General features: G+C 67.3%; 100 protein-coding genes and 1 riboswitch (1 of these 101 running past the window's edge). Of the genes, 63 read left to right on the top strand and 37 right to left on the bottom strand.

Going from position 1 to position 111,770, the window contains the following annotated elements:
* Nucleotides 1–193: 193 nt before the first annotated feature.
* The 5 genes from ACSFA7_RS27890 to hppD all read right to left on the bottom strand — a co-directional run bounded on the left by ACSFA7_RS27890 (nt 194) and on the right by hppD (nt 5,792).
* Nucleotides 194–1,126, bottom strand: coding sequence for an MBL fold metallo-hydrolase (locus ACSFA7_RS27890; protein WP_435502358.1), 933 nt, complete (start codon nt 1,124–1,126; stop codon nt 194–196).
* A complete protein-coding gene (locus tag ACSFA7_RS27895) occupies nt 1,127–2,818 on the bottom strand; it encodes an AMP-binding protein (protein WP_435502359.1) in 1,692 nt (563 codons plus the stop codon).
* Between the two features lie 107 nt (nt 2,819–2,925).
* Nucleotides 2,926–3,804, bottom strand: a complete 879-nt coding sequence (gene phhA, locus ACSFA7_RS27900) for a phenylalanine 4-monooxygenase (RefSeq protein ID WP_435502360.1) — start codon at nt 3,802–3,804, stop codon at nt 2,926–2,928.
* Nucleotides 3,805–3,823: 19 nt separating this feature from the next.
* Nucleotides 3,824–4,627: a transporter substrate-binding domain-containing protein gene (locus tag ACSFA7_RS27905; RefSeq protein WP_435502361.1), complete on the bottom strand. Its 804-nt coding sequence runs from the start codon at nt 4,625–4,627 to the stop codon at nt 3,824–3,826.
* Between the two features lie 37 nt (nt 4,628–4,664).
* On the bottom strand, nt 4,665–5,792 hold the full coding sequence (hppD, locus tag ACSFA7_RS27910) for a 4-hydroxyphenylpyruvate dioxygenase (protein ID WP_206175821.1): 1,128 nt from the start codon (nt 5,790–5,792) through the stop codon (nt 4,665–4,667).
* Between the two features lie 147 nt (nt 5,793–5,939).
* Here hppD and ACSFA7_RS27915 point away from each other — a divergent pair, with 147 nt between their 5' ends.
* From ACSFA7_RS27915 to lnt, 4 genes are all read left to right on the top strand, one after another.
* Complete coding sequence (locus ACSFA7_RS27915; protein WP_093442092.1) at nt 5,940–6,413, top strand: Lrp/AsnC family transcriptional regulator; 474 nt, start codon at nt 5,940–5,942, stop codon at nt 6,411–6,413.
* A 109-nt stretch (nt 6,414–6,522) separates the two neighbouring features.
* A complete protein-coding gene (locus ACSFA7_RS27920) occupies nt 6,523–7,251 on the top strand; it encodes a GNAT family N-acetyltransferase (RefSeq protein ID WP_206175819.1) in 729 nt (242 codons plus the stop codon).
* Nucleotides 7,252–7,351: 100 nt separating this feature from the next.
* The gene (locus tag ACSFA7_RS27925; protein WP_435502362.1) at nt 7,352–8,230 is read left to right on the top strand and encodes an HlyC/CorC family transporter; all 879 of its coding nucleotides are present in this window, start codon (nt 7,352–7,354) and stop codon (nt 8,228–8,230) included.
* Nucleotides 8,230–9,801, top strand: coding sequence for an apolipoprotein N-acyltransferase (lnt, locus tag ACSFA7_RS27930; protein ID WP_435502363.1), 1,572 nt, complete (start codon nt 8,230–8,232; stop codon nt 9,799–9,801). The genes ACSFA7_RS27925 and lnt overlap by 1 nt, the downstream gene beginning before the upstream one ends.
* 6 nt (nt 9,802–9,807) lie before the next feature.
* Here the strand turns inward: lnt and ACSFA7_RS27935 are convergent, their stop codons facing one another.
* The 8 genes from ACSFA7_RS27935 to ACSFA7_RS27970 form a co-directional block, all read right to left on the bottom strand.
* The gene (locus tag ACSFA7_RS27935; RefSeq protein ID WP_435502364.1) at nt 9,808–11,172 is read right to left on the bottom strand and encodes an FAD-binding oxidoreductase; all 1,365 of its coding nucleotides are present in this window, start codon (nt 11,170–11,172) and stop codon (nt 9,808–9,810) included.
* A gap of 14 nt (nt 11,173–11,186) precedes the next feature.
* Nucleotides 11,187–11,990 (bottom strand): ABC transporter permease, encoded by an 804-nt coding sequence (locus tag ACSFA7_RS27940; RefSeq protein WP_198788966.1) that lies wholly within the window; start codon nt 11,988–11,990, stop codon nt 11,187–11,189.
* Nucleotides 11,987–12,817, bottom strand: coding sequence for an ABC transporter ATP-binding protein (locus tag ACSFA7_RS27945; protein ID WP_435502365.1), 831 nt, complete (start codon nt 12,815–12,817; stop codon nt 11,987–11,989). Before ACSFA7_RS27945 ends, ACSFA7_RS27940 begins: the two co-directional genes overlap by 4 nt.
* A 13-nt stretch (nt 12,818–12,830) precedes the next feature.
* Nucleotides 12,831–13,817: an ABC transporter substrate-binding protein gene (locus ACSFA7_RS27950; protein ID WP_435502366.1), complete on the bottom strand. Its 987-nt coding sequence runs from the start codon at nt 13,815–13,817 to the stop codon at nt 12,831–12,833.
* 58 nt (nt 13,818–13,875) lie between these two features.
* Nucleotides 13,876–14,739: a creatininase family protein gene (locus ACSFA7_RS27955; protein WP_435502367.1), complete on the bottom strand. Its 864-nt coding sequence runs from the start codon at nt 14,737–14,739 to the stop codon at nt 13,876–13,878.
* A 19-nt stretch (nt 14,740–14,758) separates the two neighbouring features.
* Nucleotides 14,759–16,030: an amidohydrolase family protein gene (locus ACSFA7_RS27960; protein WP_435502368.1), complete on the bottom strand. Its 1,272-nt coding sequence runs from the start codon at nt 16,028–16,030 to the stop codon at nt 14,759–14,761.
* Entirely contained in the window at nt 16,027–16,614 is a 588-nt protein-coding gene (locus ACSFA7_RS27965) for an NAD(P)H-dependent oxidoreductase (RefSeq protein ID WP_435502369.1), read from the bottom strand. The genes ACSFA7_RS27960 and ACSFA7_RS27965 overlap by 4 nt, the downstream gene beginning before the upstream one ends.
* A 123-nt stretch (nt 16,615–16,737) precedes the next feature.
* Nucleotides 16,738–18,753, bottom strand: coding sequence for a helix-turn-helix domain-containing protein (locus ACSFA7_RS27970; RefSeq protein WP_435502370.1), 2,016 nt, complete (start codon nt 18,751–18,753; stop codon nt 16,738–16,740).
* 194 nt (nt 18,754–18,947) lie between these two features.
* On the opposite strand from ACSFA7_RS27970, the gene ACSFA7_RS27975 reads away from it, so the two are divergent.
* The 9 genes from ACSFA7_RS27975 (at nt 18,948) to ACSFA7_RS28015 (ending at nt 28,683) form a co-directional block, all read left to right on the top strand.
* Nucleotides 18,948–19,739, top strand: a complete 792-nt coding sequence (locus ACSFA7_RS27975) for an SDR family oxidoreductase (RefSeq protein ID WP_435502371.1) — start codon at nt 18,948–18,950, stop codon at nt 19,737–19,739.
* A gap of 62 nt (nt 19,740–19,801) precedes the next feature.
* Entirely contained in the window at nt 19,802–21,055 is a 1,254-nt protein-coding gene (locus ACSFA7_RS27980) for a branched-chain amino acid ABC transporter substrate-binding protein (RefSeq protein WP_435502372.1), read from the top strand.
* A gap of 92 nt (nt 21,056–21,147) precedes the next feature.
* Entirely contained in the window at nt 21,148–22,089 is a 942-nt protein-coding gene (locus ACSFA7_RS27985) for a branched-chain amino acid ABC transporter permease (protein ID WP_435502373.1), read from the top strand.
* A 4-nt stretch (nt 22,090–22,093) separates the two neighbouring features.
* The gene (locus ACSFA7_RS27990; protein ID WP_435502374.1) at nt 22,094–23,338 is read left to right on the top strand and encodes a branched-chain amino acid ABC transporter permease; all 1,245 of its coding nucleotides are present in this window, start codon (nt 22,094–22,096) and stop codon (nt 23,336–23,338) included.
* Nucleotides 23,335–24,087 carry an ABC transporter ATP-binding protein gene (locus ACSFA7_RS27995; protein ID WP_435502375.1) on the top strand — a complete coding sequence of 251 codons (753 nt, stop codon included), beginning with the start codon at nt 23,335–23,337 and terminating at the stop codon, nt 24,085–24,087. The genes ACSFA7_RS27990 and ACSFA7_RS27995 overlap by 4 nt, the downstream gene beginning before the upstream one ends.
* Entirely contained in the window at nt 24,084–24,806 is a 723-nt protein-coding gene (locus ACSFA7_RS28000; RefSeq protein WP_435502376.1) for an ABC transporter ATP-binding protein, read from the top strand. Before ACSFA7_RS27995 ends, ACSFA7_RS28000 begins: the two co-directional genes overlap by 4 nt.
* Nucleotides 24,807–24,845: 39 nt before the next feature.
* Entirely contained in the window at nt 24,846–25,793 is a 948-nt protein-coding gene (gene kce, locus ACSFA7_RS28005; RefSeq protein ID WP_435502377.1) for a 3,5-dioxohexanoate:acetyl-CoA acetone transferase, read from the top strand.
* Nucleotides 25,794–25,834: 41 nt separating this feature from the next.
* Nucleotides 25,835–26,740: an SDR family NAD(P)-dependent oxidoreductase gene (locus ACSFA7_RS28010; protein WP_435502378.1), complete on the top strand. Its 906-nt coding sequence runs from the start codon at nt 25,835–25,837 to the stop codon at nt 26,738–26,740.
* Nucleotides 26,741–26,901: 161 nt separating this feature from the next.
* A complete protein-coding gene (locus tag ACSFA7_RS28015; RefSeq protein ID WP_435502379.1) occupies nt 26,902–28,683 on the top strand; it encodes a tannase/feruloyl esterase family alpha/beta hydrolase in 1,782 nt (593 codons plus the stop codon).
* Nucleotides 28,684–28,698: 15 nt separating this feature from the next.
* On the opposite strand, the gene ACSFA7_RS28020 is transcribed toward ACSFA7_RS28015, so the two are convergent.
* A complete protein-coding gene (locus ACSFA7_RS28020) occupies nt 28,699–29,925 on the bottom strand; it encodes an MFS transporter (protein ID WP_435502380.1) in 1,227 nt (408 codons plus the stop codon).
* A 113-nt stretch (nt 29,926–30,038) separates the two neighbouring features.
* On the opposite strand from ACSFA7_RS28020, the gene ACSFA7_RS28025 reads away from it, so the two are divergent.
* Nucleotides 30,039–30,983 (top strand): LysR family transcriptional regulator, encoded by a 945-nt coding sequence (locus tag ACSFA7_RS28025; protein ID WP_435502381.1) that lies wholly within the window; start codon nt 30,039–30,041, stop codon nt 30,981–30,983.
* Here the strand turns inward: ACSFA7_RS28025 and ACSFA7_RS28030 are convergent.
* The gene (locus ACSFA7_RS28030; protein WP_435502382.1) at nt 30,967–31,650 is read right to left on the bottom strand and encodes a TetR family transcriptional regulator C-terminal domain-containing protein; all 684 of its coding nucleotides are present in this window, start codon (nt 31,648–31,650) and stop codon (nt 30,967–30,969) included. The genes ACSFA7_RS28025 and ACSFA7_RS28030 overlap by 17 nt on opposite strands.
* A 160-nt stretch (nt 31,651–31,810) precedes the next feature.
* Between ACSFA7_RS28030 and ACSFA7_RS28035 the strand changes: the two genes are divergently transcribed.
* Nucleotides 31,811–32,881 carry an asparaginase gene (locus ACSFA7_RS28035; protein ID WP_206175797.1) on the top strand — a complete coding sequence of 357 codons (1,071 nt, stop codon included), beginning with the start codon at nt 31,811–31,813 and terminating at the stop codon, nt 32,879–32,881.
* 7 nt (nt 32,882–32,888) lie between these two features.
* Here the strand turns inward: ACSFA7_RS28035 and ACSFA7_RS28040 are convergent, their stop codons facing one another.
* The 3 genes from ACSFA7_RS28040 to ACSFA7_RS28050 are packed head-to-tail and all read right to left on the bottom strand — an operon-like array spanning nt 32,889 to nt 35,523.
* Complete coding sequence (locus ACSFA7_RS28040; protein ID WP_435502383.1) at nt 32,889–33,719, bottom strand: phosphatase PAP2 family protein; 831 nt, start codon at nt 33,717–33,719, stop codon at nt 32,889–32,891.
* 11 nt (nt 33,720–33,730) lie between these two features.
* Complete coding sequence (locus ACSFA7_RS28045; RefSeq protein WP_435502384.1) at nt 33,731–34,558, bottom strand: metallophosphoesterase family protein; 828 nt, start codon at nt 34,556–34,558, stop codon at nt 33,731–33,733.
* Nucleotides 34,555–35,523, bottom strand: a complete 969-nt coding sequence (locus tag ACSFA7_RS28050) for a diacylglycerol/lipid kinase family protein (RefSeq protein WP_435502385.1) — start codon at nt 35,521–35,523, stop codon at nt 34,555–34,557. Before ACSFA7_RS28050 ends, ACSFA7_RS28045 begins: the two co-directional genes overlap by 4 nt.
* A 217-nt stretch (nt 35,524–35,740) precedes the next feature.
* Between ACSFA7_RS28050 and glyQ the strand changes: the two genes are divergently transcribed.
* Genes glyQ through ACSFA7_RS28075 form a run of 5 tightly spaced genes read left to right on the top strand, consistent with a single transcriptional unit; the run spans nt 35,741 to nt 41,141 of the window.
* A complete protein-coding gene (gene glyQ, locus ACSFA7_RS28055) occupies nt 35,741–36,649 on the top strand; it encodes a glycine--tRNA ligase subunit alpha (RefSeq protein WP_056577308.1) in 909 nt (302 codons plus the stop codon).
* A gap of 15 nt (nt 36,650–36,664) precedes the next feature.
* Nucleotides 36,665–38,800 carry a glycine--tRNA ligase subunit beta gene (glyS, locus tag ACSFA7_RS28060; RefSeq protein WP_435502386.1) on the top strand — a complete coding sequence of 712 codons (2,136 nt, stop codon included), beginning with the start codon at nt 36,665–36,667 and terminating at the stop codon, nt 38,798–38,800.
* A gap of 34 nt (nt 38,801–38,834) precedes the next feature.
* Complete coding sequence (gene gmhB, locus ACSFA7_RS28065) at nt 38,835–39,413, top strand: D-glycero-beta-D-manno-heptose 1,7-bisphosphate 7-phosphatase (RefSeq protein WP_280811264.1); 579 nt, start codon at nt 38,835–38,837, stop codon at nt 39,411–39,413.
* Nucleotides 39,413–40,147 carry a lysophospholipid acyltransferase family protein gene (locus tag ACSFA7_RS28070; protein WP_435502387.1) on the top strand — a complete coding sequence of 245 codons (735 nt, stop codon included), beginning with the start codon at nt 39,413–39,415 and terminating at the stop codon, nt 40,145–40,147. Before gmhB ends, ACSFA7_RS28070 begins: the two co-directional genes overlap by 1 nt.
* 19 nt (nt 40,148–40,166) lie before the next feature.
* Nucleotides 40,167–41,141 carry a M48 family metallopeptidase gene (locus ACSFA7_RS28075; protein WP_435502388.1) on the top strand — a complete coding sequence of 325 codons (975 nt, stop codon included), beginning with the start codon at nt 40,167–40,169 and terminating at the stop codon, nt 41,139–41,141.
* A gap of 16 nt (nt 41,142–41,157) precedes the next feature.
* On the opposite strand, the gene ACSFA7_RS28080 is transcribed toward ACSFA7_RS28075, so the two are convergent.
* The 4 genes from ACSFA7_RS28080 to ACSFA7_RS28095 are packed head-to-tail and all read right to left on the bottom strand — an operon-like array spanning nt 41,158 to nt 45,431.
* The gene (locus tag ACSFA7_RS28080) at nt 41,158–42,033 is read right to left on the bottom strand and encodes a carbohydrate ABC transporter permease (protein ID WP_435502389.1); all 876 of its coding nucleotides are present in this window, start codon (nt 42,031–42,033) and stop codon (nt 41,158–41,160) included.
* A gap of 10 nt (nt 42,034–42,043) precedes the next feature.
* Entirely contained in the window at nt 42,044–42,952 is a 909-nt protein-coding gene (locus tag ACSFA7_RS28085; protein ID WP_435502390.1) for a carbohydrate ABC transporter permease, read from the bottom strand.
* 34 nt (nt 42,953–42,986) lie between these two features.
* Nucleotides 42,987–44,315 carry an ABC transporter substrate-binding protein gene (locus ACSFA7_RS28090; protein ID WP_435502391.1) on the bottom strand — a complete coding sequence of 443 codons (1,329 nt, stop codon included), beginning with the start codon at nt 44,313–44,315 and terminating at the stop codon, nt 42,987–42,989.
* A gap of 42 nt (nt 44,316–44,357) precedes the next feature.
* The gene (locus ACSFA7_RS28095; RefSeq protein WP_435502392.1) at nt 44,358–45,431 is read right to left on the bottom strand and encodes an ABC transporter ATP-binding protein; all 1,074 of its coding nucleotides are present in this window, start codon (nt 45,429–45,431) and stop codon (nt 44,358–44,360) included.
* A gap of 176 nt (nt 45,432–45,607) precedes the next feature.
* Here ACSFA7_RS28095 and ACSFA7_RS28100 point away from each other — a divergent pair, with 176 nt between their 5' ends.
* Genes ACSFA7_RS28100 through ACSFA7_RS28110 form a run of 3 tightly spaced genes read left to right on the top strand, consistent with a single transcriptional unit; the run spans nt 45,608 to nt 49,295 of the window.
* Nucleotides 45,608–46,441, top strand: a complete 834-nt coding sequence (locus ACSFA7_RS28100; protein ID WP_435502393.1) for a FadR/GntR family transcriptional regulator — start codon at nt 45,608–45,610, stop codon at nt 46,439–46,441.
* A complete protein-coding gene (denD, locus tag ACSFA7_RS28105) occupies nt 46,438–47,454 on the top strand; it encodes a D-erythronate dehydrogenase (RefSeq protein WP_435502394.1) in 1,017 nt (338 codons plus the stop codon). The genes ACSFA7_RS28100 and denD overlap by 4 nt, the downstream gene beginning before the upstream one ends.
* Nucleotides 47,454–49,295: an IlvD/Edd family dehydratase gene (locus ACSFA7_RS28110; RefSeq protein ID WP_435502395.1), complete on the top strand. Its 1,842-nt coding sequence runs from the start codon at nt 47,454–47,456 to the stop codon at nt 49,293–49,295. The genes denD and ACSFA7_RS28110 overlap by 1 nt, the downstream gene beginning before the upstream one ends.
* A gap of 30 nt (nt 49,296–49,325) precedes the next feature.
* On the opposite strand, the gene ACSFA7_RS28115 is transcribed toward ACSFA7_RS28110, so the two are convergent.
* From ACSFA7_RS28115 to ACSFA7_RS28130, 4 genes are all read right to left on the bottom strand, one after another.
* Nucleotides 49,326–50,096 carry an SDR family oxidoreductase gene (locus tag ACSFA7_RS28115; RefSeq protein WP_257864927.1) on the bottom strand — a complete coding sequence of 257 codons (771 nt, stop codon included), beginning with the start codon at nt 50,094–50,096 and terminating at the stop codon, nt 49,326–49,328.
* A gap of 67 nt (nt 50,097–50,163) precedes the next feature.
* A complete protein-coding gene (locus ACSFA7_RS28120; RefSeq protein WP_435502396.1) occupies nt 50,164–51,075 on the bottom strand; it encodes a pseudouridine synthase in 912 nt (303 codons plus the stop codon).
* The gene (locus ACSFA7_RS28125; protein ID WP_435502397.1) at nt 51,072–52,379 is read right to left on the bottom strand and encodes a leucine-rich repeat-containing protein kinase family protein; all 1,308 of its coding nucleotides are present in this window, start codon (nt 52,377–52,379) and stop codon (nt 51,072–51,074) included. Before ACSFA7_RS28125 ends, ACSFA7_RS28120 begins: the two co-directional genes overlap by 4 nt.
* Before the next feature lie 17 nt (nt 52,380–52,396).
* On the bottom strand, nt 52,397–53,458 hold the full coding sequence (locus tag ACSFA7_RS28130; protein WP_435502398.1) for an MBL fold metallo-hydrolase: 1,062 nt from the start codon (nt 53,456–53,458) through the stop codon (nt 52,397–52,399).
* Nucleotides 53,459–53,583: 125 nt separating this feature from the next.
* Here ACSFA7_RS28130 and ACSFA7_RS28135 point away from each other — a divergent pair, with 125 nt between their 5' ends.
* The 9 genes from ACSFA7_RS28135 (at nt 53,584) to iaaH (ending at nt 64,434) form a co-directional block, all read left to right on the top strand.
* The gene (locus tag ACSFA7_RS28135; RefSeq protein ID WP_435502399.1) at nt 53,584–53,991 is read left to right on the top strand and encodes a MerR family transcriptional regulator; all 408 of its coding nucleotides are present in this window, start codon (nt 53,584–53,586) and stop codon (nt 53,989–53,991) included.
* 30 nt (nt 53,992–54,021) lie between these two features.
* Nucleotides 54,022–54,756, top strand: coding sequence for a carbonate dehydratase (gene can / locus ACSFA7_RS28140; RefSeq protein WP_435502400.1), 735 nt, complete (start codon nt 54,022–54,024; stop codon nt 54,754–54,756).
* 13 nt (nt 54,757–54,769) lie between these two features.
* Nucleotides 54,770–56,590 carry a bifunctional isocitrate dehydrogenase kinase/phosphatase gene (gene aceK / locus ACSFA7_RS28145; RefSeq protein ID WP_435502401.1) on the top strand — a complete coding sequence of 607 codons (1,821 nt, stop codon included), beginning with the start codon at nt 54,770–54,772 and terminating at the stop codon, nt 56,588–56,590.
* Between the two features lie 66 nt (nt 56,591–56,656).
* Nucleotides 56,657–57,841, top strand: a complete 1,185-nt coding sequence (locus tag ACSFA7_RS28150; protein WP_435502402.1) for an acetyl-CoA C-acyltransferase — start codon at nt 56,657–56,659, stop codon at nt 57,839–57,841.
* Between the two features lie 13 nt (nt 57,842–57,854).
* Entirely contained in the window at nt 57,855–59,105 is a 1,251-nt protein-coding gene (locus tag ACSFA7_RS28155) for a glutamate carboxypeptidase (RefSeq protein WP_435502403.1), read from the top strand.
* A gap of 30 nt (nt 59,106–59,135) precedes the next feature.
* Entirely contained in the window at nt 59,136–60,266 is a 1,131-nt protein-coding gene (locus ACSFA7_RS28160; protein WP_435502404.1) for an acyl-CoA dehydrogenase family protein, read from the top strand.
* A gap of 83 nt (nt 60,267–60,349) precedes the next feature.
* The gene (gene treF, locus ACSFA7_RS28165) at nt 60,350–62,008 is read left to right on the top strand and encodes an alpha,alpha-trehalase TreF (RefSeq protein WP_435502405.1); all 1,659 of its coding nucleotides are present in this window, start codon (nt 60,350–60,352) and stop codon (nt 62,006–62,008) included.
* Nucleotides 62,005–62,838 carry a metallophosphoesterase gene (locus ACSFA7_RS28170; protein WP_435502406.1) on the top strand — a complete coding sequence of 278 codons (834 nt, stop codon included), beginning with the start codon at nt 62,005–62,007 and terminating at the stop codon, nt 62,836–62,838. The genes treF and ACSFA7_RS28170 overlap by 4 nt, the downstream gene beginning before the upstream one ends.
* 87 nt (nt 62,839–62,925) lie before the next feature.
* Complete coding sequence (iaaH, locus tag ACSFA7_RS28175; RefSeq protein ID WP_435502407.1) at nt 62,926–64,434, top strand: indoleacetamide hydrolase; 1,509 nt, start codon at nt 62,926–62,928, stop codon at nt 64,432–64,434.
* 14 nt (nt 64,435–64,448) lie between these two features.
* Here the strand turns inward: iaaH and ACSFA7_RS28180 are convergent, their stop codons facing one another.
* On the bottom strand, nt 64,449–65,186 hold the full coding sequence (locus ACSFA7_RS28180) for a helix-turn-helix transcriptional regulator (RefSeq protein ID WP_435502408.1): 738 nt from the start codon (nt 65,184–65,186) through the stop codon (nt 64,449–64,451).
* A gap of 112 nt (nt 65,187–65,298) precedes the next feature.
* Between ACSFA7_RS28180 and ACSFA7_RS28185 the strand changes: the two genes are divergently transcribed.
* The 6 genes from ACSFA7_RS28185 (at nt 65,299) to ACSFA7_RS28210 (ending at nt 71,896) form a co-directional block, all read left to right on the top strand.
* Nucleotides 65,299–67,107 (top strand): sensor histidine kinase, encoded by a 1,809-nt coding sequence (locus ACSFA7_RS28185; protein ID WP_435502409.1) that lies wholly within the window; start codon nt 65,299–65,301, stop codon nt 67,105–67,107.
* A gap of 65 nt (nt 67,108–67,172) precedes the next feature.
* Nucleotides 67,173–67,607: a YchJ family protein gene (locus tag ACSFA7_RS28190; RefSeq protein WP_435502410.1), complete on the top strand. Its 435-nt coding sequence runs from the start codon at nt 67,173–67,175 to the stop codon at nt 67,605–67,607.
* Between the two features lie 34 nt (nt 67,608–67,641).
* Nucleotides 67,642–67,747: riboswitch (TPP riboswitch) on the top strand.
* Nucleotides 67,748–67,832: 85 nt separating this feature from the next.
* Entirely contained in the window at nt 67,833–69,719 is a 1,887-nt protein-coding gene (gene thiC, locus ACSFA7_RS28195) for a phosphomethylpyrimidine synthase ThiC (RefSeq protein WP_435502411.1), read from the top strand.
* A gap of 646 nt (nt 69,720–70,365) precedes the next feature.
* Nucleotides 70,366–71,058, top strand: coding sequence for an HAD family hydrolase (locus tag ACSFA7_RS28200; RefSeq protein WP_435502412.1), 693 nt, complete (start codon nt 70,366–70,368; stop codon nt 71,056–71,058).
* Between the two features lie 51 nt (nt 71,059–71,109).
* Nucleotides 71,110–71,442 (top strand): thioredoxin family protein, encoded by a 333-nt coding sequence (locus ACSFA7_RS28205; RefSeq protein ID WP_435502413.1) that lies wholly within the window; start codon nt 71,110–71,112, stop codon nt 71,440–71,442.
* A gap of 1 nt (nt 71,443) precedes the next feature.
* Nucleotides 71,444–71,896, top strand: a complete 453-nt coding sequence (locus ACSFA7_RS28210) for a hypothetical protein (RefSeq protein WP_435502414.1) — start codon at nt 71,444–71,446, stop codon at nt 71,894–71,896.
* 30 nt (nt 71,897–71,926) lie between these two features.
* On the opposite strand, the gene ACSFA7_RS28215 is transcribed toward ACSFA7_RS28210, so the two are convergent.
* Nucleotides 71,927–72,958 carry an AraC family transcriptional regulator gene (locus ACSFA7_RS28215; RefSeq protein ID WP_435502415.1) on the bottom strand — a complete coding sequence of 344 codons (1,032 nt, stop codon included), beginning with the start codon at nt 72,956–72,958 and terminating at the stop codon, nt 71,927–71,929.
* 140 nt (nt 72,959–73,098) lie between these two features.
* Between ACSFA7_RS28215 and ACSFA7_RS28220 the strand changes: the two genes are divergently transcribed.
* From ACSFA7_RS28220 to ACSFA7_RS28250, 7 genes are read left to right on the top strand one after another with little or no spacing between them, the layout of a single operon-like run.
* On the top strand, nt 73,099–74,271 hold the full coding sequence (locus ACSFA7_RS28220) for an isovaleryl-CoA dehydrogenase (protein WP_435502416.1): 1,173 nt from the start codon (nt 73,099–73,101) through the stop codon (nt 74,269–74,271).
* A gap of 14 nt (nt 74,272–74,285) precedes the next feature.
* Nucleotides 74,286–75,959, top strand: coding sequence for an AMP-binding protein (locus ACSFA7_RS28225; RefSeq protein WP_435502417.1), 1,674 nt, complete (start codon nt 74,286–74,288; stop codon nt 75,957–75,959).
* A complete protein-coding gene (locus tag ACSFA7_RS28230) occupies nt 75,956–77,584 on the top strand; it encodes a carboxyl transferase domain-containing protein (RefSeq protein WP_435502418.1) in 1,629 nt (542 codons plus the stop codon). The genes ACSFA7_RS28225 and ACSFA7_RS28230 overlap by 4 nt, the downstream gene beginning before the upstream one ends.
* Nucleotides 77,585–77,597: 13 nt before the next feature.
* Nucleotides 77,598–78,392 (top strand): enoyl-CoA hydratase/isomerase family protein, encoded by a 795-nt coding sequence (locus ACSFA7_RS28235; RefSeq protein WP_435502419.1) that lies wholly within the window; start codon nt 77,598–77,600, stop codon nt 78,390–78,392.
* Nucleotides 78,393–78,408: 16 nt separating this feature from the next.
* Complete coding sequence (locus ACSFA7_RS28240) at nt 78,409–79,080, top strand: DUF4126 domain-containing protein (protein ID WP_435502420.1); 672 nt, start codon at nt 78,409–78,411, stop codon at nt 79,078–79,080.
* A complete protein-coding gene (locus tag ACSFA7_RS28245; RefSeq protein ID WP_435502421.1) occupies nt 79,073–81,076 on the top strand; it encodes an acetyl/propionyl/methylcrotonyl-CoA carboxylase subunit alpha in 2,004 nt (667 codons plus the stop codon). The genes ACSFA7_RS28240 and ACSFA7_RS28245 overlap by 8 nt, the downstream gene beginning before the upstream one ends.
* A gap of 59 nt (nt 81,077–81,135) precedes the next feature.
* Entirely contained in the window at nt 81,136–82,092 is a 957-nt protein-coding gene (locus ACSFA7_RS28250) for a DUF4349 domain-containing protein (RefSeq protein WP_435502422.1), read from the top strand.
* A 31-nt stretch (nt 82,093–82,123) separates the two neighbouring features.
* On the opposite strand, the gene ACSFA7_RS28255 is transcribed toward ACSFA7_RS28250, so the two are convergent.
* On the bottom strand, nt 82,124–82,438 hold the full coding sequence (locus ACSFA7_RS28255; protein WP_435502423.1) for an EthD family reductase: 315 nt from the start codon (nt 82,436–82,438) through the stop codon (nt 82,124–82,126).
* Between the two features lie 96 nt (nt 82,439–82,534).
* On the opposite strand from ACSFA7_RS28255, the gene ACSFA7_RS28260 reads away from it, so the two are divergent.
* The 7 genes from ACSFA7_RS28260 to ACSFA7_RS28290 all read left to right on the top strand — a co-directional run bounded on the left by ACSFA7_RS28260 (nt 82,535) and on the right by ACSFA7_RS28290 (nt 88,565).
* Entirely contained in the window at nt 82,535–83,455 is a 921-nt protein-coding gene (locus ACSFA7_RS28260; RefSeq protein WP_435502424.1) for a 2-hydroxyacid dehydrogenase, read from the top strand.
* 105 nt (nt 83,456–83,560) lie between these two features.
* On the top strand, nt 83,561–84,310 hold the full coding sequence (locus tag ACSFA7_RS28265) for an IclR family transcriptional regulator (RefSeq protein ID WP_435502425.1): 750 nt from the start codon (nt 83,561–83,563) through the stop codon (nt 84,308–84,310).
* Nucleotides 84,307–84,699: a cupin domain-containing protein gene (locus tag ACSFA7_RS28270; protein ID WP_435502426.1), complete on the top strand. Its 393-nt coding sequence runs from the start codon at nt 84,307–84,309 to the stop codon at nt 84,697–84,699. The genes ACSFA7_RS28265 and ACSFA7_RS28270 overlap by 4 nt, the downstream gene beginning before the upstream one ends.
* 26 nt (nt 84,700–84,725) lie before the next feature.
* Nucleotides 84,726–85,739 (top strand): Bug family tripartite tricarboxylate transporter substrate binding protein, encoded by a 1,014-nt coding sequence (locus ACSFA7_RS28275; RefSeq protein WP_435502427.1) that lies wholly within the window; start codon nt 84,726–84,728, stop codon nt 85,737–85,739.
* Between the two features lie 130 nt (nt 85,740–85,869).
* A complete protein-coding gene (locus ACSFA7_RS28280) occupies nt 85,870–87,093 on the top strand; it encodes a CaiB/BaiF CoA transferase family protein (RefSeq protein ID WP_435502428.1) in 1,224 nt (407 codons plus the stop codon).
* Nucleotides 87,090–88,259 carry an acyl-CoA dehydrogenase family protein gene (locus tag ACSFA7_RS28285; RefSeq protein ID WP_435502429.1) on the top strand — a complete coding sequence of 390 codons (1,170 nt, stop codon included), beginning with the start codon at nt 87,090–87,092 and terminating at the stop codon, nt 88,257–88,259. Before ACSFA7_RS28280 ends, ACSFA7_RS28285 begins: the two co-directional genes overlap by 4 nt.
* Nucleotides 88,260–88,268: 9 nt before the next feature.
* Nucleotides 88,269–88,565, top strand: a complete 297-nt coding sequence (locus tag ACSFA7_RS28290; RefSeq protein ID WP_435502430.1) for an acylphosphatase — start codon at nt 88,269–88,271, stop codon at nt 88,563–88,565.
* Between the two features lie 171 nt (nt 88,566–88,736).
* On the opposite strand, the gene ACSFA7_RS28295 is transcribed toward ACSFA7_RS28290, so the two are convergent.
* From ACSFA7_RS28295 to ACSFA7_RS28315, 5 genes are all read right to left on the bottom strand, one after another.
* Complete coding sequence (locus ACSFA7_RS28295) at nt 88,737–89,714, bottom strand: Bug family tripartite tricarboxylate transporter substrate binding protein (protein ID WP_435502431.1); 978 nt, start codon at nt 89,712–89,714, stop codon at nt 88,737–88,739.
* Between the two features lie 134 nt (nt 89,715–89,848).
* Nucleotides 89,849–90,790 carry a Bug family tripartite tricarboxylate transporter substrate binding protein gene (locus ACSFA7_RS28300; RefSeq protein WP_435502432.1) on the bottom strand — a complete coding sequence of 314 codons (942 nt, stop codon included), beginning with the start codon at nt 90,788–90,790 and terminating at the stop codon, nt 89,849–89,851.
* Nucleotides 90,787–91,593 (bottom strand): citryl-CoA lyase, encoded by an 807-nt coding sequence (locus ACSFA7_RS28305; protein ID WP_435502433.1) that lies wholly within the window; start codon nt 91,591–91,593, stop codon nt 90,787–90,789. The genes ACSFA7_RS28300 and ACSFA7_RS28305 overlap by 4 nt, the downstream gene beginning before the upstream one ends.
* 25 nt (nt 91,594–91,618) lie before the next feature.
* On the bottom strand, nt 91,619–92,521 hold the full coding sequence (locus tag ACSFA7_RS28310) for a dioxygenase family protein (RefSeq protein WP_435502434.1): 903 nt from the start codon (nt 92,519–92,521) through the stop codon (nt 91,619–91,621).
* A gap of 38 nt (nt 92,522–92,559) precedes the next feature.
* On the bottom strand, nt 92,560–93,711 hold the full coding sequence (locus ACSFA7_RS28315) for a CaiB/BaiF CoA transferase family protein (protein WP_435502435.1): 1,152 nt from the start codon (nt 93,709–93,711) through the stop codon (nt 92,560–92,562).
* A 123-nt stretch (nt 93,712–93,834) separates the two neighbouring features.
* Here ACSFA7_RS28315 and ACSFA7_RS28320 point away from each other — a divergent pair, with 123 nt between their 5' ends.
* The 8 genes from ACSFA7_RS28320 to ACSFA7_RS28355 all read left to right on the top strand — a co-directional run bounded on the left by ACSFA7_RS28320 (nt 93,835) and on the right by ACSFA7_RS28355 (nt 100,048).
* Nucleotides 93,835–94,740 carry a LysR substrate-binding domain-containing protein gene (locus tag ACSFA7_RS28320; RefSeq protein WP_435502436.1) on the top strand — a complete coding sequence of 302 codons (906 nt, stop codon included), beginning with the start codon at nt 93,835–93,837 and terminating at the stop codon, nt 94,738–94,740.
* A 149-nt stretch (nt 94,741–94,889) separates the two neighbouring features.
* Nucleotides 94,890–95,810: a hydroxymethylglutaryl-CoA lyase gene (locus tag ACSFA7_RS28325; RefSeq protein WP_435502437.1), complete on the top strand. Its 921-nt coding sequence runs from the start codon at nt 94,890–94,892 to the stop codon at nt 95,808–95,810.
* 29 nt (nt 95,811–95,839) lie between these two features.
* Nucleotides 95,840–96,478, top strand: a complete 639-nt coding sequence (gene rhtB, locus ACSFA7_RS28330; protein WP_307601296.1) for a homoserine/homoserine lactone efflux protein — start codon at nt 95,840–95,842, stop codon at nt 96,476–96,478.
* A 27-nt stretch (nt 96,479–96,505) separates the two neighbouring features.
* A complete protein-coding gene (locus tag ACSFA7_RS28335; protein ID WP_435502438.1) occupies nt 96,506–96,994 on the top strand; it encodes a YbaK/EbsC family protein in 489 nt (162 codons plus the stop codon).
* Entirely contained in the window at nt 96,991–97,257 is a 267-nt protein-coding gene (locus tag ACSFA7_RS28340; RefSeq protein WP_435502439.1) for a DUF1289 domain-containing protein, read from the top strand. Before ACSFA7_RS28335 ends, ACSFA7_RS28340 begins: the two co-directional genes overlap by 4 nt.
* Nucleotides 97,254–97,898 carry a 2-hydroxychromene-2-carboxylate isomerase gene (locus ACSFA7_RS28345; protein ID WP_435502440.1) on the top strand — a complete coding sequence of 215 codons (645 nt, stop codon included), beginning with the start codon at nt 97,254–97,256 and terminating at the stop codon, nt 97,896–97,898. Before ACSFA7_RS28340 ends, ACSFA7_RS28345 begins: the two co-directional genes overlap by 4 nt.
* Nucleotides 97,899–98,078: 180 nt before the next feature.
* Entirely contained in the window at nt 98,079–99,773 is a 1,695-nt protein-coding gene (locus ACSFA7_RS28350) for an MFS transporter (protein ID WP_435502441.1), read from the top strand.
* Between the two features lie 125 nt (nt 99,774–99,898).
* Nucleotides 99,899–100,048, top strand: a complete 150-nt coding sequence (locus ACSFA7_RS28355) for a hypothetical protein (RefSeq protein WP_164546835.1) — start codon at nt 99,899–99,901, stop codon at nt 100,046–100,048.
* Between the two features lie 28 nt (nt 100,049–100,076).
* On the opposite strand, the gene ACSFA7_RS28360 is transcribed toward ACSFA7_RS28355, so the two are convergent.
* The 3 genes from ACSFA7_RS28360 to ACSFA7_RS28370 all read right to left on the bottom strand — a co-directional run bounded on the left by ACSFA7_RS28360 (nt 100,077) and on the right by ACSFA7_RS28370 (nt 103,770).
* Nucleotides 100,077–101,192, bottom strand: a complete 1,116-nt coding sequence (locus tag ACSFA7_RS28360; protein ID WP_435502442.1) for an ABC transporter substrate-binding protein — start codon at nt 101,190–101,192, stop codon at nt 100,077–100,079.
* Between the two features lie 175 nt (nt 101,193–101,367).
* Nucleotides 101,368–102,480: an ABC transporter substrate-binding protein gene (locus tag ACSFA7_RS28365; protein WP_435502443.1), complete on the bottom strand. Its 1,113-nt coding sequence runs from the start codon at nt 102,478–102,480 to the stop codon at nt 101,368–101,370.
* 177 nt (nt 102,481–102,657) lie between these two features.
* Nucleotides 102,658–103,770, bottom strand: coding sequence for an ABC transporter substrate-binding protein (locus ACSFA7_RS28370; protein ID WP_435502444.1), 1,113 nt, complete (start codon nt 103,768–103,770; stop codon nt 102,658–102,660).
* Nucleotides 103,771–103,943: 173 nt separating this feature from the next.
* Between ACSFA7_RS28370 and uvrA the strand changes: the two genes are divergently transcribed.
* The 3 genes from uvrA to ACSFA7_RS28385 all read left to right on the top strand — a co-directional run.
* Nucleotides 103,944–109,694, top strand: coding sequence for an excinuclease ABC subunit UvrA (uvrA, locus tag ACSFA7_RS28375; protein ID WP_435502445.1), 5,751 nt, complete (start codon nt 103,944–103,946; stop codon nt 109,692–109,694).
* 117 nt (nt 109,695–109,811) lie between these two features.
* Nucleotides 109,812–110,861 carry an ornithine cyclodeaminase gene (locus tag ACSFA7_RS28380; RefSeq protein ID WP_435502446.1) on the top strand — a complete coding sequence of 350 codons (1,050 nt, stop codon included), beginning with the start codon at nt 109,812–109,814 and terminating at the stop codon, nt 110,859–110,861.
* Nucleotides 110,862–110,900: 39 nt separating this feature from the next.
* Nucleotides 110,901–111,770, top strand: partial view of a histone deacetylase family protein gene (locus ACSFA7_RS28385; RefSeq protein ID WP_435502447.1) — the 5' portion only. The gene runs 177 nt beyond the window's last position; the window shows 870 of its 1,047 coding nt (coding positions 1–870); the start codon lies at nt 110,901–110,903; its stop codon lies off the right edge, out of view.

The following is a 111,770-nucleotide window of genomic DNA, read 5'->3' on the forward strand; positions in this document are numbered from 1 at the left end:
ACAGTGAAACGACTCAGCGCCGATGATAGTGCGGGTTCCCGTGTGAAAGTAGGTCATCGTCAGGCTCTTACAGCCCAGAAAACCCCAGTCAGATTACTGACTGGGGTTTTTTGCTTTTGAGATTCAGAAGACTGGCTAATAAAAGCGAGCTCATCTTTAATGGCGTGTTTTTTCTATTCTGAAGAGTTTGGATTCAGACATTGCGAATGCCCGAGGCGTCCATCTTCGCCGCACCTGCGGCAATCAACTCGCCCAAGATATCCGCAGTCAATTGACCCAATTCCTCGTTCGCAAAGAAGCGAAGACGGATGGCGTCCAGGTACGGCGTACCCCGCAACCAGCTCGACCACTCCTCGAGGCTGATCCACTGCAATTCCAGCAGCTTGAACTTCATCAATACCTTGATGGCATGCCGGGCGTGTTTCACCGGATCGCGCTGCAGCCCATCGAGGCGGCGGCGTGCGGTGACCAAGGCGTTACCGACTTCATTGAACACGCGACCGTGTCCAGGAATCACCTGCAGCGGTGCCAACTCCTCGATGCGATCCAGCGTTGCGGCGATCTCGCCGAAAGACGGCTCTCCCGCCAGCTCGGGAAATGCGATACCAAAACCGTTCTCCCACAGCGCGTCCGCGGAAATAAGCGTCCGTGAAGTCGGATCGAACAAGATGATCGAGTGGGGGTCGTGACCAGGCGCCCCGTGAACTTCCCACGCGCCGCCGCCAAGCAGGCATTCCGTTCCAGGTCGCAGCAACCCGGTGAAGCGAAAACGAGGACAAGTCTGTCCCGTCGCAAAAAAACTCAGACCGCTCTCATCCCATCGCTCCACCAGCGCCGCTTCCCCCGGAGGGATATCTGTTCGCAGTGCCGGATAACGCTGCTGCAATGCGGCGTTCCCACCGCAATGGTCACTGTGCAGATGTGTATTCAGCACGCGGTCTAGTGGCCGGGCGCCCAACGCGGATTCGACCAATGCCAATGTCTGCTTGGCATGCGTGGCATAGCCGGTATCGACCAGCGCGGTCTCGTCCGCCCCGACAAACAGGATGTTGTTCGACGACAGCCACCCGCGCTCGAACACAACGACATTCGCCGGCAACCCGGCGGCCGCCGCGGCGTTGCTCATTCAGGCGCTCGCGCTCGTGCGAAGTTCGCGCCGCAGGATCTTCCCCACATTGGTCTTCGGCAGGGAATCACGGAATTCGATGTGCTTCGGCCGCTTGTAGCCTGTGAGTTGCCCATTGCAGTATTGCAGCACCGCGTCTTCGGTCAGGTTCGGGTCCCTGCGCACCACGAAAACCTTGATTGCCTCGCCCTGTTTCTCGTCGGGCACGCCCACCGCCGCGCATTCGACGACCCCGGGGCATAGCGAGATCACGTTCTCCAGCTCGTTCGGGAACACGTTGAAGCCGCTCACCAGGATCATGTCCTTCTTGCGGTCGACGATGCGGCTGTAGCCATCTTCCTGCATCACGGCGATATCGCCCGTTCGCATGAAGCCATCGGCGGTGAATGCGGCGGCGGTCTCGGCCGGTTGGTTGTAGTAGCCCGTCATCACATTGGGGCCCTTGATGCACAACTCGCCGGACTCGCCCGTCGGCACCGAGTTGCCGTCGTCATCCTTAATCGCGATCTCGATGCTCGGCAGCGGCAGTCCGATGGTGCCGGTGAACTTGGTGTTCGACACCGGATTGTTCGTGCCGATCGCACAGGTCTCGCTCATGCCCCAGCCTTCGATCATCGGGCAGCCGGTCGCCTCGAACCACTTGCGCGCCGTGCCTTCCGACGCGGCCATGCCGCCGGCCTGCGAGACGAACAGCGTCGAGAAGTCAATCGTCTTGAACTGAGGATGCATCAGCAGCGCGTTGAACAGCGTGTTCACCGCCGGCAGCATATGGAACGGCCGCTTCTTCAGCACTGCGATGAACTTGTCAAAGTCGCGCGGATTCGGGATCAGCGTCATGTGCGATCCCTGCCGGATCACCAGCAGGCACAGCGTCAACGCGAAGATGTGATACAGCGGCAACGCCGCGATGCTGTTGACCTTTGCAAGATCGCCGGCACGCGACAGCGCCGGCGTGAACCAGGCCTCGGCCTGCAGCGTCGCCGCGACGATGTTGCGATGCGTCAGCACCGCGCCCTTCGACAAACCGGTCGTGCCGCCGGTGTATTGCAGGAAGGCAATCGAATCGAGCGTGCTCTGGTCAGCGGCCAGTGTGCGCCCGCGTCCCTCGGAGATCGCCTGCGTGAACGGCGTCACCGTGCGCCCGTCGCTCAGCGGCAGCTTGTATGGCGGGACCATCTTCGCCAGGTGCCGCACGGCAATCGTGATCCACGCGCCATACAGGCCACCGAGCAGGTCGCCCATCGAGGTCATGACGACATGTTTCACCGGCGTGCGCTCGATCACCTGCTCCAGCGTCGACGCGAAGTTCTCGAGGATGACGATCGCCGTCGCGCCCGAGTCCTTGAGTTGATGCTCCAGCTCGCGCGCGGTGTAGAGCGGATTCACGTTCACGCAGGTATAGCCCGCGCGCAGCACGCCGCACATCGTGACTGCGAACTGCGGAATGTTGGGCAGCATGATCGCCACCCGCGCTCCCGGCTCGAGCCCCTTCGACTGCAGCCAGGCGCCCAGCGCCTTCGACAGCACATCGAGCTCGCCGTAATTCATCCAGCGCTCCATGCAGACCGAGAACGGCCGGTCCTTGTAGCGACCGAACGCCTCCTCGAACATGTGGGGCAGGGACCGGTATTGCTCGGGATTGATTTCCTCGGGCACACCGGCCGGATAGTTTTGTCGCGCGGATGTCTGCATGCAAGCTCCTTTGGCGCGGATTGTGGGAGCCAGTCACTCCCCACCGCCAGCGGGCTTGTCCTAGGGTGCGCGCGCCTGCTGTCGCGCAGGCGATAGCAGGCCGGAGATCAGGCCTTGCCGGTCTCGCCCGGCAGCAGCACGCCGGCTTCGATGTCGGCCTCGACCTTCAGCGCGTCGTAGATCGGCGTGAAGTCCGGCGCCGTGAGATCAAACAGCTGCGCGAAGCTCTCGATCACGAAGTAGTTGGCTTGGTAGGTGTCGATCTTGTAGCGCGTGCGCATGGCGCGCAGCAGATCGAGCGGCAGCCGGCGCGGCTCGTCGCTGAGCACGGCGTGCTGGAGTTCGCCCACCGAGCTCAGGATGCCGGCACCATAGGCGCGCAGGCCCTCCGGCTGGCGAATCAGACCGAACTCCACCGTGTACCAGTACAGCCGCGAGAGCTTCTCGCCCGCGCCCAGTTCGTGCGCCTTGATGCCGCCCGCGCCGTAGCGCTGCACATAGTCGGCGAAGGTCGGGTCGAACAGCATTGGCACGTGGCCGAAGAGGTCGTGGAACACGTCGGGCTCGACGATGTAGTTGAACTCTTCGGGCTTGCGGATCCAGTCGGTCACCGGGAACTTGCGGTTCGCGAGCAGGGTGAAGAACGGCAGCTCCGGAATCAGCCCGGGCACCGCCACGATTTCCCAACCGGTGGCCTTGTGCAGCCGCTCGTTGATTTCCTCGAAGCGCGGGATGCGGTCCTTCACGCCGAGCGACGGCAGCGCGTTGATGAACGCATCGCAGGCCAGCCCGGGCAACTGCGCCGCCTGGCGTTCGTAGAGCCGCCTGTAGGTGTCGTGATCGGCCGCCGTGTAGCTGGCCCAGTCCTGCGGGCAGGTGTAGTCGGCTTGCACCGAGCCGCCGCGCGAGTAGTCGCCGCGCGGCGGGCGATCGGATGCGCCATAGACGGCGGGAGTGACAACAGCAGCGGCGGCAGGGGTGTCCATAGGGATTGTGTTTCTCTGGTTATTTGAGCCAGCGGTCCATCGTGCGCTGGAAGTCGCCACCGGCCTGCTGCAGGTGCAGCCATTGGTCGACGTACGACTTGAAGGCCACGTCGTCGCGCGGCAGCATCCAGGCCATCTCGCCGTACTGCAGCGGCTTGTCGGGGTTGACTGCGCACAAGCCCGGCTTGAGCTTTTGCTGCGTGATGGCCTCGGCAGCCTCGGTCACGAACACGTCGGCGCGGTTGGCGAGGATCTCGTCGAAGATCGTCACGTTCTCGCCGTGCAGCGTGAGCTTGGCCTGCTTGAAGTTGGTACGGGCAAAGCGCTCGTTGCTGCCGCCCGGATTGAAGATGACGCGAGTCGAAGGCTGGTCGATGGCCGCGACGCTCTGGTACTTGGCCACGTCGGCGCAGCGCGCGATCGGCGTCTTGCCGTTGACCATGTAGGGCGTGCTGAAGAAGGCGCGTTTCTGGCGGTCGGTGGTGACCGACACGCCACCCACCGCGATGTCGCACTTGCCCGCGGCAAGGTCCGGCAACAGGTTGGCCCAGGTGGTCTTGACCCATTCGGGCTTCGCACCGAGGCTCGCGCTGAAGCCGGTCATCAGGTCGACGTCGATGCCTTCGAACGAAGCATCGGTCTTCTGGAAGCTGAAGGGCTTGTAGTCGCCGGGGGTGCAGATGCGCAGCACCGCGGCCTTCTGCACCGCGTCCAGGTGCGAGGCGGCCGCGGGCGTTGCCGCCGGCGCCATCGCGCAACCCGAGAGAACGGCGGCAGCCGCCGCGATGAAGGTCAAACCGATCGAAGAGGTGCTGCTGCGCATGCGAACTCCTGGGCAATAAGGGCGGTTGAAAGGGTCCTTATTTTGCGGCGGTCAGTACGCCGCGGCGCATCTGGTCGAGCTCGATGCTCTCGAACAGCGCCTTAAAGTTGCCGTTGCCGAAGCCGTCGTCGCCCTTGCGCTGGATGAACTCGAAGAAGATCGGGCCCAGCTGGTTCTCGCTGAAGATCTGCAGCAGCAGCGCGTCCTTCTTGCCGTCGATCAGGATCTTGCGCTTCTTCAGTTCGGCCACGCTTTCGCCATGCTCGGGGATGCGCTTGTCGACCAGCTCGTAGTACGTGTCGATGGTGTCGAGCAAGACCACGCCCTTGGCGCGCATCGCATCGACGGTGGCGTACAGGTCGTCCGAACCCATCGCGATGTGCTGGATGCCTTCGCCCTTGTACATGTCCAGGTACTCCTGGATCTGGCCGGCCTGCTCCTTGCCCTCTTCGTTGATCGGGATGCGGATCTTGCCGCAGGGGCTGGTCATGGCCTTGCTCTTCACGCCCGTGACCTGGCCTTCGATGTCGAAGTACTTGATCTCGCGGAAGTTGAAGAGCTTCTCGTAGAAGCCGGCCCACACGTTCATGCGGCCGCGGTACACGTTGTGCGTCAGGTGGTCGACGTAGGTGAGGCCATTGCCCACCGGCGACAGCGCCTGCTGCGGTGACACCCCCGGCAGCGCCTCGAAGTCGACGTCGTAGAAGCCGATGTTGCCGATGTCGCCCGGCTGCGCGCCGTTCTTGCCGGGCCAGCGGTCGACGAGGTAGATCAGGCTGTCGCCGACGCCCTTGATGGCGGGGATGTTCAGCTCGCCCGGGCCGGCCTTGTCGGCGAAGCCCCAGGCGCCCAGCGCGGTGGCGCGCTCGTAGGCCTGCTTGGCGTCCTGCACGCGGAAGGCGATGGCGCAGACGCTCGGGCCGTGCTCGCGCGCAAAGCGCTGCGCGAACGAATCGGGCTCGGCATTCAGGATGAAGTTGATCGTGCCCTGGCGGTACAGCAGCACGTTCTTGTGGCGGTGCTTGGCCACGGCCGTGAAGCCCATGCGCTCGAACACCTTGCCCATGGCGACCGGATCGGGTGCCGCGTATTCGATGAATTCGAAGCCGTCGGTGCCCATGGGGTTCTCCCAAGGGGTGAAGGCGGGTGCGTCGGCTTGGCTCATGTGCGGTCTCCAGAAGGTGGGGGATCGATAGGTGCGAGATAGGCGAAAAACGCCAGTGCTGCAATGTAGGTTGGATGGCGCTCAGGTTTTCAGCGTTGTTGGGCGTCTTTGGTGGCAAACGCGCAGTAAAACTGCAAAAATAGAAGAATGGAAGCACTCGACAAGATTGATAGGCTCATTCTGCGCACGCTGCAAGCAGACGGGCGCGCCACTTACGACCAGCTCGCGGAGCAGGTCAGCCTGTCGCCCAGTGCGGTGCTGCGGCGGGTCAAGCGCCTGGAAGAGAGCGGGGTGATCGACCGCTACGTCGCCCTCGTGCGCCCCGAGGTGATCGGCCTGGGCCTGACCGCCTACCTCAACGTGCGCCTCGAAAAGCACACCGAGAGCCACAAGCGCAACCCGATGGACCTGTTCCGCGCCAGCGTGCAGACCTGGCCCGAAGTGGTCGAATGCGCGGCGCTCACGGGCGACATGGACTACCTGCTGCGCGTCGTGGTGGCCGACATGGCGCACTACAGCCGCTTCATCATGGACACCCTGCTCAAGCACCCCAGCGTCGAGGACTGCAAGACCAGCTTCGTGCTGGACCGTGTCAAAGCCACAACAGCCGTGCCCGTTTAACCACAAAGTGGTTGCTCGGGCGCCACGCGTTCTGGTAATGGGTCACGGATGTGTCTTGGAAGTGTCCTTGCTGGCTTGTTGATTAAGGGGAAACCCTTACATTTGAGCCATGCTTACCGCCAAGACCCTCCTCAAAGCGTCTCTCGGCCTCGGCTCTTTCCTGAAAGCGCCGATGGTTGAGACCCAGCCACGCGCCGTCTCGTCGCCCCAGCCCGTCATGGTGCCGATCCGTTCGATCGGCCCGCGCGAGCGGGAGCGCATCGCGCAGCACCTGCTGGCGCTGACCCCCCACGACCGGTACCTGCGCTTCGGCTACGCCGCGGCCGACGAGCAGATCCAGCGCTATGTCGACAGCCTCGACTTCGAGCGCGACGAGATGTTCGGCATCTACAACCGCCGCCTCGAGTTGATTGCGATGTCCCACCTGGCCTTCGCGCCCGGCGACCAGCACAGCGATTGCGCCGAATTCGGCGTCTCGGTCTCCGCGCACGCCCGCGGCCGTGGCTACGGCGCGCGCCTCTTCGAGCGCGCGGTGGTCGTCGCCCGCAACGAAGGCGTCGGCATGCTCTTCATCCATGCGCTGAGCGAGAACGCCGCCATGCTCAAGATCGCCCGCAACGCCGGCGCGACCGTGGTGCGCAGCGGCTCCGAAGCCGAAGCGCATCTGCAACTGCCAGAGGCCACCTTCGACAGCCGCATGAGCCAGATCTCGCTGGAACACTACGCGGCGGTCGACTTCGCCCTGAAGAGCCGCGCCAAGCAGTTCTGGGCCTTCCTGGCGAGCCTGCAGGAAGTGCGCAGCGGCATGAGAGACGCCCGCAGCAAGTCCGCCCCCTGACTCGTCCGGCAGGCCCCGAAACGGCCTATGACGCCCGCGCGGTAGAGCGTGTCACACGCAATCCGTTATCCTTGCCCCTCCTCAACTCCGCCCTCCCGCAGTGGCCGACCCTCACCCTGAACGCGCACCCGTAGAACGGGAAGACAAGCGCGGCTTCCTCCAGAAGCTTGCCGAATTCATCCACCCCGGTCCCGACTCGCGCGACGAGCTGATCGAAACCCTGGCGGACGCCGAGGACAACGAGGTGATCGGCGCCGAGTCGCGCGTGATGCTCGAAGGCGTGCTGCGCATGGCCGACATGACGGCCGGCGACGTGATGGTGGCCGCCCCGCGCATGGACGCGATCAACATCGATGCGCCGTTCGACGCGCTGCTGCACCTCATCATCGACACCGCGCACTCGCGCTTCCCGGTGTACGAGGGCGAAAAAGAAAACATCATCGGCATCCTGCTCGCGAAGGACCTGCTCAAGCTGCAGCGCGCGCCGGGCCTGAACATCCGCGCATTGCTGCGCCCCGCCACCTTCGTGCCCGAGAGCAAGGGCCTGAACGATCTCCTGCGCGAGTTCCGCGGCAACCGCAATCACCTGGCCATCGTCATCGACGAGTTCGGCCGCGTGGCCGGCCTCATCACCATCGAGGATGTGCTCGAGCAGATCGTCGGCGAGATCGAGGACGAGTTCGACATCGCCGAGGACGAGGGCGACATCTTCGGCCTGGCCGACCACACCTACCGCGTCTCGGGCGACACGCCCATCGAGCGCGTGGCCGAAGCCTTCGGCATCACCTTCGACGAAGAACAGCTGAGCGAAGACTTCGACACCATCGGCGGCCTGATCGCGCACGAGATGGGCCACGTGCCCAAGCGCGGCGAGCACCATGCGATGGGCGGCTTCGACTTCGTGGTGCTGCACACCAAGGGCGGCGCGGTGCGCTGGTTCAAGGTGTCGCCAGCCCGCGGCGGCGACGCGGCCGACTGATGCCGCTGCCCGCAGCAGCGACGGCGCGCATCTCGCCCGCCTCCCCCACGGTTGCCTGGTTTCGGCTGTTCGGCTTCGGATTGGCCGGACTGGCACAGGCCTTGTCGATTGCGTGGCCAGCCGACGGAAGGCCGCTGTGGTGGCTTCAGCTTCTTTCGATGGGCGCGCTGGTCTGGCTGCTCGACAGCCTCCGCGCCGAAGGCGCCGGCTGGCGCCGCGCCGGCCTTCACGCCTGGCTCTTCTCGACCACCTGGCTCACCGGCAGCTTCTGGTGGCTCTTCATTTCGCTGCACACCTACGGTGGTCTGCCGGCGCCGCTGGCGGCCATCGCCGTGCTGGCGCTCGCTGCCGCGCTGGGGCTGTACTACGCCGTGGCCGCCGCATGGTTCGTGGTGCGTGGGCCGAAGGGGCGCGTGACGGGGGCGCTGGTTTTCGCCGCGCTCTGGACGCTCGCCGAACTCGTGCGCGGCAGCTGGTTCACCGGCTTCCCCTGGGGCGCCGGCGGCTATGCGCATGTAGAAGGCCCGCTGGCCGCATGGGCCCCGTGGATCGGCGTCTACGGCATCGGCGCCGTCGCGGCGCTCGCGATGGCGCTCGTTGCACTTGGCTCGTTCGCGCGCCGCGCCGAGGCCGTTGCGGGACTGGTGCTGATCGCGCTCGTGTTCGGATTCCCGCACGTCGCACCCTCACTGCGCGGCGCCAGCACCGGCAGCCTCCAGGTCGCGCTCCTGCAGGGCAACATCCCGCAAGACGAGAAATTCATCCCCGGCGGCGGTATCGAAACCGCCCTGCGCTGGTATGGCGAACAGCTGCGCGATGCCAAGGCCTCGCTCGTCGTCACACCCGAAACCGCCGTGCCGCTGCTGCCGCAGCAATTGCCGGCCGGTTATCTCGAAGCGATCCAGGCGCGCTACAGCAACGGCACGCAGGCGGCCATCGTCGGCCTTCCGTTGGGCGGGCGCGCCGGCTACAGCAACGCCGTGCTCGGCTTCCAGCCCGGTGGCGCGCAGCCTTATCAGTACAGCAAGCACCACCTCGTGCCCTTCGGCGAATTCGTTCCGCCGGGCTTTCGCTGGTTCATCCAGATGATGAGCATCCCGCTCGGCGACTTCCAGCGCGGCGGCCTCGCGCAGGCGCCGTTCGTCTGGCAGGGCCAGCGCATCGCGCCGAACATCTGCTACGAGGATTTGTTCGGCGACGAGATCGGAGCGAACTTCCGCGACGAGGCCAAGGCACCCACCATCCTGCTCAACGTGAGCAACATCGCGTGGTTCGGCGATTCGGTCGCGATCGACGAGCACCTCTCCATCTCGCGCATGCGCTCGCTCGAATTCGCGCGGCCGATGGTGCGTGCCACCAACACCGGCGCCACTGTCGTCATCGATGCCGAAGGCCGCGTGACGCACCAGTTGCCGCGCCTCACGCGCGGCGTGCTCGAAGCGCCTGTCGAAGGCCGCACCGGGCTCACGCCCTACGCGCGATGGGTGGCCCCGTTCGGCCTGTGGCCGCTGTGGATCGCGATGCTCGCGATCGTCGCCATCGCCTTCGCGATGGGCCGCCGCCTGCGCTGAGCGCCTTCAGCCCGCGGGCTGCACCGGCCAGTCGCGCAGCTTGCCCGGGTTCAGCAAGCCCATCGGATCGAAGCGTTTCTTCACCGCGATCACCTCGGCCGGCAGCGGTCCGCCCGCCTTGCCGTCTTCCACGATGTTCACGTGCGGGTTGTTGATGTGCACGTTGTGCGCGCGATGGATGTCGATGATCTCGGCCAGCCGCTCCTCGGTGCTGAAGCGCACCAGCTGAAGCCCGCTGCACGTCATGAGCCCCGCCACGTTGCGGATGAACTCGATGTGCATCATCACCTCGCCGCCCAGCAGCTTTTCCATCTCGATGATCTGCTCGACATGCTTGCCGGGAACGAACCCGCTCTGCAGATAGGTCAGCGTCGGGTCGACCTTCAGAGCATGCAGCGTGGTGTGGTTCCAGGTGAACTCCATCAGCGTGCGGTTGCTCTTCTGCACCTCGGCCGCAGTCTTGCGATAGCCCACGGTGCCGCCGTGCGCCTCGACCAGTTGCAGCAGCGCCGGCTCGCACGATTCGGCGACCAGCGACAGCACCGTGTGGCAGCCCTTGGGCAGATGCGCCGCGAGCTGCGCCAGGTGATCGGAGATCGGTGCTGCAAAGAACGAGATCTCCCGCTTCACGATCCCCGGCCCGTTCGCGAGCTTGTCGGCGAAGTGCAGCGCGTTCTCGAAGTCGTCGAAAGTCACCAGCGTTTCGAGCCACGGATGCGCGGGCGCCAGCGCAATCTCCAGCTCCAGCACGAGCCCGTTGGTGCCCCACAGATGATGCATGCGCATCGCCTCGGCGCCGCGCAGTTCGACCACCTGCGGCTCCGCCTCGATCGTCATCGCGCGGATACCGAGTACGTTGCCCGGTGCCCCGAGCGGCCCGTAGTTGATCGAGCCCACGCCTCCGAAGCCGCCGCCGAAAAGACCGCCGAGCGTCGCGCTGCGGTAGGTGGAAGGCACGCAGCGCATCTCCTGCCCCGAGGGCTTCGTCTGTTTCTCCAGTTCGCCGAGCCGGATGCCGGCCTGCGCGCGCGCCACGCCGGGCTGCACCCAGAGGCAGGCGTTGTAGCCCGTCATGTCGAGCACCACGCCGCCCGCGAGTGGCGTGGTCTGGCCGTAGTTGCCGGTGCCGCTGCCGCGGATGACGATCGGCACGCCACGGCGCGCGCACGCACCCACCACGGCGCGGATCTCGTCTTCGCTGCGCGGTCGCACGACGACATCGGCGCGCTTGTCTTTCAGCTGGCGATTCAGCACGGGGCTGAACCACGAGAAATCCTGCGAGAGCCGCGTGACGCGCCCTTCTTCGGTGATCCAGTCGAGGTCGGGCAGTTCGAGCAGCAACTGCTCGATGGCGGAAACGGGAGCGTTCATGGTCGTCGTCAAAATCAGTCTTGGGAAAGTTCGCTCGCATGCCACGAGCCCAGCGCTACCTTGGTGAGCCAGGCCATCAGCACGAAGAGCGCCACGCCGGTCAGCGAGATCAGCAACAGGGCCGCGAACATGCGCGGAATGTTCAGCTGGAAGCCCGCCTGCAGGATCTGGTAGGCCAGCCCCGCGCCCGAGCCACCGGTGCCCGCGACGAACTCCGCCACCACCGCGCCGATCAGCGCGAGGCCGCTGGAGATGCGCAGGCCGCCGAAGAAATACGGCAGCGCGCTCGGAATGCGCAGCCGCACCAGTTGCTGCCAGCGCGTGGCGCGGTTCAGCTTGAAGTAGCTCTGCAAGTCGGGGTCGATGCTGCGCAAGCCCAGCGTCGTGTTGCTGATGATCGGGAACAGCGCCACCAGCGCAGCGCACACCGTCATTGCCGCCACCGGGTTCTTCACCCAGATGATGATGAGCGGCGCCACCGCGACGATGGGCGTCACCTGCAGCAGCACCGCATACGGGAAGAGAGCGGTCTCGATGCGCTTGCTCTGCACGAAGAGGAACGAGATCAGCACGCCTGCCACCGTCGCCAGCGCGAACGACAGCACGGTGATCTTGAGCGTGACCAGGAGCGCGTTGCCCAGCGGTGCCCAGTCGGTCACCAGCGTCTGCATCATGAGATACGGCGAGGGCACGAGGTAAGGCGGCAGTTCCATCGCCACCACCATCCACTGCCAGAGCGCGACCAGCACGACGCCGATCAGCACCGGGTACAGCACGCGCTGCACGCGCGGTTGGTTCAAGAGGGGCGTGCGCTTCATCGTGCGTGCTCCTCGTCGGCATTGCTCGCGCGCAGCAGGCTGTCCTGCAGCCGCTTCGCATGTTTCGCAAACTCGGGCGTCACCATGAAATCGGCGCTGCGCGGATAGGGCTCGTCGATCTGGAACTGCTCCACCACGCGGCCCGGCCGCGCGGCCATCATCACCACGCGGTTCGACAGGAACACCGCCTCGTGGATCGAGTGCGTCACGAAGATCACCGTGAGCTTCTTCTTGCGCCAGAGCTCGAGCAGGTCGGCATCGAGCTTGTGGCGCGTGATCTCGTCGAGCGCGCCGAAGGGTTCGTCCATCAGCAGCAGGTCGGGCTGCGTGACCAGCCCGCGCGCGATCGACGCGCGCATCTGCATGCCGCCCGACAGCGCACGCGGCAGCGCGCCGGCGAACTTCTCCAGCCCCACGAGCGCGAGCGATTCCATCACCCGCGCATCGGCCTCCTTGCGCGGCACGCCGGCCAGGTCCAGCGGCAGCCGCACATTGGTCTGCACGCTCGCCCACGGCATCAACGTGGGCGACTGGAACACGAAGGACATGCGCCGCGCGCTGTCGTGCAACTGGCTCACGGGCTTGCGCCACACCAGCAGCCGCCCGTCGCTCGGCTCCAGCATGCCCGCCACCATCTTCAGCAACGTGCTCTTGCCGCAGCCCGACGGGCCGAGCAGCGTGACGAACTCGCCTTCGGCGATCGACAGGTCCACCGGCAGCAGCGCCTGCGTGCCGTTGGGGTAGGTCTTCTCGGCCGAGAGCACTTCCACCGCGGGCACGGCAGGAACCGTCGGCGGCGCGAGGGTGTGGGGTTCGATGCGATTCATGGAGCGGCGAAATTCAGGGCAGGACCTTGGCGTCTTTCACGAACTCGGTCGTGTAGGTCTTGGCCAGCTCGACCTTCGCGGGGTCGAGCAATTTCGAGGTCACGAGGAAGTCGTAGCTCGCCTTGGCGCGCGCATCCGTCATCACGCCGATGCCCAGCTTGGCCGCGTCGCCGCCGGTGACCATGCCCATCTCCTTGAGCTTGGCCACGCTGTAGGCCAGCTGGTCGTCGGTCATGTTGGGGTTGTCTTTCTTGATGAGCGCATTGGCGGGCGCCGGGTCGGCGAGGTAGCTCTTCCAGCCCTCGGCCGAGGCCTTCACGAAGGCGGCGACCTGCTTGCTGCGCTCCTTCACCGTCTTCTCCATGCACGACACCGTGGTCGCATACGCCGGGAAGCCGTGGTCGCTGAACATCAGCACGGTGCTCTTCACGCCGGCCTTTTGAATCGCGTAGGGCTCCGAGGTCAGGTAGCCCTGCTGCGCGGTGTTCTTGTCCGCCACGAAGGGCTGGATGTTGAAGGTGTAGGGCCGCGTCTGTTCGTCGGTGAGGCCGAACTTGGCCTTCAGCCACGGCCAGTAGCCGCGGTTGGCCTGCGCGCCGATCAGGAGCGTCTTGCCCTTCAGGTCCTCGAACTTCTTCACGTCGTCGTGCGCGATCAGCACCTGCGGGTCCTTCTGGAAGAAGGCTGCGACGTTGACCACCGGCACGCCGCCTTCGCGCACCTGCATCATCTGGATGTCGCTCGAGCCCATGATGCAGTCGGCCTGGCCGGCCGCCATCATCTGCGTGATGTTGACCTGCGGGCCGCCCATCTTGATGGTCACGTCCAGGCCGTACTTCTTGTAGATGCCCTGCGCCACCGCCTGGTAGAAGCCGCCGTGCTCGGCCTGCGCGTACCAGTTGGTCATGTAGGTGAACTTGTCCTGGGCCTGTGCGGGTGCGACGGCCGTGAGGAGCGACAGCGCGGCGGCGCCGGCCAGGGAAAGAGCGAAGGAACGCATGGTGGGGACCTCTCGAAGGCTGGATGAAAAAGAAGAAAGCCGATGCAAGACGCGCGCCTCAGGCCGGCGTGAACGATTGCTGGATGAAACCCTGCTGATGGCCGCGCTCCCAGGTGGGCTCTTCGCGCACCACCCAGCGCAGCGCATGCAGCTCGGTCAGCGCCTGCACCCAGCTGTCGGAAAGCGACTCCAGGATCTCGATGCCCTGTTCGCGCGTGGCGCTGGTCGGATCGCCGATCACGCCGCTCGGACCGAAGTCGCGCGCGGTCCATGCACAGGCCGGGCGGCCATCGGCCGACAGCAGCTTGATCGGAAAGGGCGGCGGAAAGTTGGCCGCCGCGCGCTCCATGTGCACCGTGTCGGGCGCGAGTGCGAGCATCAGCGCGGTCTCGGAATGGCCGGCGTGCATCGACAGGCGCTTCTCCTGCTCGCTGATCTGCTTGCTCGACGCGTTCGGCAGGCGCGACACGCCGTGCGGCACCACCACGAAATCGCCGTGCCGCAGGCGCAACTCGCGCGCCGCCATCTCCAGCACCTGCGGCTGGCCGCCATGGCCGTTGGCGAACAGCAGCTTGCGAAAACCCGCGCGATAGACCGACTCGCCGATCTCGGTCACGGTCGACAGCAGCGTGGTGCCGGTGAGCGTCATCGTGCCGGGGAAGTGCAGGTGCTCTTCCGACTTGCCGTAGGTGATGGTGGGCAGCGCGAAGGCGCGCACCTCGGCCGGCAGCTTTTCGAGCGCCCTGCCCATCACGCCCGAGGCGATCACGCTGTCGACCGAGCACGGCAGGTGCGGGCCGTGCTGTTCGATGGCACCGCAGGGCAGCACGATGACCGTGTTCTCGCGATCGGGCAGCGCGGCGATTTCGGTCCAGCTCAGGTAGGGCAGGAAGCGATGGGGCGGGATGTAGCCGTGGAGCATGGGAGTCCTTGCTTGTTCTTTACTTGGGGAAGAAGGGTGTGGCGTCGCCGTGCGTCACGCGGCCGTCGCGCAGCACCACGCGGGTGGCGGTGCGCGAGGGCCAGCCGTGGCGATCGGCCTGCGTGAAGAGCACCAGGTCGGCTTTCGCGCCGACCAGCGTAGGAGTCGTCGTGGCGGGCGCGCGCTGCAGCCAGTCGCTGCGGCACAGCGCCTGCGACCAGCTGTCGAAGGGTTCATCGAGCTGCGCGACCAGCGCGGCCGTGCCCAGCGCCTCGACCGGGTCGAAGCTGCCGAGGCGGCAGAACGGGTCCTGCACGTTGTCGCTCGCGAACAGCAGCGGAATGCCGCGCTCGCGTATTTCCTTCACGAGCGTGATGCCGCGCAGCCGCGGCGTGCGGCCCGTCACCGCGTCCTGCAGCAGCAGGTTGGTCGCGGGCAGCGAAACGACGGTGATCGGCGCGCGCGCCACCGCATCGAGCGTGGCGAGGGCCTGTGCCTCGGGCTGCGCCGCGAGCGCGCAGATGTGGCCGCAGACCACGCGGCCTTCGAAGCCGATCTCGCGCAGCAGGCGCGCGGTGGTCTGCAGGCCGACCGCCGCGGCGTTGAGTTCCTCATCGACATGCAGGTCGATGTCGAGGTCGCAGGCCTGCGCCGCATTCAGCAGGTTGCGCAGTGCGTTCTCGCTCCAGTTGGTCGAATGCACGAAGCCGCCGAGCAGCGCGTGCGGTCCCGTCGCCTTCACCTGTTTCGCGAGGCGCAGCGCCTGCGCCGCGTCTTCGAAGAGCGGCAGCTTGATCAGGCTCACCTGTTCCAGCCGCACCCTGCCTGCCCATTCCTCTGCGAGCTCGGCCAGCACCGGCCAGGCCAGCGGCACCGCATCGGGTTCCCACCAGTCGACGTGCGTGCGCACATGCGTGGTGCCGCATTCCCAGGCCCACTGCAGGCCGCGCGCGGCGCGCTCGCGCACGTCGGCGGGGCTCCAGTGCACGCGGTCGGCGAGCATCGCGTCGATGGCGCCGAGCAGGCCCGGCTGCACATGCTTCATGCGCGGCAGCGTGAAGGCCTTGTCGAGGTGCGTGTGGGCGTCGACGAAGCCGGGGAGCACGAGGGTGCAGGCGAGGTCCCAGCTTTCGGGGGAGGGCACGGCTTCATCGGCGGGGCGCACCGATTGCACGCGTCCCGCGTCGAGTGCGATGCGCGCCAGCACCGGCACGCCATCGCGATGCGGCCAGTCAGGCGGCAGCAGCCAGCGCGGCAGCCGCGCGTTGTCGAGCAGCACGGGCGCGTTCATGCGAAGCGCGCCATGGCTTGCCCCACGCGCGCCATGAAGCGCTTGAGCTGGGGCTCGGTCGCCACGTTCATGTGGTAATGGGCGTGGTAGTCCACCTTGGCGCGCTGCCCGGTGAGCCGCTTCATGTAGCGCGTGACGATCTTGCGCGGCGGATCGCCCATGTACCAGGCCAGCCACCGCGGCCGGCCGTAGGTGACCACGGCGCTGATGCGGGTGATGTGGGTGAGCATCGGCTTCACATTCGCCGGGTCGCTGATGTCGAAGGCCACGCCCGGCATGAAGAGCCGGTCGAAGTAGCCCTTGAGCATCGCCGGCAGCCCGAAGCACCACGTCGGAAAGCAGAACACGATGCCCTCGGCCCAGTGCAGCCGCTCCACATACGGCTGGAGCGGCAGCTGGTTGGCCGGCACGTCGTGGTAGCCGAGCCGCTCCTCGCGCGAGAGCACCGGATCGAACCCCTCGGCGTACAGGTCGCAGTCGTCCACCTCGTGCCCGGCCGCGCGCAGGTTCTTCAGCACCTCCTGGTGCAGGGCCGCATGGAAGCTGGTTTCGACAGGGTGGCAGTAGACGACGAGCACGCGCATGGTGTGTTTGACCGCTTAATCAGAGCAAGTGGTCAGGTTATGCAAGCGACGTGCCAGTCCGGATGCACCGGACTGGTGATTTCTCCTGGATTACGCGATCAGCGGCCGGCGGGCCCGGCCGGGTCAGCCTTCGAGCGCCGGCGCCTCGCCCGACATCCCCAGGCTCCAGAGCCGCAGCGCCACGTGGATCTCCAGCGCCCGGCTCGCGTTGCCCCAATGCCCCAGCAGTTCTTCCACACTCGCGAGCCGCTGCCGCACGGTGTTGACGTGAATGCCCATGCGCGCCGCGGTCGTCTTGGCGTTCTGGTTGTTGTCGAAATAGGCCAGGAGCGTGGCGGTCAGTTCCGATCCGCGCTTCCTGTCGTGGCCCATGACGGCGCCGATGGTCGCGTTCAGGAAGGTGTTCAGGCTCGCTTGGTCGTGCGTCTCGAACAGCACGGAATACAGCGCCATCTCGTTCTGCGCCACGATGTTGCCGCGCATGCCCAGCCGCCCCAGCACCGACAGCGCACGCCGCAACGTCGCGTACAGCGCCGGCATCTCGGCGGGCGTGCGCACCGGCCTCGACAGCACGCCCCGGTAGGCATCGCCGAGCTCGCTGCCGGCGAATGCCGTGAACTGCGCGAGCACGTCCTGCGCCTTCGTCGCGCCGCACACGATGACGAGGACGCCGTCGACTTCGTCCATCACGAGGTCGGACAGGGGCGCGCCCGCCCTGAGCCGTCGCGCCCAGAAGCCCGGCCGGGGCTGTTCCATCTCGACCACCATCAACGAGATCGGCTGCGACAGGTCGAGGCCGAAGCGTTCGGCGCGATCCTGCGTCAGGGCGGGTTCGTCCTGCCTCGGCGAGATGAGCGTGTGCAGCAGCGTCGACACATCGCGGCTCTTGCTCGCTTCCACGCGCTCTTGCGACAGCAGCACCACGCCGATGACGCTCGAGCTTCGCTCGAAGGTGCGCAGCGAGATGTCGCGCAGGTCCTCGTGCCGGAAGAGCAGCACGGCGCCGAGCACGTCGTTGCCGCCGATCACCGCGATCGCGCGGCACAACTCGCCGCCGTGGTGGCTGAAGGCGACGGCCGAGCGGCCGGCCTGGCGGCTCTCGCGCAGGGCCTGTGCGAGCGCGGCGCTGTGTGCGTCGTGCGGCGCGTAGGCATCCGCCGCCGTGCCGGTGTAGCCCGGTGCCGTGGCCCGGCTGATCACTTCGCTGGCTTCGTCGAGCACCAGCACGCTGCCGTTGAGAAGCTGCGCGACCGACTCGCACAGCGCGCCGAGCGACGCGCCCTTGGCAAGCAGCGAGGTCAGCTGCTCGTGCGCTTCCGCCGCCTCCTGCACGTCGCGCGCATGCCGCTCCAGTTCCGCGCGCGCGAGGTCTGCCTTCTCCAGCGCCGTCTTCGCTTCCGCGAACGCCTTGGCGTTGTTGATGGCGACGGCCGCGTGGGTGGCGAGCGTGCAGAGGATCGACACGTTCAGCGCCGTGTGCGTGCGGTGGTAGCGGTCGGCCACGAAGAGCAGGCCGATCACGTTGTCGTCGCACATCAGCGGCGCGCCGACCAGTGCGGCGACGCCTTCGTCCCTGAAGGTGTCGTCCAGCGCGGGGTCGTGCACGAAGCGGTTGTCGTGCAGGTAGTCGGGCGTGAAGAAGGGAAGGCGCGTGGACATCACGATGCCCGCGACACCCAGGTTCCTGCCGGCGGTCATCTTGCCGGTGCGGTCGGAGATGGCGCCGTCGGCCACGACCACCTGGAACTCGCCGCTCGCGGCGTCGTAGATCGTGAGCCAGCACAGGTGCGCGCCCATCAGCTTGCGCGCGCGGCTCACGATGGCCCGGAGCAGGCCCGTGAGATCGAGGCGGCTGGAGAGATCCTGCGCGGACTCGATCACCGCGAGCATGCCGCGCTCGCGCTGCTCGTGAAGCTCGAGGCGGTTGCGCAGCGCCATCGCCATGCGCACCAGTTCCACCAGGCCCGACTTGCGCTGCAGCGCATCGGGCAGGGCCTCGACGTGCGCGAGGCAGGCGGCGAATTCTTCGGAGGAAGCGTTGCGGTGCAGGAGGCCGATCAGGTCGGGGGCGATCTCGTCGGCCGTCTGGCTCAGCGACGGGCCGATCGTTCGCTTTCGTTCTTGGGGCAGTGCCGGCATAGGGCGCGAAGGCTAGCAGAACGATGCGCGCATGGGCATGGGCCCAAGCCCTAGTTCCGGCGGGCGCGCGCTGCACGCGACAGGGATCACATCGCGCGGGGCCCGGATGTGTCTCTGCCGCACATAGGTTTGCGCAGGCGCCTTCCGGACACTTGCCGTGCTGCACCGTTCAAGAGACATCACGACACACAACCATGAGCATCATCGATTCACTCCGGCCCGCGCCCGGCCTGCGTGTCCTGGTCACCGCAGGCGGCGCCGGCATCGGTGCCGCGGTGGCCCGTGCATTTCGCGAGACGGGCGCGCGCGTGCATGTCTGCGACATCGATCGCGGCGCGCTCGACCGCCTGGCCGACGAGGCGCCCGAGATCACATCGAGCATGGCCGACGCCTCGGTGCCTGAAGACGTCGACCTCGTTTTCGACGACGTGCAGGGCGCGCTTGGCGGGCTGGACGTGTTGGTCAGCAACGTCGGCATCGCGGGGCCGACCGGCGCGATCCAGGACCTGAACCGCGGCGACTGGGAGCGCACGGTGTCGGTGAACCTCAACAGCCAGTTCTATTTTGCGCAGCGCGCGGTGCCCTTGCTCAAGCAGTCCACGCAGAGCCCGTGCCTCATCGCCATGAGCTCGGTCGCGGGACGGCTGGGCTATGCATTCCGCACGCCGTATGCCGCCACCAAGTGGGCCATCGTGGGCCTCATGAAATCGCTGGCCATCGAGCTCGGCCCGCACGGCGTGCGGGTGAACGCGATCCTTCCGGGCACGGTGGAAGGCGAGCGCATGAACAGCGTGATCGGTGCGCGCGCGGCGACCGCGGGCGTGTCGGTGGAAGCGATGCGCGCGGAGTACCTGCAGAAGATCTCGCTGCGCCGCATGGTCACGCTGGACGACGTGGCGGCGATGGCGCTTTTTCTGTCTTCGCCCGCGGCGCGCAACGTGACCGGCCAGGCGATCAGCGTCGACGGGAACATGGAATACCTCTAGCGCCTCCGCGCGGCCGGCGCGCCCCTTTTCGATTTCCTTTCAAAAAAAGCATGGAGACATCAATGCACAAGTTCAACGCACTCGCCTTCGCCCTCGTTCCCGCGGTGGGCCTTCTTTGCGGCGCCGCATCGACCGCATCCGCCGCACCGGTCAAGATCGGCGTGCTCGAAACGCTCTCGGGTCCGCAGGCCTCGTCAGGGCAGGCCTACCGCGCCGCCGTGCGTTACGCCATCGACCAGATCAATGCCGCGGGTGGCTGGAACGGCGAGCCCGTTCAACTGCTGGAGTACGACAACCAGGGCGGTCCTGCGGGCGCGGCCGACAAGCTCAAGGCGGCCGCCGCCGACGGCGTGCAGCTGATCGTGCAGGGCGCCTCGTCGGCCATCGGCGGGCAGATCACCGAGGACGTGCGCAAGTACAACCTGCGCAACCCCGGCAAGGAAATGGTCTACCTCAACGTCGGCGCCGAAGCGCTGGAGCTCACCGGGGAGAAGTGCAACTTCCATCACTTCCGCTTCGGCGGCGATCCGCAGGTGCGCACCAAGGCCCTCGTGAGCGCGATGAAGCAGGCCAACGCGCTGGGCACCAAGGTCTATTCGATCAACCAGAACTACTCCTGGGGCCAGGACATGGAGAAGGCCATCGCCGACAACGCGGCGGCGGGCGGCTACCAGGTGGTCGAGAAGACGCTGCACGACGTCAACAAGGTGCAGGACTTCGCGCCCTACGTGGCGAAGATCGCCGCCTCCAAGGCCGACTCGGTGCTGACCGGCAACTGGTCCAACGACCTGCTGCTCCTGATGAAGGCCTCGAAGTCGGCGGGCCTGAAAGCGCGCTTCGGCACGGTCTACCTCGACCAGCCGGGCAACCTCGCCAATGCCGGCGACCTGGCCGTCGGGCATTTCGTGGTGCAGACCTTCAACCCCGAGGCGGGCGGCGCCGAGGGCGAGCGCTTCGTGAACGACTACAAGGCCAAGACCGGCCACGTGCCCGTCTTCATCGAGCCGCAGACCGTCTTCGGCATGGCCATGGTGGCCGACGCATTGAAGCGCACCAAGCCCGAAGGCGGCGCGCTCAACGTGAACGCGTTCGCGAAGGCGCTCGAGGCCACCACCATCAAGACGCCAATGGGCGAGATGAGCATGCGCGCGGCGGACCACCAGGCGCAGCTGCCGATGGTGGTGTCCACGGTCACCAAGGATGCGAAGTTCAAGGTGGACGACACCGACATGGGTTTCAAGCCGGTCAAGCGCTTCTCCGCGCAGGAAGCCTCGACGCCCGCACAGGCCAGCTGCGCGATGAAGCGCCCCGGCTGAGCCCCGCGCCCCGCTGAACCTTCAACAAGCCGGCGGGACGCGAGCGTCCCGCGCGGCGCAGCTTCGGCTGCCGAAAAAAACTTACGGACCCTATGGACCAGACCATCGTTTCCCTCATGAACGGCGTCATCTACGGCCTCCTGCTGTTCATGGTGTCCGCCGGGCTCACGCTCATCTTCGGAATGATGGGCGTGCTCAATTTCGCGCATGCCTCGTTCTACATGCTCGGGGCGTACTTCGCGTACACGCTGCAGGGTGCGATCGGCTTCTGGCTCGCGCTCGTCGTCTCGCCGGTGCTCGTGGGGCTGGTGGGCGTGGTGGTCGAGCGCTTCTTCCTTCGGCGGGTGCATCACCACGGCCATGCGCATGAGCTGCTGCTGACCTTCGGCCTCTCGTTCATCGTGGCCGAATCGATCAAGCTCTTCTTCGGCAACTTCCCGGTCGACTACCGGATTCCTGCGGCGCTCGACGTGTCGGCCTTCACCGTCGGCGGCGCGCAGTACCCGGTGTACCGCCTCCTGATGGGCGGTGTCGCCATCGCGATGTTCGTGGTGATCTACCTGCTGCTGACGCGCACGCGCGTGGGCATCGTGGTGCGCTCGGCCATCTACAAGCCGCGCATGGCGGAGGCGCTGGGTCACAACGTGCCGCTGGTGTTCATGGGCGTCTTCGGCGTGGGCGCGGCGCTCGCGGGCCTCGCGGGCGCGGTCGCCGGCGCGTTCTACACGACGAACCCGAACATGGCGCTCGAACTGGGCGTGATGGTGTTCGTGGTGGTCGTGGTCGGCGGGCTGGGCTCTCTCGGCGGGGCGATGCTGGCCTCGCTGCTGATCGGCGTCGTCACCTCGCTGGCGGTCGGCGTGGACCGCAGCCTCGCCGACCTGTTCGCGCTCTTCGGCGCGGGCGAGTGGGCGACCAGCGTCGGCGGCTTGATGACGCTGAAGGTCTCCAGCCTGTCCGCGACGATTCCGTTCGCGCTGATGCTGCTGATCCTGCTCGTGCGGCCCAGCGGCCTCATGGGCGAGAAGGCGTGACGCGATGAAGACCGGTCTTCTCCTCGTCCTCGCGGGCGTCGTTGCGCTCGCCGCGCTGCCCTTCCTGCTCTCGCAGGGGCTGTTGAACGCGGCCATCCAGATGCTCATCGCGGCGCTGTTCGCCAGTGCCTACAACCTGCTGTGCGGCCAGGCGGGCATGTTGTCCTTCGGGCATGCGGCCTACTTCGGCGTCGGCGCGTTCGGCACCGTGCATGCGATGAACGCCATCGGCGGCGCGGGGCTCCTCCCCACGCCCTTGATGCCGCTGGCGGGTGCCGCCTGCGGCCTTGTCTTCGGCGGCATCGCGGGCTGGTTCGCCACCAAGCGCACCGGCACCTACTTCGCGATGATCACGCTCGCGATCGCCGAGCTGGTGCACTCGCTCGCGCCGCACCTCAAGGGCCTCTTCGGCGGCGAGGCCGGCGTGTCCACCATGCGCATGCCGGCCTGGGGCCTGGATTTCGGATCGACCACGCAGGTGTACTACTTGACGCTCTGCTGGGTGCTGCTGTCCGTCGGGCTGCTGTACCTCTTCACGCGCACGCCGATGGGGCGGCTCGCGTACGGCCTGCGCGAAAACAGCCACCGGCTCCGGTTCCTCGGCTACAACGTGCACGGCCTGGGCATGCTGGTGTTCGCGATCTCTGCGATGTTCTCCGGCATCGCGGGCGGCCTGCAGGTGGTGTCCAACGAATCGGCGAACTACGTGGTGTTCGACCCGGCGCTTTCGGCCGCGGTCGTACTCAACACGTACATCGGCGGGGTGAAGGTGTTCCTCGGCCCCGCGTTCGGTGCGGCGCTCATGACCTTCTTCGGCTACGCCGTGTCCGACCTCACGCAGTCGTGGCTGCTCTACCAGGGCATCCTGTTCGTGCTGGTGATGATGTTCATGCCTTCGGGGCTCGCGGGCCTGATCGGCACCACCGGGCGCCTGCGCCAGCGCATCGGCGCGGCGCAACTGGTGCCGCTGGTGCTGCTGTCGATCGCCGCCGCGGTGCTGCTGAGCATGGGCGGCGCGTTCGCGGTCGAGATGCTGCAGCGCATCTTCTCGCAGGATTACCGCGCGATGGCCAAGCTCGCCGCGGGCGGCGCATGGCCGCCGGTCACGCTGCTCTCGCGCGCCTGGTCGCCGACGGCGGTGACCACCTGGGCGGTTCCGGTGGTGGTCATCGGCGCCGGCGTCTTGCTCGCATGGGTCGGGCAGCGAAAGCTCAAGCAGGCCACCGAGCGCGTGGGAGGTGCCGCATGAGCAATCCGATCCTCAGCATCCGGGGCCTGAAGGCTTTCGGTCCGACGGAAATCATGCGCGGCGTGGACCTCGACCTGCACGACGGCGAAAGGCACGCGCTCATCGGCCCCAACGGCGCGGGCAAGTCCACGCTCTTTCATCTCATCTCGGGCCACCTCGCACCGAGCGCCGGCACGATCCATTTCGACGGGCACTCGATCGGTGGCCGCACGCCGCAGGCGATCAACAGGCTGGGCCTCGCGCGCTCATTCCAGATCACGAACATCTTTCCGAAACTCACTGTCTTCGAGAACATCCGCCTCGCGGTGATGCGTCCGCACGGGCTCGCGTACGCGTTCTGGAAATTCATCGACAGCGACCGGCGCGTGCGCGAAGAGACCTACCGGCTGCTGGAGCTGGTGCGCCTCACGGCCCGTGCCGGCACGATCGCCGGAGAGATGGCGTACTCCGAGCAGCGCTCGCTCGAGATCGCGATGACGCTGGCCTCCGACCCGAAGGTGATCCTGCTCGACGAGCCGATGGCGGGCATGTCGAACGAGGAGACGCACTACACCGCCGAACTGATCCTCGAAGTGACCAAGGGGCGGGCGCTGATGCTGGTGGAGCACGACATGGACGTGGTGTTCTCGCTCAGCGACCGCATCAGCGTGCTGGTCTACGGGCAGGTGATCGCGACCGGCACGCCCGACGAGATCCGCGCCAACGCGAGCGTGAAGGAAGCCTACCTGGGCGAGGAGGTGGCCGAATGAGCTCCGCTGCAGAAACCTTGCTGCAGGTCGATGACCTGCACGCCCACTACGGCAAGAGCCACATCCTGCACGGCGTGAACCTCAAGGTGGCCCGCAATGAGGTGATCAGCCTGCTCGGGCGCAACGGCTCGGGGCGCTCGACCACCATGAAGGCCGTCATGGGGCTGGTCACGCCGACCTCCGGCCGCATCCGGCTGCAGGGCCGCGAGCTCGCTGGCGCAAGGCCCTACGCCATCTGCCGCGCCGGCGTCGGCTACGTGCCCGAAGAGCGCGAGGTGTTCGCCAACCTCACGGTCGACGAGAACCTGCGCATGGGCGAGCAGACGCCCGTGCCCGGCGCGCACCGCTGGCGCATCGAAGAGATGTTCGACTACTTCCCGCGGCTCAAGGAGCGCCGCAACACCAAGGCCGGCAGCATGTCCGGCGGCGAGCAACAGATGCTCACGATGTGCCGCTCGCTGCTGGGCAATCCGCTGGTGCTACTGATCGACGAGCCCACCGAAGGCCTCGCGCCGAAGATCGTTGCGCAGGTCGCCGAATGCATCCGCGACATGCACCGCAAGGGCGTCTCGGTCGTGCTGGTCGAGCAGAAGCTGGCCATTGCGCTGAAGGTCTCCACGCGCGTGTGCGTGATGGGGCACGGACGCGTCGTCTTCGAGGGCACGCCGCAGGAACTGACGGCCAACGAGCAGCTCGTGGCCGAGTGGCTCGCGGTCTGACGCCACGCTGTTTTTTCATTCACCGCTGCGAACCCCCACATGGCAACCACAACCACCCAAGACAAGGTCATCATTTCCTGCGCGGTCACCGGCTCGGTCCACACGCCGACGATGTCCGAGCACCTGGCGCTCACGCCCGACCAGATCGCCGAGCAGGCCATCGAAGCGGCGGAGGCGGGCGCCGCCATCCTGCACCTGCATGCACGCGACCCGAAGGACGGCCGGCCGTCGGCCGATCCGAAGATCTTCGATGCGTTCGTCCCGCGCATCCGCGACGCCACCGACGCGGTCATCAACATCACCACCGGCGGCAGCACGCGCATGACGCTGGAGGAGCGCCTGGTCTATCCGTTGCAAGCGAAGCCCGAGATGTGCTCGCTGAACATGGGCTCGATGAACTTCTCGATCCACCCGGCCGCGCGGCGCATCGCCGAGTGGAAGCACGAGTGGGAGAAGCCCTACGTCGAAGGCATGGAGGACCTGATCTTTCGCAACACCTTCCGCGACATCAAGCACATCCTGAAGGTGCTGGGCGAGGACTGCGGCACGCGCTTCGAATTCGAGTGCTACGACGTGGGGCATCTCTACAACCTCGCGCATTTCGTGGACGAGGGGCTCATCAAGGGCCCGCTCTTCATCCAGAGCATCTACGGCATCCTGGGCGGCCTCGGGCCGGACCCGGAGAACCTCGTGGTGATGCGCACCACCGCCGACCGCCTCTTCGGGCGCGACGGCTACCGCTTCTCGATCCTCGGCGCGGGCCGCCACCAGATGCCGCTCCTGACCATGGGCGCGGTGATGGGCGGCAACGTGCGTGTCGGCCTCGAAGACAGCCTCTACCTCGCCAAGGGCCAACTCGCGAAGTCGTGCGCCGAGCAGGTGCGAAAGATCCGCCGGATTCTCGAAGAGCTCTCTCTCGAGATCGCCACGCCCGACGAGGCGCGCGCCATGCTGGGCCTGAAGGGCCGGGACGCGGTCGCGTTCTGAGCGCACCGCGCGAAACAAGCCATTCATCAACAGGAGTAGCAATGAACAAGTTCCTCGAAGGCCGCGTGGCCATCGTCACGGGGGCCGGCAGCGGCCTGGGCAAGGCGCATGCGATGGCGCTCGCGCGGCACGGCGCGCGCGTCGTGGTCAACGACGTGGCGGGGCGGCACGAAGGATCGCCGGGGCGTGCGGTCGCCGACGAGATCGTGCGGGCCGGCGGCCTGGCCATCGCCGACGGTGGCAACGTCACCGATTTCGCGCAGATGGAACAGATGGTCGCGCGCGCCATCGGCGAATGGGGCCGCATCGACATCCTCGTGAACAACGCGGGCGTGCTGCGCGACAAGACTTTCTCGAAGATGTCGCTCGACGATTTTCGGCGTGTGATGGACGTGCACCTGATGGGCACCGTCCACTGCGTGAAGGCGGTGTGGGAGCACATGCGCGAGCGCCGGTACGGGCGCATCGTGATGACGACGTCTTCGTCGGGCCTCTACGGCAACTTCGGCCAGTCGAACTACAGCGCCGCGAAGATGGCGCTCGTGGGCCTCATGCAGACGCTCGCGCTCGAAGGCGCCAGGCAGAACATCCGCGTGAATTGCCTCGCGCCCACAGCCGCGACAGCCATGACCGAAGGCGTGCTGCCGCCCGAGGCGCTGGCCCGGCTCGCGCCGGCCAACGTGAGCCCGGGGCTGATCGCCCTCGTCGGCGAGGACGCGCCGACGCGCACCATCCTCCTGGCCGGTGCCGGCAGCTTCGAGAGCGCGAACGTCACGATGACGCAGGGCATCTTCATCGGCGACGCGGAAGACCCGGTGGCGCAGATCCGCTCGCGCATGGATGAAATCCTGGACCGCCAGGACGAGCGCGTGCCCGGCACGGGGTTCGAGCAGTACCAGCTGGAGCTTTCCAAGGCCGGCATCGAGATGGCGCTGCCCGGCGCGTAAAGCGCGCGGCGAGGGTTTTCACTGCATGGGGGCACCACATCGGATTCGCCCCCGCGGTGTCGGGTTCGCACATTGGATTCGGGAGGGGCGCGCGCGAGACTTTGTCGGGCCTCGAAAGAAGGCCGCGCAAGCAACCTGCAACGACATCGGAGACAGACCCAATGAAATCCAGCAACAAAGAGCTGGCCCGCGTGGCCGCTGCCTGCCTCGCAGCGACCGCCATGCTCGCCGGCTGCGGAGGTGGCGGCAGCGGCGGCGGGGGCTTCCCGTTCGTGACCCTGCCCCCTGCCGCGCCACCGCCCGCCGCGCCGCCCCCGGCCTCTCCGCCGCCGCCTTCGCAACCCGTGGCGCTCACCTGCGACCAGTTGCAGGGCATGACCGTCGCCGCATCGGCGATCGGCCTGCCCACGTCCGGCGCCACCGTGACTTCGGTAAAGACGGTGGCCGCGAGCGGCAGCGGCGCGGCTGCCCTGCCCGAGTACTGCGAGGTCGCGGGCAAGATCGCGCCGGTCGACGCGGCCGCGCCGAACATCCTGTTCCAGCTGGCATTGCCCACGCGCTGGAACCAGAAGGTCGTCATGTTCGGCGGCGGCGGGTTCAACGGCACCATCCCGAGCGTCAAGGGCAACGTGCCCAACGGCCCGCTCGACCAGCCCACGCCGCTCGGCCGCGGCTACGCCACCTTCGCGAGCGACTCTGGCCACCAGGCCAATGCGCTCGGCTCGCAGGACGGCTCCTTCGGCCTGAACGACGAGGCCGTGCGCAACTTCGGCGGCGACGTGCTCAAGAAGGTGCACGACGTCGCGCTGTCGCTGGTGAAGGCGCGCTACGCCGCCAGCCCGGTGAAGGCGTATTTCGCCGGCGGCTCGACCGGCGGGCGCGAAGCGCTGACCGCGATCCAGCGCTGGCCCACAGACTGGGACGGCGCGATCGCGTGGTATCCCGCGTGGAATGATGCGTCGGCGCTGCTGGCCGGGCACCGCATGAGCCGCGCGCTCGCACAGCCGGGCGCCTATCCCAACGTGCCGAAGCGCGAGGTGCTCTACAAGGCCGCGATGGAGGCGTGCGATGCGCTCGACGGCGCCGCCGACGGCCTCATCAGCAACCAGAACCTCTGCAACGCGCGCTTCGACCCGTCGACGGCCACGCTGGCCGGCGCTCCCGTGCGCTGCCCGGGCGGTGGCGACACCGGCAACACCTGCCTGTCGGATGCGCAGATCGCGGCACTGAAGACCATCGACACGCCGACCAACTTCAACTACCTGCTCGCGAGCGGGGAGACGCAGTACCCGGGCTACAACGTGTGGGGCGCGGACCTGGGCATCACCACCTGGACTTCGCCGCTGGAGCCGGTGGTGACGTTCCTGGCGTTCGGCACTTCGCAGCCGGGGCGCCCGATGCCGGCGAGTGCGCCCTACATCAGCGTGCTCACCGACCAGTGGATCAAGTACTCGGTGACGCGCGATCCGCTCTACGACTCGCTCTCGCTCGACCCGGAGAACGCGGGCCCCTGGGCCAACCGCATCAGCGCGCTGAGCACGCAACTGGACGTCAGCACCGACATCTCCGCGTTCAAGGCGCGCGGCGGCAAGCTGCTGCTGGCCCACGGCCTGGCCGATGTGCTGGTGAGCACGCGGGCCACCGAGCAGTACTACCAGCGGCTGCAGTCGCGCCTGGGCCTGGCGGAAGTCGACTCCTTCGTCCGCTACTACGAGGTCGCGGGCCTGGGCCACGCGGTGAGCAGCGTCTTCAACGCGACCTGGGATTCGCTCACGGCGCTGGAGCAATGGGCCGAGAAGGGCACCGCGCCTGCGGGGCAGGTGACGACCGACACGGCCGGCGTGCCCGGTCGCACCCGGCCGCTGTGCGACTACCCGAAGTGGCCGGCGTACAAGGGATCGGGGGACGTCAACCTCGCGGCGTCCTTCCGCTGCGCCGACTGAGGCCGGGGCACCCGCTCAGGGCTTGCGGGGGGCGGGCAGCAACCGCACGGCCAGTGCCGCTGCCGCCGTGCCGGTCGCGAGCCACGTCACGCCGGCCCAGCCCCACTGCGCGAGCGCCAGCGCGCCCAGCGCCGAGCCTGCCGCCATGCCGATGAACATGCTGGTGAACAGCACCGCGTTCAGCCGGCTGCGCGCACCCGGCTCGATGCCGTAGACGATGGTCTGGTGCGCGATCAGCGTGGCCTGCAGGCCCAGGTCGAAGCCGACGGCCGCGATGGCAATCAGCCAGAGCTGCGCATGCGGCAGCATCAGCGGCGCGAGCCCCATGGCGGCGAACGACACCACCGCCAGACCGGCGCCCAGGCGCGTCACCAGCTGCGGCCCGCGCCGGTCGGCCAGCCGCCCGGCCAGCGGCGCCGCGAGTGCGCCCGCCGCACCGGCCAGCCCGAAGGCGCCGGCCGCCGCGCTGCCCAGGTGGAAGGGCTCGCCGTGCAGCATCACCGCCAGCGTCGACCAGAACGCGCTGAAGCCCACCGCCAGCAGCGCCTGCGCCAAGGCGGCGCGGCGCAGTGCGCCATGGCGCGACCACAGCGTGCCCAGCGAACCGAGCAGCGCACCGTAGGCCAGGTGCGTGGTCGGCCGGAAGCGCGGCAGCCCACGCCAGGCGGCCACGCCGATGAGCGCAATGCTGGCCGCCGCCGCGATGAACATCGCGCGCCAGCCGAAGTGCTCGGCGACGAAGCCGCTCACCACCCGCGACAGCAGGATGCCCAGCAGCAGCCCCGTCATCACTGTGCCGACGGTCTTGCCGCGCGAGGCTTCGGGTGCGAGCGTGGCGGCGGCGGGCACGATGTCCTGCGCCATCGTGGCTGCGAGGCCGATGGCCAGGCTGGCTGCGAGCAGCACGCCGATCGATGGCGCGGCGCCCGCCACCAGCAGCGCGGCGCAGAGCGCGGCCGCCTTGATCAGCACGATGCGGCGCCGGTCGAAGCGGTCGCCCAGCGGCGCCAGCAGCAGGATGCCGAGCGCGTAGCCCAGCTGCGTCAGCGTGGGGATGAAGCCGACTGCACGGGTGGAGGCGCCGATGTCGGCGCCCAGCACGCCGAGCATCGGCTGCGCGTAGTAGAGCGATGCCACCGACAGGCCCGCGCCGGTGGCCAGCAGCAGGACCAGCGAGGCCGGCAGCGCGTGGCCGTCCGGTGCAGCGCCGGGGTGGGCATGCATTGTTTGAATGGAGGACACGGTGATAACCCTATGTTTTCTGGCAAGGGTTGGAATGTGCTCTTCTCAAGGATGACTTGGTAGCCCTGCGGGTTGCAGAATGTCTATACGTATTGCGTATAAAAGGCGAGGACATGCCGAATTCACCCCCAGCAGCCGACCGCATCGAACTGATGCAGACCTTCGTCCACATCGTCGAGGCCGGCAGCCTCTCGGCCGCCGCGCTGCGGATGGGCGCGACCCAGCCCACCGTGAGTCGCCGGCTGCAGGCGCTGGAGCGCTCACTGGGCGTGCGGCTGCTGCGCCGCTCCACGCACGCCATGAAGCTCACCGAGGACGGCGAGCGCTGCTACGAGGGCGCGCGGGAACTGATCGCCAGCTGGCGCGCCTTCGAGGCCGACCTGCGCGGCGTGGGCGACGAACCGGAGGGCACGCTGCGCGTGGTGGCGCCGCATGCGCTGGGGCAGCTGCTGCTGGTCGGGCCGCTGGCCGATTACCTGCGCGCCTATCCGCGGGTGTCGGTCGAATGGCTGCTGCACGACCGCCGGCCCGACTTCATCGCCGAGGGCGTCGACTGCGCGATCCAGGTCGGCGAGGTGACCGACACCATGGCCATCGCGATCAAGCTCTCGGAAGTGCCGCGCGTGGTGGTCGCCGCGCCGTCGGTGCTGGAAGGACGCGAGCTGCCCACGCACGCGTCGGAGCTGGCTGAATTGCCCTGGCTTGCTCTGCGCACTTTTTATCGGAACGAGGTGCAGCTCACGCACCGGCCGACCGGCGAGCTCGCGCGGGTGCCGATCCGTCCGCGCATGAGCACCGACAGCCTTTATGCGCTGCACAGCGCGGCTGTCATGGGGCTCGGCGCCTGCATCGGCTCGGCCTGGCTCATGAACGACGACATCGCCGCCGGCCGGCTGGTGCAGCTGGTGCCGCAATGGCATGCGGCACCGCTGCCCGTGTACCTGACCTATTCGCCCGCGCGCTTCCAGCCCGCGCGGCTGCGCCGCTTCATCGAGATGGTGCGGCTCGCGATGGCCGACCCGACGGGCCGGGCCTGGGAGGTCAGGGCGTCGTCTTGATGCCGCAGCCGCCCAGCACGAAGGCCACCAGCTCGCGCGCGATGGGTTCGCGGTCGATTGGCGCGTCGGGTGGCAGGCCCAGCATCACGCGCGTCTGGATCGCGTAGTCGGCATAGCTCTGGGTCATGGCCCAGATGTGCATGAGCAGGATGCGCGCATCGAGCGGGCGCACCTGCCCGCGCGCGATCCAGCCGTTGATGATGTCCACCTTCTTCTGCGTCCAGGCCCGGGCGTTGGGCCAGTAGCGGTCGAGGTTGCGGCCGCCGTCGAGGATCTCGCGGGTGAAGATGCGCGACATCTCGGGGCTGTCGATGGCGTGGTCCAGCTTCTTGCGGATGTAATCGCCCAGCACGGTGGCCGGGTCGCTCGCATCCTCGAAGGAGAACACCACCTTCCAGGCGTGCAGCACCTGCATCAGCAGCTCTTCGTAGAGCTCTTCCTTGCCGGCGATGTAGTAGTGCAGCTGGGGCTTGGTGAGGCCGGCGCGCGCGGCGATGGCCTGGGTCGAGGTGCCCTTCAAGCCATGCAGGCTGAACTCGGCGACCGCCGCGGTGCGGATGGCGGCCATGATGCGCTCGCGCCCCGGGCGTGCGCGCGACAGCGGGCCGTCGGGGGCGGGCATTTCCTGGGCGGTGGAGGGGGGCAGGGCGGCGGTGTCGGAAGTCATGCTTGGTCAGCTGGGAGGGCGGCGGCGTGGCGCCCGGCCGATGGTAATCCTTGGCGCATGGCCGCATGCCGTGCCGGCATGGCGATGCAGCGCATGCGGGCACGGTTCATGTATCTTCCTCGCCGCTTCCAGAAATTCACCTCAGACCAAGGAGTCTTCCATGTACCTTTCCCCCCGTTTCCGGGCCTTCGCCGCGGGCGCCGCCCTGCTTGCCGCCAGCGCCATCGCGCAGGCCCAGCAGGCGCTGCCGAATGTGGTGATCCTCGCCACCGGCGGCACCATCGCCGGCGCCGGCGCCTCGGCCGTCAACAGCGCCACCTACGCGGCCGCCAAGGTCGGCGTCGAGAAACTCATCGCCGGCCTCCCCGAACTTGCCAAGGTCGCCAACGTGCGCGGCGAACAGGTGTTCCAGGTCGCATCGGAAAGCCTCACCAACGACAACCTGCTGACGCTGGCCAAGCGCGTCTCGGCGCTGTCCAAGCAGTCGGACGTCGACGGCATCGTGATCACCCACGGCACCGACACGCTGGAAGAAACCGCCTACTTCCTGACCCTGACGGTACACACCAACAAGCCGATCGTCGTGGTCGGTTCGATGCGGCCCGGCACGGCCCTCTCGGCCGACGGCGCGCTCAACCTGTACGACGCGGTCAACGTGGCGGGCAGCAAGGACGCCGTGGGCAAGGGCGTGCTGGTGACGATGGGCGACAACATCGACAGCGGCCGCGACGTGAGCAAGAACGTCAACATCAAGACCAGCGCGTTCTCCAGCCAGTGGGGGCCGCTGGGCATGATCGTCGAGGGCAAGAACTACTGGTTCCGCGCGCCGGTCAAGCGCCACACCATGAACTCCGAATTCGACATCGACAGCATCAATGCGCTGCCGCCGGTCGAAATCGCGATGGGTTACGAAGGCGTGTCGTCGGTGGCCATCGACGCGATCGCCAGGAGCGGCGCCAAGGCGCTCATCCACGGTGGCACGGGCAATGGCTCGGTGGCCGACCGCATCGTTCCGAACCTGCAGAAGGCGCGCACCGACGGCGTGATCGTGATCCGCAGCTCGCGCGTGCCCGACGGCTTCGTGATCCGCAACGCCGAGCAGCCCGACGACAAGTACGACTGGGTGGTGGCGCACGACCTGCGCCCGCAGAAGGCGCGCATCCTGGCGATGGTGGCTCTCACCAAGACCAACAACACCAAGGAACTCCAGCGCATCTTCTGGGAATACTGATCCCGGGTCAGCGCGCGGTGCGACGCTTGCGGTGCCGCGCGTATTCCAGGCTGCTCACGCACACGAGCAGCCAGGCGAAGCCGGTCAGGAGGCCGGCCGCCACATCGCTCGCAAAGTGCACCTGCAGAAAGATGCGGCTGCACGCGATGGTCAGGATGGCGCCCACGGCCGCCATGGCCGCCGGCACATGCCAGCGCGCCGGCAGCGTGCGCAACACCAGGTACAGCAGCATTCCGTAGCTCACGATCGCGCCCGCGCTGTGTCCGCTCGGGAAGCTGTAGCTCGTCTCGAACGCCAGCCCGTGGTCGTGCAGCGGCCGCGCCCGCTCGAAGATGTGCTTGAGCGCGGGGTTCAGCAGCACGATGCCGCCGAGCGCCATCACCCAGCCGAGCGCGAGGCCCCGGTGCGCATGGCGCCACAGCACCGCGGCGACCATCAGGCACACCAGCGCGAGAAAGGCGAAGTCGCCCAGGTGGGTGAGCCAGCTGAAGGCGACGAGCGCTGCCCACGGCACGTGGGTGCCGATGGCATCGGCCAGCGCCTGGTCGGCTCGGCCCATGGAATGGCCGTCGGAGAGGTTCGAGGCGATCCAGGCGAACACGCTCGCGGCCGCAAGGATCAACAGGAAACCCGCCGCGAGCCCGAGCGCGATGCGCGGTTCGCTGGGCTCCTGTGCATCGCGGGCCTTGAAATGGCGGCGCTGCAGCGTCCAGCAGACGGCGCCGGCGCCGAGCACCGACGCGGTCCAGACAGAGAAAAACCAGCCGAGCGCATGGGCGCCGAGTTGCTGGGCGAGGAGAACAAGAGGGGGAGTGAGAGAGGAAGCTTCCAACGACATGCGGCCGCACCCTAAGGGAGCGCCGTGCCGCTGGCAAGCGAAAGCGGGAATACTTTGGCGCACTCGAAGGCTTTGCCAGCTGCCGCGTAGTCCCAGCGTTCGACGCGGCAGGCGCGCGCGTCGCCGGCCATGTCCAGGCGCACCACGTTCACCGAATTCGGAAAGCCGGCGCGCACGCGATGCGACACCGCCGTGCCCGCCTGCACGGCGAACGCGGTGCGCCTGCAGCCCGAGAAGGCATCGTGCAACGAGCGTACATAGGGCAGGTGGATGTGGCCGCCCAGGATCAGGTCGACGCCCGCTTCGGACCAGCGCGCCACGGCCCGCTCGCGCCCATGCAGGCGGTTCGACATGTCCTCCTGCCGCGTGACCATCACCGGCTGGTGCGTCACCACCACGCGCAGTTGCGAGGGCGACGATGCCGCGAGGCGCGCGGCCACCCGCTCGACCTGCGCGGGCGACACCGCGCCATCGGAGTGCCGGTACCAGCGCGTCGTGTTCACGGTGACGACCAGCCATTCGTCGGACTCGAACACCGGCTCCAGGTCGTCGCCGAAGGCTTCCCTGTACCGGCCGTAGGGCGAGAAGCAGCGTGCGGCGAGCTGGAACAGCGGAATGTCGTGGTTGCCCGGAACGACGAGCTTCGCGGGCGCCGCGAGCCGGTCGACGAAAGCGCGCGCCGCAGCGAACTGCACACGCGTGGCGCGCTGCGTGATGTCGCCCGACATCACCACCACCTGCGGCGCCAGCGCGTCGGCAAAGCGCTCGAGCGCCTGCAGCACCTCGGGCTGCTCGGTGCCGAAATGCGGATCGGAGATCTGCAGCAGGCAGGGGGTCATTGCTTGGCCGCCTCCAGTTCGGGCGCGACGTCGGGCCGCACCAGCCACAGCGGCTCGGGCGATACGCGGAACAGCAGCGGCATGTCGGCCCAGGCGATCTCGCCGTCGGTCGCCACCTTCACGCGGCGCGGCGCGCGCAGGCGACCGGCTTTCACCGTCATCGATTCGAAGGGAAAGCTCAGCACCTGGTCGGCGCGTCCGAGCCGGCCCATCGCGCCGCGCACCAGCAGCTCGGGCATGGCCAGCACCCCGACCGGCTTGAGCGCGATGGCCGCGAGCTGCCCCTGCTCGGGCGCATCGGCATGCTCGATGCCGACCTGCAGCAGCTGCAGCGGGTTGTTGCCCACGAAGAGGGTCGGCGTGCGGATGTCCTTTTCCTGCCCGCGCCAGGCCATGCGCAGGTTCCAGTGCCGGTGGCGGCCGCGCATCACCGTCAAGAGGCCCGCGAAGAAGGCGATCCAGCGGCTGCGGCCGTAGCGTGCCTTGTAGGTCTCGCGCTCTTCCAGCAATTCGGCGTACAGGCCCATGCTGGCGTTCACCAGAAACACCCGGTCGTTGACCAGCCCCACCTGCACGGCCCGCGGCTGCTCGGTCAGCAGCACCTGCATCGCTTCGGCCGTGTCGCGCGGAATGCCGTGGGTGCGGCTGAAGTAGTTGAAGGTGCCCTGCGGCAGCACGCCGAAGGCGCAGCCGCTGCCGAGCGTGGCCTGCGCCACCGCGTTGATGGTGCCGTCGCCGCCCGCGGCCACCACCACGCCGCCCGCGGCGCGGGCGCGTTCGACGGCTTCGCGCGCCAATGCCTGCACCCGGCCCGGGCCGTCGACCAGGAAGATGCGGTGCTTGCGGCCGGCCGCGGCAAAGCCTTCCTCGATGACCCGGCGGGCCTCGACGGCGCTCTCGCTGCCGGAGCCGGCATTGAGCACGATGAAAAACGGGGCGTTCGGACCGATGTGGGGCGGTTGCATGTCTGTGGGGGTGGGAAAAGACAGGCCCGGAAGGGCCGTGTGGAGGGCTGCCGCGTGCGGCCGGCCGGTGGTTGTCGCACGTCCGGCCGGTCGGCGGGAGCAGCCGGCATCCCGGCCGGCTGTGGGAGAGTTGCCCTCCGCCCGTAAAATCGGCCCCTTTCGCGGCGCATCGCCGCGCTACCGTCCGTCCAATGTCCGGCCTGCGCCGGCCAGCTTCATGTTGACCTTCCAGCAAATCATTCTCAAACTGCAGTCGTACTGGGCCGACAAGGGCTGCGCGCTGCTGCAACCGTACGACATGGAGGTGGGCGCGGGCACCTCGCACACCGCCACCTTCCTGCGGGCCCTCGGCCCCGAGCCCTGGAAGGCCGCCTACGTGCAGCCCAGCCGCCGCCCCAAGGACGGTCGCTACGGCGAGAACCCCAACCGCCTGCAGCACTACTACCAGTACCAGGTCGTGCTCAAGCCGGCGCCCAGCAACATCCTGGAGCTCTACCTCGGTTCGCTGGAAGCCCTGGGCTTCGACCTGAAGAAGAACGACATCCGCTTCGTCGAAGACGACTGGGAGAACCCCACGCTCGGCGCCTGGGGCCTGGGCTGGGAAGTCTGGCTCAACGGCATGGAGGTGACCCAGTTCACCTACTTCCAGCAGGTCGGCGGCATCGACTGCAAGCCGATCACCGGCGAGATCACCTACGGGCTTGAACGCCTGGCCATGTATCTGCAGGGCGTGGACAACGTCTACAACCTGACCTGGACCGATGGCCTGAGCTACGGCGACGTCTACAAGCAGAACGAGGTCGAGCAGTCGACCTACAACTTCGAGCACAGCGACGCCGAGTTCCTCTTCACCGCCTTCAACGCGCACGAGAAGCAGGCCAAGCACCTCATGACCGAACAGCTCGCGCTGCCGGCCTACGAGCAGGTGCTGAAGGCCGCGCACAGCTTCAACCTGCTCGACGCGCGTGGCGCGATCAGCGTGACCGAGCGCGCGGCCTACATCGGCCGCATCCGCAACCTCGCGCGCAGCGTGGCGCAGAGCTACTACGACAGCCGCGAGCGCCTGGGCTTCCCGATGGCGCCGCGCGAATGGGTTGCGCAGATGCCCCCGAAGAAAGCCGCCTGAGCGATGACGACCCCCATGAACAACAAGAACTCCCTGCTGGTTGAACTGTTTGTCGAAGAACTGCCGCCCAAGGCGCTGAAGAAGCTTGGCGACGCCTTCGCGGGCGTGCTGCGCGACCAGCTCGTGGCCCAAGGCCTCGCCGAAGCCGGCTCGGTGCTCACCGCCTACGCCTCGCCGCGCCGGCTGGCCGCGCACCTCACGCACGTGGCCGAGGGCGCCGCCGACAAGGCCGTGTCGCAAAAGCTCATGCCCGTGGCCGTGGGGCTCGATGCCTCGGGCCAGCCGACGCCTGCGCTGCTCAAGCGCCTGGGCGCGCTCGGCGCCGACGCCTCGGCCGTGCCGGGCTTGAAGCGCGCGATGGACGGCAAGGCCGAAGCGCTCTTCTACGAAAGCACCGCCAAGGGCGCGACGTTGGCCGAGGGTCTGCAGAAAGCGCTGGCCGAAGCCATTGCCAAGCTGCCGATTCCGAAGGTGATGAGCTACCAGCTCGAAAGCGGCTGCGAGCTGCCGGGCTGGAGCAGCGTGAGCTTCGTGCGCCCCGCGCACGGCCTCGTGGCGCTGCATGGCGACACCGTGGTGCCCATCGAGGCGCTGGGCCTCCAGGCCGGCCGCGAAACGCACGGCCACCGCTTCGAGGCGGCGGTCGATCCGGTCGTACTGCGCGATGCGAACAGCTACGCGCTGCAACTGCAGGACGAGGGTGCGGTCATCGCGAGCTTCGAGGCGCGCCGCGCCGAAATCGCGCGCCAGCTTGCGGCGGCCGCGGTCAAGGTCGGCGGCGGCTCGGTGCCGATCCACGACGATGCGCTGCTCGACGAAGTGACCGCGCTGGTCGAGCGCCCCAACGTGCTGGTCTGCAGCTTCGAGCGCGAGTTCCTCGAAGTGCCGCAGGAGTGCCTCATCCTCACGATGAAGGCCAACCAGAAGTACTTTCCGCTGCTCGACGCATCCAGCAAGCTCACCAACAAGTTCCTGGTGGTGAGCAACATCAGCCCCGACGACGCGAGCGCGGTCATCGAAGGCAATGAGCGCGTGGTGCGCCCGCGCCTGGCCGATGCCAAGTTCTTCTTCGACCAGGACCGCAAGAAGTCGCTGGCCTCGCGCGTCGAGTCGCTGGGCAAGGTGGTCTATCACAACAAGCTCGGCACGCAGGGCGAACGCGTGCAGCGCGTGATGCACATCGCGCGCGGCATTGCCGAGAAACTGGGCGATGCGAAGGTCGCCGCACAGGCCACGCAGGCGGCCCAACTGGCCAAGGCCGACCTCGTGACCGACATGGTCGGCGAGTTCCCCGAGCTGCAAGGCACGATGGGCCGCTACTACGCGCTGCACGACGGGCTCGATGCCGCAGTGGCCGATGCCATCGAAGACCACTACAAGCCGCGCTTCGCCGGCGACGAGCTGCCGCGCAACAACGTCGGCCTCGTGGTCGCGCTGGCCGACAAGCTCGAAACGCTGGTCGGCATGTTCGGCATCGGCAACCTGCCCACCGGCGACCGCGACCCGTTCGCGCTGCGCCGCCATGCGCTGGGCGTGATCCGCATGCTGATCGAGAAAGACCTCGCGCTGGGGCTCGATGCCTTGCTGCAGGACGCCGCCGCGCAGTTCAAGGACATCGCCGGTTTCGACAGTGGCAAGGCCACGGTCGAGCTGCGCGATTTCATCCTCGATCGCCTCGCCGGCAGCCTGCGCGAGCAGGGCGCGAGCGCGCAGGAAGTCGACGCCGTGCTGGCCCCGCTGCCGCAGCGCCTGGGCGAAGTGCCCAAGCTGCTGGCCGCCGTGCGCGCCTTCGCCGCACTGCCCGCCGCCGCCGCGCTGGCCGCTGCCAACAAGCGCATCGGCAACATCCTGAAGAAGGCGCCCGAGGCCGACGCGCATGTCAGCGAGTTGCTGCTGAAGGAGCCCGCCGAGAAGGCGCTGCACGCCGCGATGGCGCAGGTTGTGCCCGCGGCCAACGCGCAGTTCGAAGCCGGCGACTACACCGCTTCCCTGCAGACGCTGGCCGCGCTGCGCGAGCCGGTCGATGCGTTCTTCGACGGCGTGATGGTCAATGCCGAGCAGGCCGATCTGCGGCTCAACCGGCTGGGCCTCCTGATGTCGCTGCACGCCGCGATGAACCGCGTGGCGCAGCTCGAGCGGCTGGCGGTCTGATCACCTCGACGACTCCCCCACCGGTGGCACTGCCATGAAACTCGTCATCCTCGACCGCAACGGCACGATCAACGTGCACCGCGAAGACTTCGTCAAGAGCGACATCGAGTGGACGCCGCTGCCCGGTGCGCTGGAGGCCGTGGCACGGCTCAACCATGCGGGCTGGCACGTGGTGGTCGCGTCGAACCAGTCGGGCTTGGGCCGGGGTCTCTTCGACATGGCCTCGCTCAACGCCATGCACGCCAAGATGCACAAGATGCTCGCGGCCGTGGGCGGCAAGGTCGATGCGGTGTTCTATTGCCCGCACAGCCCCGACGAAGACTGCGAATGCCGCAAGCCCAAACCGGGCCTGTTCCTGCAGATCGGCGACCGCTACGGCATCGATCTCAAGGGCGTGCCGACCGCGGGCGACAGCTTGCGCGACCTGCAGGCGGGCGCGGCGGCCGGTTGCGAGCCGCACCTCCTGCTCACGGGCATGGGCGCGGCCTGCATCGGCGTCGATCCACTGCCCCCCGAATATCCGGCGAACACGATGGTTCACGAGAACCTCGCCGCCTTTGTCGACTTCCTGCTCGCGCGTGAAGCGCGGGCTGCACTGCAGGTAGCTGTCTGATGGCGTTCATCCGTTCCGTTCTCCACGCACTCTGGATGCTTGTCACCGTGGTGCCGTGGGGCATCATCATGTGCGTCAGTTCGATCTGGAAGCGCGGCATTCCGCTCTACTGGATGGCCGAGCAATGGCTCAGCTGGGCCATCGGCGGCGCGCGCGTGCTGCTGGGCATCAAGACCCGCGTGACCGGCATGGAGAACCTGCCGACCGACCAGCTCGCCGGCGCGGTGCTGCTGGTCAAGCACCAGTCCACGCTCGAGACCTTCCTCATGCCCACGCTGATGCCGCATCCACTGGCCTACGTGTTCAAGAAGGAACTGATCTACGTGCCCTTCTTCGGCTGGGCGATGGCGCGGCTGGACATGATCCACATCGACCGCAGCCAGCGTGCGCAGGCTTTCAACAAGGTGGTGAACCAGGGCCGCAAGCTGCTCGCGCAAGGCATCTGGATCATCATGTTCCCCGAAGGCACGCGCATCCCGCGCGGCCAGAAGGGCACCTACAAGAGCGGCGGCACGCGCCTGGCCTGCGAGACCGGCGTGCCGGTGATTCCGATTGCCGTCACCTCGGCCAAGGTCTGGCCGCGCAAGGCGTTCATCAAGCGGCCGGGTGTGGTCGACGTGTCGATCGGGCCGGCGATTTCCAGCGTGGGTCGCAAGCCCGACGAGCTGATGCGCGAAGTCGAAGCCTGGATCGAAGCGGAGATGCACCGGCTCGACCCCGAGGCGTACCGCTAGAAGAAACAGGGGACGCCAGATGCAGGGGCTGCTGCAGTTCACGATGGACCTGTTCGAGGGGCTGGGCAGCGAGTTCGCACAGCCCGAGCCGCCCGCGCCGCGCCCGAAGAAGGTCCGCAAGGCTGCGCCGCCCGTCGCGACACCGTTGCCCTTCGCCCCGCCATTGCCCGAAGAGGTCAAGAACACCGGTCCGGCACTGCCAGCGATCCCGCTGCGCGACACGCTGACGCTCGCGAGCTTCATCCATCCGCAGGCCACGCGCGAGCTTGTGCTGGGCTCGGCACGCGTGGCCTACGAATTCAAGCGCGGCAAGCGCAAGACCATCGGTTTTCTCGTGGGCGCCGACGGGTTGTCTGTGCGCGCGCCGCGCTGGGTCGCGCTGCGCGACGTCGATGCCGCGGTGCGCGAAAAGGCCGACTGGATCCTGCGCAAGTTGCAGGAAACGCAGCAGCGCCACGCGCGCGTCGAAGCCACGCGCATCGAGTGGAAGGATGGTGCCGGATTTCCGTTCATGGGCGAGCCGGTCGTGATCCGGCTCGATCCGAAGCACGGCTTTGCCAGCGTCGGCGGCACGCTCGACGAGGCCGAGGTTGCAGGCGGTCCGCGCATCCTGCGGCTGGCCGTCGCGCAGAACGCCGAGCCCTCGCAGATACGCGATGCCGCGCAAGCCTGGCTCATGCGGCAGGCGCGCAAGCTCTTCATCGAGCGGCTCGATCATTTCGCGCCGCTGCTCGGCGTGCGCTGGCAGAAGCTGTCGCTGTCGAACGCGGCCACGCGATGGGGCAGCGCGAGCGCGGATGGATCGCTCCGGCTGAACTGGCGGCTCATTCATTTCCGCCTGCCGGTGATCGACTACGTGGTGGCGCACGAGCTGGCCCACCTGCGCGTAATGGACCACTCGCACCGCTTCTGGGAAACCGTGGAGAGCGTGGTGCCCGACTACGACGTGCTGCGCCAGCAGCTCAAGGACGAAGCCGTCCCACGCTGGAACTGACCAGCGCCGCTGCGCGTTATTCCTTGACCGACCCGGTCATCCCCGAAACGTAGTACTCGACGAAGAACGAGTAGATGAACGCCACCGGCAGCGAGCCCAGCAGCGCGCCGGCCATGAGAGGCCCCCACTGGTACACATCGCCCTGCACCAGCTCGGTCACCACGCCGACCGGCAGCGTCTTCATCTCCGACGACGAGATGAAGGTGAGCGCGTAGATGAATTCGTTCCACGACAGCGTGAACGCGAAGATGCCCGCCGAGATGAGCCCGGGCACCGCAAGCGGCAGCACGATCTTCACGAGGATCTGCCAGCGGCTTGCGCCATCGATGAGCGCGCATTCTTCGAGCTCGGCCGGGATCGAGCGGAAGTAGCCCATCAGGAGCCAGGTGCAGAAGGGAATGAGGAAGGTCGGGTAGGTGAGGATCAGCGCCCAGCGTGTGTCGAACAGGCCGAGGTTGAACACCACGTTCGCGAGCGGAATGAACAAAATCGACGGCGGCACCATGTACGCGAGAAAGATCGACAGCCCGACGTGCTTCGATCCCTTGAAGCGCAGCCGCTCGATGGCATACGCCGCGAACACCGAGGCCGCGAGCGACACGAAGGTCGATACCACCGACACCAGCACCGTGTTCCACAGCCACTGCGGGTACGAGGTCTCGAACAGCAGCTTGTAGAAGTGCGAGAGCGTCGGGTTGATCACCCAGAACGGATTGCCTTCGCGCGAGAGCAGCTCGGCATCGGGCTTCACCGAGGTGATGGCCATCCAGTAGAACGGGAACAGCAGCACGATCAAGAAAACCACGAGCGGCAGGTACACGGTCACCGCCTTGCGCGGGATCGTGTCGAGGTAGCTCATGCCGACGGTGTCGACCTGGCCGGCATTGCTCATTGGAAGTTCCTCATTTGTCCGAACCGCCCTGCTGCCACGCGCGCCGCTGCAGGCCGAAGAAGCTGAACATCACGCACGCCAGCAGGAACGGCACCATCGCGATCGCAATGGCCGCGCCTTCGCCGAGCGCACCGCCCGAAATGGCGCGCTGGAACGACAGCGTGGCCATCAGGTGCGTCGCGTTCAGCGGGCCGCCGCGGGTGATGACGTAGATCAGCTGGAAGTCGGTGAAGGTGAACAGCACCGAGAAGGTCATGACCACCGCGATGATCGGCGTGAGCAGCGGCATCGTCACATGGCGGAACTGCTGCCACGGCGTCGCGCCGTCGATGGCGGAGGCTTCGTAGTAAGAGGGCGAGATCGTCTGCAGCCCGGCCAGCAGCGTGATCGCCACGAAGGGAACGCCGCGCCACACGTTGGCGATGATCACCGCGATGCGCGCGTTCCACTCGGAACCGAGAAAATCGATGTACTGGTCGATGAGACCCATCTTCACCAGCGCCCAGCTGATGATGGAGAACTGCGAGTCGTAGATCCACCAGAACGCGATGGCCGAGAGCGCAGTGGGCACGATGTACGGCAGCAGGATCACTGCGCGGAAAAAAGTCTTGAAGCGGATGTTCCGGTTCAGCAAGATCGCGAGCCACAGCCCGAGCAAGAACTTCAGCACGCTCGCCACTGCCGTGTAGAAGAGCGTGTTGAAGAGGGCGAGCCGGGTCACGGCATCGCCCCACAGGTACTCGTAGTTCTCCAGGCCGATCCACTGGCCTGCGCGGCCCACCTTGGCGTCGGTGAAGCCGAGGTAGGTGCCCAGGCCGAGCGGGTAGGTCAGGAACAGGAGCAGCAGCACCGCCGCCGGAAACATGAACGCCAGGCCAAGTGCGTTGCGGCTGTTCTGGAACCGGGCGAGGAGCGTCATGGGCGGGCTGCTTCAGGTGGAGTTGAAAAGAAGATCAGACCTTGTAGTAGCGCTCGGCACGCTTCTGCGCGCGCTCGGCGGCTTCCTTCGGCGTCTTCGATCCGCTCGCGGCTTCGGCCACCATGTTCGGAATGATGAAGTCCGCCGCCGCGCCGGCCGAGGCGTAGCCCAGCTTGCCGTCGTAGCCGGCCGGGCGCAGGTTCTTCACCGAGTCGCGGTACGGCATGTTCTTCGGGTCCGAGGTCCAGATCGCGCTGTTCTCGTAGAAGCGCAGGGGCTGCGCCACGTAGCCGCCGCCGCCCTGCAGCCATGGGTCGAACTGCTCCTTCTCCATCATGAAGCGCAGGAACTCCTTGGCCGCCTGCGGGAATTTCGTGTACTTCATGACCATCTGGTTGAAGAACAGGTGCGACTCCGTCGGCACGCCGACCGGGCCGATGGGGAACACCGCGTGGTTGATGTCCGCGGCCATTTCCTTGACCTTCGGGTCGGCCGAATTCTTGGCCGCATAGTAGACCGAGATGCCGTTGTTGGTGACGCTGATCTGCCCGTCGAGAAAAGCCTTGTTGTTGTTCGGGTCCAGCCAAGAGAGCGTGCCCGGAATGAAGTTGGCGTAGAGCTCCTTGCCGTACTCCAGCGCCTTCAGCGTCTCGGGGCTGTCGATGACCACCTTGTTCGTCTTGTCGACCAGCTTGCCGCCGTGCGACCAGATGAGCCAGTTGCACCAGGTGCTGTCGCCCGTTGCGTTGCCCAGCGCCATGCCACCGGGCGTGCCCTTTTCCTTCAGCGCCTTGTAGAGCTTGAGGAAGTCGTCGGTGGTCTTGGGGAAGGTCGCGAAGCCCGCGGCCTTGACCATGCTCTCGCGGTACACGATGAGCGAGCCCGAGGCGCCCAGCGGCAGGCCCAGCCACTTCTTGCCGTCGGGGCGCATGAAGGCTTCGCCGGCCGGATACCAGCCGCCGTATTTCTTGCCGAGGTATTCGGCGAGGTCCGTCACGTCGAGCAGCTTGTCGGGATAGAGATTGGCGTCGTCGTTGGTCGACAAAATGATGTCGGGGCCCGCGCCGGTGTTGGCGGCCACCGCGGCCTTCGGGCGCACGTCTTCCCAGCCTTCGTTGTCCACGCGCACTTCGACGCCCGTGGCCTCGGTGAATTTCTTGACGTTGGCCATGTAGGCATCGATATCGCCCTGCACGAAGCGACTCCACCGCAGCACGCGCAGCTTGGCGCCCTTCTCGGGCTTGAACGTCAGGTTCTGCGCCTGCGCGAACGGTGCGAACAGGGCGCTGCCCGTGCCGACAGTCGCGGCAGCGGCAACGCCGGCCGAACTCTCGAGAAACTTGCGGCGATTGAAATCACTCATGGCTGTCTCCTTCGTTGTAAACGGACCGGTGTGAACCAAAAATCAGGCGACCAGGCGCAGGCCGCTTTCGGCATCGAACAAATGGGCGCGCGCGAGATCGGGCAAGAGATGGATCGTGCTGCCGGGCGCGAAGTCGTAGCGCTCGCGGAACACGGCCGAGAGTTCGGCGCCTTCATGGCGGCACGCGACGAAGGTGTCCATGCCGGTCGGCTCCATCACCACCACGCGCGACGGAATGCCGCCGCTGTCGCCGAGCGTCAGGTGCTCGGGGCGCGTGCCGTACACCACGGGCTGGCCGTCGGTGCCGCCTGCGTGAATGGGCGCGTCGAGCCGCGTGCCGTCGGGCAGTTCGACATGCGCCGCACCGCCCGCGCGCCGCAGCGTGCCGGGCAAAAAGTTCATGGCCGGCGAGCCGATGAAGCCCGCGACGAACTGGTTGGCCGGGTGGTCGTACAGGTCCAGCGGGCTGCCGGTCTGCTCGATGCGGCCGTCGCGCATCACCACGATCTTGTCGCCCATGGTCATGGCTTCGATCTGGTCGTGGGTGACGTAGATAGAGGTGGTCTTCAGGCGCTGGTGCAGCTCCTTGATCTCGCTGCGCATCGCCACGCGCAGCTTGGCGTCGAGGTTGGACAGCGGTTCGTCGAAGAGAAACACCTGCGGATCGCGCACGATCGCGCGCCCCATCGCCACGCGCTGGCGCTGGCCGCCGGAGAGCTGGCGCGGATAGCGTTCGAGCAGTGGCTTGAGCGCTAGGATTTCGGCCGCGCGCTGCACCTTGCTGTCGATGGTGGCCTTGTCCATCTTCGCGAGCGAGAGGGCGAAGGCCATGTTGTCGCGCACCGTCATGTGCGGATAGAGCGCGTAGTTCTGGAACACCATCGCGATGTCCCGCTCCTTGGGCGGCAGGTCGTTCACGCGGCGTTCGCCGATGCGGATCTCGCCGCCGTGGATTTCCTCCAGCCCCGCGATCATGCGCAGCAATGTCGACTTGCCGCAGCCCGAAGGGCCCACGAGCACCGTGAATGAACCGTCGGCAATGTCGATGTCCACCCCGTGAAGGATGGCGACTTCGCCGAATCGCTTCTTGACCGCCTGAATCGTGACACTGGCCATGCAAGGAGTCCTGACAAATCGCGGGAAGGAAAGCCAAGCAACACGGAGACCTCCGCATCGCAGCCCGCGCAGTATCGGTACTCGTTTTTGAAACCGGTATCAGGGCAAACCGGTACGAGAAAATCCCGGTTGACTTGTATGATGACCCGATAACCGTGCTCCACTTTTCCGCTGCCGTGCAGGCCTCCGCCCTCTCAGAATCCTTTCCTCTGGTCACGGACCGCCTGTCTGACCGGCTCGCTTCGCGGCTGGCTGCGCAGATCGAATCGGGCGCGCTGCGGCCCGGCGATCGTCTTCCTACCGAACAGCAACTCGCGGCCTCGCACGGCGTCTCGCGCACCGTGGTGCGCGAGGCGGTGCATCAACTCAAGTCGCAGGCGCTGGTCACTTCGCGGCAAGGCCTGGGCTGCTTCGTGGCGCAGGCGCCGCTCAATCGTCCGCTCGCCTTCGACCCCGCCGTGCTCGAGTCGGTACAGGCGGTCGTGCATGTGGTCGAGGTGCGCCGCGTGCTCGAAGGCGAGATCGCCGCGCTCGCCGCCAAGCGCGCGACGCGCAGCCAGATCGCGGCGCTGCGGCGCGCGCTCAAGGCCATCGACACGGCCGCCGCCGCAGGGCAGGACGGCGTGGCCGAAGACCTCGCCTTCCACCGCGTGATCGGCGAGGCGACTGGCAATCCGCAGTTCCGTTTGCTGCTCGGCTTTCTCGAGCAATACCTGCGCGAAGGCATGCGCATCACGCGCGGCAACGAGGCGCGCCGGCTCGACTTCATGGAAGCGGTGCAGAACGAGCATCGCGCCATCGTCGAAGCCATCGCGGCGCGCGACCCCGTGGCTGCGCGCCATCACGCCACGCAGCACCTGATCCGCGGCGAGCAGCGGCTCGTCGAAGGCGGCGTCATCACCGGGCAGCGCCGTCGCGCCGCGGCATATGCGCTGCGCAAGGCCGCACCGGCAACCACCGCCAAACGCACAACCGGCACCACCAAGAGGACCAAGAGGGACACCCCATGAAACTGTTGATCACCGGAGGCGGCGGCTTCGTCGGCTCCCGACTTGCGCGAGCGCTGCTCGCGCGCGGCACGCTGGCCGGCCAGCGCATCGAGCGGCTGGTGCTGACCGACATCGCACCGCCGCCGGCCGACCTGCTGGCCGATGCGCGCGTCGAGGCCCGCACCGGCCCGCTGCTCGCGCAGACCGAAGCGCTGAAGACGGAAGCCTTCGATGGCGTGTTCCATCTCGCCTCGGCCGTGTCGGGCGAATGCGAGGCCGACTTCGAACTCGGCCTGCGTTCCAACCTCGACAGCACGCGCGCGCTGCTCGATGCGTTGCGTGCCAACGTCGGCGCAGGCGGCAAGGTGACGCGGCTGGTGTTCTCCAGCTCGGTCGCGGTGTTCGGCCCCGACCCGTCGGTGCCGTTGCCCAAGCTGGTGGCCGACGACACGCTGCCGCTGCCGCAGACCTCCTACGGCACGCAGAAGCTGGTGTGCGAGCACCTTATCTCCGACTACACCCGCAAGGGCTACATCGACGGCCGCGCGGCGCGGCTGATGACCGTCACCGTGCGGCCGGGTCGCCCGAACGGCGCCGCCTCGTCGTTCTTCAGCGGCATCATCCGCGAGCCGCTGGCGGGCGTGGAATCGATCTGCCCGGTGTCGCCCGACGTGTCGCACCCGATGACTTCGCCGGCGCGCACGGTCGATGGGCTCATCGCCGTCTACGAAGCCAGCCGCGAGGCCTTCGGCGGGCGCGCCGCGCTCAACCTGCCGGCACTCAACGTGCGCGTGAGCGACATGCTCGATGCGCTCGAGGAAGTGGCCGGCGCCAAGGTGCGCGCGCTGGTGCGTTTCGAGCGCGACGAACGCATCGCCGGCATCGTGGCCAACTGGCCCGCCGGTGCCACGGCCGAGCGTGCGGCGCGGCTGGGCTTGCATCCGCACGAGAATTTCGCAGACATCATTCGCCAATACATCGCCGATTGCGCCGCGCTTCCGAATGCGGCAGAAACCCTGAAGGGAATGTCCTGATGAGCAAGAAGAAAAGCCCCACGTCCAAGTCGAAGAGCAACGCCTCGAAGAAATCTTCGGGTGCGCTCAAGCTGCGCTCGCAAGAGTGGTTCGACAACCCGGCCAACACCGACATGACGGCGCTCTACATCGAGCGCACCATGAACTTCGGGCTCGGCCTCGACGAACTGCAATCGGGCCGGCCGATCATCGGCATTGCGCAGACGGGCTCCGACATCGCGCCCTGCAACCGCCACCACCTGGTGCTGGCCGAGCGCGTGCGCGAGGGCATCCGCGATGCGGGCGGCATCGCGTTCGAGTTTCCGATCCATCCGATCCAGGAGACCTGCAAGCGCCCGACCGCCTCGCTCGATCGCAATCTGCAGTACCTCTCGCTGGTCGAAATTCTCTACGGCTACCCGCTCGACGGCGTGGTGCTGACCACCGGCTGCGACAAGACCACGCCGGCGCAACTGATGGCCGCCGCCACGGTCGACATTCCGGCCATTGCGCTCAACTCCGGGCCGATGCTCAACGGCTGGTACAAGGGCGAGCGCACGGGCTCGGGCACCATCGTCTGGAAGGCGCGCGAGCTGCTGGCGGCGGGCGAGATCGACGAGACCGGCTTCCTGAAGCTCGTGGCGTCTTCGGCGCCATCGACCGGCCACTGCAACACCATGGGCACGGCCTCCACGATGAACTCGCTGGCCGAGGCGCTCGGCATGACGCTGCCCGGCAGCGCGGCCATTCCCGCGCCGTACCGCGACCGCCAGGAAATGGCCTACATGACCGGCAAGCGCATCGTCGAGATGGTGCGCGAGAACCTCAAGCCCTCGGACATCCTGACGCGCGCCGCCTTCGAGAACGCGATCGTCGTGAACTCGGCCATCGGCGGCTCGACCAACGCGCCGATCCACCTGAACGCCATCGCACGCCACATCGGCGTGCCGCTGACCACCGGCGATTGGGAAAAGCACGGCTACAAGATTCCGCTCTTGGTCAACCTGCAGCCCGCGGGCGAGTACCTCGGTGAGGACTACTACCGCGCGGGCGGCGTGCCCGCGGTGGTGGCCGAGTTGATCGCCAAGGGCAAGATCCAGCCCGCGCTCACCGTCAACGGCAAGACGATCATCGAGAACTGCGAAGGCCGCTTCACCGAAGACCGGAAGGTGATCTTCCCGTACGCCAAGCCGATGATGAAGAACGCCGGATTCCTCGACTTCAGCGGCAACCTCTTCGACTCCGCGATCATGAAGACCAGCGTGATCACGCCCGAGTTCCACTCCCGGTACCTGGAGGACCCCGCCGACCCGATGGCCTTCGAAGGCACGGCCGTGGTGTTCGACGGACCGGAGGATTACCACCGCCGCATCGACGATCCGAAGATGAAGATCGATGCGCACAGCATCCTGTTCATGCGCGGCGTCGGGCCGGTCGGTTACCCCGGCGCGGCCGAGGTCGTGAACATGCGGGCGCCGGCCTACCTGCTGAAGAAAGGCGTCACCGCGCTGCCCTGCATTGGCGACGGACGGCAATCGGGTACCTCAGGCTCGCCATCGATCCTGAATGCGTCGCCCGAAGCGGCGACCGGCGGTGCGCTGGCGCTGCTGAAGACGGGCGACCGCGTGCGCATCGACCTGAAGAAGCGCACGGCGAACATGCTGGTGTCGGACGAGGAACTGGCCAAGCGTCGCCAGAAGCTCGAGGCCGCCGGCGGCTACGCGTACCCACCGAGCCAGACGCCGTGGCAGGAGATTCAGCGCGCGGTGGTGGACGAGCTTTCCGAGGGCATGGTGCTCAAGCCGGCGATCAAGTATCAAAAGATCCACGCCACCTTCGGCGTGCCGCGCGACAACCACTGAGGCAGCCGCCGCGCTGGGTGCTTCAGGCGCTCAGCGCGCGTGCGTCACGCCGCCGTCCACGACAAGCGTGGAGCCCATCACATAGTCGCCCGCGCGCGAGGCGAGGTAGATCGCGGCGCCGGCCATGTCTTCCGGCGTGCCGATGCGGCCCGCGGGAATGCGGCCCTTGACCTCGTCGCCGTGGTCGCGCGCGTCCTTGTTCATGTCAGAGGCGAATGCGCCCGGTGCGATCGCGCTCACCACGATGCGGTCTTGCGCGAGGCGCAACGCCATGCGGCGCGTGAGCTGGATCAGCCCGGCCTTGCTGGCTGCATACGAATACGTTTCCTGCGGGTTCACCGAGATGCCGTCGATCGAGGCGATGTTGATCACCTTCGAGAGGTGATCGGTCGCGGCCTTCTTGAGCATCGGCGTGAGCGCCTGCGTGAGGAAGAAGGGCGTCTTGAGGTTCAGGTCGACCACCTTGTCCCAGCCGCTCTCGGGAAACTCGGCATACGGCGCGCCCCAGGCGGCGCCGGCGTTGTTGACGAGGATGTCGAGCGAGCCTTCGTGCTTCGCATAGGCATCGACCAGTGCCTGGGCACCTTCGACCGTGGACACGTCCGCCGGCAGCGAGACGCAGTGGCCGAAGGCCGAGAGTTCCTTGGCGGTCTGGTCGCAGGCCGCGGCCTTGCGCGCCGAGATGTAGACGCGCGCGCCCTGGGCGAGGAACCCCTCGGCGATCATGCGGCCGATGCCGCGCGAGCCACCGGTGATCAAGGCGGTGCGGCCCTTCAGCGAGAAGAGTTGGGTGGTGTCCATGGTACGGGTGTCTCCTGAATGAAAAATTTCAGGAAACGAGCTTAGTGCGGAGCGTGCCCACGCCGCGTCACCTTGGTGCCAGCGACAGGCTCCGGGGGCTGGTGAAGCTGCGCAGGTCGCCGGTGACCGGGTCCTGGAACGCGACCGACTTGGCCAGCAACTGCAGGGGCTTGTCGAAGTCGTCGGTGTTCTCGGGCAGCAGCACGGGGTAGATCGGGTCGTTCTCTATCGGCATGCCGAGCGCCAGGCAGTGCACGCGCAGCTGATGCTTGCGGCCTGTGACGGGCGAAAGCCGCAGCAAGGCCCGGTTGCCGAGCGTCTCCTGCACGACGATGTGCGTCTCGGAGTTGGGCTCGCCCGGCTCTTCCCGCATGCGCATGAAGTGCTCGTCGTCGACGAGGCGGCTTCGGTAGATGTCGGGTACCGACGAAACGCCCGCCTGCCACGGAACCACCGCCTCGTAATGCTTGGCGATGCGGCGCTCCGGAAACATCTGCTGGTAGGCGCCGCGCGTCTCGCGCCGCACCGAGAACAGCACCAAGCCCGAGGTGCTGCGGTCGATGCGGTGCAGCGGCACGAGGTCATCGATGCGCAGCTTGCGCTTGAGCCGCACGAGCAGGCTTTCCTGCAGGTACTTGCCGGTGGGCGTGACGGGCAGGAACGGGGGCTTGTCGGCCACGACGAGCTGGTCGTCCTGGAACAGCACCTGTGCCTCGAAGGGGATGTGCACTTCGCCGTCGAGCGTTCGGTAGTAGTACACGCGCAGCGGCGATTCGTAGCGGCGTTCGACGGTGACGGGCGCGCGGTGCTCGTCGATCACGTCGCCGGCCGCGATGCGCTCCAGCCATGCGTCGCGCGTGATCGCGGGAAAGCGCTCGATGAGGAATTCGGCGATGGTCGGCCAGGCGCCGTGGGGCAGGCCGACGCAGCTGGGGCCCACGCCGTCGCGGGTGGGCAGCGGCAGCCGGTGGGTGGTCATTGCGCGGCTTCCCGCTGCAGCACCGACAGCGCGTCGGCGAAGGAAGGGCGCGAGGGCACGTGGGGGTGCATGCAGCGGTCCTTCAATGCGGACATGGCGGCGGGCGGTGCATCGCTGCAGCGGTCGAGCAGTTCTTCGAGCAGGCAGCCGAAGGCGCGCATCTCCAGGCGCTGCAAGGCCTGAGCTTGCGCCGCATCGAGCGAGCCGGTCATCCACCCCGCGCCGAAGTCGCCGAGCCGGCCGCCGCCTTGCGCATTCCACAGGATGTTGTGCGCGTAGAGGTCGCCATGGAGGATGCCGCGTGCATGCAGGTGCTGCATGGCGGAGGCGATGTCGCGTGCGATGCGCAGTGCGACGTCCGCCGTCCATTGCGCATCGTCCGCATAGACGTCGCGCGTGCACGAGGCGAGGCTCGGCGGTCCTGCGAGCGTGCGGAAAGAGGGCGGCACGAGCGCCATCACGAGGCCTTCGGTGCCATCGGGGTGGCCATCGATGCGGCTCTGCGCGGCGATCAGCGTGGGGTGCGCGCCGGCCGCGATGCAGGCGGCCATTTCGCTGTGCGGCCAGCCGTCGCTGGTGACCGCGCCCTTGAAGAGCTTGACCGCCACTTCCTGCCGCGAAGACTTCAGCGTCGCCTGGTGGATCACGCCCGATGCGCCTTCGCCGAGCTTCTTGCCGAGCGTGAGGTCGCGCCAATCGACATGCGGCACTGACTGCGCGGTGATCGCCGAGTCTTCCGCTTGCGTGTCGAACGGATTGCCCGCGGCCGCAAGCCACGAGAGACGCGGCAGGGAGAACAGCCACTCGGGCAGCGCCTCGAAGCGGTTGGCGGAGATGCGCAGCAGTTCGAGCTGCTGCAGCGCGGCCATCGAATCAGGCAACCGGGCCAGCCGGTTGCCCGCGAGCATGAGTTTCTGCATTCGCGTGCAATGGCCGAGCGTGTCGGGCAGTTCCCCGATCTGGTTGTCCGTGAGGATCAGCCAACGCAGCGAGGGCGGCAATGCAGCGGCCGGCACGCTCGCGATGCGGTTGGCCTTGAAGCCGACGATGTCGATGCCATCGCATCCGCCGATGGCTTCGGGCAGCACCGTGAAGCGGTTGTCGGAGCAGAACAGCACCCGCAGCTTGTGCAGGCGGCTCAAGTCATCGGGCAGCGCATCGAGCGCATTGCCGGAGAGGTTCAGTGTTTCGAGCGAATCGGCGAGGTCGAAGATCTCGCGCGGGAACTCGGTGAGTCCGCACGAGAGATCGAGCCTGGTGGCGCCTGCCAGCCGACCCGCGCGCAGCTCGGCCAGTGTGTCCATCCGCCGAGTCTAAATCCCTAGCTTCGGGGACCGAAGCGGTAGACGCCGTCCTTGCCCAACTCGCGCTTCACCTGGCCCGAGAACCACAGGAGGTGCAGGTGCGCCACCGTCTCGCCCATCGCGAAGGTGATCTGGTGCAGGTCGAGCTCGCGCTTGAAGAGAATCGGCAGGCCCTCGGCCGCCGTGAGCGCGCGCGCGGTACAGGCCTCGAGCAGTTCGGCCAGCCGGTCGCGGTGATGCTCCTGCAACTGGTCGACGCGGCGGTGGATGCCGGTGAACGGCTTGCCGTGCGAGGGCAGCCCCACCGTGTCGGCCGGCAGCGCCTTGAACTTGTCGATGCTGTCCAGGAAGAGCCGCAGCGAATTGGCCTCGGGCTCGCCCGCGTGCACGCTCACGTTGGTCGAGATGCGCGGCAGCATCATGTCGCCGCCCAGCAGCAGCTTCTGCTCGTCGCAGTACAGCGCGATGTGCTCGGGCGCATGGCCGTAGCCGCTGATGCAGCGCCACGCGCGGCCGCCGATGGTGACGATGTCGCCGTCCATCATGCGCACGTACCGGTCGGGCACCGCGGGCACCATGTTCGCGTAGTAGTTGGTGCGCGCGCGGATCTTGGCGATGCCTTCCGCGTCGGTCATGCCGTGCGAGGCGAAGAAGTCCGCCGCCGCATCGCCGCCCGCCAGCGTGTCGCCGGCGGTGCTCAGCACGCGGGCCACGTGGTAGTCGGTGGCGCTGATCCATAGCGGCGCGCCCCAGCGTTTGCACAGCCAGTCGGCCAGGCCGATGTGGTCGGGGTGCATGTGGGTGACGATCACGCGCAGGATCGGCAGGCCCTCCAGCTGCGTCTCGAAGATCTGCTCCCATTGCGCGCGCGCCTCGTCGTGCGAGATGCAGCAATCGACGACGCTCCAGCCCTGCACGCCGTCGATCGTGTCGCGCAGCAGCCAGAGGTTGATGTGGTCCAGCGCGAAGGGCAGCCGCATGCGGATCCAGCGCACGCCGGGCGCGACTTCCAGGGCTTCGCCGGGCCCGGGCAGGGTGTCGCCCAGGGTGTAGTGGAGTTCGCGTTCGAGGAGGTTCATGTAAGATTGACGTTTACGTAAACGTCATGTGTAGGTGGCATCATTGTAGGGAGCGGGGCAGAAACCTGCTGTCGCCCTCATAACACCCCTCCTGGCGCTTTCCGGAACGTCCTTTCACCCCCCGCATGTCCACGCCAACCTTCACCATCAGCGAGCTCGCGAAGGAATTCGACCTCACCACCAGGGCGATCCGCTTCTACGAGGACATGGGCCTGCTCACGCCCGAGCGCGCCGGCCTGCAGCGCGTGTACAGTGCGCGCGACCGGGCGCGGCTCACGCTCACGCTGCGCGCCAAGCGCCTGGGCCTGAGCCTCACGGAGGCCAAGGACATCCTGGACATGTACGACAGCCCGCGAGACACCGTGCCGCAGCTGCGGAAGTTTCTCGGCGTGCTGGGCGCCCACCGGGCCCAGCTGGAGGCGCAGCTGAACGAGCTGCAGGCCAACCTGGCCGAAGTGAGGGAGCATGAGAAAAAGGGCCGCGCCACCCTGGCCAAGGCCCAGAAAGCGGCCAGGGCCACAGAGGCATCCTGACCGGTACACGACTCATCGACAATCAAGACTATGTCCGACACCAACCTCGAAGACCTGTTCGCCCACAACCGTGCCTGGTCCGCACAGATGGAACGCGACCGGCCCGGCTTCTTCACCAGCCTGGTGAAGCAGCAGACGCCGCGCTACATGTGGATCGGCTGCTCCGACAGCCGCGTGCCCGCCAACCAGATCACGGGCCTGGAGCCCGGCGAAGTGTTCGTGCACCGCAACGTCGCCAACATCGTGGTGCACTCCGACCTCAATGCGCTCTCGGCGATCCAGTTCGCGGTGGAGCACCTGAAGGTCGAGCACATCATGGTGGTGGGCCATTACGGCTGCGCAGGCGTGAAGGCCGCGCTCAGCGGCAAGCGCATCGGCCTGGCCGACAACTGGATCCGCCACATCCAGGACGTGCGCGACCGCCACAGCGTGATGATCGAAAGCCTGCCCGAAGAGGTGCGCGTCGATGCGCTGTGCGAGCTCAACGTGGCCGAGCAGGTGGTCAACGTGGCCGTGAGCACCGTGATGGTCGATGCCTGGGCGCGCGGCCAGAAGGTGCTGATCCACGGCTGGACCTTCGGCGTGCACGACGGCCTCTTGCAGGACCTGGGCCTGAGCGTCGATGGCGCCAAGCCGCTCGATGCGGCCTACAAGGCCGCGGTGCAGCGCATCCGCTACAAGTGGAGCAAGCCGGCGGGCGCGGCGGCGCTGTCCTCGCCCTCCGCGCAGGCGGGCGCCGACGGCACCGAAGACGCGGCGAAGTAATCCGGCCGGGCCCATGTTCCCGCAGCGCCTCGATTCACCGCTGGCCTACGACATCGCCAAGGCGATGATCGATGGCTTCAACCGGCACTACCGGTTGTTCCGCGCTGAATCGGCGCGCGCCAAGCACCGTTTCGAGACCGCCGACTGGCACGGCCAGCAGCGGGCGCAGCGCGAACGCATCGAGTTCTACGACCTGCGCGTGAACGAGGCCGTGGCCCGGCTCGAGAAAGAGTTCAAGGCCGGTGACCAGCCGATGGAGGTGTGGCACCAGGTCAAGCTGCACTTCATCGGCCTTTTGGTGGACCACCACCAGCCCGAGCTGGCCGAGAGCTTCTTCAACTCGGTGACCACCAAGATCCTGCACCGCGCTTACTTCCAGAACGACTTCATCTTCGTTCGCCCCGCGATCAGTACCGAGTACATCGAGCCGCGCGGCGCGCCGACCTATCGCCCGTATTACCCCGCGCACGACACGCTGGCCGACACCCTCGAGCAGATGCTCGACGACTTCGCGCTGCAGGGCAGCTATGCGAACAAGCGGCGCGATGCGGAGCGCGTGGCGCACGTCATCCTGAACCGCTTTCAGCAGGTGAAGCTGCGCGCCAACTTCCAGCTGCAGGTGCTCTCGGGCCTCTTCTTCCGGAACAAGGGCGCGTACGTGGTCGGAAAGATCATGAACGGCTTCACCGAGATTCCGTTCTCGCTGCCGATCCTGCACGACAGCACCGGCAAGTTCTACATCGACGCGGCGCTCTTCGGCGAAGACGACCTGCAGATGCTGTTCAGCTTTGCGCGCGCCTACTTCATGGTCGACATGGAAGTGCCCTCGGCCTGGGTGCAGTTTTTGCGCTCGCTGATGCCGCGCAAGCCGCGCGCCGAAATCTACAACGCACTCGGCCTCGCCAAGCAGGGCAAGACGCTGTTCTACCGCGACTTCCTCTCGCACCTCAACTATTCGAGCGACCGCTTTCGCATCGCACCCGGCATCAAGGGCATGGTCATGCTGGTGTTCGACCTGCCCTCGTTTCCGTTCGTCTTCAAGGTCATCAAGGACTTCTATCCGCCGCAGAAGGACACCACGCGCGAGCAGATCAAGGGCAAGTACATGCTCGTGAAGCAGCACGACCGCGTGGGCCGCATGGCCGACACGCTGGAGTACAGCGACGTGGGTTTCCCGCTCGACCGCTTCGAGCCCGAGCTGATCGAGGAGATCCAGAAGTTCGCGCCCAGCCAGCTGGAGATCGGCGACCGCGACGGCAACGGGGAGATGGAGGTCGTGGTCAAGCACGTCTATATCGAGCGCCGCATGATTCCGCTGAACATCTACCTGCAGGAAGCCTTCGACACGCTGGCCGACCCCGAGAGCCCGGCCCACGCAAAGCGCGCGAAGGACCAGCTGGAGCACGCGGTGGTCGAGTACGGCAACGCCATCAAGGACATGGTCGCGGCCAACATCTTCCCCGGAGACATGCTGTGGAAGAACTTCGGCGTCACGCGCGGCGGCAAGGTGGTGTTCTACGACTACGACGAGATCGAATACATCACCGACTGCAAGTTCCGCAAGGTGCCCACGCCGCGCAACGAAGAAGACGAGATGAGCGGCGAGGTCTGGTACTCGGTGGGCCCGAAGGATGTGTTCCCCGAGACCTTCGAGCCCTTCCTGCTCGGCAACCAGGACGTGCGCGCCGCCTTCATGGCGCACCACGCCGACCTGCTCGACGCTGCCTTCTGGCAGCACCACAAGGAACGCATCCAGGCCGGGCAGATGCTCGATGTGTTCCCGTACGAAGAATCGCAACGCTTCCAGCACGAGGGGCACGCGACCCATTTCTGACCGGCCGCGGCCCAGGCCGCAGCCACCGTTCCACTTTCACATTCGCATTCAAAGAAGGAGACCACCATGTCCGAATCCATCGTCATCGTCGGCGCCGCCCGCACCCCCATGGGTGGCTTTCAAGGCGATTTTTCTTCCCTCTCCGCGCACGACCTCGGCGGCGCCGCCATCAAGGCCGCGGTCGAGCGCGCCGGCATCGCGCCCGAGAGCGTGGGCGAGGTGCTGTTCGGCAATTGCCTGATGGCCGGCCAGGGCCAGGCCCCGGCGCGCCAGGCGGCCTACAAGGGCGGCCTGCCCGACAGCGCGGGCGCGGTCACGCTCAGCAAGATGTGCGGCTCGGCCATGAAGGCCGCGATGCTCGCGCACGACCTGCTGCTGGCCGGCACGCACGACGTGATCGTCGCGGGCGGCATGGAGAGCATGACCAACGCGCCTTACCTCATGCTCAAGGGCCGCGGCGGCTACCGCATGGGCCACGACAAGATCTATGACCACATGATGCTCGACGGCCTGGAAGACGCCTACCAGCCGGGCCGCTCGATGGGCACCTTCGGCGAAGACTGCGCCGCCAAGTACAACTTCACCCGCGAGCAGCAGGACGCCTTTGCCATCGCGAGCGTGCAGCGCGCCAAGGCCGCGACCGAATCGGGTGCGTTCAAGGAAGAGATCACCCCCGTCACCGTGAAAGGCCGCAGCGGCGACACCGTGATCTCCATCGACGAGGGCCCGGGCAAGGTCAAGCTCGACAAGATCCCCACGCTCAAGCCCGCGTTCAAGAAAGAGAACGGCACCATCACCGCCGCGTCGAGCTCGTCGATCAACGACGGCGCCGCGGCGCTGGTCATGATGACCGAGTCGCATGCGAAGAAGATCGGCGCCAAGCCCATCGCCCGCATCGTCGGCCACGCCACGCATGCGCAGGAGCCCGAGTGGTTTTCCACCGCACCGGTCGGCGCGGTGGCCAAGCTGTTCAAGAAGACCGGCTGGACCGTGAAGGACGTGGACCTCTGGGAAGTGAACGAGGCCTTCGCCGTGGTGCCGATGGCGCTGATGCACGAACTCGACGTGTCGCACGACATCGTCAACGTGAACGGCGGCGCCTGCGCGCTGGGCCACCCGATCGGCGCGAGCGGCGCGCGCATCATGGTCACGCTGATCCATGCGCTGAAGGCGCGTGGCAAGAAGCGCGGCGTGGCGACGCTCTGCATCGGCGGCGGCGAAGGCACCGCCGTGGCACTCGAATTGTTGTAAGCAGGAAATTTCAATGTACCCATCCATCTCCCGTACCGTCTTGGCCGCCACGCTGGCCGCCGCTTTCCTGGCACCTGCCGCCAGCTGGGCGCAAAAGCGCGACAACGTGCTGTTCCAAGCGGCCACCGACGAGCAGCCCGCCGTCATCAAGACGCTGGAAAAACTCGTCAACATCGAGACCGGCACCGGTGACGCCGAAGGCATTGCCGCCGCCGGCAACTACCTCGAAGGCGAACTCAAGAGCCTGGGCTTCACCGTCACGCGCAGCAAGTCGGCCGGCCTCGTGGTCGGCGACAACATCATCGGCAAGCTCAAGGGCCGCGGCGGCAAGAACCTGCTGCTGATGTCGCACATGGACACCGTGTACCTCAAGGGAACGCTCGCCAAGGCGCCATTCAAGATTGAAGGCGACAAGGCCTACGGCCCCGGCATCGCCGACGACAAGGGCGGCAACGCGGTCATCCTGCACACGCTCAAGCTCCTGAAGGACTACGGCGTGCGCGACTACGGCACCATCACCGTGCTCTTCAACACCGACGAGGAAAAGGGCTCCTTCGGCTCGCGCGACCTGATCCAGGAAGAGGCCAAGCTCGCCGACTACGTGCTCTCGTTCGAGCCCACCGGCGCCGGCGACGAGAAGCTGTCGCTCGGCACCTCGGGCATTGCCTACGTGCAGGTCAACATCACCGGCAAGGCCTCTCATGCGGGCGCCGCGCCGGAGCTGGGCGTCAACGCATTGGTCGAGGCGTCTGACCTCGTGCTGCGCACGATGAGCATCGACGACAAGGCGAAGAACCTGCGCTTCAACTGGACCATCGCCAAGGCCGGCAACGTGTCGAACATCATCCCGGCCAGCGCCACGCTGAATGCCGATGTGCGCTATGCGCGCAACGAGGACTTCGAGGCGGCGATGAAGACGCTCGAAGAAAAGGCGCAGCAGAAGAAGCTGCCCGAAGCGGACGTCAAGGTACTGGTCACCCGCGGCCGTCCGGCCTTCAATGCGGGCGAAGGCGGCAAGAAGCTGGTCGACAAGGCCGTGGCGTTCTACAAGGAAGCCGGCGGCAACCTCGGCGTGGAAGAGCGCACCGGCGGCGGCACCGATGCAGCCTACGCAGCGCTCTCGGGCAAGCCGGTGATCGAGAGCCTGGGCCTGCCGGGCTTCGGGTATCACAGCGACAAGGCCGAGTACGTGGACATCAGCGCCATTCCGCGCCGCCTGTACATGGCCGCACGGCTGATCATGGACCTGGGCGCAGGCAAGTAAGCACAAAGAAAAAAGACAGGAGACACAGCCATGCTGCTCAGTGCCGACCAGGAAGCCATCCGCGACGCGGTGCGCGATTTCTCGCAAGCCGAACTCTGGCCCAACGCCCCGAAGTGGGACCGCGAACACAGCTTTCCGAAAGAGGCGCACCAGGGTCTCGCGGCGCTGGGCGCCTACGGCATCTGCGTGCCCGAGGAGCATGGCGGAGCGGGCCTGGACTACCTTACGCTCGCGCTGGTGCTCGAGGAAATCGCGGCCGGCGACGGTGGCACCAGCACCGCCATCAGCGTGACCAACTGTCCGGTCAACGCGATCCTCATGCGCTACGGCAACGCGCAGCAGAAGAAGAAATGGCTCGAGCCGCTCGCGCAGGGCCGGATGCTCGGCGCCTTCTGCCTCACCGAGCCGCAAGCGGGCAGCGATGCATCGAGCCTGCGCACCACCGCGCGCAAGGACGCCGACGGCTATGTGATCGACGGTGTGAAGCAGTTCATCACGAGCGGCAAGAACGGCCAGGTCGCCATCGTCGTCGCGGTGACCGACAAGGGCGCGGGCAAGCGTGGCATGAGCGCTTTCATCGTGCCCACCGACGCACCCGGCTACGCCGTGGCGCGCCTGGAGGACAAGCTCGGCCAGCACAGCAGCGACACCGCGCAGATCAACTTCGACGGCTGCCGCATTCCGGCGGAGAACCTCATCGGCGCGGAGGGAGAGGGCTACAAGATCGCGCTCGGCGCGCTCGAAGGCGGCCGCATCGGCATCGCCGCGCAGAGCGTGGGCATGGCGCGCAGCGCGTTCGACGTGGCGCTGGCCTATGCGAAGGAGCGCCAGGCCTTCGGCGGCTCGATCTTCGACCAGCAGGCCGTGGGCTTTCGCCTCGCCGAATGCGCGACGCAGCTCGAAGCCGCGCGCCAACTCATCTGGCACGCCGCGAGCCTGCGCGATGCGGGCCTGCCGTGCCTGAAGGAAGCGGCCATGGCCAAGCTCTTCGCGAGCGAGATGGCCGAGCGCGTGTGCAGCGCCGCCATCCAGACGCTGGGTGGCTATGGCTACGTGAACGACTTTCCGCTCGAGCGCATCTACCGCGACGTGCGCGTGTGTCAGATCTACGAAGGCACGTCGGACATCCAGAAGCTGTTGATCCAACGCGCACTGGCTTGAAGCCCCGCCCAGCGGCAGGGTGACGGTCGTTGATCGCCACCCGTCATGTAGAGTTTCCGCCAACCGACAAAGGGGAGACTGACATGACTCAGGCATTCGCGGCCACGCTGCATCGTCGTCCGCGCTTCTCGATCGTTGCGGCTGCCGCGTTGGCAGCCAGCCTGGCATTCGGCGTTTTCAACGCGTCCGCGAATGCCGAAGTACTCGTCGCCGCCAAACCTGCCGCAGCCTATCCGGCGCCGCCCTCCGAGCTGTATCCGGAGCTCTTCGCTGCAGTCCAGCTCGGGCAGGTTTTCAAGGACGGTAAGACTTTCGTCGACGCCGTTCCGAAGACTTCGCCTGCCGCCATCGCCGCGCAATATCGGCGCGAGAAGGATCGGCCCGGTTTCGATCTCTCCAGCTTCGTGAAGCGGCACTTCGATGTGCCGCAGGACAACGCCGACACCTACGTGAGCGATCGTTCGCAGTCGCTCGCGCAGCACATCGCGAGCCTCTGGCCGCACCTGACGCAGCAGCCGCACAAGCCCGCCGCGGGCTCTTCGCTGCTGCCGCTGCCCGGGCCCTATGTGGTGCCTGGCGGACGCTTTCGCGAGGTGTACTACTGGGATTCGTACTTCACCATGCTGGGTCTGCTGCAGAACGGCAAGCCGGGTTCGCTGCGCGACATGGTCGGCAACTTTGCGAGCCTGATCGACCGCTACGGCCACATTCCGAACGGCAACCGCAGCTACTACCTGAGCCGGTCGCAGCCGCCCTTCTATTTCAAGATGGTGGGCCTGCTGTCCACGCAGGATGAAGCCGCCGCCTATGCACGCTACCTGCCGCAACTCCAGCGCGAGTACGCGTTCTGGATGGAGGGCGCGAACGGTCTCAAGCCCGGCACCGCGCACCGCCGGGTGGTGGTGCTGGCCGATGGCAGCGTGTTGAACCGCTACTACGACGACCGGGCCGTGCCGCGTGACGAGTCGTATGCGGAAGACGTTGCGCTGGCGAAGAAGAGCAGCCATCCCGCCGCGGAGGTCTATCGCGACGTGCGCGCAGCCGCGGAGAGCGGATGGGACTTCAGCAGCCGCTGGTTCGCCGACGGCAAGACGCTGGCCACCATCGAGACCACCGCGGTCGTGCCCGTCGATCTGAACAGCCTGCTGTATGGCATGGAGAATGCGATCCGGCTGGGCTGCGAGCGCGTGCAGGACACCGCGTGCACCAGTGACTTCACGCAACGCGCCGAACGCCGCCGTGCGGCCGTGCAGAAGTACCTGTGGAACGAAGCCGGTGGCCACTATGTGGACTACCAATGGATCAAGCAGCAGCCGACCGGCCGTCCGGGCGCCGCCACGCTGTACCCGCTGTTCGTCGGCCTTGCGGAGCCCGCGCAGGCGGCGCGCGTGGCCGATTGGACAGGCAAGCAACTGGTGAAGCCCTATGGCCTGGTGACGACGCCGATCCCCACCGACCAGCAATGGGATGCGCCCAACGGCTGGGCGCCGCTGCAATGGGTCGCTGTGGACGGTCTCAGGCGCTATGGCCAGGATGCGCTTGCGCGCGACATCGCAACGCGCTGGATGGGCAAGGTGCAGCAGGTCTACGGCAGCAGCGGCAAGCTGGTCGAGAAATACAACGTGATCGACAACAGTGGCGAGGCCGGCGGCGGCGAATACGTCCTGCAGGACGGCTTCGGCTGGACCAATGGCGTGGCGATGCAGCTGATGACGATCTATCCGGAATTGAAGCGCCCTTGACGGCACCCCGAAGACGCCCTTGGGGCCGGATCGCCGCCGCACTCGTGCTCGCCGCGCTGGCGGTTTGGGGCTTTGTCATCGAACCACGCTGGGTCGCGGCGCGCATCGAGCCACTGGGTTCGGCGCAGTGGCAGCCGCCGGCCGGCCTCAAGGTGGCGATGGCGGGCGACTGGCACCTCACGACGCGCTCGGCATGGCGTGTCACCAGCGCGGAGCGCGCCGCGCGCGTCGTCGACGAAATCAACGCGGCGCAGCCCGACGTGATCCTGCTGCCCGGCGACTTCCTCGCGGGTTCAGGCGACGACGAGGCGTTCTCCATCGAGGACATGGCCGCCGTGCTCGGCCGCCTGAAGGCGCCGCAGGGCGTGTACGCGGTGCTCGGCAATCACGACTGGTGGCACGACGGCGAACGCACGGCCAGGGCCTTGTCCGCGCAGGGCATCCACGTGCTGGAGAACGCCTCGGTGCGCCTGCCGGGGCATGACGTCTGGGTGGTCGGCATCGGCGACGACTCGACCGGCCATTCGGAGCCCGATAAGGCGCTGGCCGACGTACCCAAGGGCGCCGCGACGCTGGTCATGATGCACGACCCCTTCAGCTTCGCGACCATGCCGCGCACGCAGGGGCTGGTGGTCGCTTCGCACACGCATGGCGGACAGGTGAGCATGCCGGGCTACGGTGCGCTGGTGGTGCCTGGCCGTGCGCCGCGCGAGTGGGCCTATGGCTGGATCGCGCACAAGGGCAATCGCATGTACGTGACGAGCGGGCTGGGCGTGAGCATCCTGCCGGTGCGTTTCAACATGCGGCCGGAATGGGTGATGTTCCAGTAGCGCCTCATTCCGTGTCATCGGTTTCGATGACAGACAGGGCAGCGCTGGCGGCGCAGCATGGCGATCTCTTTGTCGGAGGTCTTCGCCATGTCCATTTCCAAACCCGTTTCCTTTGCCGCGGCGCTGTTGTGCCTCGGTGCATCCGCACAGGCGCAGCCCACCGCCGTGGACATCGCCACGCTGACCGCGAGCGACGCCGTGCAGCAACTCTGCGCCGGCACGGTGACCAGCGAGCAGTTGGTCTCGGCCTACGTCGCGCAGGCGAAAGCGAGGGCGAACCTCAACGCCTTCGTCACGCTCGACGAGGCCGGCGCGCTGAAGGCCGCGCGCGCCGCCGATGCGAGGCGAAAGCGCGGCGGCGCCTGCAAGGCGCTGGCCGGCCTGCCGGTGGTCATCAAGGACAACATCCAGGTGCAGGGCCTACCTGCCACAGCCGGCTCGCCAGCACTCAAAGGCTTCGTGCCCGCCGCCGATGCGCCCGTGGTCGCGAAGCTGCGCGCGGCCGGCGCCGTCATCCTCGGCAAGACGAACATGCACGAACTGGCCTTCGGCGTCACCGGCTACAACCCCGCGTTCCAGACCGGCCCCGATGTCGGCGTGCGCAACGCCTACGACGCGAGCCGCATCGCGGGCGGATCGTCGTCGGGCAATGGCGCGGCGCTCGGTGCGCGCATGGCGCCGGCGGCGCTGGGCACCGACACGGGGGGCTCGGTGCGCATTCCGTGTGCGTTCAATGGCTGCGCATCGCTGCGTCCGAGCATGGGACGCTATTCGCAGCAGGGCATCGCGCCGATCTCGCACACCCGCGACACGGCAGGGCCGATGGCGCAGTCGATGGCCGATGTGGCGCTGCTCGACCGCGTGATCGCGGGCGGCGCGCCGCTCAAGCCCGCCGACCTCAAGCGCGTGCGGCTCGGCGTGGTGCCCGCCTTCTACGCGAACCTCGATGCGGACACGCGCGCCGCCACCGATGCCGCGCTCGCCAAGCTGCGCGCCGCGGGCGTCACGCTGGTGGACGTGGAGATGCCGAAGCTCACGGAGCTCAACGGCGCCATCGGCTTCCCGCTCGCGTTGTACGAAGCGCACGACGACATGGTCGCCTACCTCGCGAAGTACCGCACCGGCATCGACATCGCGCAGCTCACGGCCGGCATCGCGAGCCCCGACGTCAAGGGCACCTTCGAGGCTTTCGTGATCCCGCGCAAGCTCCCCGCGCCGAACGGCGTGGTCGATGCGAAGCCGGCCTACGACAACGCGATGCGCGTCGCGCGCCCCGCATTGCAGAAGCTCTACCGCGACACCTTCGCGAAGAACAAGCTCGACGCGCTCGTGTTCCCGACGGTGCCGCGCGTGGCATTGGCGGCTGCGCCCGAAGCCAGCAGTCCCGAGAACTTCGGTGCGCTGATCCAGAACACCGATCCCGGCAGCAACGCCGGCATTCCGGGTGTGCAGTTGCCCTCGGGCCTCGGTGCGAGCAGCGGGCTGCCCATCGGGTTGGAACTCGACGGGCCAATCGGCAGCGACCGCAAGCTGCTCGCCGTCGGCCTCGCGGTGGAGGGCGTGCTGGGCCGCCTGCCCGCGCCCAAGGCGAAGTAGGCGACCCTGGCGCGTCAGCGCTGGGCGAGACCCGCCAGCGCCGACCGGCGCTCGATGCCGAGCTTGTCGAAGATGCGCCGCAGGTAGGTGCGCACCGTCGGCACGCTCACCGCCATGCGGCGTGCGATCTCCTTGTCGGTCAGGCCCTCGCACACGGCGCGTGCGACTTCCTGCTCGCGTGTGCTCAGGTCATCCCATGAAGTGGTTCCGGCAGGCATCGGCACCGCGGCCGCCGTGCGCTGTGCACGCTGCAGCGCGCCGATGAATGCGGGCTCGATCAGGTCGAGCAGCGCCTTCTCGTGCTCGCCGAAATCGCCGCGCCCCTTGCGCCGCCAGATGCGCAAATCGCCCAGCGCGCGGTTGCCCTCGAAGGCATGCAGGTTCATTCCCCAGTGCAGCCCGTCGCGCGAGAGAAAGTCGGTGAAGAATTCCGTGCGCATCAGTTCGCGCTGCGGCATCACGTCGGTCACGCGCGTGGCGCGGCGGTGCGACTGCAGCACGAAGGTGATCGGGTCGTGGTGCTGGTGCCATTCGCCGTAGCGGTCGAGGTTGGCAGGGTCCATGTTGAGCGCCACGCGGCCGTCGAAGCGGCCGCTCTCGGCGTTCCACACGAAGGAGGCGAACTGGTCCGCATGCAGCAGGTCGAGCAGCGCCCAGCCCAGGCGCTCGCGGATGTCGCTTTCACCGCGCTCTTGCGCCAGCAGCGTGAAAACGCCGCGCAGTGCCTGCTGTTCGGAGCCTGTCAGGTACATCGCCGCCTCGCTCTGGTTGTCGCATGTAAGGCTAACGTTTAGCAAGCGCCGCGCCAAGGGTGGATGCCCCGGTGCGGTCACGGGGAGCGCGCAGAATCGCGGGCTGCACGCCATGTCTTCGAGTCCGACTCCTTCTCCTTCGCCCGAAACGCCCCCGTCCGCCTCCCCGTGGCGGCGGCTGCGCGACTATTGGGTCGAGGCCCCCAACCCCAACCCGCTGGTCGACCAGAGCCTCGCGCGCGCCTACATCGTCGACACGCGCGACACGCCGCTCTCGGCGGCCGTCACGGCGGCGGTGTTCTGGGTGCTGTTCCTCGTGCTGACGGGCGACCGCGGCACGCTGGTGTGGGCCGTGCTGGTGCACGCGATGCAATGGAACATGCACCGCCACCTGCACCGCGTGGACCCGGCGGCCATCGATGTCGCATCGGCCGCCCGCACGCGTCGCCAGCTGGAGCTGCGCATGCTGTTCCCGGGGCTGGTGTGGGCGCTGGCGCCGTGGCTCTTCTTTCCGCACGGCGACCTCGCGTACATCCTCTTGATGTACTTCTTCGTGAGCGGCACCACCGGCGTGATCATCGCCGCGCTGGCGCAGTGGTGGCTGGCCGCGGTGTGCTTCGGCGTGCCGGTGTTCCTGAGCCTGGCGCTGCGGCTGGTGCTGGAGCCGGGCAGCGTGCCGGTGATCATGGGCTGCCTGGCGGTGTCGCAGTTGCTGGCGTCGCTGCACTATGCGCGCAAGCAGAACCGGCTGATCGTGCGCTCCATCGAGAACGGCTTCGAGAACGCGCGCCTGGCCGAGGCCCTGTCGCGCCAACTCGACCATGTGGCGCAAATGGCCGCGCAGCGCGCGCGCATCTTCGCCGCCGCCAACCACGACCTGCGCCAGCCGATGCACGCACTGGCGATTTTTGTGGATGCACTCGACACGCGCAGCGCGCCCAGTGCGGACAACCTGCGCTTCATGCGCGACAGCGTCGATGCGCTGCGCGGCTCCATCGACGCGCTGCTGGACATCGCGCAACTCGACGGCGGCGTGGCGCCGGTGCGGCTGGAGCCCCTGCGTCTGGATGCATTGTTCAAGTCGCTCGACGGGCGCTTCGCAGCGCTGGCCGAAGCCAAGGGGCTCGCGCTGCGCATCCGCCCGACCGAGGCGGTGGTGCGGGCCGATGTGCGCATGCTTGCGCGCGTGCTGGGGAACCTCGTCGACAACGCCATCAAGTACACGCCTTCGGGCACGGTTTTCGTGCTCGCGCGGCGGGTGCAGCGCCCGGCGAACGGCGTGCCGGCCTGGCGCATCGAAGTGCGCGACTCGGGCGTGGGCATCGAGGCGCAGCACCGGGAGCAGGTGTTCGAAGAGTTCTTCCAGGTCGACAACCCGGGGCGCGACCGCAGCCGCGGCCTCGGGCTGGGCCTGTCGCTGGTGGCCGGCATGGCGCGGGTGATGGGCTCGCACATCGAAGTGCGCTCCGCGCCCGGCCGGGGCAGCACCTTTTCGCTGGTGCTGGAGGAGGCGATCGCCCCTCCCTCCGTGCCGGAGGCCGAGCCGGCAGCCGGTCAGGCGACCGCCGCGATTCGCATCCTGGTGCTGGACGACGAGCAGCCCGTGCGCGAGGCGATGCGCTCGCTGCTCTCGGGCTGGGGCCACGAGGTGGCGCTGGCCGCCAACCCGCGCGAGGCGCTGCAGCACGGCGGCGTGTTCGACCTGATGCTGAGCGACCTGCGGCTGGGCAGCGGCCTCTCGGGGCTGGCGGCCGCACAGGCGCTGCAGGCGGTCGGCAAGGCGCGCAACGTGGTCATCCTGACCGGCGAAACCGCCCATGCCAACCGGGTGGAAGTCGAGCGCGCGGGCTATGCGCTGATCTACAAGCCGGCCGATGCGCGGGCGCTGCAGGACGCGATCGCTGCGAGCCGCGTCGGCTAGCTTCACCCGGCTCCGGGGTTGCCCCATCGGAGGGATCGCCGCGAGGTGTTCCAATAGCGGTCTTCATGAGCGCCATCGATCCCACCACCGGACCTTGCCCCTGCGGCCGCACCGACCGCCGCGACAAGCCCATCGGCTACGCCCTGTGCTGTGGCCGCTATCTCGACGATTTCGAGAACACGCCCGCCCCCGACGCCGAATCGCTGATGCGCTCGCGCTATTCGGCCTTTGTGCTGGAACGCGCCGAGTACCTGCTGGCCACCTGGCATCTGTCGAAGCGGCCGGCATCGATCGAGTTCGAGCCGGGCGTCAAGTGGCTGGGCCTGGACATCCGCTCGCGCTCGGTGCTCGACGCGGACCACGCAGAGGTCGAGTTCGTCGCGCGCCAGCGCAGCGCCGCCACCGGTGCCGCCACCCGCCTGCACGAGCGCAGCCGCTTCGTGCGCGAGAACGAGCGCTGGTACTACCTCGACGGCGATCTGCAGCAGCCGCTCGCCTGACGGGTTGACGCGCCGGGCCGGGGCTCGCACAATCGGCCCCGCTCCGGGGTGCACACATGTGGTGTGCTGAGATGGCAAAGCTGCCGACCCGCGAACTTGATCCGGGTCATACCGGCGTAAGAAGAGCTGCACTCCCTGACCGAGGTCCCGTCCCCACTTTCCGTGACGGCCCCAAGTCCACCGAGCGATTGCGGAGCACCCTTTCCCTCAACAAGGAGTGCCCCGATGAATGCCCCCGACAAGTTCACCTCTTTGCTCTCGCTCACGCGCGAGCCCTTTCCCGCGTCCCACAAGTGCCTGATCCCGGGCAGCCGGCCCGATCTGAACGTGCCGGTGCGCGACGTGCTGCTGACCAACGGCGAGACCGTCTCGCTCTACGACACCTCGGGTCCGTACACCGATGCCAAGGTCGACATCGACGTGCGCCGCGGCCTGCCGAGCGTGCGCGATGCGTGGATCGCCGAGCGCAACGACACCGAAAGCTATGAAGGCCGCTCGCACCAGGCGCTCGACGAGGGCCTGAAGCACGCGCACGACCACGATGCACAGCGCCTCGCGGAACTGCGCGCTGGCGCCTCGGCGCTGCAGCGCACGCCGCGCCGCGCGAAGTCGGGCGCCAACGTCACGCAGATGCACTATGCACGCCGCGGCATCGTCACGCCCGAGATGGAGTACGTGGCCCTGCGTGAGAACGGCAAGCGCGAATGGATGGCCGAATACCTTGCCAACGAGGAGCGTGCGAAGCGCGTGGCCGGCAACCCGATGGGCGCGAGCATTCCGCGCATCATCACGCCCGAGTTCGTGCGCGATGAAGTGGCCCGCGGCCGCGCGATCATTCCGGCCAACATCAACCACCCCGAAGTGGAGCCGATGGCCATCGGCCGCAACTTCAAGGTGAAGATCAACGCCAACATCGGCAACTCGGCCGTCACCTCGAGCATCGAGGAAGAGGTCGAAAAACTCGTGTGGGCGATCCGCTGGGGCGCCGACAACGTGATGGACCTGTCGACCGGCAAGAACATCCACACCACCCGCGACTGGATCGTGCGGAACTCGCCGGTGCCCATCGGCACCGTGCCGATTTATCAAGCGCTGGAGAAGGTGGGCGGCGTGGCCGAAGACCTGACCTGGGAGATCTTCCGCGACACGCTGATCGAGCAGGCCGAGCAGGGCATCGACTACTTCACCATCCACGCCGGCGTGCGGCTGCCGTTCATTCACCTCACGGCCGATCGCATGACGGGCATCGTCTCGCGCGGCGGCTCGATCATGGCCAAGTGGTGCATCGCGCACCACAAGGAGAGCTTTCTTTATGAGCGCTTCGAGGACATCTGCGACATCATGAAGGCGTACGACGTGAGCTTTTCGCTGGGCGATGGCCTGCGTCCGGGCTCGGGCGCCGATGCCAACGACGAGGCGCAGTTCGCCGAGCTGCGCACGCTGGGCGAGCTCACCAAGATCGCGTGGAAGCACGACGTGCAGACCATGATCGAAGGGCCGGGGCACGTGCCGATGCACATGATCCAGGCGAACATGGACGAGCAGTTGAAGCACTGCCACGAGGCGCCGTTCTACACGCTGGGGCCGCTGACCATTGACATTGCGCCGGGGTACGACCACATCTCCAGTGCCATCGGGGCCGCGATGATCGGGTGGGCCGGCACGGCGATGCTTTGCTACGTGACGCCCAAGGAACACCTCGGGCTGCCCGATCGCGATGACGTGAAGCAAGGGATCATTGCTTACAAGATCGCGGCGCATGCTGCGGACGTTGCGAAGGGGCATCCGGGGGCGCGGTCGCGGGACGATGCGCTGAGCAAGGCGCGGTTCGAGTTTCGGTGGCAGGATCAGTTCAACCTCGGCCTCGATCCGGACACGGCGCGTGAATTCCATGACGAGACGTTGCCGAAGGATTCGAGCAAGGTGGCGCATTTCTGCTCGATGTGCGGGCCGAAGTTCTGCTCTATGAAGATTACTCAGGAGGTGCGGGAGTACGCGGCGAAGAAGGGGGTTGCGGAGGCCGAGGCTGTGGCTGAGGGGATGGAGGAGAAGTCGAAGGAGTTCATGGCTGGGGGTGGGGAGATCTACATACCTATTCGGGCTGTGTCCTAGTTGACTGTGTTGGTGAGGTTGCTTCCCGAGGCCGGGACTCGCCCCGGCGGGCGACCTACTTTTCTTTGCTTCGCCAAAGAAAAGTAGGCAAAAGAAAGGCGACCCCACTGTCTGCGACCCTTCGCTGCGCTACGGGCAACCTGCGGTGCTCGCGTTTCGCGGGGTCTCGCAGAACTCGCTTCGCTCAGACAGCTGCGAGCCCTGATCCGCGAAACGCTGCGCTCCTCGGCGCAGCCAGAGGGGGTTGGAGATAACCCGGGCCATTGCTTCGCTCGGCCCGAAGGGCGGACACGCTTCGCGTGTCCGCCTTGGATTGGCTGTTGGTATTGCTTGCACGCCGAGCGCAGCGAAGGCGTGCCCTGTCTCCAAGCCCTTCTGGCTGCGCCGAGGAGCGCAGACGTAGGCGGGATCAGGGCCGCAGCTGTTTGAGCGAAGCGAGTTCTGCGGACCCCCGCCGTAGTCGAGCACCGCAGGTTGCCCGCAGCGAAGCGGAGGGACGCAGACAGCAGGGTCGCCTTTTCTTTGCTTACTTTCTTTTGGCGAAGCAAAAGAAAGTGAGTCGGCCGCCGGGCCGAGACCCGGCCCCGGGAAAAAGAAAACCCCAATTGCTACCATCGTCCCAAGCCCATCAGACGAAGAAACCCCAATGACCCCATTCCCCTTCGCCGCAGTCCTCTTCGACTGCGACGGCGTCCTGGTCGACTCCGAACCCATCACCAACCGCGTCCTCGCCGAAATGCTCGGCGAACTCGGCTGGCACATCACCACCGAAGAGTCGATGAACACCTTCACCGGCAAGGCCGTGAAGGACGAAGCGGCCCTCATCGAATCGAAGACCGGTTTCGCCATTACCCCCGAGTGGCTGAAGACCTTCAGGGCCCGCCGCAACGAGGCACTCGAACGCGACCTCACCGCGATCCCCCATGCCCCCGCAGCCATCCGCCAGATCCACACCCTGCTCAAGGGCCGCATCGCCTGCGCCTCGGGCGCCGACCGCCACAAGGTCGAGCTGCAACTGGCCAAGGTCGGCCTGCTCGACTGCTTCGAAGGGCGCATCTTCAGCGGCCACGAAATGCCGCGCTCCAAACCACATCCGGACGTGTACCTCGCCGCCGCCGAAGCGCTGGGCGTCGACCCCAGGCGCTGCGCCGTCGTCGAGGACACGGTCACCGGTGCGATGGCCGGCGTGGCCGCGGGTGCGACGGTGTTCGGCTACAGCACGGGCGAATCGGGCCACAGCGGCCCCGGTCCGCTGCTGAGCGTGGGCGTGGCGAAGGTGTTCAGCGACATGACCGAACTGCCCGCGCTGCTTTCTGGTTATCGGCTGCAGGCGGCCTGAGTTTCTGGTGGAATGAAGAGCATCCATTCCGAGCCACAGGAACAACAGCCCATGACCTCCGAATACAAGACAGAACAACCCGACCGCGCCGAGATCGACGCACGCACCGGCCCCGCCGTGGTCGAGTTCGGCACCAACTGGTGCGGCATCTGCAAGGCCGCGCAACCGAACATCGCCGAGGCGTTCGCCAAGTACCCCGACATCCCGCGCATCAAGGTCGAGGATGGCAGCGGCCGCCCGCTGGGCCGATCGTTCAACGTGCGGCTCTGGCCCACGCTGGTGTTCATGCGCGACGGGAAGGAAGTCGCGAAGCTGGTGCGGCCTGAAGACAGCCAGTCCATCGCCGATGCGCTGGCGTTGATTGCCGCGGCGCCGTCCGCCTGAAGTGAACACCGAACTCCGGCGCCTCGCCAAGGCGGTCGATCTCGATGCCGAAGCCCATTCGCTGCTGCGGCTGCGCTTTGGCTTCGCGTGCGTGCAGCGCGTGCGGCACCTGCTCGAATCGCCCGAGGCCATCGATTGCCTGGACACCCTCGGCGCCTTCCTCGAAGGCCGGTGCGATGCGGCTGCATTGGCTTCGGCGCGGCAGCGTGCGGCCGCAGCGGCCGGCAGCCATCCGGGCTCGGCCTCCATCGACGGGACGGCGCATGCAGCCGTGTCCGCCACCTACGCGGTCTCCAGGGCGCTGGCCGGACAGGCGCTCGAAGCGGCCGACTACGCGGCGTATGCCACGGTCTACGCCTACGGTGCCTATGCGCTCAAGGACCCCGACGCCTTCGCGGAAGAGTTCGAGTGGCAAATCGTGCAGTTTCGGATGTTGACCTCAACGCCCGCCTGACGGCCGCCCCGAGCAGCACGGACCAGCCATTCATGGCGGTCCTTGCTGCCGGAAATCCCTGGGTGCGTACCCGGTCCACTGCAGGAACGCGCGCGAAAAACTCTTCTCGTTGCGAAAGCCCACTGCCAGCGCCACCTGCTTGATCGGGCGGTTGGTGCGGCGCAGCAGTTCCACGGCGAGCTCGTGGCGCACCTCGTTCTTCAGCGTCTGCAGCGAGGTGCCTTCTTCGTGCAACTGCCGGTGCAGCGTGCGGCTCGACACGTTGAGCAGACCCGCCAGCGCTTCGGCGGTGGTGGCCTCCGCAGCGCGTGAGCGCAGCAGCTCGCGCACGCGCTGGCCCAGCAGGCGGTCGCGGCGGTACTGCAGGATCGTGAGCGGCAGCGCGCGCTTGAGCATGGTGCGCAGCGCGCGCTCGTCGCGCTGCAGCGGCAGGGCGAGGTAGCGTTCGTCGAAGCTCAAGGAGGCCTGTGCCGCGTCGAAGCGCACTTCGGGCGTGAACATCGGCGCGTAGGCGTCGCGGTGCGGCGGCGCAGCAAACGGAAAGGTGGCGTTTCGCAGCGAGATGCGCGAATCGATGGCCCAGCACATGTAGCCATGCATGAAGCGCAGGCTGGTCACCAGGCAGAACTCGCGGAAGGCCTCGTCCAGCGGGCGGTTCTCGGTGATGCGCAGCGTGGCCACGCCGCCCGCCACTTCGAGCGCGAGACCGATGTCTTCGGTCAGCAGCCGGTGGTGGCGGCACCACCGCTTGATGGCCACGCCCAGGTCGGGCGAGGTCAGCGAGGCGCGGCACAGCATGCCGTAGCTGCCCCAGGGCAGGCGCCGCGAGAACCAGCCGAGGGCTTCGTCGTCGAGCTCCTGCATGGCGTGTTCCGACAGCGCCTCGAACTGCGCCGCCGTCACCCGCGCGCCCGGCCGGGCCAGTTCGCGCGGCGTGATCTGTGCCGCCTTCAGGGCCTCGGCCGGGTCCTTTCCGTAGCGCTCGTAGCCCTTCACGATGGCTCTCACGAAGGCCATGGGTGTGACGGCGCGGGCGGGCTTCAGGAAGGCGGGCGATGTCATGGTCGGGGAGGAAAGTCGTGGCGCAATTTGCAACCATTGTGGCGCCAATTGCGGCGCGGCGAGGCGTAAGCTGCGTTTCTTCCAAGCGCCATTCCGCGTGGGCTGCCCTGCGCGCCGACCCCTCAGAGGAGACAAGACACATGCACGATCCCGGCCTGAACTTCGACCTGGGCGAGGACATCGACTCGCTGCGCAGCGCCATCCAGGACTTCGCCGCCAACGAAATCGCCCCCCGCGCCGCCGACATCGACCGCGACAACCTGTTCCCGCACGACCTCTGGCAGAAGCTGGGCGAGCTCGGCCTGCACGGCATGACGGTGAAGGAAGAGTTCGGCGGCACCGAGCTGGGCTACCTGGCGCACATCGTGGCCATGGAAGAAGTCTCGCGCGCCTCGGCCTCGGTGGGCCTGTCGTACGGCGCGCACTCCAACCTGTGCGTGAACCAGATCCACCGCAACGGCAGCGACGCGCAGAAGAAGAAATACCTGCCCAAGCTGGTGAGCGGTGAGCACGTCGGCGCGCTGGCCATGAGCGAGCCCAACGCCGGCTCCGACGTGGTGAGCATGAAGCTCAAGGCCGAGAAGAAGAACGGCTACTACGTGCTCAACGGCGGCAAGATGTGGATCACCAACGGCGGCGACGCCGACACGCTGGTCATCTACGCCAAGACCGAACCCGAGATGGGCGCGCGCGGCATGACGGCCTTCATCGTCGAGAAGAACTTCAAGGGCTTCTCGGCAGGCACCAAGCTCGACAAGCTCGGCATGCGCGGCTCCAACACCTACCCGCTGTTCTTCGACAACTGCGAAGTGCCCGAAGAGAACGTGCTCGGCGGCGAGGGCATGGGCGCGAAGGTGCTGATGAGCGGCCTCGACTACGAACGCGCGGTGCTCTCGGGCGGCCCGCTGGGCATCATGGCCGCATGCATGGATGCGGTGCTGCCCTTCATCCACGAGCGCAAGCAGTTCGGCCAGAGCATCGGCGAGTTCCAGCTGATGCAGGGCAAGCTCGCGGACATGTATTCGACGTGGCAGGCCACGCGCGCCTACGTGTACGCGGTGGGCAAGGCCTGCGACCGCAACGACCATGCGCGCACCTTCCGCAAGGACGCGGCCGGCGCGATCCTCTATTCGGCCGAGAAGGCGACGTGGATGGCCGGCGAGGCGATCCAGGCGCTGGGCGGCGTGGGCTACACCAAGGATTTTCCGGTCGAGCGGCTGTGGCGCGATGCCAAGCTGTACGAGATCGGCGCGGGGACCAGCGAGATTCGGCGGATGCTGATCGGTCGCGAGCTGTTCTCCGAAACGGCTTGAAAGGACGCATCGCCATGGCGCTCTTGACCCAAAGCATGGCGCAAGGCGCCACCGATGTCCCGCTGATCGAACAGACGATCGGCGACTTCTTCGACGACATGGTCGAAGCGCAACCGGACCGCGAAGCCCTCATCAGCCGCCACGAAGGCAAGCGCTTCACCTACCGCGAGCTGCAGGCCGAATCCAACCGCCTCGCGAGCGCGCTGCTGAACCTGGGCCTCGTGCCCGGCGACCGCGTCGGCATCTGGTCGCACAACAACGCACCCTGGGTGCTGATGCAGATCGCCACTGCGAAGGTTGGCCTGATCCTCGTCAACATCAACCCGGCCTACCGCACCTCGGAGCTCGAATACGCGCTCAACAAGGTCGGCTGCAAGGTGCTGGTGACGATGGCGCAGTTCAAGACCAGCGACTACCTCGGCATGCTGCGCGAGCTGGGCCCCAAGCGCCTGCCGCAACTGCGGCACACCTTCTGGATCGACGGCAAGGCGGCAGCCGATGTGGAAGAGCCGGGCATGCAGCGCTTCAGCCAGCTGCTCGCAAGCGGCGATGCGAATGACCCGCGCGTGGCGCAGATACAGAAGACGTTGAAGGCCACCGACCCGATCAACATCCAGTTCACCAGCGGTACCACGGGCTTTCCGAAGGGCGCGACGCTCACGCACCGCAACATCCTGAACAACGGCTTCTTCATCGGCGAGTGCATGAAGCTCTCGCCCATCGACAAGCTGTGCATTCCGGTGCCGCTGTACCACTGCTTCGGCATGGTGCTGGGTAACCTCGCGTGCCTCACGCACGGCTCGGCCATCGTGTACCCGAACGACGGCTTCGATCCGCTCACGGTGCTGGAGACCGTGCAGGCCGAGAAGTGCACCGGCCTGCATGGCGTGCCCACGATGTTCATCGCCGAGCTGGACCATCCGCGCTTCAAGGAGTTCGACCTCTCCACGCTGCGCACCGGCATCATGGCCGGCTCGCCGTGCCCCATCGAGGTGATGAAGCGCGTGGTGAGCGAGATGCACCTGGACGAAATCACCATCGCCTACGGCATGACCGAGACCAGCCCGGTGAGCTGCCAGAGCAGCACCGACACGCCGCTGGACAAGCGCGTGTCCACCGTCGGGACGGTGCAGCCGCACCTGGAGGTGAAGATCATCGATCCGGAGACCGGCGCCGTCATGCCCGTGGGCAAGTCGGGCGAACTCTGCACCCGCGGCTACTCGGTGATGCACGGCTACTGGGAAGACGAGCCGAAGACGCGCGAAGCCATCGACGCAGAGCACTGGATGCACACGGGCGACCTCGCCACGATGGACGCCGAGGGCTACGTGAACATCGTCGGCCGCATCAAGGACCTGGTGATCCGCGGCGGCGAGAACATCTACCCGCGCGAGATCGAAGAATTCTTGTACCGCCACCCGAAGGTGCAGGACGTGCAGGTGGTCGGCCTGCCCGACAAGAAGTACGGCGAAGAGCTGTGCGCCTGGATCATCGTCAAGCCCGGCCAGAGCGCCACCGACGCCGAGATCCGCGACTTCTGCAAGGGCCAGATCGCGCACTACAAGGTGCCCAAGTACATCCAGTTCGTCACCGAGTTTCCGATGACGGTGACCGGGAAGATCCAGAAATTCAAGATTCGCGATGCCATGACCGAGCAGCTCGGTCTCACGCAAGAAAAGACAGCATGAGCAAACTCGAAACCAAACTCAACGCCCGCTCTGCAGACTTCCAGGCCAACGCTGCCGCGATGCGCGCACTGGTCGATGACCTGCACGCGCAGTTCGCGAAAGTGGAACAGGGCGGCGGCGAGGCCGCGCGTGCCAAGCACACCGCGCGCGGCAAGCTGCTGCCGCGCGAACGCGTGGCCGAGCTGCTCGACCCGGGCACGCCGTTCCTGGAGATCGCGCCGCTGGCCGCGCATGCGATGTACCTCGATGCCAAGGGGGCCGAATCGGCACCCGGCGCCGGCATCATCACCGGCATCGGCCGCGTGAACGGTGTGGACTGCATGATCGTCTGCAACGACGCGACGGTGAAGGGCGGCACCTACTACCCGATGACGGTGAAGAAGCATCTGCGCGCGCAGGAAGTCGCCGAACAGAACCGTCTTCCCTGCATCTACCTCGTCGACTCGGGCGGCGCCAACCTGCCGAACCAGGACGAGGTGTTTCCCGACCGCGACCACTTCGGCCGCATCTTCTACAACCAGGCCAACATGAGCGCCCAGGGCCTCCCGCAGATCGCGGTGGTCATGGGATCGTGCACGGCGGGCGGCGCGTACGTGCCGGCGATGAGCGACGAATCGATCATCGTGAAGAACCAGGGCACCATCTTCCTGGGCGGCCCACCGCTCGTGAAGGCTGCCACCGGTGAGGTCGTGACGGCCGAAGACCTTGGCGGCGGCGACGTGCACACGCGGCTCTCGGGCGTGGTCGATCACCTCGCGCAGAACGACCTGCATGCGCTGGCGCTCGCGCGTTCAGCGGTGGCGAATCTCAATGGCAAGGCAGCGGCTCAACAGCCAGCCGCACACCCGGCAGTGAATGCACCCGCGTTCCCGCGCGAAGAGCTCTACGGCGTGATCCCCACCGACACCCGCAAGCCCTTCGACGTGCGCGAGATCATCGCGCGCATCGTCGACGGCAGCGAGTTCCACGAGTTCAAGGCCCGCTTCGGCGCGACGCTGGTCTGCGGCTTCGCCGAGATCGAGGGCATGCCCGTCGGCATCATCGCCAACAACGGCATCCTGTTCAGCGAATCGGCGCAGAAGGGCGCGCACTTCATCGAGCTGTGCTGCCACCGCAAGATTCCGCTGGTGTTTTTGCAGAACATCACCGGCTTCATGGTCGGCCGCAAGTACGAGAACGAAGGCATCGCGCGCCACGGCGCCAAGATGGTGACGGCCGTGGCCACCGCCAACGTGCCCAAGTTCACCATCATCATCGGCGGCAGCTTCGGCGCCGGCAACTACGGCATGTGCGGCCGCGCGTACAGCCCGCGCTTCCTCTGGATGTGGCCCAACGCGCGCATCAGCGTGATGGGCGGCGAGCAGGCCGCGAGCGTGCTGGCAACGGTCAAGCGCGACGGCATCGAGCTCAAGGGCGGCAGCTGGAGCAAGGACGAGGAAGAAGCCTTCAAGGCGCCGATCCGCCAGCAGTACGAAGACCAGGGCCACCCCTACTACGCCACTGCGCGGCTGTGGGACGACGGCATCATCGATCCGGCCGATACGCGCCGTGTGCTGGCATTGGGCCTGGCCGCTTCGCGCAACGCGCCGATCCCCGAGCCCAAGTTCGGCATCTTCCGGATGTGAGGAGACGCACCGCATGAGCAGCAACTTCACCAAGCTGAATCTCGCGATCGAAGGTACCGTTGCCCGCATCTGGCTCGACCAGCCCGACGCCCGCAACGCCTTCGACGACGTCGTGATCGCCGAGCTGACGCAGGCCTTCACCGAAGCCGGCGGCGCGCCGCAGGTGAAAGCCATCGTGCTCGGCGCGAGCGGCCCCGCCTTCTGCGCCGGCGCGAACCTCAACTGGATGCGCCGCATGGCCGACTACACGCGCGACGAGAACATCGCCGACGCGGGCAAGTTGGCAGCCATGCTGCGCACCATCGCCGAATGCCCCAAGCCCACCATCGCGCGCGTGCAGGGCGATGTGTATGCGGGCGGCATGGGGCTGGTCGCGGCCTGCGACATGGCCGTGAGCGTGGACACCGCCTGGTATTGCCTCAGCGAAGTGAAGATCGGCCTCGTGCCTGCGACCATCAGCCCCTACGTGCTGCGCGCGATGGGCACGCGCGCCTCGCAGCGCTACTTCCTCACGGCCGAGCGCTTCACCGCCGCCGAGGCGCACCGCATCGGCTTCGTGCACGAAGTGGTGGCCGCCGATGCGCTCGACGCCAAGGTCGACGAACTCCTGAAGGCGCTGACCGGCGCGAGCCCGGCCGCCGTGCGCGCCTGCAAGCAGCTGATCGCCGACGTGGACGGCCGCGAGATCGACGACGCGCTCATCGCCAAGACCGTCGAAGGCATCGCCGACATCCGGGCAAGCGACGAAGGCCGCGAGGGCGTGCAGGCCTTCCTGCAGAAGCGCAAGCCGGGCTGGCTGGCAGGCTGACCGACAAGGACGCGCGATGAACGCACTCGACATGCCCCAGTTGCTCGCCCTGGCCGCCGCCATCGGCTGGGCCAGCGGCGTGCGCCTGTACCTCGTGGTGCTACTGACCGGCATCGTCGGCTACTTCGGCTGGGTGCCGCTGCCGAGCGGCCTGCAGCTGCTGGCGCATCCGGTGGTGATCGCGGCGAGCGGCTTCATGGTGTTCATCGAGTTCTTTGCCGACAAGATTCCCGGCCTCGATTCGCTCTGGGACGTGGTGCACACCGCGATCCGCATTCCCGCGGGCGCCGCGCTCGCGGCCAGCGTGTTCGGCGCGGACCATGGCGTGATGGCCATCGTCGCCGCGCTGCTCGGCGGCGGCTTCGCAGCCACGGCGCATGCGGCCAAGGCCACGACGCGCGCGGCCATCAACACCTCGCCCGAGCCGTTCTCGAATGTGGGCGCTTCGCTGGTCGAAGACACGATGGTGCCGGTCGGGCTGTGGCTCGCTGTCGCGCACCCGATCGTTTTTCTCGTGCTGTTCGTCGTCGTGCTGGTGCTCAGCGTGTGGCTCATCCGCAAGAGCTGGCGCTTTCTGCGCGCGCTGTTCAGCCGCGTGGCCCGCATCTTCAGCGGCCGACCCGATCCGGGCGTCGTGCCTGCGTTTCAACTGAAAAAGAATCCTCCGGGAGACACCCCCAATGTTTAAGAAGATCCTGATCGCCAATCGCGGTGAAATTGCCTGCCGCGTCGCGGCCACCGCCCGCCGCATGGCCATCCGCACGGTCGCCGTGTATTCCGATGCCGACGCGCATGCCAACCACGTGCGCGCCTGCGACGAGTCGGTGCACATCGGCGGCAGTGCACCCAAGGAAAGCTACCTGCGTTGGGAGCAGATCCTCGAAGCCGCCAAGGCCACGGGCGCCGAAGCGGTGCACCCTGGCTACGGCTTCCTGAGCGAGAACGAGGAGTTCGCGCAGGCCTGCGCCGACGCAGGGCTGGTCTTCATCGGCCCGCCGCCCTCGGCGATCAAGGCCATGGGCCTGAAGGCCGAGTCCAAGCAGTTGATGGAAAAGGCCGGCGTGCCGCTGGTGCCCGGCTACCACGGCCACGACCAGGACCCGGCGCTGCTGCAGCGCGAGGCCGATCGCATCGGCTACCCGGTGCTCATCAAGGCGAGCGCGGGCGGCGGCGGCAAGGGCATGCGCGCGGTCGACAAGGCCGCGGACTTCGAGGCCGCGCTCGCCTCGTGCAAGCGCGAAGCCATCAACAGCTTCGGCGACGACGCGGTGCTGATCGAGAAGTATGTGCAGCGCCCGCGCCACATCGAGATCCAGGTGTTCGGCGACACGCAGGGCAACTACGTCTACCTGTTCGAGCGCGACTGCTCGGTACAGCGCCGCCACCAGAAGGTGCTTGAAGAAGCGCCCGCGCCCGGCATGACCGAGGCGATGCGCAAGCAGATGGGCGATGCGGCCGTCGCTGCCGCGCGTGCGGTGAACTACGTGGGCGCGGGCACGGTGGAATTCATCGTCGAGCAGCGCGAAGGCGGCGAGATGAACTTCTTCTTCATGGAGATGAACACCCGCCTGCAGGTGGAACACCCGGTGACCGAAGCGATCACCGGCCTCGACCTGGTCGAATGGCAACTGCGCGTGGCTTCGGGCGAGGCGCTGCCCGCCAAGCAGGCGGACCTGCAGATCCACGGCCACGCCATCGAAGCGCGCATCTGCGCCGAGAACCCCGACAACAACTTCCTGCCCGCCACCGGCACGCTGCGCGTGTACCGAAAGCCGCAAGCGACGGCCTTTCAGCGCAGCCGCGTGCGCATCGACGACGGCGTGCGCGAGGGCGGCGAGATCTCGCCGTTCTACGACTCGATGATCGCCAAGCTGATCGTGCACGGCAGCACGCGCGCCGAGGCGCTGGCCCGGCTCGATGCGGCGCTCGCGCAAGTGCAGATCGTGGGCGTGGCGACCAACGTGCAGTTCCTGCGCGGCATCCTTGCGACCGAATCGTTCTCGAAGGCCAACCTCGACACCGCGCTGATCGAGCGCGAACGCGCCGTGCTGTTCGACCGCGAAGCGCTGGGCCTGCCGCTGGCGGCCGCCGCCGCGATCACGCGTACGCTGATCACCGAGTGGCCCGCGAAGATGCCCGATCCCTTCGCCCGTCGCGACGGCTGGCGTGCGCTCGGTGAATACCGCCGCCACTTCGATTTCGAGTTCCGCGGCGCCGACCAGACGGCCGTGCTGACCTACAAGCGCGACGGCGGCCTCTGGCTTGAGGCCGGTGGAACGGCAGGGCCGCTGGTCATCGGCCAGTTCCCCACGGGCGAGTTCGAGGTCGAGTTCGCCGGCTCGCGCCAGACGCTCGACGTGCACCTGGACGGCGCCACGGCCCACGTGTTCGCCGCGAAGGGCGCCACGAAGATCACTGCCATCGACCGCCTTGCCCACGCGGGCGACACGCAGGCCGAAGGCGGCCGCCTCACCGCGCCGATGCCCGGGAAGGTCGTGTCCTTTGCGGTCAAGGCCGGCGACAAGGTCAGCCGCGGCCAGCCGTTGGCCGTGATGGAGGCCATGAAAATGGAGCACACCATCGCAGCGCCCGCCGACGGCACTGTCGAGGAACTGATGTTCTCGCCCGGCGAGCAGGTGGCCGAAGGCGACGAATTGTTGCGAATGGCCACGGCAACGGTTTAACCCCGTTGCGGGGTCTCGCCCGTATCAGCTGCGGTAGTCATCACTTCAAGGGATCTTTCATGACGCATCGCACGCTCTTCGTTTCGCCCCGTCTCGCCCGTCGCCGCACGGGCGTTGCCATGCTGGCCCTGGCGGCCGCGCTCGCGCTGGCCGGTTGCCAGCGCGCTGAGGTTGCTTCGCTCGACGCCGCACCGCCACCTGCCCCCATGTCGGCGCCTTCGGGCTTTGCGGGTGGCATGGCGATGAAGAGAGAGCAGTCGCGCGCCGCGCCGCAAGCCGAACAGGCCGCCGCCGATGCGGGCCAGTCCGAGCAGGCGCCGCTGCAGCGTTATCTCGCGGTACGGCAAGACCTGAACGTCGAGGTACCGCCTGAGCAGCTCGCCGATGCCTGGGGCAAGGTGCGCGACCTCTGCGGCACGCTGCAGTGCGAGCTGTTGTCGTCCTCGCTGCTGCGCGAGACACCGCAGCAACCCGGCAACGCGATGCTCGAGATGCGCGTGGTGCCGGCCGATGTCGACAAGCTGCTCAGCGGCCTCGCGGGCGTGGCCAAGGTGGTGTCGCAAAACACCACGAGCGAAGACAAGACCGCCGAGGTGATCGACGTCGAGGCGCGCATCAAGAACCGCGTCGAGTTCCGCGACAGCCTGCGGCTGATGCTGCGCGACACGGTCACCAAGCGCACCATGGCCGACCTGCTGGCGATCCAGCGCACGCTGTCGGACACGCAGGCCGAGCTCGACGCCATCGCCACCCAGCGCAAGGTGCTGGAGCAGCAGACAAGCAAGCAGCACATCCAGATCCAGTTCACCCCGACGCGCACGCTGTCGCAAGGCGGCCAGAGCTACAACCCGATGATGCGGGCGCTGCGCGAAGCCGGCTCGGTGCTGGCGGAGAGCGTGGGCATGCTCATCACCTTCCTGGCGGCGGTGTTGCCGTGGCTGTTGCTGGTGGGCTTGCCGCTGGGGTGGCTGGTGCGGGTGCTGTGGCGCCGCCGGCGCGGGGCCAGGGCGGCGTGAAGCGGGGGCGTGAAGAGAGAGGGGCGGGCGTTCAGCCCACCACCACCTCGCTGAACTGCATCACGGGCGCGATGTCGGTGTAGTTCTTCACGTCGTCCCTGACCTCCTTCGCATGCGGGCCGAAAGCCTTCTGGAAGGACTCGAGCGACTCGGCGAAGACGTGGCACATGGCGACGTAGACGGGCGGCGAATCGGGGGCGCCGCCGCCCAGGCCCTTGTCGATGGTGTACGAGAGGCAGGCGTCGCCCATGCGGGCCTTGAGCAGCGGCATGTGCTTGTCGCGGTAGTAGCCGTGGTCGAAGCGGGCGCCGGGGGTATGGGGATACATCACGCTGAACTTGATCATGGGTGTCTCTTGATTGAGGAATGAGGTGAGGTGGTTGACGTTCGAGCATAGCCATCCAGGCGCGCCTCGTCAGCGCTCTCACTAAGATTCGTCCCCATGCGAATCACCGTCTACCTCACCGACAACCGCCCAGACCCCTGGATCGAGGGCCTCCAGGCCGAACTCCCCGATGCCGTCATCGAAGCCTGGAAGCCCGGCGCCCCGCAGGCCGACCATGCCGTGGTGTGGGCGCCGCCACAGGAATTCATCGACCAGCAGCCGCAGCTGCGCGGCATCTTCAACATCGGCGCGGGCGTCGATGCGCTGCTCAAGCTCAAGGTGCCCGCGCACACGCGCATCGTGCGGCTCGACGATGCGGGCATGTCGGTGCAGATGGCCGAATACGTGTGCCACACGCTCATCCGCCATTTCCGCGAATTCGACGTGTACGAGGCGGATGCGCGCGAAGGCAAGTGGAGCTACCGCAAGCCGAAGCTGCGGCGCGACTTTCCGGTCGGGATCATGGGGCTCGGCGTGCTGGGCGAGCGTGTGGCCAAGGCGGTCGCGCAGTTCGAGTTCCCGGTGCTGGGATGGAGCCGCTCACCCAAGGCCATCGATGGCGTGCAGGTGTTCAGCGGCGAGGCGCAGTTCGACGAATTCCTTTCGTCCACGCGCGTGCTGGTCAACCTGCTGCCGCTGACCGATGCTACGCGCGGCATCCTGAACCGCAAGACGCTGGGCAAGTTGAAGCCCGAGGGCTATCTCATCAGCATCGCGCGCGGCGGGCATCTGGTCGAAGACGACCTCATTCCGATGCTCGATGCCGGTGAACTCGCGGGCGCGACGCTCGACGTGTTCCAGGTCGAGCCGCTGCCGGCCGATCACGCCTTCTGGCGCCACCCCAAGATCACGGTGACCCCGCACGGCTCGGCGCGCACGCTGCGCGAGGAGTCCATCACCCAGATCGCCGGAAAGATCCGCGCGATGGAAGAGGGCCGGCCGATCAACGGCATCGTCGATCCCGTCCGGGGCTACTGACTGACTGGCTGACGCCATGCGCTGCCGGCGATCCCGCCGCTGAAAGGCGGTGAATGAAGGGGAAACCCTGACGCTTTTGTTTTTCACATATGAAAAAATAAATTCATGGTTGTGAAAACAGCGTTTCGCGTGATCGAGATCGTCGAGCTCTTCGCCCGGGAGAAGCAGCCGCTGGCGCTGTCCGAGATGGCGCGGCTGCTCGACATGCCGGTGTCCAGTTGCCTCGGGCTCATCCGCACGCTCGAAGAGCAGGGCTACATGTACGAGACCGGGCGCCGCCAAGGCTACTACCCGACGGGCCGGCTGCTCGCGATGGCGCAGGTCATCGCCGCGCACGATCCGGTGCTCGACCGGGTGAAGGCCACGCTCGAGGAACTGCGCGACGCTGCCCGCGAGACCGTGGTGTTTGGCAAGTTCCGCGATGCGGACCACGTCGTCTACCTCGATGTGCTGAGCGCACCGCAGCGCATCCGTTATACGGCCGAATCGGGCGAGACGCGCCCGGCGTATGCCAACTCGCTCGGCCGCGCGCTGCTCTCCACGCTCGCGCCCGAGGCGCGCCGCAAGCTGCTCGAGAGCACGGCGTTTCTGCCGCTCACCGACGCCACGCTCACCACCGCCGACGCCATCGAGGACGAACTGCAGCGCTCCGCCGCGCGCGGCTGGTACGGCAACCTCGGCGAAAGCATTCCCGACCTGATCGGCCTGGCCTGGCCGCTGCGCATCGGCGGCCAGGCCTATGCGATCTCGGTCGCCGGCCCGCGCTACCGCGTGGAGCCGCGCATCGAGGACATCGCCGCGATGCTGCGCTCGGCGTGCCTCGCGATCGAACCCAAGACAGAAAACCCCCGATGACAACGACCACCGCCCCTCGCTATTTCGTCCGCGAAGCCGACATCGCTGGCTACCACCCCGCCAACCACACAGGCACGCTGAACAAGCGGCTCATCGGCCCCGAGACCGTGGGCGCGAAGCAGCTCGAGGTGCTGGTGGGCCACATCCAGAAGGGCAAGGGGGCGCTGCCGCATGCGCACCCGGGCATCGAGCAGGTCTGCTACATGCTCGAAGGCCGCGCGGTCGCCGAGGTGGACGGCCAGCGGCAGGAGCTGCATCCCGGCGACAGCTGCTTTTTTCCGGCCGACGCGATGCACACCTTCACGGTGGTGAGCGACGAGCCGGTGCGCGTGCTGGTGATCTACAGCCCGCCGTACGAGGAATCGCCGGAGCGCGTGATCCGGCCCTGAACGACAACCACCCGGAGACAAAAACCATGCAGACGAAGAACGCGACAGAAACAGTCGCGGTGGAAAGCCGCCGCCGTTTCATTTCCATCGGCGCTGCCGCGGGCCTCGCGGGCGCCGCGCCCTGGGCTTTCGCGCAGGAGGGCGGCTACCCGAAACAGCCGATACGGCTGGTCGTGCCCTTCGCGGCCGGCAGCGGCACGGACGCGGTGGCGCGCATCACCGGGCAGATGCTCGGCGAGGCGCTCAAGGGCTCGGTCATCGTCGACAACAAGGCGGGTGCCAACGGCGTGATCGGCGCGGAGGCGGTGGCCAAGGCGCCACCCGATGGCTACACGCTCTTCATGACCACCAACACCACGCACTCGGCCAACCCGAGCCTGATGAAGCACCTGCCCTACGACCCGGTGAAGGACTTCGCGCCGGTGAGCCGCATGGGCAACCTGCCGTTCATGCTGGTGGTGAACAACGACCTGCCGGTCAAGAGCGTGGCCGAGCTGCTGGCCTGGGGCCGCGCGCATCCGGGCAAGCTGACCTATGCGAGCGGCAACAGCACCGGCATCGTGAGCGGCGCCACGTTGTCGCGCATGAGTGGCGTGCCGATGCTGCACGTGCCCTACAAGAGCACGCCGCCTGCCATCGCCGACCTGATCGGCGGGCAGGTCTCGATGATGGTGGTCGACCTCGCCGCGGGCCTTGCCACGGTGAAGGCCGGCAAGATGCGCGCGATCGCGGTCACCACGCAGGAGCGCACCAAGCTCTTTCCCGAGCTGCCGCCGTTGGCCGATACGCCCGAGCTCAAGGGTTTCGATATCACCTCTTGGAACGGCGTGTTCGCGCCGGCCGGCACGCCGCGCGACATCGTGCTCAAGCTCAACAAGGCGCTGTCGGAGATGGTGAATGGCGCGGTCTTTCGCGAGCGCGTGAGCAAGCTGGGCTTCGATGCGTTCGGCAGCACGCCGGAAGAACTGGGCGCGTTCACTGTCTCCGAACTGGCGAAGTGGAAGAAGCTGATCCAGGCCGCGGGCATTCAACCCGAATGAGCGCTGATCTGATTTTTTCTTTCTCCCTCCCCCGCTGGGGGAGGGCCGGGGTGGGGGCAAGCGGCGTACCCATCGAGCGCTCTGCCTGCCCCCATCCCAACCTTCCCCCAGAGGGGGAAGGAGCGCACACATGAATACCTCCGGACCTCTCGACGGCATCCGCATTCTCGACCTCACGGCCGTGGTGATGGGCCCCTACGCCACGCAGACGCTCGGCGACCTCGGCGCCGACGTCATCAAGGTCGAGCCGCCTTCTGGCGACAACCTGCGCGCGGTCGGCCCGATGCGCCACGCCGGCATGGGTGCGATGGCGATGCACCTGAACCGCAACAAGCGCTCCATCGTGCTCGACCTGAAGCAGCCCGAGGGCCGCGAGGCCTGCCTGCGGTTGGCGGCGGGTTGCGATGCGCTCATCTACAACACGCGCCCGCAGGCGATGGCGCGGCTCGGGCTCGGCTACGAAGCGGTGGCGGCGGTCAACCCGAAGATCGTCTACCTCGGCGCCTTCGGCTACGGCGAAGAAGGCCCGTATGCCGGCAAGCCCGCCTACGACGACTTGATCCAGGGCGCGGCTGGCGTCGCCTCGCTCTTCGCACAGCAAAGCGGCGATGCGCCGCGCTACGCGCCCGTCACGCTGGCCGACCGCGCCGTGGGGCTGCAAGCCGCCATCGCGCTGCTCGCCGCGGTGCTGAGCGCGCAGCGCACCGGCAAGGGCCAGGCGGTCGAGGTGCCGATGTTCGAGGCGCTCTCGCAGTTCGTGATGGGCGACCACCTCGGCGGCCACAGCTTCGAACCGCCGCTCGGCCCCACCGGCTATGCGCGGCTGCTCGCGCCGCACCGCAAGCCCTATGCGACGGCGGACGGTTATCTGAGCGTGCTGATCTACAACGACAAGCACTGGCAAGCCTTCTTCGACGTGATCGGCCGGCCGGAGCTGCGCAGCTCGCCGATGTTCGGCACACACACCGCACGCGCCGCGAACATCGGCGCGGTCTACGCGTTCGTGGCCGAGGTCATGGCCACGCGCGGCAGCGACGAATGGATGGCGGTGCTCGAAGCGGCCGACATCCCGGTCGCGCGCCTGCACACGACCGAGAGCCTGCTCGACGACCCGCACCTGCGCGCGGTCGATTTCTTCCCCGAGTTCGATCACCCGAGCGAAGGCCGCATCCGCACGCTCGCGCCGGTCGGGCGCTACAGCGCCACGCCCGCCGCTATCCGCCGCCCCGCACCGCGCATCGGCGAGCAGAGCGTGGAGTTGCTGCGCGAGGCGGGCTACGCGGACGAAGACATCGACCAGATGCTCGCGCGCGGCGTCACCTTGCAACCGGAACCTGCGAAGGACAGCGAATGAATTTCTCTCTGAACGAAGACCAACGCTCGCTCGTCGCAGCCATCGAACGTCTCTGCGAAGACTTACCCATCGACTACTGGCGCGACCACGACGAGCGCGCCGTGTTCCCCCATGAATTCCATCGCGCTGTCGCCGAGAGCGGCTGGCTCGGCATCGCGATGCCCGAAGCGCAAGGCGGCGCGGGCCTGGGCATCACCGAGGCGGCGCTGATGATGCGCGCCATCAGCGCGTCGGGCGCGGGCATGTCGGGCGCGTCGTCGGTGCACATGAACATCTTCGGGCTCAACCCGGTGGTGGTGTTCGGCACCGAGGCGCAGCGCGAGCGCTTCCTGCCGCCGCTGATCGCGGGCACCGAGAAGGCCTGCTTCGCCGTGACCGAGCCCGACGCGGGGCTCGACACCACCAGCCTCAAGACCCAGGCGGTGCGCCAGCCGAACGGCAGTTACCTGCTGCACGGCCGCAAGATCTGGATCTCGACCGCGCAGGTGGCCGACCGCATGCTGATCCTCACGCGCACCACGCCCATCGACCAGGTGAAGAAGCCCACGCAGGGTCTCACGCTGTTCTACACGGCGCTGGACCGCAGCAAGGTCGAGGTGCGCGAGATCCACAAGCTCGGGCGCGCGGCGGTGGACTCGAACATGCTCTTCATCGATGGCCTCGAAGTGCCGGAAGAAGACCGCATCGGCGAGGAAGGCCGCGGGTTCGAATACATCCTGCATGGCCTCAATCCCGAGCGCATATTGATCGCCGCCGAAGCCATCGGCATCGGCCGCGCCGCGCTGCGCATCGCCGCGCAGTACGCGCAGGAGCGCGTCGTGTTCGGCCGGCCCATCGGCCAGAACCAGGGCGTAGCGCACCCGCTCGCGCGGGCCTGGGCGAACCTGGAGGCGGCCGATCTGATGATGCTCAAGGCCGCCACGCTGTACGACGCGAACGAGCCCTGCGGCATCGAGGCCAACGCCGCCAAGTACCTCGCGGCGGAGGCGGCGCACGACGCCTGCCAGAACGCGATCCTCACGCTTGGCGGCATGGGCTATGCGAAGGAATACCACGTCGAGCGGCTGCTGCGTGAGAGCTACATTCCGCGTATTGCACCGGTGAGCCCGCAGATGATCCTGAACTTCATCGCCGAGAAGGCGCTCGGATTGCCCAAGTCGTACTGACCACTGTTCATGAACGCCAACGCCATCGTCACCCGCCATCTTTTCGTCAGAGGCCTCGTGCAGGGCGTGGGCTATCGCTGGTCGATGGTGCAGGCCGCCGAGCGGCTCGGCGTGCGCGGCTGGGTGCGCAACCGGCGCGACGGCAGCGTGGAGGCGCTCGCGGCCGGAGATGCCGATGCCGTCGAGGCACTGGTCCGCTGGGCGCGCCAGGGGCCGGCCGGTGCGCACGTGGATGCGGTCGATGTGAACGATGCGGCGGCCACGGGCGATGTGCCCGACGGCTTCGCGCAGCGCGAAACCGTCTAGTGTGCTGTCCCGCAAATAACTGCGCATGAAATTGCGCCGTTCACGGCAGGGCGGCGTTGCAAATCCTCGCGATACCTACGGGTATCGCTGCGGTTTGCGCCTTGCCCTGCCGTGAACGGCGCAATTTCATTTTGCGCAGCTATTTGCGGGACAGCACACCAGCGCATCGCTTCAATCCACCCGGATGTTCTTCGCCTTCACGATGCGGCTGTAGATCTCCGCATCGCGCCGCACCGCCGTGGCCATCTCGGCCTGCGTGAGTCCGAGCGGTTCGCTGTTCAGGTCGCGGATGCGCTTGGCCAGGTCAGGGTCCTTGCTGGCCTCGATCATCACGGCGTTGAAGCGCTGCTGTATCGCGACCGGCGTCGCGGCCGGCGCCCAGAGGCCGTGCCACGAGGTCATCACGAGGCCGGGCACCACTTCGGAGAGCGTGGGCACATCGGGCATCGCGGGGTGGCGGCTCGGGCCCGAATAGGCGAGGGCCTGCACGCGGCCGCTGCTGATCAGCTGGTAGCCGGTGGCGATCGGCTCCATCACCGTGTCGACCTGCCCGCCCACCACGTCGGCCACGGGGCTCGCGCGGTAGGGCACGTGCAGCATCTCGGTGCCGGTCTCGTCCTTGAACCATTCCACGATCAGGTGCGACGGGCTCCCCGCGCCGTAGGAAGCATGCGAGATCGCGCCCGGCTTCGCCTTCGCGGCGGCCACCAGTTCCTTGACCGTCTTCGCCGGGAATTTCGGGCTCGCGATCAGCACCAGCCCCTGCCGCATCGTGGTCGCGACCGGCACCAGGTCCTTCTGCGGATCGAAGGGCAGCTTGGCGTAGATGTAGGGATTGATCGTGAACGCCGTCGACAGGTTGTAGAGGTAGGTGTAGCCGTCGGGCGGTGCCTTTGCCACCGCATCGGAGGCCAGGTTGCCGGCGGTGCCGGGCTTGTTGTCGATCACCACCGGCACGCCGAGCTGGCGCGCCATGTACTCGCCGTACAGCCGCGCGAAGATGTCCGGCGGCGTGCCGGGCGCGAAGCCCACCACGATGCGGATCGGCTTGCTGGGCCAGGCCGCGCCCTGCGCGAAGGCGAAGCTGCTCGCAAGGCCGAGGAACAGGCCGAGGAAGGTGCCGGCCAGCCATTTGAATGTCGAACGCATGAATGTCTCCTGTCGCGGGTCGTGCCCGCTTGTCTGCATGAATCGGCTCTGCGGCCTTGCTCTTCTTTTCCGCCCTGCTGGTCTGTCGAGGGCCTGGACTCCTTTGCGCTTGCGGGTTCGCGCGGTGCGCTCCGTCAGTCGATCTGCGCGCCAGAGCGGCGCACGGCCTCGCCCCACTTGGCGATCTCCGCACGCGCGAAGGCGTCGAGTTGGTCGGTGTTCATCTCGGCGTGTTCGATGCCCTGCTGCGCGAGCTTCTCGCACACCTCGGGCTGGGCCAGCACCTGGCGCGTGGCCTCGCGCAGACGGTCGCGCTGCGCGGCGGGCATGCTGCTCGGCGCATACAACATGAACCACGCGACAAGGTCGAAGTCCTTCACGCCCTGTTCCATCAGCGTAGGCACATCGGGTGCGGCCGCGCTGCGCTTCGCGCCCGACGCGCCGAGCGCGCGCAGCTTGCCCGCGCGCACCTGCGGCATCACCGCGGCCGGGTGATAGAACATGAACTGCACGTTGCCGGCCATCAGTTCGGTCAGGGCCTGGGCGCCGTCGCGGTAGGGCACGTGCATGAAGTTCTTCGCCAGGCGCACGTTGAGCAGCTCGCCCGCGAGGTGGCCCGAGGTGCCGTTGCCGGCCGAGGCGAAGTTCACGTTGCCGGTCGCGGTGCCCAGGTCGGCCACGCTCTTCCACGGCGAGTTCGCGGGCACCACCAGCAGCGTGGGCGTGGCGCCCGCGAAGCCCAGCGGCACGAAGTCGCGCAGCGGCTGGTACGGCAGGCGCTTGTAGAGCGAGGGGTTGATCGCATGCGTGCCGACCGTGCCCATTAACAGCGTCTGGCCGTCGCTGGCGCGCGCAACCTGCTCGCTGCCGATCGAGCCGCCCGCGCCGGGCTTGTTCTCCACGATCGCGGCCACGCCGAGCTGTCGGCCCAGCGCATCGGCCAGGATGCGGCCGACGATGTCGGTGGACGTGCCCGCGCCGAAGGGCACCACGATCTTCAGCGGACGCGGTGAACCTTGCGCCAGCGCGGCGCCCGCGGCCAGCAGCGTGCTGGCGAGCAGCAGCCGGCGCTTCATGCGGCGCTCCCGAAGCCCGCGGGCAGCTGGCCGTCGTACTGCAGCTCGCGCGTGGCCTGGTAGGAGAGGGCGAAGCCGCTCGGCGTCTCGGCCTCCTCGGCCAGGTGCGCGATCAGCCCCGCGGTGCGCGCAAGGATCGGCACGCCGCGCAGCGACGCCACCGGAAAGCCCACGCCCAGCAGCACGGCCGGGATGGCGGCCGAGACGTTCATACGCAGCTCGCGGCCCACGATGCCGGGGATCACGCGCTCCAGCGCCTGCGCGATGTACACGTAGCGCATGTCGGCGCCGGCTTCGGCGGCCACTTCGATGAGCCGGTCCACGCGAGGATCGTTCGCCTTGTGCAGCGGATGGCCGTAGCCCGGGATGGCCTGGCGGCTTTCCTTCAACAAGCGGATCGTGGCGGCCGCCACGTCGTCGAGCGCTTCGCCCGCATCCACGCGCGCCGCCACGTCGGCGAACAGGCGCCCCGCGGTTTCCGACGCGCCGAGGATCACCGAGCCGCAGCCCAGGATGCCCGCGGCGACCGCGCCCTGCAGTGCGTCGGGCGCGGCGGCGAAGGTCATGCGGCTGGCCTGCACGCTGGGCACCAGGCCGTGCTCGGCGATGGCCACCAGCGTGGCGTTGAGCACGGTGCTGCAGGCCGTGTCGGGTTGTTTGCCGGTGAGCAGCAGGAAGAAGTAGTCCGCGAAGGAGAGCTTGCCGATCAGGTCGCGGCACAGGTCCTGGCCGCGAACGACGATGGTGTGTTCGTCCGAGGTGCAGATGGCGGTGCGCGGGACGGTGGATTTGCCGATTTTCATGAGGACGTACGCAGTGGATCGGGGCTCAGGCGGCCTCGGGTTGGAGATGGAAGTCGTAGTGCGCGGACCAGTACGGCCGTTCGATCGCTCGGCCGTCGGGCGCCTTGCCGGGCGGGTGCGATTCGAAGTCGACGACGAGGCTGGGCCGCACGCCGAACACCGCGTCCGAGTCGATGTAGGGGCTGCCCGCCACGAAGAGGTGCGTGGTCACCGGCACGTGCCCGTCGGCCGCCACCTTCATGTGGATGTGGCCGGGCCGGTTGGGGTGGCGGCCCATGCCGGCGAGCATGCGGCCCACCGGACCGTCGACCGGCACCGGGTAGTAAGAGGGCTTGATCGACCAGAACCAGTAGCGGCCCTCGGCGTCGGTGCGGATGCGCGCGCGTGCCGCCATGCCCGCGCCTTCGACCTGCATGTCGTACACGCCCTCGCCGTCGCCCGACCAGATGTCGAGCAGCGCGTTGGCGAGCGGCTGGCCGCGGGTGTCGGTGACGCGGCCGCTGTAGAAGGCGGGTTCGCCGCGCACGCCGGGCGCGATGTCGGCGCCCAGCGGCAGGTCGGGCGCGCCGTCCCAGTAGTAGGGGCCCTGCACCGTGGCCTCGGTGGTCTCGGTCGCTTGCAGGGTCTTGCCGGCCTGGCCTGCGCGGGCGGCGGCGCGCAGCTGGTCGAGCATCACCACCATCATCGAGGCGCCCAGCGTGTCCGACAGCAGGATGAACTCCTGGCGCTTGTCGTCGCAGGCCTGGCCCACGGCGGTGAGGAACTCGATGCCGGCCATCCATTCGCCGGGCTGCAGGTCGACCTCGCGGATGAAGGCGTGCAGGTGGGTGATGAGCGAGCGCATCACCTCTGCGAAGCGCGGGTCGGTGGCGCCCTCCAGGCGCTGCAGCGCGGCCTGGGTGAGCTCGTTCTCGTTCGAGGGGGTCATGGGGCGTGTCTCCTTTTTCTTGTGGCGATGGGATGGATTCAGGCGGCTGGTCGCAGGCGCCGCCGTATCGGCCCGACGATGGCGTCGTTGTCCGCGCCCAGGAGCGGCGGCGCGGTGACCTCGAGCGGCCGTTCGCCGTCGAAGCTCACGGGCGAGCGGATGGTCCGCCACTCGCCACCTTCGGGGTGCGGTGCGCTCACTTCCAACTGCAGGTGGCGGGCCTGCGGGTCCTGCATCGCTTCGCGGGTGTCGTACATGGGGGCGTGGGGCACGTCCTCGGACTCCAGCCGCGCGCACCAGTCGGCGCGGGTGCGCGCGCGGAACAGGCCGTCGAGCAGCGCGATCATGTCGTTCTGGTGCGCGATGCGGCCCTCGCGCGTGGCGAAGCGCGGGTCCTGGAACAGGTTGGGTCGCTCGATCGCATTGGCCAGGCCCTGCCAGAACTTCTCGGGCGAGGACATGTGCAGCGCGATCCACAGGCCGTCGGCGCACTCCAGCACGTACGACTGCGAGACGCTCGGCCGGCTGAACGGACCCATGATCTCGTTCTCGGAAAAGTAGTGCGTGAAGGCATCGAGGTTGAAGTGGCACATGGCCTCGAGCATCGACACCTCGACCTTGCGGCCCTGGCCGGTGCGCCCGCGCTCCACCAGCGCGCCCATCACGCCGTAGGCCGCGTAGAAGCCGGTCATGGCGTCGGCCACGGCAGGGCCCACCACGCGCGGGTTGGCCGGGTTCACCAGGAGCTTGAGGAAGGCGCTGGCCGCCTGGGCCACCGTGTCGTAGGCGGGGCGGTTGGCGGCCGGGCCGGTCTGGCCGAAGCCGCTGATGGCGCAGTACACCAGCCGCGGGTTGAGCGCGCGCAGCCGCGCCTCGCCCGCGCCCAGCCGCTCGGCCGCGCCGGGGCGGAAGTTCTGGATGTAGACGTCCGACTCCTTCACCAGCTCGTCGAACACCGCCGCGTCCTCCGGCAGCTTGGGGTTGAGCGTGATGCTGCGCTTGTTGCGGTTGTAGGTCTGGAAGTGCGGGCTGTAGAGGCCGCCCCGGAACGAGCGGAACGGATCGCCGCTGCCGGGCTGCTCCACCTTCACCACCTCGGCGCCCAGGTCGGCGAGGAACATGCCCGCCGCCGGACCGGTGATGAACGTGCCTTGCTCCAGCACCTTGATGCCGCTGAGGACTTTGTGCACCGCGTTGTCTCCTGTGTGTTCGTGCTGGGTGCGAACTCTATGCAGGCGCGACGATTTTTAACAATGATGGATTTGCATGGATACCATCGACAGCATCGATCATTCGACAGACCGGGAATTTCCATGGAATTGCGTCACCTGCGCTACTTCAGTGCCCTGGCCGGCTCGCTCAACTTCACCCGCGCGGCCGAGCGGCTGCATGTGACGCAGTCGACGCTGTCGCACCAGATCAAGCAGTTGGAAGAAGAACTGGGCACGCTGCTCTTCGACCGTGTCGGCAAGCGCGTGGCGCTCACCGAGGCCGGCGAGGCCTTCCTGCACCACGCCACGCGCGCGCTGCAGGAAATCGACCGGGGCCTGGGCGCGCTGCGCGAAGACCCGCAGGCGGCGGCCGGCGAGTTGCGCATCGGCTCGACCCACACCTTCAACCTCGGCTTCATTCCGGACTGCATCGCGGGCTTCCAGCAGCGCTATCCGCGGGTGCGCGTGATGGTCGACGAGCTCGCGGCCGACCTGATCGCCGAGCGGCTGCAGGCGGGCACGCTCGACCTGGGCATCGCGTACCGGCCGGGTGTGCCCGGAACGCTGCAGTTCGAGCCGCTCTACAACGAGGAGATGGTGCTGGTGGTGGCCGAGAACCATCCGCTCGCGCGCCGCAAGCGCGTGCGCATGGTGGAGCTGCACAGAATGCCGATGGTGCTGCTGCCCGCGAGCTTTGCGACGCGGCAGATGCTCGACGAGTGCTTCCGCTCCTGCGGCGCCGAGCCGCAGGTGGTGGCCGAGATCAACACGCTGGCACCGATCATGGGGCTGGTCGCCAAGACGCAGCTGGCAGCCATCGTCTCGGCCAATGCGGTGCAGCCGAACTCGGGCCTGGCCACGGTGCGGCTGGAGAGTCCGACGCCGGTGCGCACGCCCGGCATGCTGTGGTCGCAGAAGGCGCGCGAGTCGGCGCCTACGCGCGCCTTCGCCGCGATCGTGCGCAAGGTGGCGTTCCGCACGAGCATGCTGGAGCGCGCGGAGACCTGAAACCCGAGCGATGAGCCAGGGCTGGCACCATTTGCAACCGCTCTGGCGCGCATTGCTACCTTCCGCGACTTGTGTACCAGGCAGGGCCTTCCCAGGTGTCCGACAATCGAAGACGGCTTTCCATCCTCCCGCGACACAAGAGACATCCCATGAAACTCCCCACCCGCGTCAAGCTCGTCGACGTCGGCCCGCGCGACGGCCTGCAGAACGAAAAGCAGCCCGTCTCGGCCGAGATCAAGATCGGCCTCGTGCACCGCCTGCAGGATGCGGGCCTCAAGGAGATCGAGGTCACCAGCTTCGTCTCGCCCAAGTGGGTGCCGCAGATGGCCGACAACGCCGAGGTGATGCACGGCATCACGCGCAAGCCGGGCGTTCTCTACTCGGTGCTCACGCCCAACATGAAGGGCTTCGAGGCCGCCATCGCCGCGCCGCGCGAGGAGTGGCCCGACGAGATCGTGGTGTTCGGCGCCGCGAGCGAGGCCTTCAGCCAGAAGAACATCAACTGCTCGATCGCCGAGAGCATCGAGCGCTTTGCGCCCGTGGTGGCAGCGGCGCTTGAGAAGGGCATTCGTGTGCGCGGCGCGATGTCGTGCACGGTCGGGTGTCCCTATGAAGGCGAGATCGCCCCGGCCAAGGTCGGCTACCTCGCGCAGCTGATGAAGGGCATCGGCGTGCAGCGCGTGGACGTGGCCGACACCATCGGCGTGGGCACGCCGCGCAAGGTGCAGGCGGCGATGGAGGCGACGCTCGCGCACTTCGATGTCGACGCCATTTCCGGCCACTTCCACGACACCTACGGGCAGGCGCTGGTCAACACGCTGGCGGCGCTCGAGATGGGCGTGTGGAACTTCCAGTCGTCCTCGGCGGGCCTGGGCGGCTGCCCCTACGCCAAGGGCGCGACGGGCAACGTCGCGACCGAGGACGTGGTCTACATGCTGCACGGCATGGGCATCGAGACCGGCATCGACCTGGACAAGCTGATCGACGCGGGCGTCTACATCAGCCAGGCGCTGGGGCGCGAGCCGAACTCGCGCGCATCGAAGGCCATCCGCACCAAGCGGGCCGGCTGAAACAACAACACACGCGCACAGGAGTTTTCGTGGACCTGCATGTCTGGCTTGCATTTCTGGTGGCCAGTTGCGTCATCGCAGTTTCGCCCGGCTCGGGCGCGGTGCTCAGCATGAGCCACGGCCTGAGCTACGGCGTGCGGCGCACCACGGCGACCATCGTCGGGCTGCAACTGGGGCTGGCCGTGATCCTGCTGGTGGCGGGGCTCGGCGTGGGCGCGGTGCTCACCGCGTCGGCCACCGCCTTCACTGTGATCAAGGTGGTCGGCGCTTGCTACCTGCTGTGGCTGGGTTGGCGCCAGTGGCGCGCGCCGGTCGCGAAAGTCGATGGCGACGCCGCGCAATCGGTCGGCGAGCCCGACCTCACGACACGGCAACGCGTGCTGCGCGGCTTTCTCACCAACGTGACCAACCCCAAGGGCATCGTCTTCATGGCCGCCGTGTTGCCGCAATTCATCCAGCCGACGCGGCCGTTGTGGCTGCAACTGCTGGTGCTGCTGGCCACGACGGTGATGGTCGACGTGACCGTGATGCACGGCTACGCCTGGCTGGCCGCGCGGCTTCAGGGCGTGCTGCGCTCGGTGCGCGCGCGGCGCGCGCAGAACCGCGTCTTCGGCGGCGTGCTGATGGCGATGGGCGCGTTCCTGTTCATGTTCAAGCGCAGCGCTTGAAAAACGCAGTCTTGTAGATTCGAATCCATGTGCGGCTCTGAACTCCACTCCCTCCCCGAAGGCGTGCAGCGCGTCTCCCGCGTGCTGCAGGACGCCGGCCACCCCCATTCCCCCCGCATGCTCGACGACGCCTGCCGCACCGCGCAGCAGGCGGCCGATGCGCTCGGCATCGCGGTCGGGCAGATCGCCAAGAGCATCATTTTTCGCCGCAAGAGCGACGACGTGGCGGTGCTGGTCATCACCTCGGGCGACAAGCGCGTGGACGAGAAGAAGGTCGATGCGCTCATCGGCAAGACCGGTCGCGCCGATGCCGAGTTCGTGAAGGCGCGCACCGGCTTCACCATCGGCGGCGTCTCGCCCGTGGGGCATGCGACCAAGCCGGTGGTGCTGATCGATCGCGAGCTCTTCCGCTTCGAGGAGATCTGGGCCGCGGCGGGCCATCCGCATGCGGTGTTCCAGCTCAAGCCGCAAGACCTCGAAACGCTCACCGGCGCGCCGGTGGCGGACGTGGTTTGAACTTCGCGGAAGCCGAGACCCTGGCCGCACGCGCGGTCGCCGTGCGCGACCTGCCCGAAGACGTTCCCTCGCCCTGCACCTCGGTGTGCCGCATGGACCGCCTGAGCGGCTTCTGCGAAGGGTGCCTGCGCACCATTCCCGAAATCGCGGGCTGGAGCAAGATGGAAGACGATGCGCGGCGCCACGTCTGGCGCGCGATCGAGTTGCGCGCCCGGGCCGGCATCTGGCGCATCCCCGAACCCTCCGGAGACCACGACGCATGAAGCACATCGACTTCTATCTCGACTTCATCTCGCCCTACGCGCACCTCGCGTTCGAGCACCTGCCAGAGGCGCTCGAAGGGCTGAGCTACAGCGTGGCCTACAAGCCGGTGCTGCTGGGCGCGCTGCTCAAGCAACACGGCCAGCTCGGGCCGGCCGAGATTCCGTCCAAGCGCAGCTGGACCTACCGCCATGTGCTGTGGCTCGGGCATGCGAATGGCATCCAGATCGAGATGCCGGCCTCGCATCCCTACAACCCGCTGCCGCACCTGCGGCTGGCGGTGTCGACGAGCGACGACGGCAGCATCAGCCGCCTCACGGCCGAGACCATCCTGCGCAACGTGTGGCGCGGCGGTGAAGAAGCCGGCGATACCGCGCGGCTCGCCGCACTCACCGCGCAACTGCAACCGAAGCGCGAAGCGGGCAGCGACGAGAGCAAGGCGCTCCTCAAGCGCAACACCGACGAAGCGCTGGCGCTCGGCGTCTTCGGCACGCCCGCCTACGTGGTCGACGGGCGCCTCTTCTGGGGCTTCGACGGCCTCGCGATGCTGCGCGCTTACCTGTCGGGCGATGCTTGGTTCGATGGCTCGCAATGGGCCGGCGCCGACCAGCGCCCCTCCTTGCTGCGCAGTCACAAGGCCTGAGTACAAACCCGCGCAGGGCCCGAATTTCTTACAAGCTGAAACCCGCCCCGCGGGTTTCACCTTAATCCGTAAGCATCGGTTCAGTTTCGCGCAAGTCTCGGGTCAGTCACGCCTCCAAGAATGCTTCACGGCCCCGGATACCGGGCGCCGCATGAACGCAAACACACAGGAGACGACGCAATGGCCGCCACACTAGATTCACGGGGAGTGCCGCACCCGGCCCCCCGGCCCATGTCCGCGGAGGAGAAGAAAGTCATCTTCGCCTCCTCTCTCGGCACCGTGTTCGAGTGGTACGACTTCTACCTCTACGGTTCGCTCGCGGCGATCATCGCCAAGCAGTTCTTCAGCGGCCTGGATGCGGGCGCTGCCTTCATCTTCGCGCTGCTGGCGTTTGCGGCCGGCTTCCTGGTGCGTCCGTTCGGCGCCATCGTGTTCGGCCGCCTGGGCGACATGATCGGTCGCAAGTACACCTTCCTGGTGACGATCCTGATCATGGGCCTGTCGACGTTCATCGTCGGCTTGCTGCCCAGCTACGCGACCATCGGCGTCGCGGCGCCGGTGATCCTGATCGCGCTGCGCATGCTGCAGGGCCTGGCGCTCGGCGGCGAGTACGGCGGTGCCGCCACCTACGTGGCCGAGCACTCGCCGCACGGCAAGCGCGGTGCCTACACCTCGTGGATCCAGACCACGGCAACGCTCGGGCTGTTCCTGAGCCTGCTGGTGATCCTGGGTGTGCGTACCTGGCTCGGCGAAGCGGTGTTCAGCGACTGGGGCTGGCGCATTCCGTTCCTCGTGTCGATCCTGCTGCTGGGCATCTCGGTGTGGATTCGTCTCTCCTTGAGCGAGTCGCCGGCCTTCCAGAAGATGAAGGCCGAGGGCAAGACCTCGAAGGCGCCGCTGTCCGAATCGTTCGGCGAGTGGAAGAACCTGAAGATCGTGATCCTGGCACTGGTCGGCCTCACGGCAGGCCAGGCGGTGGTCTGGTATTCGGGCCAGTTCTATGCGCTGTTCTTCCTCACGCAGCAGCTCAAGGTCGATGCGACCGCCGCCAACCTGATGATCGCCGCCGCGCTGCTGCTCGGCACGCCGTTCTTCGTGGTCTTCGGCACGCTCTCGGACAAGATCGGCCGCAAGCCGATCATCATGGCCGGCTGCCTGCTGGCCGTGGTCACCTACTTCCCGGTCTTCAAGATGCTGACCGAAGCCGCCAACCCCGACTTGGCCCGTGCACAGGCCACGGCCGGCGTCACGGTGACGGCCGACCCGGCGACCTGCTCGTTCCAGGGCAACCCGGTGGCCCGCGAGATCGACTTCAAGAGCTCGTGCGACATCGCCAAGCGCTATCTGGTGCAGAACTCGGTGAGCTATGAGAACGTGGCCGGCGCGCCGGGTTCGAAGGCCATCGTGAAGATCGGCAACAAGACGGTCGAGGCACCGGTGGGCAACGTCGTGAACCTCAAGTTCGACGAGAACTCCGCCAAGGAAATCGCCGCCTTCAAGAAGGGCGTGGCCGAAGACCTGAAGGTCGCGGGCTACCCCTCCAAGGCCGACCCCGCGAAGATCAACAAGGTGCTGACCATCGTGCTGCTGTTCTGGCTGGTGCTGCTGGTGACCATGGTCTATGGCCCGATCGCGGCGATGCTGGTCGAGATGTTCCCCACCCGCATCCGCTACACCTCGATGAGCCTGCCGTACCACATCGGCAACGGCTGGTTCGGCGGCCTGCTGCCGACCACGGCCTTCGCCATCGTGGCGTCGACCGGCAACATGTACAACGGCCTCTGGTACCCGATCATCATCGCGGGCATCACGCTGGTGGTGGGCACGCTGTTCATCCGCGAAACCAAGGACGTTGACATCTACGCCAACGACTGAGTTTCAGCCGCACAGGAGGGCTCGGTCCCTCCGTTCAACAAAGAGGCTTCATGCCAGGCGGCATGAGGCCTTTTTCTTGAGCACACCCATCCATTCATCCCTTACCCATTCAGGAGACAACACCCATGTGGAAAATCGTCGTCGGCTTCGTCATCTTTGCCGCCATTGCCCTGTACGTGATCTCGAAGGCCGGTGACAAGGTCGACATGTCGGGCGAGAAGCATGGTGGCGACACCACCACGCACGAGCCTGCGCCCGCCGCCGCGCCCAAGTAAGAAACAGGAAGCGCGACAGCGGAGGCGATCAACGTTTGAAGCGGCCCTCGCTGATGATCGACAAATCGACGTAGTCGATGCCCGAGTGGTCCGTCGGCGAGTAGTTCACGTCGAGGCCACCACCCACGTCGTACTGGAAGCTGTTGAGCGTGGCGAGCAGCCGGGCGCGCGTGGGCTTCGGGCCCGTGCGGCGCAGCGCTTCCACCAGCACCTTGGTGGCGACGAAACCTTCGAGCAGTGCGGGCGACAGCTCGTTCTGCCCCTTGGCCTTCGCGAGCGCCATGGCTTCCTTGATGAGTGGATGGCCGAAGGAGCGCTCGTACGGCAGCACCTGGGTGACGATCACGCCGCCGCTCGATGCGCCCAATTCCTTGATGAAGCCCGACGCGGCGTTGTTCGACAGCGTGATCACCTGCGCCGCCGAGCCCGCCGCGCGCAGCGCCTTCACGCCTTCGGTGACGGCCGTGCCCGAAGCGATCCAGAGCACGGCCTGCACGTTCGCCTGCGTCAACGGCGGAACGATGGTGCTGTAGTCGGGCTTGCGGCGGTCCGCCGGTACCAGCACCGCGGGCTTCATCTTCGCGCTCTCGAAGCCCTTGTTCGCGCCCACCATGGCGTCGGTGGCGAAAGCGGAATCCTGCTCCTGCACCACGCCGATGCGCTGGATGCCGATGGTGTTCAGGTGCTGCACGGCCTTCTCGGCCTCGCGCTGGTAGGTCGAGCGCACGTTGAAGATGTACTTCTGCACCGGCGCGTGCAGCACCATCGCGCCGGAGGAAGGACCGACCAGCGGCACGCCGTACTTTTCGAGCAGGGGCATCACGGCCGTCGCGTTGGGCGTTCCGCGGTTGAGCAGCAAGGCAATGACCTTCTTGTCCTCGATCAGCGTGCGCGAGTTCTCCACGGTTCGCTTGGGATCGAAACCGTCGTCCATGCGGATCACCTCGATCCGCTCGCCGTTGATGCCGCCCTGGGCGTTGACCTGGTCGATGAGCAGTTGCGAGCCCAGGATCGCCTCCTTGACGCTGGCGGAGACAAGACCGGAGAGGTCGGCCGACTGGCCGATCACGATCTGGGCCGACGCGCCTTGGGTGATCGCCGTCAGCAGGAGTGCGGCGGTGCAGGACTTGAACATCTTCTTCATCGAGCGAGGTCTTTCCACGATTTGTTTGTCATTGTCAAAAGATGTGTAGTGTGTTTCTACAAGTGACATTCATGTGCTTGTGGAAACCCTGCGGACCGTTGTTTTCAACAGCCCAAAAGAAACGGCCCGCCGGGTGTGCCGGCGGGCCGTGTTTACGGAGGAAGAACGGCTGCGGTCAGCGCTTGAAGCGGCCTTCGCTCACGATCGACAGATCGACGTAGTCGATGCCCGAGTGGTCCGTCGACGAGTAGTTCACGTCGATGCCGCCGCCCACGTCGTACTGGAAGCTGTTGAGCGTGGCGATGAGCTTGGCGCGCGTGGGCTTCGGACCCGTGCGGCGCAGCGCCTCCACCAGCACCTTGGTGGCAACGAAGCCCTCGAGCAGTGCCGGCGACAACTCGTTCTGCCCCTTGGCCTTCGCGAGCGCCAGCGCTTCCTTGATCATCGGGTGGCCGAACGAGCGCTCATAGGGCAACACCTGCGTGATGATCACGCCCGCGCTCGCCGAGCCCAGTTCCTTGATGAAGCCCGACGCGGCGTTGTTCGACAGTGTGATGATCTGCGCCGCCGAGCCCGCGGCCCGCAGCGCCTTCACGCCTTCCGTCACCGCGGTGCCCGAGCCGATCCACAGCACGGCCTGCGCATTGGCCTTGGTGATCTGCGGCACGATCACCGAATAGTCGGGCTTGCTGCGGTCGGCCAGCGCAAGCACCGCCGGCTTCAGGTTCGCCTTCTCGAAGCCCTTGTTCGCGCCTTCCATCGCGTCCTTGCCGAAAGAGTCCTCGGCCTGGACCACGGCGATGCGCTGGATGCCGGTGGTCTGCAGATGCTGCACCGCCTTCTCGGCCTCGCGCTGGTAGGTCGAGCGCACATTGAAGATGTTCTTCTGCAGCGGCTTGTGCAGCACCATGGCGCCGGTCGACGGGCCGACCAGCGCCACGCCGTATTTGTCGAGCAGCGGGATCACCGCGATCGTGTTGGGCGTGCCGCGGTTCAGCAGCAGCGCGACAACTTTCTTGTCCTCGATCAGGATGCGGGTGTTTTCCAGCGAGCGCTTGGCGTCCAGGCCGTCGTCGAGGCGGATCACCTCGATCTGCTCGCCGTTGATGCCGCCCTGGGCGTTGACCTGGTCGATCACCAGCTGCGAGCCCAGGATGGTTTCCTTCACGCTGGCCGCCACCGGGCCCGACAAATCGGCCGACTGGCCGATCAGGATCTGGGCCGACGCCCCGGGAACCACCGCCGCCAGGAGTAGCGCAACGGCGCAGGACGCAAACATCGTCTTCATCGAACAAAGCCTTTCCACGAGGCGGGCTTGCCTCTGTCAGAAGATGTGTAATGTGTTGCTACTAGTGACATTAGTTTGCTCGTGGAAACCCTGTCAAACCATTGTTTGCAGAACCCAAAAAGCAACGGCCCGCCGGGAACCGGCGGGCCGTTGCAAAGGGGGAAGAGGGCGGAAGGCTCAGCGCTTGAATCGCCCGTCGCTGATGATCGCCAGGTCCGCAAAGTCGATGCCGCTGTGGTCCTGCGGCGTGTAGCTCACCTCGAGCCCGCCGCCCAGGTCGTAGCTGCGGATGCTTTCCAGCGCGGCCAGCATCTTGGCCCGCGTGGGCCTGGGGCCCGCGCGGCGCAGCGCCTCGACCAGCACCTTGGCCGAGGCAAAGCCTTCGAGCGCGGCGGGCGAGAGCTCCGCCTGCCCCTTGGCCTTGGCCAGCGTGAGCGCCTCCTTCACCATCGGCTGGCCCAACGAGCGCTCGTTCGGGAACACCTGCGTCACGATCACGCCGCGGCTCGCATCGCCCAGTTGCTTGATGAAGCCCGACGAGGCGTTGTTCGACAGCGTGACCACCTGCGCCGCCGAGCCCGATGCGCGCAGTGCCTTGATGCCATCGACCACCGCCACGCCCGAGCCGATCCACAGCACCGCCTGTGCGTTGGCGTCCTTGATGGCCGGCACGATGGCCGTGTAGTCAGGCTTGTCGCGGTCGGCCGGGATGGTCACCGTCGGCGTGGCCTTGCCCTTGGTGAAGCCGGTCATCGCGCCTTCGAGCGCGTCCTTGCCGAACGAGTCGGTCACGTACACCACGGCGATGCGCGTGAGGCCGATGGTCAGGAGGTGCTGTACCGCCTTCTTGGCTTCGCGCTGGTAGGTGGCGCGCACGTTGAACACGTGCTTTTGCAGCGGCTTGTGCAGCACCATGGCGCCGGTGGAGGGGCCGATCAGCGCCACCTCGTTCTTGTCGAGCCACGGAATGATCGCCTGCGAGTGCGGCGTGCCGCGGCTCATGAAGAGCGCCACCACCTTCTTGTCCTCGATCAGCACGCGGGCGTTGTCGCCGGCGCGCTTCACATCGAAGGCGTCGTCCATGCGGATCACCTCGATCTTCTCGCCGTGGATGCCGCCCTGGGCGTTGGCCGCGTCGATCACCAGCTGCGCGCCGCCGATGGTCTCGTTCACGCTCGCGGCCACCGAGCCGGTCATGCCGGCGGTCTGGCCGATGAGGATCTGGGCCGAGGCGCCCATCGCCGTCAACGTCAGCAGGGCGGCGACGCAAAGCGTGCGGGTCTTGGTCATGAAAACCTTTGTGGAAATCTCTGAGGTGTTGCAAACAAACGTGCTATTTGTGTACAAAAGTGTCTTGAGCCGTATCCGGACAAACCCCTGCGCGAGCGCAGACCATGTGACGCAGTGCACGGATGCGTCACGGACCACTCCCTAGAATGTTTGCCCCACCCCCCAAGGCACTCATGACACAGGGCTCCATCCGGATTCGCGGCGCGCGCCAGCACAACCTCCAGAACCTCGACCTCGACATCCGCACAGGCGAGATGACCGTGGTCACCGGGCCCAGCGGCTCGGGCAAATCGAGCCTCGTGTTCGACACCCTCTACGCCGAAGGCCAGCGGCGCTATGTAGAGACCTTCTCCGCCTACGCACGCCAGTTCCTCGACCGCATGGACAAGCCGGCCGTCGACAAGGTGGAGGGCGTGCCGCCCGCCATTGCCATCGACCAGACCAACCCGGTGCGCTCCTCGCGCTCCACGGTCGGCACGATGACCGAGCTGAACGACCACCTGAAGCTGCTTTACGCGCGCGCGGCGCAACTCTTCGACCGCGAAACCGCGCTGCCGGTGCGCCACGATTCGCCGGACAGCATCTATGCGCAGATCGCCGAGCGCGCCGCTGCGGCGGGCGATCCGCGGCTGGTTATCACTTTTCCGGTGGAATTGCCGGCCGGCACCTCGGCAGAAGAAGTGACGCAGTGGCTCTCGGCCAGCGGCTTCACGCGCGTGCAGTCCGAGCGCGAGGTGGCCACGCCCACCGGCCCGCGCAAGGTGCTCGACGTGGTGGCCGACCGCTTCCGCATCTCCAGCGCCGAGCGTTCGCGCGTGGTGGAGGCGATCGAAGTGGCGCTCAAGCGCGGCAGCGGACGTGTCACCGTGCATGCGACCGGGGCCGAGGAAAACGCGCCCACCGATGTGTGGAAGTTCTCCACCGGCCTGCACTGCCCGGAAAGCGACATCCGCTACACCGACCCGATCCCGTCGATGTTCTCTTTCAACTCGGCCGTCGGCGCCTGCGACACCTGCCGCGGCTTCGGCCGCGTGATCGGCGTGGACCTCGGCCTCGTGATCCCGAACGACAAGCTCACGCTGCGCGCCGGTGCGATCAAGACCATCCAGACCCCCGCGTGGAAAGAGGCGCAGGACGATCTCATGCGCCACGCCGAGGCCGCAGGCGTCCCGCGCGACACGCCCTGGAACAAGCTCACCGACGAGCAGAAGCATTGGGTGATCGAGGGCACGCCCAACTACAAGGAAGGCAACTGGAACAAGCAGTGGTATGGCGTGCGGCGCTTCTTCGGCTACCTGGAGAGCAAGGCCTACAAGATGCACATCCGCGTGCTCTTGTCCAAATACCGCAGCTACACGCCGTGCCCCGTCTGCAGCGGCGCGCGCCTGAAGCTCGACAGCCTGCTCTGGCGCATCGGCAGCAAGGAAGACGCCGATGCAGTGCTGCCGCCCGAAAAGCGCTTCATGCCTACCGGCGTGAAGTGGTCGCGCGCGCAGCTCGAAGCGCTGCCGGGCCTCTGCCTGCACGACCTGATGCTGTTGCCCATCGAGCGGCTGCGCAGGTTCTTCGACCGCGTCGAGCATCACGGCAACGGCAGCCCCGCGAGCGAAGGCGAGGCGCAGGCGCTGAAGCTGCTGTTCGAGGAAATCACCACCCGCCTGCGCTACCTGCACGACGTGGGCATCGGCTACCTCACGCTCGATCGCCAGAGCCGCACGCTCTCGGGCGGCGAGGTGCAGCGCATCAACCTCACGACCGCGCTCGGCACCTCGCTGGTCAACACGCTGTTCGTGCTCGACGAGCCCAGCATCGGCCTGCATCCACGCGACATGAACCGCATCACCGAGGCCATGCTGCGCCTGCGCGATGCGGGCAACACGCTGGTGGTGGTCGAGCATGACCCGGCCGTGATGCTCGCGGCCGACCGCGTGATCGACATGGGCCCCGGCCCCGGCATCCGCGGCGGGCAGATCGTGTTCGACGGCACCACCGACCAGCTGCGCGACGCCGACACGCTCACCGGCCAGTACCTCGGTGGCCGCAAGAAGATCGGCATGGGCTTCAAGCGGCTCGTGAGCGAGAACACGCACCGGCTCATCCTCGAAGGCGCACGCGAGCACAACCTGCAGAACGTGACGGTCGAGTTCCCGCTCGCGCGGCTGGTGTGCGTCACCGGCGTGAGCGGCTCGGGCAAGTCGACGCTGATCCAGGACGTGCTCGCGCCCGCGCTCATGCGCCACTTCGGCAAGGCGACCGAAACGCCCGGCGCGCACGACCGCCTGCTGGGCGCTGATCACCTGGGCGACGTGGTCTTCGTCGATCAGTCGCCCATCGGCAAGACCGCGCGTTCCAACCCCGCGAGCTACGTGGGCGCGTGGGACGCGATCCGCGAGATCTTTGCCACCGCGGCGCTCTCGCGCCAGCGCGGCTACACCGCGAGCAAGTTCAGCTTCAACTCCGGCGATGGTCGCTGCCCGACCTGCGGCGGCTCGGGCTTCGAGCACGTCGAGATGCAGTTCCTGTCGGACGTGTACCTGCGCTGCCCCGATTGCGACGGCAAGCGCTACCGCCCCGAGATCCTCGAAGTGCGCGTGGAGCGCAAGGGCAAGAACTACAACGTGGCCGACGTGCTCGACCTCACCGTGGCCGAGGCGGCCGCGGTGTTCGAGGCCGACCGCGACGTGCTGCGCGTGCTGCAGCCGATCTCCGACGTGGGCCTGGACTACGTCAAGCTCGGCCAGCCCGTGCCCACGCTGTCGGGCGGCGAAGCGCAGCGCCTGAAGCTCGCGGGCTTCCTCGCCGAAGCCGCGAAGAGCGCAACGGCGAGCAAGCAATCGGTCGCGCGCAAGGGCACGCTGTTCCTGTTCGACGAGCCGACCACGGGCCTGCACTTCGACGACATCGCGCGGCTCATGCGCGCGCTGCGCAAATTGCTCGACGCGGGCCATTCGCTGATCGTGATCGAGCACAACCTCGATGTGATCCGCGCGAGCGACTGGCTGATCGACCTCGGCCCCGAAGGCGGCGAGGGCGGCGGCAAGGTGGTGGCCGAAGGCACGCCCGAGCAGCTCCGCGAGAACCGCGCCTCGCTCACCGGCGCGGCGCTGGCCGACTACGAACTGGCCATCGGCCCCGAGGCCTACAAGGTGGCCGAGCGCGCGGCACGGCGCTACATCGCGAACGCGAAGACGGCGCCCGGCAGCAACGCGATCGAGATCGTCAACGCGCGCGAGCACAACCTGAAGAACCTCAGCGTGGACATTCCGCGCGGCAAGTTCAGCGTGGTGACGGGCGTCAGCGGCTCGGGCAAGTCGACGCTGGCCTTCGACATCCTGTTCAACGAGGGGCAGCGCCGCTACCTCGAATCGCTCAACGCGTACGCGCGCAGCATCGTGCAGCCGGCGGGGCGTCCTGAAGTCGATGCCGTCTACGGCATTCCGCCGACCGTGGCCATCGAGCAGCGCCTCTCGCGCGGCGGCCGCAAGAGCACGGTGGGCACGACCACCGAGGTGTGGCATTTCCTGCGCCTGCTGTATGTGAAGCTGGGCATCCAGCACTGCATCCACGACGGCGCGGCCGTGCAGCCGCAGACGCCCGACAGCATCGCCGCGCAGCTGATGCGCAACTTCAAGGGCCAGCACATCGGCCTGCTCGCGCCGCTGGTGAGCAACCGCAAGGGCGTGTACACCGAGCTGGCTGACTGGGCGCGGCCGCGCGGCTTCACGCACCTGCGCGTCGATGGCGACTTCCTGCCGACGACGGGCTTCCCGCGCATCGATCGCTTCAAGGAGCACAGCATCGAGCTGCCCGTGGCCAGCCTCGACGTGCTGCCATCGAAGGAAACCGAGTTGCGCGAGGCGCTCACCAAAGCGCTGGAGCACGGCAAGGGCGTGGTCCATGTGCTGAGCCATCTCGATGGCCTCAAGGCCGCGATGATGGCCGGCGTGTCGGCCGCGGGCATCGGCCGCGTCAACGTGTTCTCCACGCTGCGCGCCTGCCCGGTCTGCAGCACCAGCTACGCCGAGCTCGACCCGCGCCTCTTCAGCTACAACAGCAAGCACGGCTGGTGCCCCGATTGCGTGGGCACGGGCGTCAAGCTCAGCAAGGACCAGCGCAAGGTCTTCGACGATTCGATCCGCGACGACGACAACAAGGGCCGCGAACAGACCTTCGCCGAACCCGAGGTGGAAGACCTGGCCGACACCGCCTGCCCGACCTGCGAAGGCACGCGCCTGAACGCCACGGCGCGCGCCGTGGGCTTCGGTACCGCGGCCGACGGCTCGGGCGGCATCGGCATCACCGAGCTTGCGCGCATGAGCGTGACCGAGGTGCGCCAGTGGTTCGAAGGGCTGTTGCTCACCGGCCGCGAAGCCGAGATCGCACGCGACCTCGTGCCCGAGATCAAGAGCCGCCTCGAATTCCTCGAGGAGGTGGGCCTGGGCTACCTGACGCTCGACCGCGGCGCGCCCACGCTCTCCGGCGGCGAAGCGCAGCGCATCCGCCTGGCCGCGCAGCTCGGCAGCAACCTGCAGGGCGTGTGCTACGTGCTCGACGAGCCGACCATCGGCCTGCACGCGCGCGACAACCAGATCCTGCTGAATGCGCTGCACAAGCTCGGCGAGAAGGGCAACACGCTGGTGGTGGTGGAGCACGACGAGGACACCATCCGCCGCGCCGATCACATCATCGACATCGGCCCGAGCGCGGGCAAACGCGGCGGGCGGCTGGTCGCTGAAGGCTCGGTGGCGGACATCGAGGCGGCGGGCGATTCGCAGACCGGCCGGTACCTCCGCGATGCCATCAAGCATCCGCTGCAGGCCCGGCGCCTGATTCCCTCGCCGAATCCGAAGGCCGAAGACAGCGGCCAATGGCTCACCGTGCACGGCGCCGACCTGCACAACCTGCAGGACGTGACGGCCACGCTGCCGCTGCACCGCCTCGTGGTGGTCACCGGCGTCAGTGGTTCGGGCAAGTCGACGCTCGCGCGCGACGTGCTGCTGGCCAGCGTGCAGGGCATCGTGGTGCAGCGCATGACCAAGGCCGGCCGCGACGCCGACGCCGCGGGCAAGCGTGCGGCCTGGGCCGGCTGCAGCAAGGTCGAGGGCTACGAGACTATCGACCGCGTGCTCGAGGTCGACCAGACCCCCATCGGCAAGACGCCGCGCAGTTGCCCGGCCACCTACATCGGCTTCTGGGACACCATCCGCAAGCTCTTCGCCGACACGCTCGAAGCCAAGGCGCGCGGCTACGGCCCGGCGCGCTTCAGCTTCAACACCGGCGAAGGCCGCTGCCCGGGCTGCGAAGGCGCGGGCGTGCGCACCATCGAGATGAGTTTCCTGCCCGATGTGAAGGTGCCCTGCGAGGTCTGCCACGGCGCGCGCTTCAACCCCGAGACGCTGGCCGTGAGCTGGCGCGGCAAGAGCATCGGCGACGTGCTGAAGATGGAGGTGGACGAGGCGGTCGAGTTCTTCGCGGCCATGCCCAACATCAGCCATCCGCTGCAGTTGCTGAAAGACGTGGGGCTGGGCTACCTCACGCTGGGGCAGCCCTCGCCCACGCTCTCGGGCGGCGAGGCGCAGCGCATCAAGCTGGTGACCGAACTGAGCAAGGTGCGCGACGACATCACCCGCCGCGGACAGAAGGCGCCGCACACGCTGTACGTGCTCGACGAGCCGACGGTGGGCCTGCACATGGCCGACGTCGAGAAGCTGATCCACGTGCTGCACCGGCTGGTGAACGGCGGGCACAGCGTGGTGGTGATCGAGCACGACCTCGACCTGATCGCCGAGGCGGACTGGATCATCGACCTTGGCCCCGAGGGCGGGAATGCCGGCGGACGCATCGTCGCCGCCGCGCCACCGGAAGAGGTAGTCCGTTTGGGTACCCACACCGGCGTCGCATTGGCACCGGTACTGGCGCGGTGATGCAGGCAGGCGCAGAATGGCTTGAACCCTTGGCGCAGGCGCATCCTGAATCAGCCACGGTGGAGTGAACATGTGAGGGGATGAAGCGCCGTGCCGGGCTACGCAAGGAGCCATGTCATGACCCGCTTCATCGATGTTCACAGCCTGGTTCGCCTGGTGGATGAAACTGGCGTTCCGCAATTCCTTGAGGCGCTGGCCGACGCGCTGCGCGACGACTTCCTGCGCTGGCGCGAGTTCGACAAGAAGGCGCGCGTCGCGAGCCATTCGCACCTCGGCGTGATCGAGCTGATGCCGGTGGCCGACGATGGCGCCTACGCCTTCAAGTACGTCAACGGGCATCCGCACAACACCTCGGTCGGGCTGCCGACCGTCATGGCCTTCGGCGTACTGGCGGAGGTCGACACCGGGTATCCGGTGCTGCTGTCCGAACTCACCCTCACCACCGCGCTGCGTACGGCCGCCACCTCGGCGATGGCGGCCCAGGCCTTGGCGCGGCCCGATTCGCGCAGCCTCGCATTGATCGGCAACGGCTCGCAGAGCGAGTTCCAGGCGCTGGCTTTCCACGCGCTGCTGGGCATCGAGGAAGTGCGCGTGTTCGACACCGACCCGCACGCCACCGACAAGCTGGTGCGGCATCTCTCGGCCTGCACGCCGATGGACATCGTGCGCGCCCGCTCCGTGGCCGATGCGGTGCGCGGCGCGGACATCGTCACCACCGTCACCGCCTACCAGGGCCGCGCGACCGTGCTCACGCCCGAGATGATCGAGCCGGGCATGCACATCAACGCCGTCGGTGGCGACTCCCCCGGCAAGACCGAGCTGCACCCCGACGTGCTGCGCCGCGCGCGCGTGTTCGTGGAGTACGAGGCGCAGACCCGCGTCGAGGGCGAGATCCAGCAACTGGCGGCCGATTTCCCGGTGCACGAGCTGTGGAAAGTGCTGCTCGGCGAAGTGCCCGGGCGCGAGAGCGCCGAGCAGGTCACGGTGTTCGATTCGGTCGGCTTCGCACTGGAGGACTACACCGCGCTGCGCTACATCCACCAGCTCGCCATCGAACGCGGCATCGGCCAGAAGATCGCGCTGGTGCCGGAGCTCGACGATCCGAAGGACCTGTTCGGGCTCACCGCGTCCGGCAGGCGCCGGGCGGTGCTGCGGCGTGCGGCATGATCGGCGGCATCCGCAACGCCGATCCTGTTTTTCTTCTTCATGCTCACCATCTACAACGACCAGCACGCACTGCATCAAGGCAAAGTCGAAATGTTCCGTGGCGAGCTGGTGCCTTGCTTCGAGGTGCCCGCCCGCGTCGACCATGTGAAGCATGAGCTGGAGCGCCGCGGCCTCGGCCCGCTGCAGGCGCCCGATGCGATCGACGATGCGCTGCTCGCGAAGGTGCATGCGCCGCGCTACCTGGACTTCATCGCAGGCGCGTGGGACGAGTGGGTGGCGCTCGATCCGGCGAATGCATCGCGCGATGCGCTCCCGTCGTACTGGCCCACGCGCGGCATGCGCACCGATGTGCTGCCGCAGAGTTTTCCGGCGCGCCTGGGCCTCTTCTCGTTCGATGCGGGCACGCCGCTCACGGCCGGCAGCTGGGCCGCCGCGCGACAGGGCGCGGCGTGCGCATGGACCGCGACGCAGCGCGTCCTCGGCGGCGAGCGCTCGGCCTTCGCGCTGACGCGGCCGCCGGGTCATCACGCGGGCCTCGATTTCTTCGGCGGCTACTGCTTCGTCAACAACGCGGCGGTGGCCGCGCAGGCGCTGCGCGATGCGGGCGTCGAGCGCGTCGCAGTGCTCGATGTGGACTACCACCACGGCAACGGCACGCAGGCCATCTTCTACGAGCGCAGCGATGTGCACTTCGCCAGCCTGCACGGCGATCCGTTCACCGACTACCCGTACTACCTCGGCCACGCCGACGAGCGCGGCGCAGGGCAAGGCGAGGGCTTCAACCACAACCTGCCGCTGCCGCGCGGCACCGATTTCGCCGCATGGCGCGCGGCGCTCAAGACCGCACTCGACGGCATCGCGAAGGTGAAGGCCGGCGCGCTCGTGGTCTCGCTCGGTGTCGACACCTTC

The organism is Variovorax trehalosi (genome assembly GCF_051216415.1).
Taxonomy (GTDB): domain Bacteria; phylum Pseudomonadota; class Gammaproteobacteria; order Burkholderiales; family Burkholderiaceae_C; genus Variovorax.

Excerpts from the sequence above, each read along its gene's own strand:
- ACSFA7_RS28345 (WP_435502440.1), top strand. The coding sequence starts at position 97,254 with ATGAAGCACATCGACTTCTATCTCGACTTCATCTCGCCCTACGCGCAC.
- iaaH (WP_435502407.1), top strand. The coding sequence starts at position 62,926 with ATGTCCATTTCCAAACCCGTTTCCTTTGCCGCGGCGCTGTTGTGCCTC.
- ACSFA7_RS28335 (WP_435502438.1), top strand. The coding sequence starts at position 96,506 with ATGTGCGGCTCTGAACTCCACTCCCTCCCCGAAGGCGTGCAGCGCGTC.
- gmhB (WP_280811264.1), top strand. The coding sequence starts at position 38,835 with ATGAAACTCGTCATCCTCGACCGCAACGGCACGATCAACGTGCACCGC.
- ACSFA7_RS27920 (WP_206175819.1), top strand. The coding sequence starts at position 6,523 with ATGCTTACCGCCAAGACCCTCCTCAAAGCGTCTCTCGGCCTCGGCTCT.
- phhA (WP_435502360.1), bottom strand. The coding sequence starts at position 3,804 with ATGGACACCCCTGCCGCCGCTGCTGTTGTCACTCCCGCCGTCTATGGC.
- ACSFA7_RS28230 (WP_435502418.1), top strand. The coding sequence starts at position 75,956 with ATGAGCAAACTCGAAACCAAACTCAACGCCCGCTCTGCAGACTTCCAG.
- ACSFA7_RS28090 (WP_435502391.1), bottom strand. The coding sequence starts at position 44,315 with ATGAGTGATTTCAATCGCCGCAAGTTTCTCGAGAGTTCGGCCGGCGTT.
- ACSFA7_RS28350 (WP_435502441.1), top strand. The coding sequence starts at position 98,079 with ATGGCCGCCACACTAGATTCACGGGGAGTGCCGCACCCGGCCCCCCGG.
- ACSFA7_RS28160 (WP_435502404.1), top strand. The coding sequence starts at position 59,136 with ATGCTGCTCAGTGCCGACCAGGAAGCCATCCGCGACGCGGTGCGCGAT.
- ACSFA7_RS28075 (WP_435502388.1), top strand. The coding sequence starts at position 40,167 with ATGCAGGGGCTGCTGCAGTTCACGATGGACCTGTTCGAGGGGCTGGGC.
- ACSFA7_RS28010 (WP_435502378.1), top strand. The coding sequence starts at position 25,835 with ATGAACAAGTTCCTCGAAGGCCGCGTGGCCATCGTCACGGGGGCCGGC.
- ACSFA7_RS28015 (WP_435502379.1), top strand. The coding sequence starts at position 26,902 with ATGAAATCCAGCAACAAAGAGCTGGCCCGCGTGGCCGCTGCCTGCCTC.
- ACSFA7_RS28035 (WP_206175797.1), top strand. The coding sequence starts at position 31,811 with ATGTACCTTTCCCCCCGTTTCCGGGCCTTCGCCGCGGGCGCCGCCCTG.
- ACSFA7_RS28025 (WP_435502381.1), top strand. The coding sequence starts at position 30,039 with ATGCCGAATTCACCCCCAGCAGCCGACCGCATCGAACTGATGCAGACC.
- ACSFA7_RS28325 (WP_435502437.1), top strand. The coding sequence starts at position 94,890 with ATGAAACTCCCCACCCGCGTCAAGCTCGTCGACGTCGGCCCGCGCGAC.
- ACSFA7_RS28000 (WP_435502376.1), top strand. The coding sequence starts at position 24,084 with ATGAGCTCCGCTGCAGAAACCTTGCTGCAGGTCGATGACCTGCACGCC.
- ACSFA7_RS28045 (WP_435502384.1), bottom strand. The coding sequence starts at position 34,558 with ATGACCCCCTGCCTGCTGCAGATCTCCGATCCGCATTTCGGCACCGAG.
- ACSFA7_RS28265 (WP_435502425.1), top strand. The coding sequence starts at position 83,561 with ATGGTTGTGAAAACAGCGTTTCGCGTGATCGAGATCGTCGAGCTCTTC.
- ACSFA7_RS27905 (WP_435502361.1), bottom strand. The coding sequence starts at position 4,627 with ATGCGCAGCAGCACCTCTTCGATCGGTTTGACCTTCATCGCGGCGGCT.
- ACSFA7_RS28135 (WP_435502399.1), top strand. The coding sequence starts at position 53,584 with ATGTCCACGCCAACCTTCACCATCAGCGAGCTCGCGAAGGAATTCGAC.
- ACSFA7_RS28355 (WP_164546835.1), top strand. The coding sequence starts at position 99,899 with ATGTGGAAAATCGTCGTCGGCTTCGTCATCTTTGCCGCCATTGCCCTG.
- lnt (WP_435502363.1), top strand. The coding sequence starts at position 8,230 with ATGCCGCTGCCCGCAGCAGCGACGGCGCGCATCTCGCCCGCCTCCCCC.
- ACSFA7_RS27975 (WP_435502371.1), top strand. The coding sequence starts at position 18,948 with ATGAGCATCATCGATTCACTCCGGCCCGCGCCCGGCCTGCGTGTCCTG.
- ACSFA7_RS27955 (WP_435502367.1), bottom strand. The coding sequence starts at position 14,739 with ATGCTCCACGGCTACATCCCGCCCCATCGCTTCCTGCCCTACCTGAGC.
- ACSFA7_RS27995 (WP_435502375.1), top strand. The coding sequence starts at position 23,335 with ATGAGCAATCCGATCCTCAGCATCCGGGGCCTGAAGGCTTTCGGTCCG.
- ACSFA7_RS27890 (WP_435502358.1), bottom strand. The coding sequence starts at position 1,126 with ATGAGCAACGCCGCGGCGGCCGCCGGGTTGCCGGCGAATGTCGTTGTG.
- ACSFA7_RS28125 (WP_435502397.1), bottom strand. The coding sequence starts at position 52,379 with ATGGACACACTGGCCGAGCTGCGCGCGGGTCGGCTGGCAGGCGCCACC.
- ACSFA7_RS28050 (WP_435502385.1), bottom strand. The coding sequence starts at position 35,523 with ATGCAACCGCCCCACATCGGTCCGAACGCCCCGTTTTTCATCGTGCTC.
- ACSFA7_RS28200 (WP_435502412.1), top strand. The coding sequence starts at position 70,366 with ATGACCCCATTCCCCTTCGCCGCAGTCCTCTTCGACTGCGACGGCGTC.
- ACSFA7_RS28365 (WP_435502443.1), bottom strand. The coding sequence starts at position 102,480 with ATGAAGACGATGTTTGCGTCCTGCGCCGTTGCGCTACTCCTGGCGGCG.
- treF (WP_435502405.1), top strand. The coding sequence starts at position 60,350 with ATGACTCAGGCATTCGCGGCCACGCTGCATCGTCGTCCGCGCTTCTCG.
- ACSFA7_RS28295 (WP_435502431.1), bottom strand. The coding sequence starts at position 89,714 with ATGCGTTCGACATTCAAATGGCTGGCCGGCACCTTCCTCGGCCTGTTC.
- ACSFA7_RS28275 (WP_435502427.1), top strand. The coding sequence starts at position 84,726 with ATGCAGACGAAGAACGCGACAGAAACAGTCGCGGTGGAAAGCCGCCGC.
- ACSFA7_RS28305 (WP_435502433.1), bottom strand. The coding sequence starts at position 91,593 with ATGAAAATCGGCAAATCCACCGTCCCGCGCACCGCCATCTGCACCTCG.
- ACSFA7_RS28080 (WP_435502389.1), bottom strand. The coding sequence starts at position 42,033 with ATGAGCAATGCCGGCCAGGTCGACACCGTCGGCATGAGCTACCTCGAC.
- ACSFA7_RS28215 (WP_435502415.1), bottom strand. The coding sequence starts at position 72,958 with ATGACATCGCCCGCCTTCCTGAAGCCCGCCCGCGCCGTCACACCCATG.
- ACSFA7_RS27895 (WP_435502359.1), bottom strand. The coding sequence starts at position 2,818 with ATGCAGACATCCGCGCGACAAAACTATCCGGCCGGTGTGCCCGAGGAA.
- ACSFA7_RS27980 (WP_435502372.1), top strand. The coding sequence starts at position 19,802 with ATGCACAAGTTCAACGCACTCGCCTTCGCCCTCGTTCCCGCGGTGGGC.
- glyS (WP_435502386.1), top strand. The coding sequence starts at position 36,665 with ATGAACAACAAGAACTCCCTGCTGGTTGAACTGTTTGTCGAAGAACTG.
- ACSFA7_RS27985 (WP_435502373.1), top strand. The coding sequence starts at position 21,148 with ATGGACCAGACCATCGTTTCCCTCATGAACGGCGTCATCTACGGCCTC.
- ACSFA7_RS28225 (WP_435502417.1), top strand. The coding sequence starts at position 74,286 with ATGGCGCTCTTGACCCAAAGCATGGCGCAAGGCGCCACCGATGTCCCG.
- ACSFA7_RS27915 (WP_093442092.1), top strand. The coding sequence starts at position 5,940 with ATGGAAGCACTCGACAAGATTGATAGGCTCATTCTGCGCACGCTGCAA.
- ACSFA7_RS28070 (WP_435502387.1), top strand. The coding sequence starts at position 39,413 with ATGGCGTTCATCCGTTCCGTTCTCCACGCACTCTGGATGCTTGTCACC.
- hppD (WP_206175821.1), bottom strand. The coding sequence starts at position 5,792 with ATGAGCCAAGCCGACGCACCCGCCTTCACCCCTTGGGAGAACCCCATG.
- ACSFA7_RS28360 (WP_435502442.1), bottom strand. The coding sequence starts at position 101,192 with ATGAAGAAGATGTTCAAGTCCTGCACCGCCGCACTCCTGCTGACGGCG.
- thiC (WP_435502411.1), top strand. The coding sequence starts at position 67,833 with ATGAATGCCCCCGACAAGTTCACCTCTTTGCTCTCGCTCACGCGCGAG.
- ACSFA7_RS28030 (WP_435502382.1), bottom strand. The coding sequence starts at position 31,650 with ATGACTTCCGACACCGCCGCCCTGCCCCCCTCCACCGCCCAGGAAATG.
- ACSFA7_RS28250 (WP_435502422.1), top strand. The coding sequence starts at position 81,136 with ATGACGCATCGCACGCTCTTCGTTTCGCCCCGTCTCGCCCGTCGCCGC.
- ACSFA7_RS28245 (WP_435502421.1), top strand. The coding sequence starts at position 79,073 with ATGTTTAAGAAGATCCTGATCGCCAATCGCGGTGAAATTGCCTGCCGC.
- ACSFA7_RS28110 (WP_435502395.1), top strand. The coding sequence starts at position 47,454 with ATGAGCAAGAAGAAAAGCCCCACGTCCAAGTCGAAGAGCAACGCCTCG.
- ACSFA7_RS28320 (WP_435502436.1), top strand. The coding sequence starts at position 93,835 with ATGGAATTGCGTCACCTGCGCTACTTCAGTGCCCTGGCCGGCTCGCTC.
- ACSFA7_RS28270 (WP_435502426.1), top strand. The coding sequence starts at position 84,307 with ATGACAACGACCACCGCCCCTCGCTATTTCGTCCGCGAAGCCGACATC.
- glyQ (WP_056577308.1), top strand. The coding sequence starts at position 35,741 with ATGTTGACCTTCCAGCAAATCATTCTCAAACTGCAGTCGTACTGGGCC.
- ACSFA7_RS28290 (WP_435502430.1), top strand. The coding sequence starts at position 88,269 with ATGAACGCCAACGCCATCGTCACCCGCCATCTTTTCGTCAGAGGCCTC.
- can (WP_435502400.1), top strand. The coding sequence starts at position 54,022 with ATGTCCGACACCAACCTCGAAGACCTGTTCGCCCACAACCGTGCCTGG.
- ACSFA7_RS27965 (WP_435502369.1), bottom strand. The coding sequence starts at position 16,614 with ATGCGCGTGCTCGTCGTCTACTGCCACCCTGTCGAAACCAGCTTCCAT.
- ACSFA7_RS28095 (WP_435502392.1), bottom strand. The coding sequence starts at position 45,431 with ATGGCCAGTGTCACGATTCAGGCGGTCAAGAAGCGATTCGGCGAAGTC.
- ACSFA7_RS28120 (WP_435502396.1), bottom strand. The coding sequence starts at position 51,075 with ATGACCACCCACCGGCTGCCGCTGCCCACCCGCGACGGCGTGGGCCCC.
- ACSFA7_RS28380 (WP_435502446.1), top strand. The coding sequence starts at position 109,812 with ATGACCCGCTTCATCGATGTTCACAGCCTGGTTCGCCTGGTGGATGAA.
- ACSFA7_RS27950 (WP_435502366.1), bottom strand. The coding sequence starts at position 13,817 with ATGCGTTCCTTCGCTCTTTCCCTGGCCGGCGCCGCCGCGCTGTCGCTC.
- ACSFA7_RS28180 (WP_435502408.1), bottom strand. The coding sequence starts at position 65,186 with ATGTACCTGACAGGCTCCGAACAGCAGGCACTGCGCGGCGTTTTCACG.
- ACSFA7_RS28280 (WP_435502428.1), top strand. The coding sequence starts at position 85,870 with ATGAATACCTCCGGACCTCTCGACGGCATCCGCATTCTCGACCTCACG.
- uvrA (WP_435502445.1), top strand. The coding sequence starts at position 103,944 with ATGACACAGGGCTCCATCCGGATTCGCGGCGCGCGCCAGCACAACCTC.
- ACSFA7_RS28255 (WP_435502423.1), bottom strand. The coding sequence starts at position 82,438 with ATGATCAAGTTCAGCGTGATGTATCCCCATACCCCCGGCGCCCGCTTC.
- ACSFA7_RS27945 (WP_435502365.1), bottom strand. The coding sequence starts at position 12,817 with ATGAATCGCATCGAACCCCACACCCTCGCGCCGCCGACGGTTCCTGCC.
- ACSFA7_RS28370 (WP_435502444.1), bottom strand. The coding sequence starts at position 103,770 with ATGACCAAGACCCGCACGCTTTGCGTCGCCGCCCTGCTGACGTTGACG.
- ACSFA7_RS28235 (WP_435502419.1), top strand. The coding sequence starts at position 77,598 with ATGAGCAGCAACTTCACCAAGCTGAATCTCGCGATCGAAGGTACCGTT.
- ACSFA7_RS27960 (WP_435502368.1), bottom strand. The coding sequence starts at position 16,030 with ATGAACGCGCCCGTGCTGCTCGACAACGCGCGGCTGCCGCGCTGGCTG.
- aceK (WP_435502401.1), top strand. The coding sequence starts at position 54,770 with ATGTTCCCGCAGCGCCTCGATTCACCGCTGGCCTACGACATCGCCAAG.
- ACSFA7_RS28130 (WP_435502398.1), bottom strand. The coding sequence starts at position 53,458 with ATGAACCTCCTCGAACGCGAACTCCACTACACCCTGGGCGACACCCTG.
- ACSFA7_RS28150 (WP_435502402.1), top strand. The coding sequence starts at position 56,657 with ATGTCCGAATCCATCGTCATCGTCGGCGCCGCCCGCACCCCCATGGGT.
- ACSFA7_RS28190 (WP_435502410.1), top strand. The coding sequence starts at position 67,173 with ATGAGCGCCATCGATCCCACCACCGGACCTTGCCCCTGCGGCCGCACC.
- ACSFA7_RS28185 (WP_435502409.1), top strand. The coding sequence starts at position 65,299 with ATGTCTTCGAGTCCGACTCCTTCTCCTTCGCCCGAAACGCCCCCGTCC.
- denD (WP_435502394.1), top strand. The coding sequence starts at position 46,438 with ATGAAACTGTTGATCACCGGAGGCGGCGGCTTCGTCGGCTCCCGACTT.
- ACSFA7_RS28310 (WP_435502434.1), bottom strand. The coding sequence starts at position 92,521 with ATGACCCCCTCGAACGAGAACGAGCTCACCCAGGCCGCGCTGCAGCGC.
- ACSFA7_RS28260 (WP_435502424.1), top strand. The coding sequence starts at position 82,535 with ATGCGAATCACCGTCTACCTCACCGACAACCGCCCAGACCCCTGGATC.
- ACSFA7_RS28205 (WP_435502413.1), top strand. The coding sequence starts at position 71,110 with ATGACCTCCGAATACAAGACAGAACAACCCGACCGCGCCGAGATCGAC.
- ACSFA7_RS28040 (WP_435502383.1), bottom strand. The coding sequence starts at position 33,719 with ATGTCGTTGGAAGCTTCCTCTCTCACTCCCCCTCTTGTTCTCCTCGCC.
- ACSFA7_RS27940 (WP_198788966.1), bottom strand. The coding sequence starts at position 11,990 with ATGAAGCGCACGCCCCTCTTGAACCAACCGCGCGTGCAGCGCGTGCTG.
- ACSFA7_RS27990 (WP_435502374.1), top strand. The coding sequence starts at position 22,094 with ATGAAGACCGGTCTTCTCCTCGTCCTCGCGGGCGTCGTTGCGCTCGCC.
- ACSFA7_RS28115 (WP_257864927.1), bottom strand. The coding sequence starts at position 50,096 with ATGGACACCACCCAACTCTTCTCGCTGAAGGGCCGCACCGCCTTGATC.
- ACSFA7_RS27935 (WP_435502364.1), bottom strand. The coding sequence starts at position 11,172 with ATGAACGCTCCCGTTTCCGCCATCGAGCAGTTGCTGCTCGAACTGCCC.
- ACSFA7_RS28285 (WP_435502429.1), top strand. The coding sequence starts at position 87,090 with ATGAATTTCTCTCTGAACGAAGACCAACGCTCGCTCGTCGCAGCCATC.
- ACSFA7_RS28155 (WP_435502403.1), top strand. The coding sequence starts at position 57,855 with ATGTACCCATCCATCTCCCGTACCGTCTTGGCCGCCACGCTGGCCGCC.
- ACSFA7_RS28300 (WP_435502432.1), bottom strand. The coding sequence starts at position 90,790 with ATGAAGCGCCGGCTGCTGCTCGCCAGCACGCTGCTGGCCGCGGGCGCC.
- ACSFA7_RS27970 (WP_435502370.1), bottom strand. The coding sequence starts at position 18,753 with ATGCCGGCACTGCCCCAAGAACGAAAGCGAACGATCGGCCCGTCGCTG.
- ACSFA7_RS28220 (WP_435502416.1), top strand. The coding sequence starts at position 73,099 with ATGCACGATCCCGGCCTGAACTTCGACCTGGGCGAGGACATCGACTCG.
- ACSFA7_RS28085 (WP_435502390.1), bottom strand. The coding sequence starts at position 42,952 with ATGACGCTCCTCGCCCGGTTCCAGAACAGCCGCAACGCACTTGGCCTG.
- kce (WP_435502377.1), top strand. The coding sequence starts at position 24,846 with ATGGCAACCACAACCACCCAAGACAAGGTCATCATTTCCTGCGCGGTC.
- ACSFA7_RS28240 (WP_435502420.1), top strand. The coding sequence starts at position 78,409 with ATGAACGCACTCGACATGCCCCAGTTGCTCGCCCTGGCCGCCGCCATC.